Origin of the sequence: Chitinophaga eiseniae, from assembly GCF_012641265.1 — a bacterium.
Lineage (GTDB): Bacteria > Bacteroidota > Bacteroidia > Chitinophagales > Chitinophagaceae > Chitinophaga > Chitinophaga eiseniae_A.
On the sequence record NZ_JABAHZ010000002.1, the window covers coordinates 1211101 to 1326443 of the forward strand.

General features: G+C 46.2%; 92 protein-coding genes and 3 tRNA genes (2 of these 95 only partly in view). 40 read left to right on the top strand and 55 right to left on the bottom strand.

All coding sequences use genetic code 11. The features are described from left to right. Both HGH91_RS12645 and HGH91_RS12650 read right to left on the bottom strand, forming a co-directional pair. Window positions 1-2553, bottom strand: the start of a protein-coding gene (locus HGH91_RS12645) for an alpha-2-macroglobulin family protein (protein ID WP_168738776.1). Its footprint begins 3036 nt before the window's first position; 2553 of the gene's 5589 nt are visible here — the first part of the coding sequence; the start codon lies at window positions 2551-2553; its stop codon lies beyond the left edge, outside the window. 65 nt (window positions 2554-2618) lie between these two features. Then, window positions 2619-4112 (bottom strand): ATP-binding cassette domain-containing protein, encoded by a 1494-nt coding sequence (locus tag HGH91_RS12650; protein WP_168738777.1) that lies wholly within the window; start codon window positions 4110-4112, stop codon window positions 2619-2621. 91 nt (window positions 4113-4203) lie between these two features. On the opposite strand from HGH91_RS12650, the gene HGH91_RS12655 reads away from it, so the two are divergent. After that, window positions 4204-4668 carry a GNAT family N-acetyltransferase gene (locus HGH91_RS12655; RefSeq protein WP_168738778.1) on the top strand — a complete coding sequence of 155 codons (465 nt, stop codon included), beginning with the start codon at window positions 4204-4206 and terminating at the stop codon, window positions 4666-4668. A gap of 73 nt (window positions 4669-4741) precedes the next feature. Here HGH91_RS12655 and HGH91_RS12660 read toward each other — a convergent pair whose 3' ends face one another. From HGH91_RS12660 to HGH91_RS12680, 5 genes are all read right to left on the bottom strand, one after another. Next, on the bottom strand, window positions 4742-5566 hold the full coding sequence (locus tag HGH91_RS12660) for a DUF6048 family protein (protein WP_168738779.1): 825 nt from the start codon (window positions 5564-5566) through the stop codon (window positions 4742-4744). Then, window positions 5529-6005, bottom strand: a complete 477-nt coding sequence (locus tag HGH91_RS12665; protein ID WP_168738780.1) for a DUF6452 family protein — start codon at window positions 6003-6005, stop codon at window positions 5529-5531. Before HGH91_RS12665 ends, HGH91_RS12660 begins: the two co-directional genes overlap by 38 nt. A gap of 25 nt (window positions 6006-6030) precedes the next feature. After that, complete coding sequence (uvrA, locus tag HGH91_RS12670; protein ID WP_168738781.1) at window positions 6031-8916, bottom strand: excinuclease ABC subunit UvrA; 2886 nt, start codon at window positions 8914-8916, stop codon at window positions 6031-6033. Between the two features lie 147 nt (window positions 8917-9063). Then, a complete protein-coding gene (gene fabF, locus HGH91_RS12675; RefSeq protein WP_168738782.1) occupies window positions 9064-10326 on the bottom strand; it encodes a beta-ketoacyl-ACP synthase II in 1263 nt (420 codons plus the stop codon). Window positions 10327-10570: 244 nt separating this feature from the next. Next, on the bottom strand, window positions 10571-11647 hold the full coding sequence (locus tag HGH91_RS12680; protein WP_168738783.1) for a fatty acid desaturase family protein: 1077 nt from the start codon (window positions 11645-11647) through the stop codon (window positions 10571-10573). 272 nt (window positions 11648-11919) lie between these two features. On the opposite strand from HGH91_RS12680, the gene HGH91_RS12685 reads away from it, so the two are divergent. The 5 genes from HGH91_RS12685 to HGH91_RS12705 all read left to right on the top strand — a co-directional run bounded on the left by HGH91_RS12685 (window position 11920) and on the right by HGH91_RS12705 (window position 23051). Beyond that, window positions 11920-12936 carry a LacI family DNA-binding transcriptional regulator gene (locus tag HGH91_RS12685; protein ID WP_168738784.1) on the top strand — a complete coding sequence of 339 codons (1017 nt, stop codon included), beginning with the start codon at window positions 11920-11922 and terminating at the stop codon, window positions 12934-12936. 295 nt (window positions 12937-13231) lie between these two features. Beyond that, the gene (locus tag HGH91_RS12690) at window positions 13232-15523 is read left to right on the top strand and encodes a GH92 family glycosyl hydrolase (protein ID WP_168738785.1); all 2292 of its coding nucleotides are present in this window, start codon (window positions 13232-13234) and stop codon (window positions 15521-15523) included. A 169-nt stretch (window positions 15524-15692) separates the two neighbouring features. Further along, window positions 15693-17978 (top strand): GH92 family glycosyl hydrolase, encoded by a 2286-nt coding sequence (locus HGH91_RS12695; RefSeq protein ID WP_168738786.1) that lies wholly within the window; start codon window positions 15693-15695, stop codon window positions 17976-17978. 583 nt (window positions 17979-18561) lie between these two features. Continuing rightward, window positions 18562-21630: a SusC/RagA family TonB-linked outer membrane protein gene (locus HGH91_RS12700; RefSeq protein WP_168738787.1), complete on the top strand. Its 3069-nt coding sequence runs from the start codon at window positions 18562-18564 to the stop codon at window positions 21628-21630. 20 nt (window positions 21631-21650) lie between these two features. After that, window positions 21651-23051: a SusD/RagB family nutrient-binding outer membrane lipoprotein gene (locus tag HGH91_RS12705; protein ID WP_168738788.1), complete on the top strand. Its 1401-nt coding sequence runs from the start codon at window positions 21651-21653 to the stop codon at window positions 23049-23051. Between the two features lie 85 nt (window positions 23052-23136). Here the strand turns inward: HGH91_RS12705 and HGH91_RS12710 are convergent, their stop codons facing one another. The 7 genes from HGH91_RS12710 to HGH91_RS12740 all read right to left on the bottom strand — a co-directional run bounded on the left by HGH91_RS12710 (window position 23137) and on the right by HGH91_RS12740 (window position 32198). Then, window positions 23137-26550, bottom strand: coding sequence for a ThuA domain-containing protein (locus HGH91_RS12710; protein ID WP_168738789.1), 3414 nt, complete (start codon window positions 26548-26550; stop codon window positions 23137-23139). A 7-nt stretch (window positions 26551-26557) separates the two neighbouring features. Further along, on the bottom strand, window positions 26558-27301 hold the full coding sequence (locus tag HGH91_RS12715) for a ThuA domain-containing protein (protein ID WP_168738790.1): 744 nt from the start codon (window positions 27299-27301) through the stop codon (window positions 26558-26560). 131 nt (window positions 27302-27432) lie between these two features. Further along, on the bottom strand, window positions 27433-28155 hold the full coding sequence (locus HGH91_RS12720) for a DUF1080 domain-containing protein (RefSeq protein WP_168738791.1): 723 nt from the start codon (window positions 28153-28155) through the stop codon (window positions 27433-27435). A 34-nt stretch (window positions 28156-28189) separates the two neighbouring features. Continuing rightward, window positions 28190-28603: a c-type cytochrome gene (locus tag HGH91_RS12725; protein WP_145663646.1), complete on the bottom strand. Its 414-nt coding sequence runs from the start codon at window positions 28601-28603 to the stop codon at window positions 28190-28192. 56 nt (window positions 28604-28659) lie between these two features. After that, entirely contained in the window at window positions 28660-29715 is a 1056-nt protein-coding gene (locus HGH91_RS12730) for a sugar phosphate isomerase/epimerase family protein (RefSeq protein ID WP_168738792.1), read from the bottom strand. A 22-nt stretch (window positions 29716-29737) separates the two neighbouring features. Continuing rightward, a complete protein-coding gene (locus HGH91_RS12735; RefSeq protein ID WP_168738793.1) occupies window positions 29738-30901 on the bottom strand; it encodes a Gfo/Idh/MocA family protein in 1164 nt (387 codons plus the stop codon). A 22-nt stretch (window positions 30902-30923) separates the two neighbouring features. Then, window positions 30924-32198: an MFS transporter gene (locus HGH91_RS12740; protein ID WP_168738794.1), complete on the bottom strand. Its 1275-nt coding sequence runs from the start codon at window positions 32196-32198 to the stop codon at window positions 30924-30926. Window positions 32199-32872: 674 nt separating this feature from the next. Here HGH91_RS12740 and secA point away from each other — a divergent pair. From secA to HGH91_RS12780, 8 genes are all read left to right on the top strand, one after another. Further along, window positions 32873-36193 carry a preprotein translocase subunit SecA gene (secA, locus tag HGH91_RS12745; protein ID WP_168738795.1) on the top strand — a complete coding sequence of 1107 codons (3321 nt, stop codon included), beginning with the start codon at window positions 32873-32875 and terminating at the stop codon, window positions 36191-36193. Window positions 36194-36284: 91 nt separating this feature from the next. Next, window positions 36285-36944 (top strand): deoxyribose-phosphate aldolase, encoded by a 660-nt coding sequence (deoC, locus tag HGH91_RS12750; RefSeq protein ID WP_145663669.1) that lies wholly within the window; start codon window positions 36285-36287, stop codon window positions 36942-36944. Window positions 36945-36973: 29 nt separating this feature from the next. Beyond that, the gene (locus HGH91_RS12755; RefSeq protein ID WP_168738796.1) at window positions 36974-37414 is read left to right on the top strand and encodes an SPOR domain-containing protein; all 441 of its coding nucleotides are present in this window, start codon (window positions 36974-36976) and stop codon (window positions 37412-37414) included. Beyond that, window positions 37398-38573 carry a M20 family metallopeptidase gene (locus HGH91_RS12760; protein ID WP_168738797.1) on the top strand — a complete coding sequence of 392 codons (1176 nt, stop codon included), beginning with the start codon at window positions 37398-37400 and terminating at the stop codon, window positions 38571-38573. Before HGH91_RS12755 ends, HGH91_RS12760 begins: the two co-directional genes overlap by 17 nt. Window positions 38574-38718: 145 nt before the next feature. Then, on the top strand, window positions 38719-39309 hold the full coding sequence (locus HGH91_RS12765; protein ID WP_168738798.1) for a TetR/AcrR family transcriptional regulator: 591 nt from the start codon (window positions 38719-38721) through the stop codon (window positions 39307-39309). Window positions 39310-39377: 68 nt separating this feature from the next. Beyond that, on the top strand, window positions 39378-39836 hold the full coding sequence (locus HGH91_RS12770; RefSeq protein ID WP_168738799.1) for a hypothetical protein: 459 nt from the start codon (window positions 39378-39380) through the stop codon (window positions 39834-39836). Between the two features lies 1 nt (window position 39837). Continuing rightward, window positions 39838-40152 carry a DUF3817 domain-containing protein gene (locus HGH91_RS12775; RefSeq protein ID WP_168738800.1) on the top strand — a complete coding sequence of 105 codons (315 nt, stop codon included), beginning with the start codon at window positions 39838-39840 and terminating at the stop codon, window positions 40150-40152. Continuing rightward, window positions 40149-40520 (top strand): rhodanese-like domain-containing protein, encoded by a 372-nt coding sequence (locus tag HGH91_RS12780; protein ID WP_168738801.1) that lies wholly within the window; start codon window positions 40149-40151, stop codon window positions 40518-40520. The genes HGH91_RS12775 and HGH91_RS12780 overlap by 4 nt, the downstream gene beginning before the upstream one ends. 132 nt (window positions 40521-40652) lie before the next feature. Here the strand turns inward: HGH91_RS12780 and HGH91_RS12785 are convergent, their stop codons facing one another. From HGH91_RS12785 to glyA, 5 genes are all read right to left on the bottom strand, one after another. Next, window positions 40653-41330 carry a hypothetical protein gene (locus tag HGH91_RS12785; RefSeq protein WP_168738802.1) on the bottom strand — a complete coding sequence of 226 codons (678 nt, stop codon included), beginning with the start codon at window positions 41328-41330 and terminating at the stop codon, window positions 40653-40655. Between the two features lies 1 nt (window position 41331). Further along, the gene (locus tag HGH91_RS12790) at window positions 41332-41703 is read right to left on the bottom strand and encodes a GntR family transcriptional regulator (RefSeq protein ID WP_145663709.1); all 372 of its coding nucleotides are present in this window, start codon (window positions 41701-41703) and stop codon (window positions 41332-41334) included. 11 nt (window positions 41704-41714) lie between these two features. Then, window positions 41715-42530: a hypothetical protein gene (locus HGH91_RS12795; RefSeq protein WP_168738803.1), complete on the bottom strand. Its 816-nt coding sequence runs from the start codon at window positions 42528-42530 to the stop codon at window positions 41715-41717. A gap of 6 nt (window positions 42531-42536) precedes the next feature. Continuing rightward, window positions 42537-43370 carry an ATP-binding cassette domain-containing protein gene (locus HGH91_RS12800; protein ID WP_168738804.1) on the bottom strand — a complete coding sequence of 278 codons (834 nt, stop codon included), beginning with the start codon at window positions 43368-43370 and terminating at the stop codon, window positions 42537-42539. A 153-nt stretch (window positions 43371-43523) separates the two neighbouring features. Then, on the bottom strand, window positions 43524-44801 hold the full coding sequence (glyA, locus tag HGH91_RS12805; RefSeq protein ID WP_168738805.1) for a serine hydroxymethyltransferase: 1278 nt from the start codon (window positions 44799-44801) through the stop codon (window positions 43524-43526). 241 nt (window positions 44802-45042) lie between these two features. Between glyA and HGH91_RS12810 the strand changes: the two genes are divergently transcribed. Both HGH91_RS12810 and HGH91_RS12815 read left to right on the top strand, forming a co-directional pair. Further along, window positions 45043-46035, top strand: a complete 993-nt coding sequence (locus tag HGH91_RS12810) for a sugar phosphate nucleotidyltransferase (protein ID WP_168738806.1) — start codon at window positions 45043-45045, stop codon at window positions 46033-46035. A gap of 30 nt (window positions 46036-46065) precedes the next feature. Then, window positions 46066-47013: an NAD(P)H-dependent flavin oxidoreductase gene (locus tag HGH91_RS12815; protein WP_168738807.1), complete on the top strand. Its 948-nt coding sequence runs from the start codon at window positions 46066-46068 to the stop codon at window positions 47011-47013. Between the two features lie 40 nt (window positions 47014-47053). Here the strand turns inward: HGH91_RS12815 and HGH91_RS12820 are convergent, their stop codons facing one another. From HGH91_RS12820 to HGH91_RS12835, 4 genes are all read right to left on the bottom strand, one after another. Beyond that, window positions 47054-48358, bottom strand: coding sequence for an ABC transporter permease (locus HGH91_RS12820; RefSeq protein ID WP_168738808.1), 1305 nt, complete (start codon window positions 48356-48358; stop codon window positions 47054-47056). A gap of 15 nt (window positions 48359-48373) precedes the next feature. Beyond that, a complete protein-coding gene (locus tag HGH91_RS12825; RefSeq protein ID WP_168738809.1) occupies window positions 48374-49318 on the bottom strand; it encodes an ABC transporter ATP-binding protein in 945 nt (314 codons plus the stop codon). 55 nt (window positions 49319-49373) lie between these two features. Continuing rightward, window positions 49374-50936 (bottom strand): NAD(P)/FAD-dependent oxidoreductase, encoded by a 1563-nt coding sequence (locus HGH91_RS12830; protein WP_168738810.1) that lies wholly within the window; start codon window positions 50934-50936, stop codon window positions 49374-49376. 138 nt (window positions 50937-51074) lie between these two features. Next, window positions 51075-51455: a DUF3127 domain-containing protein gene (locus HGH91_RS12835; RefSeq protein ID WP_145663729.1), complete on the bottom strand. Its 381-nt coding sequence runs from the start codon at window positions 51453-51455 to the stop codon at window positions 51075-51077. 553 nt (window positions 51456-52008) lie between these two features. Here HGH91_RS12835 and dnaA point away from each other — a divergent pair. From dnaA to HGH91_RS12860, 5 genes are all read left to right on the top strand, one after another. Then, complete coding sequence (gene dnaA / locus HGH91_RS12840; RefSeq protein ID WP_079469646.1) at window positions 52009-53442, top strand: chromosomal replication initiator protein DnaA; 1434 nt, start codon at window positions 52009-52011, stop codon at window positions 53440-53442. A 203-nt stretch (window positions 53443-53645) separates the two neighbouring features. Beyond that, window positions 53646-53734, top strand: a tRNA-Ser gene (locus HGH91_RS12845). Window positions 53735-53873: 139 nt separating this feature from the next. Beyond that, on the top strand, window positions 53874-54200 hold the full coding sequence (locus HGH91_RS12850; RefSeq protein ID WP_168738811.1) for a hypothetical protein: 327 nt from the start codon (window positions 53874-53876) through the stop codon (window positions 54198-54200). An 8-nt stretch (window positions 54201-54208) separates the two neighbouring features. Further along, complete coding sequence (locus HGH91_RS12855) at window positions 54209-54700, top strand: hypothetical protein (RefSeq protein WP_168738812.1); 492 nt, start codon at window positions 54209-54211, stop codon at window positions 54698-54700. Between the two features lie 6 nt (window positions 54701-54706). After that, complete coding sequence (locus HGH91_RS12860) at window positions 54707-55240, top strand: hypothetical protein (protein ID WP_168738813.1); 534 nt, start codon at window positions 54707-54709, stop codon at window positions 55238-55240. Between the two features lie 598 nt (window positions 55241-55838). Here the strand turns inward: HGH91_RS12860 and HGH91_RS12865 are convergent. Continuing rightward, a complete protein-coding gene (locus HGH91_RS12865; RefSeq protein ID WP_211092274.1) occupies window positions 55839-57218 on the bottom strand; it encodes a hypothetical protein in 1380 nt (459 codons plus the stop codon). A gap of 194 nt (window positions 57219-57412) precedes the next feature. Beyond that, window positions 57413-57871, bottom strand: a complete 459-nt coding sequence (locus HGH91_RS12870) for a DUF1569 domain-containing protein (protein ID WP_168738814.1) — start codon at window positions 57869-57871, stop codon at window positions 57413-57415. A 200-nt stretch (window positions 57872-58071) separates the two neighbouring features. Between HGH91_RS12870 and HGH91_RS12875 the strand changes: the two genes are divergently transcribed. The 3 genes from HGH91_RS12875 (at window position 58072) to HGH91_RS12885 (ending at window position 61316) form a co-directional block, all read left to right on the top strand. After that, window positions 58072-58479 (top strand): hypothetical protein, encoded by a 408-nt coding sequence (locus tag HGH91_RS12875; RefSeq protein WP_168738815.1) that lies wholly within the window; start codon window positions 58072-58074, stop codon window positions 58477-58479. A gap of 192 nt (window positions 58480-58671) precedes the next feature. Next, complete coding sequence (locus HGH91_RS12880) at window positions 58672-61068, top strand: ABC transporter permease (protein WP_168738816.1); 2397 nt, start codon at window positions 58672-58674, stop codon at window positions 61066-61068. A 174-nt stretch (window positions 61069-61242) separates the two neighbouring features. Next, window positions 61243-61316: transfer RNA gene (locus HGH91_RS12885), tRNA-Pro, on the top strand. Window positions 61317-61705: 389 nt separating this feature from the next. On the opposite strand, the gene HGH91_RS12890 is transcribed toward HGH91_RS12885, so the two are convergent. Both HGH91_RS12890 and HGH91_RS12895 read right to left on the bottom strand, forming a co-directional pair. Next, entirely contained in the window at window positions 61706-62626 is a 921-nt protein-coding gene (locus tag HGH91_RS12890) for a helix-turn-helix domain-containing protein (protein WP_168738817.1), read from the bottom strand. 12 nt (window positions 62627-62638) lie between these two features. Continuing rightward, window positions 62639-63523 (bottom strand): NAD(P)H-binding protein, encoded by an 885-nt coding sequence (locus HGH91_RS12895; RefSeq protein WP_168738818.1) that lies wholly within the window; start codon window positions 63521-63523, stop codon window positions 62639-62641. Window positions 63524-63727: 204 nt separating this feature from the next. On the opposite strand from HGH91_RS12895, the gene HGH91_RS12900 reads away from it, so the two are divergent. Both HGH91_RS12900 and HGH91_RS12905 read left to right on the top strand, forming a co-directional pair. Further along, window positions 63728-64303, top strand: a complete 576-nt coding sequence (locus HGH91_RS12900; protein WP_168738819.1) for a Crp/Fnr family transcriptional regulator — start codon at window positions 63728-63730, stop codon at window positions 64301-64303. Between the two features lie 67 nt (window positions 64304-64370). Beyond that, window positions 64371-65078 carry an MBL fold metallo-hydrolase gene (locus HGH91_RS12905; protein ID WP_211092275.1) on the top strand — a complete coding sequence of 236 codons (708 nt, stop codon included), beginning with the start codon at window positions 64371-64373 and terminating at the stop codon, window positions 65076-65078. Window positions 65079-65137: 59 nt separating this feature from the next. Here HGH91_RS12905 and HGH91_RS12910 read toward each other — a convergent pair whose 3' ends face one another. Beyond that, the gene (locus HGH91_RS12910; RefSeq protein WP_168738821.1) at window positions 65138-65923 is read right to left on the bottom strand and encodes an AraC family transcriptional regulator; all 786 of its coding nucleotides are present in this window, start codon (window positions 65921-65923) and stop codon (window positions 65138-65140) included. Between the two features lie 132 nt (window positions 65924-66055). Here HGH91_RS12910 and HGH91_RS12915 point away from each other — a divergent pair, with 132 nt between their 5' ends. The 4 genes from HGH91_RS12915 to HGH91_RS12930 all read left to right on the top strand — a co-directional run bounded on the left by HGH91_RS12915 (window position 66056) and on the right by HGH91_RS12930 (window position 71574). Then, window positions 66056-67390 carry a TolC family protein gene (locus HGH91_RS12915; protein ID WP_168738822.1) on the top strand — a complete coding sequence of 445 codons (1335 nt, stop codon included), beginning with the start codon at window positions 66056-66058 and terminating at the stop codon, window positions 67388-67390. A gap of 4 nt (window positions 67391-67394) precedes the next feature. After that, a complete protein-coding gene (locus HGH91_RS12920) occupies window positions 67395-68459 on the top strand; it encodes an HlyD family secretion protein (RefSeq protein ID WP_168738823.1) in 1065 nt (354 codons plus the stop codon). Continuing rightward, a complete protein-coding gene (locus tag HGH91_RS12925; protein WP_211092276.1) occupies window positions 68452-70041 on the top strand; it encodes an MFS transporter in 1590 nt (529 codons plus the stop codon). The genes HGH91_RS12920 and HGH91_RS12925 overlap by 8 nt, the downstream gene beginning before the upstream one ends. A gap of 177 nt (window positions 70042-70218) precedes the next feature. Then, window positions 70219-71574, top strand: coding sequence for a glycoside hydrolase family 27 protein (locus tag HGH91_RS12930; RefSeq protein ID WP_168738825.1), 1356 nt, complete (start codon window positions 70219-70221; stop codon window positions 71572-71574). A 51-nt stretch (window positions 71575-71625) separates the two neighbouring features. Here the strand turns inward: HGH91_RS12930 and HGH91_RS12935 are convergent, their stop codons facing one another. Genes HGH91_RS12935 through HGH91_RS12955 form a run of 5 tightly spaced genes read right to left on the bottom strand, consistent with a single transcriptional unit; the run spans window position 71626 to window position 79410 of the window. Continuing rightward, complete coding sequence (locus tag HGH91_RS12935) at window positions 71626-72384, bottom strand: LytR/AlgR family response regulator transcription factor (RefSeq protein WP_168738826.1); 759 nt, start codon at window positions 72382-72384, stop codon at window positions 71626-71628. A gap of 12 nt (window positions 72385-72396) precedes the next feature. Further along, window positions 72397-73503, bottom strand: coding sequence for a sensor histidine kinase (locus HGH91_RS12940; protein WP_168738827.1), 1107 nt, complete (start codon window positions 73501-73503; stop codon window positions 72397-72399). Between the two features lie 59 nt (window positions 73504-73562). Then, complete coding sequence (locus HGH91_RS12945) at window positions 73563-74981, bottom strand: efflux transporter outer membrane subunit (RefSeq protein WP_168738828.1); 1419 nt, start codon at window positions 74979-74981, stop codon at window positions 73563-73565. Between the two features lie 27 nt (window positions 74982-75008). Continuing rightward, complete coding sequence (locus HGH91_RS12950; RefSeq protein WP_168738829.1) at window positions 75009-78185, bottom strand: efflux RND transporter permease subunit; 3177 nt, start codon at window positions 78183-78185, stop codon at window positions 75009-75011. A 31-nt stretch (window positions 78186-78216) separates the two neighbouring features. After that, window positions 78217-79410 (bottom strand): efflux RND transporter periplasmic adaptor subunit, encoded by a 1194-nt coding sequence (locus HGH91_RS12955; protein WP_247651720.1) that lies wholly within the window; start codon window positions 79408-79410, stop codon window positions 78217-78219. A 266-nt stretch (window positions 79411-79676) separates the two neighbouring features. On the opposite strand from HGH91_RS12955, the gene HGH91_RS12960 reads away from it, so the two are divergent. Further along, the gene (locus tag HGH91_RS12960; protein ID WP_168738830.1) at window positions 79677-81398 is read left to right on the top strand and encodes a hybrid sensor histidine kinase/response regulator; all 1722 of its coding nucleotides are present in this window, start codon (window positions 79677-79679) and stop codon (window positions 81396-81398) included. Between the two features lie 160 nt (window positions 81399-81558). Next, the gene (locus HGH91_RS12965; RefSeq protein ID WP_168738831.1) at window positions 81559-82539 is read left to right on the top strand and encodes a terpene synthase family protein; all 981 of its coding nucleotides are present in this window, start codon (window positions 81559-81561) and stop codon (window positions 82537-82539) included. Window positions 82540-82598: 59 nt separating this feature from the next. Here HGH91_RS12965 and HGH91_RS12970 read toward each other — a convergent pair whose 3' ends face one another. Further along, window positions 82599-83105 carry a GNAT family N-acetyltransferase gene (locus HGH91_RS12970; RefSeq protein WP_168738832.1) on the bottom strand — a complete coding sequence of 169 codons (507 nt, stop codon included), beginning with the start codon at window positions 83103-83105 and terminating at the stop codon, window positions 82599-82601. 138 nt (window positions 83106-83243) lie between these two features. Here HGH91_RS12970 and HGH91_RS12975 point away from each other — a divergent pair, with 138 nt between their 5' ends. From HGH91_RS12975 to HGH91_RS31610, 4 genes are all read left to right on the top strand, one after another. Beyond that, window positions 83244-84122, top strand: coding sequence for an MBL fold metallo-hydrolase (locus tag HGH91_RS12975; RefSeq protein WP_168738833.1), 879 nt, complete (start codon window positions 83244-83246; stop codon window positions 84120-84122). An 88-nt stretch (window positions 84123-84210) separates the two neighbouring features. Then, window positions 84211-84284: transfer RNA gene (locus tag HGH91_RS12980), tRNA-Pro, on the top strand. 64 nt (window positions 84285-84348) lie between these two features. Next, the gene (locus HGH91_RS31605) at window positions 84349-84597 is read left to right on the top strand and encodes a GIY-YIG nuclease family protein (protein ID WP_168738834.1); all 249 of its coding nucleotides are present in this window, start codon (window positions 84349-84351) and stop codon (window positions 84595-84597) included. Window positions 84598-84714: 117 nt separating this feature from the next. Continuing rightward, entirely contained in the window at window positions 84715-84963 is a 249-nt protein-coding gene (locus HGH91_RS31610) for a GIY-YIG nuclease family protein (protein WP_168738835.1), read from the top strand. 176 nt (window positions 84964-85139) lie between these two features. Here the strand turns inward: HGH91_RS31610 and HGH91_RS31615 are convergent, their stop codons facing one another. From HGH91_RS31615 to HGH91_RS31505, 9 genes are all read right to left on the bottom strand, one after another. Then, window positions 85140-85364, bottom strand: coding sequence for a helix-turn-helix domain-containing protein (locus HGH91_RS31615; RefSeq protein ID WP_410493793.1), 225 nt, complete (start codon window positions 85362-85364; stop codon window positions 85140-85142). 226 nt (window positions 85365-85590) lie between these two features. After that, window positions 85591-86940, bottom strand: a complete 1350-nt coding sequence (locus HGH91_RS13000; RefSeq protein ID WP_168738836.1) for an ATP-binding protein — start codon at window positions 86938-86940, stop codon at window positions 85591-85593. Between the two features lie 261 nt (window positions 86941-87201). After that, the gene (locus HGH91_RS13005) at window positions 87202-87762 is read right to left on the bottom strand and encodes a hypothetical protein (protein ID WP_211092277.1); all 561 of its coding nucleotides are present in this window, start codon (window positions 87760-87762) and stop codon (window positions 87202-87204) included. A gap of 147 nt (window positions 87763-87909) precedes the next feature. Continuing rightward, on the bottom strand, window positions 87910-88632 hold the full coding sequence (locus HGH91_RS13010) for a hypothetical protein (protein ID WP_211092278.1): 723 nt from the start codon (window positions 88630-88632) through the stop codon (window positions 87910-87912). Between the two features lie 215 nt (window positions 88633-88847). Beyond that, window positions 88848-91982 carry an ABC transporter permease/M1 family aminopeptidase gene (locus HGH91_RS13015; protein ID WP_168738838.1) on the bottom strand — a complete coding sequence of 1045 codons (3135 nt, stop codon included), beginning with the start codon at window positions 91980-91982 and terminating at the stop codon, window positions 88848-88850. Beyond that, window positions 91960-92844 carry an ABC transporter ATP-binding protein gene (locus HGH91_RS13020; RefSeq protein ID WP_168738839.1) on the bottom strand — a complete coding sequence of 295 codons (885 nt, stop codon included), beginning with the start codon at window positions 92842-92844 and terminating at the stop codon, window positions 91960-91962. Before HGH91_RS13020 ends, HGH91_RS13015 begins: the two co-directional genes overlap by 23 nt. A gap of 75 nt (window positions 92845-92919) precedes the next feature. After that, complete coding sequence (locus HGH91_RS13025; RefSeq protein WP_145663802.1) at window positions 92920-93129, bottom strand: helix-turn-helix domain-containing protein; 210 nt, start codon at window positions 93127-93129, stop codon at window positions 92920-92922. A 2-nt stretch (window positions 93130-93131) separates the two neighbouring features. Further along, on the bottom strand, window positions 93132-93647 hold the full coding sequence (locus HGH91_RS13030; RefSeq protein ID WP_168738840.1) for a DUF2975 domain-containing protein: 516 nt from the start codon (window positions 93645-93647) through the stop codon (window positions 93132-93134). Between the two features lie 98 nt (window positions 93648-93745). After that, window positions 93746-94639, bottom strand: a complete 894-nt coding sequence (locus tag HGH91_RS31505) for a hypothetical protein (protein WP_168738841.1) — start codon at window positions 94637-94639, stop codon at window positions 93746-93748. Between the two features lie 116 nt (window positions 94640-94755). Between HGH91_RS31505 and HGH91_RS13040 the strand changes: the two genes are divergently transcribed. Then, window positions 94756-95226: a DUF1772 domain-containing protein gene (locus HGH91_RS13040; protein ID WP_168738842.1), complete on the top strand. Its 471-nt coding sequence runs from the start codon at window positions 94756-94758 to the stop codon at window positions 95224-95226. Window positions 95227-95295: 69 nt separating this feature from the next. Here HGH91_RS13040 and HGH91_RS13045 read toward each other — a convergent pair whose 3' ends face one another. Next, the gene (locus HGH91_RS13045; protein WP_168738843.1) at window positions 95296-96261 is read right to left on the bottom strand and encodes a phosphatidylinositol-specific phospholipase C; all 966 of its coding nucleotides are present in this window, start codon (window positions 96259-96261) and stop codon (window positions 95296-95298) included. 143 nt (window positions 96262-96404) lie between these two features. Here HGH91_RS13045 and HGH91_RS13050 point away from each other — a divergent pair, with 143 nt between their 5' ends. Continuing rightward, window positions 96405-97451: a bifunctional transcriptional activator/DNA repair enzyme AdaA gene (locus HGH91_RS13050; protein ID WP_168738844.1), complete on the top strand. Its 1047-nt coding sequence runs from the start codon at window positions 96405-96407 to the stop codon at window positions 97449-97451. Between the two features lie 93 nt (window positions 97452-97544). Next, window positions 97545-98411: an alpha/beta hydrolase gene (locus HGH91_RS13055; RefSeq protein WP_168738845.1), complete on the top strand. Its 867-nt coding sequence runs from the start codon at window positions 97545-97547 to the stop codon at window positions 98409-98411. Window positions 98412-98418: 7 nt separating this feature from the next. On the opposite strand, the gene HGH91_RS13060 is transcribed toward HGH91_RS13055, so the two are convergent. From HGH91_RS13060 to HGH91_RS13075, 4 genes are all read right to left on the bottom strand, one after another. After that, complete coding sequence (locus HGH91_RS13060; RefSeq protein WP_168738846.1) at window positions 98419-99519, bottom strand: acyltransferase family protein; 1101 nt, start codon at window positions 99517-99519, stop codon at window positions 98419-98421. A gap of 103 nt (window positions 99520-99622) precedes the next feature. Then, a complete protein-coding gene (locus tag HGH91_RS13065; protein ID WP_168738847.1) occupies window positions 99623-100165 on the bottom strand; it encodes a GNAT family N-acetyltransferase in 543 nt (180 codons plus the stop codon). Between the two features lie 47 nt (window positions 100166-100212). After that, window positions 100213-100851 carry an NAD(P)-dependent oxidoreductase gene (locus tag HGH91_RS13070; protein ID WP_168738848.1) on the bottom strand — a complete coding sequence of 213 codons (639 nt, stop codon included), beginning with the start codon at window positions 100849-100851 and terminating at the stop codon, window positions 100213-100215. Between the two features lie 69 nt (window positions 100852-100920). Next, window positions 100921-101733 (bottom strand): helix-turn-helix transcriptional regulator, encoded by an 813-nt coding sequence (locus tag HGH91_RS13075; protein ID WP_168738849.1) that lies wholly within the window; start codon window positions 101731-101733, stop codon window positions 100921-100923. A gap of 84 nt (window positions 101734-101817) precedes the next feature. Between HGH91_RS13075 and HGH91_RS13080 the strand changes: the two genes are divergently transcribed. After that, on the top strand, window positions 101818-102729 hold the full coding sequence (locus HGH91_RS13080) for an S-adenosyl-l-methionine hydroxide adenosyltransferase family protein (RefSeq protein WP_168738850.1): 912 nt from the start codon (window positions 101818-101820) through the stop codon (window positions 102727-102729). 44 nt (window positions 102730-102773) lie between these two features. On the opposite strand, the gene HGH91_RS13085 is transcribed toward HGH91_RS13080, so the two are convergent. From HGH91_RS13085 to HGH91_RS13115, 7 genes are all read right to left on the bottom strand, one after another. Beyond that, window positions 102774-103430 carry a hypothetical protein gene (locus tag HGH91_RS13085; protein ID WP_168738851.1) on the bottom strand — a complete coding sequence of 219 codons (657 nt, stop codon included), beginning with the start codon at window positions 103428-103430 and terminating at the stop codon, window positions 102774-102776. A gap of 117 nt (window positions 103431-103547) precedes the next feature. Further along, complete coding sequence (locus HGH91_RS13090; RefSeq protein WP_168738852.1) at window positions 103548-104168, bottom strand: hypothetical protein; 621 nt, start codon at window positions 104166-104168, stop codon at window positions 103548-103550. Window positions 104169-104259: 91 nt separating this feature from the next. Continuing rightward, window positions 104260-106065 carry a glycoside hydrolase family 35 protein gene (locus tag HGH91_RS13095; protein ID WP_168738853.1) on the bottom strand — a complete coding sequence of 602 codons (1806 nt, stop codon included), beginning with the start codon at window positions 106063-106065 and terminating at the stop codon, window positions 104260-104262. Further along, window positions 106065-107591: a glycoside hydrolase family 30 protein gene (locus tag HGH91_RS13100; RefSeq protein WP_168738854.1), complete on the bottom strand. Its 1527-nt coding sequence runs from the start codon at window positions 107589-107591 to the stop codon at window positions 106065-106067. Before HGH91_RS13100 ends, HGH91_RS13095 begins: the two co-directional genes overlap by 1 nt. 192 nt (window positions 107592-107783) lie before the next feature. Then, a complete protein-coding gene (locus HGH91_RS13105; protein ID WP_168738855.1) occupies window positions 107784-109457 on the bottom strand; it encodes a RagB/SusD family nutrient uptake outer membrane protein in 1674 nt (557 codons plus the stop codon). A gap of 16 nt (window positions 109458-109473) precedes the next feature. Next, window positions 109474-112593 carry a SusC/RagA family TonB-linked outer membrane protein gene (locus HGH91_RS13110; RefSeq protein WP_168738856.1) on the bottom strand — a complete coding sequence of 1040 codons (3120 nt, stop codon included), beginning with the start codon at window positions 112591-112593 and terminating at the stop codon, window positions 109474-109476. Between the two features lie 226 nt (window positions 112594-112819). Beyond that, window positions 112820-115343: the 3' portion of a two-component regulator propeller domain-containing protein gene (locus tag HGH91_RS13115; protein WP_168738857.1), read on the bottom strand. It continues 1547 nt past the right edge of the window; 2524 of the gene's 4071 nt are visible here — the last part of the coding sequence; its start codon lies off the right edge, out of view; it ends in the stop codon at window positions 112820-112822.

The following is a 115343-nucleotide window of genomic DNA, read 5'->3' on the forward strand; positions in this document are numbered from 1 at the left end:
ATAAGGGTTATAAGGCATGGAGAAATGGTCGATACTGAAATCGCCCCCGGGTTCAAATACTTTTACTTCAAAGTTCGCCTTCAGCTGGCCTGGAGGCAGTTTGCCCAATTGTATATCGGCGTTTACAGGTGCGCTGCCGTTGTCGTTCAGGGCGCCTTCGAAGATGGTTTTATTTTCCGCGCCGAAGCGGTTTACCGGGTCGTCGAAGGAATAATCTGCAAAGTTTTTAAAGCTGGTGGTTTGCTCGGTGAGCGATACATCTACCTTCGCTTTCAGGTGCTGCGCGGTAGCGCCAAAGAGCCACATGGCCGACAAGGTGCCGGTGGCGCCGGTTTTGGAGAGGGCAGTCTGGCTGCCGAAATCCATTTTTATTTTCAGCCGGTTCGGTTTCACGGTTTCCACGCGTACATTCTTCTGGAAGGTAGCGCCGCCCACTTTTACTTTAGCTACCCAGCTGCCGGTAGGATCGTCAGGGCCGGTGGCTGTAGCAAAGCTATAGAACCCGTTGAGCCCCTGGTGCTGGTTAATGCGTTTATAGAGCTGTCCTTTCGGATTGTATAACTCCATGGTAACGGGGTGGTCTGCCGGGAGTTTCTGTCCTTTATCTTCCAGTATAAAGGTGAGATAGATAGAATCGCCGGGGCGCCATACGCCGCGTTCACCGTACAGGAAGCCTTTGATACCGTTTTGTACCTCTTCTCCTTTTACGTCGAAGCGGCTTAATGGCAGCGAGCTTCCATCGTCGAGCTTGAGGTAACCTCTTTCATGATCTTTCTTGGCGATGAGGAGGTAGGGCTTGCGTTTCAGCTCAAAGGAGGCCAGGCCTTCCCCATCGCTCTTGGTTTTGAAGATCACCTGGTTTTGGTAATCGAGCAGTTCCAGGTCAACGCCTATCATTGGCTTGGTATCGCGTATATCGGTTACGGCTACCAGCATGCTGTTGTCATTACCTCTTTTGGCGATGAGGCCAATGTTGGAAGCAATGATATTGCGGGATGCCCATTTGTCTTTGCTGTAGTAGGAATTAGAGCAGGCATCATTGCGGCGGTCCCAGTTATAACCGTAGGGATAGTAGCTATCGTAGCGTTGCCAGAAGGAGTCGTCGTCATCAATTTTTTCGCCGCCGCCATAGTATTCATCTTCTCCTTCTTCGTCTGAGTAGCTGCTGTTGTCGCTGTTTTTGGAGGTATCAGCGGAGCAGGCGGTCATGGCATACGATTTACGGAAGCCGATGGTGATGCGGTAAATAGCACCTGGCTCGGTGCGCAGCATTTTGTCGAGGTCGAGGAAGAAGCGGTTCTTTTTGTGCAGGTTGAGCGACTTATCCACATCGAGGCGGATGGTTTTTTCCACTACGGGTTTGCCTACACGCCGCAGTTCCTGGCTGCCGTCGAGGTCATTGCGTTGCAGGTATTGCGGTACATTGTTTTCATAGATTTTGATAATGGAAACGTCTACCGCATTGAGGTTTACGGCTTCGAAGGGCATTACCAGCTTGTTGCTTTCCGGGAGGATCACGCCTTTACCGGGAATGCTGACAGAAGGCAATGTATTTTCAAAATTCACATTGGCGCTGAATGTGTGGCCTAATCGTTTATCCGTGATGTTGAGTACGCCTTCGTTAACGATCACGTTGTAGTTGCCTTCCAGTCTTACGGGGGCATATACGCTTACTTCGCTGCCATCGATGGTGTAACGGAGATCGCTCTGGCCGGAGATACCGATCAATCCTTCCAGGGTTTGCGCTACGCTGATCGGATCGGAGAACTGTACCAGCAGGTGTTGTTCCGGGTCGGAAAGGGCTTTAACCGCCAATACTTTAAAGTCGCCTACAGCAGGTACTTCTATGGTTGTTTTACCTTCATTGTCTACTTTGAGGGGGGCGCCATTCCAATGGAGCTCCAGGTTGCGGCTAATATTACCGCGTGCAATATTGGCAATGGTAAAACGGGAGGTACGCTCGGTAGCATTATGTTGCCAGGTAACAGGTAAATTTTTCCCGGCGTATTGTGCACCGAGTATTTTTTCGATGGTTTGGGGATCTTCCACATCGGCGGTATAGATAGCGCCGGTGAGGCTCATTTGATCGAGTGTATTGTTGGTACTGGCTTTCAGTCCGAAGTTTTCTACAGAGAAAGCCGGTTTGATAATTTTAAATTCAAAATCGAAAGATTTAAGTTCTTTGGGAACCTCCAGTATTTTGCCCAATTTAAAGGTAGCCTGGTAGGTTTTGCCGGGTTGCAGGTTTTCATCTGGCCTGAATTCAATGGTGGTGGCATCTATCCAATAGGATTTACCCTTGATGGAGGGAGAAAATTCAAAGATTTCCTTCTCCAGTGGTTCGTTCTGGGTGTGGGTAATATTGGTTTGGCCTGTAAGGTGAATGCGGACAGCACTTTGTTTGGAAATGATCCCGGCCGTATATGCCTCGATATACCTGGCAAATTCGGGGTTCATTTCTTTACGTGTGCTCCGGCAACCACTGACAATAAACAGGATAGCCATGAAAAAGAGCAATGCAGCTACAACAGGGAGCCGTTTGATTGGGTGCATCAGTAAGGAGAATTAGGGTGATTAACTGGTGCGAATGTCGGGAAAATTCTTTAGAAAGCAGAAAGCTAGGCTTTCTGCTCCCCTTTGTCAAGCCGGATATATTTATCGACACAGGCCGGTAGCTCTTCTTCATAGTGGGTAACGTAGATGAGGGTTACGGCCATATGATCACAGAGTTGTTCTATTACTTTCTTAAAGTGCATTTTTTGTTGGGCGTCCAGTCCCTGGCAAGGTTCATCGAAGATGAGCAGGGGCGGATTTTTTACCAGCGCCCGGGCCAGCAGCGTTAATCGCTGGGCACTTTCGGATACCTGTTTAAACGGTGTTTTTTCGTGCTCCGAAATGTTGAGTACACTCATCCATTCACGGGCCATTTGTACCTGCTCCGGTGTAGCAGGACGGGTACTACCAATTACATCGGTAAACCCAGAGCAAATTACCTGCAGGCAGTTGTCGCGGGAAGTAAAATACTGGTGCAGTTCCGGGGATACGAAGCCTATTTTTTTCTTTATATCCCAGATACTTTCCCCTGAGCCGCGCTTGCGGTCGAAGAGCCATAGTTTATTAGCGTACGCCTGGGGGTTATCACCATTTACGAGGCTCAGTAAAGTAGATTTTCCCGCACCGTTAGGACCCAATAGTGCCCACTTCTCATTAGGTTTTACCACCCAGTTGATGTTGTGGAGGATGGTGTTTTCACCATATTTAATATGGATGTTTTCCATCCTGACAATGGTGTCGAAGGTAGCTTGCGGACTATTTTGCACCAGCGTATTTATTTTATCTGCTGCTATGGCCGGGAGTTGTATTTCCTGGATAGCCGGTAATGGCAGTTGTACAAATTCCTGGCGTGTATACTTGCCTGTTATACTCCCATTATCGAGGGTGAGCACGTGGGTAATATGTTCAGGGATTTCATGGGGAGAAGTAGCCAATACCACAGTGGTACCACCGGCAATGATTTCATTGATCATAGCACTGAAGTCTTTGCGTGCCTGTACATCCAGTCCTATATAGGGATTGTCGAGCATCAGCAAGGGAGGCTGTTGCAGCAAAGCTTTGGCAATCATTACCCGGCGGGTTTCACCATTGGATAGTTTGATCAGTCTTTTTTCCATCAGCGGCGTTATGCGCAGGGCATTGATCAGTGGTGGAGTAGCCGTAATTTCCAGGTATTCCATCACCGTAGGCGAATTATCTGCATCCATACTGTTGAAGCGCTGCTGATAGTAGAAGTCGGTGGTAGTATTGGAAAGGTTGCGGAAAGTATGATGATGTCCTACCATCGCTATCAGGTTGCGATAATTGAACCAGGGATCAGTGATGGTATGCTCCCGGCACCAGTCGTCATAAAAGTGGTAATGAATGCTACCATTTATTACATTGAATTTACCGAGAATGGTATTTAACAAAGCTGTTTTGCCGGAGCCACTGGGGCCGGTGATGGCCCACTGTTCACCTTTGCTGATTTGCCAGTTGAGGGTATTGAATAGTGTTTTGTCGAGATATCTGACGGTGATATGTTCCAGGGAGAGGAAGGGTATTTGTTGGTGTGTCATGATTGTACGATTGGGCTCAATATTCATCTATCGGGTATAAAATTAACAGGATTATTGAAAGCATCTTATATTTTTATACGAAATTGAGGTTATGAACTGGAAGATAAAATCCTTTGAGGAGCTTAGCACAACAGAACTCTACGCTATTTTGCGTTTGAGGAGCGAGGTGTTTGTGGTGGAGCAAAATTGTGCGTACCAGGACCTCGACAATACCGATCAGCTGGCGCTGCACCTGATGGGTACTGATGATACCGGTCGGTTGCTGGCCTATACGCGGCTTTTTCAGCCGGGCATCAAGTACCAGGAAGCTTCTATCGGGAGAGTGATTACCTCTCCGCTGGCGAGGGGCACAGGCGCTGGCCGGGAGCTGATGGAGCGGTCGATCGCCATGGTGCAGCAGCAATTTGGAACCGTACCTATCAAGATCGGTGCTCAGCAATACCTGCAACGTTTTTATACTTCGCTGGGTTTTGAACAAACCAGCGATACTTACCTGGAAGATGGTATTCCTCACATCGAGATGGTGAGGAGCGCCCACGGTACTCATACCGTATAATGCCAGCGGGGGAAACTGGTACGGATATCTCCACACCGGTTTCCCCCGATTATTTATTTCTCTCCCGAAAAACTTACCGCTTCGGTATTTTCTTTTGTTTTATTTCCACTTTAGGTGCATGTTCCTTCAGCCTGTAGAAAGGAATAACATAGGAAATGGTGTATTGTACATCAAATACCGCTCTTTTGGAGCCACTGCCAAAGCCGGGTATTACCAGTGGCGATATTTCATCTGTTTTTACGCTATTGATCAGGATACGTTCACGTATATTCCAGCCCATAAAGAAATTCTTCAGCACTTCTGCTTTCAGGCCTACCAGCAATTCCACCCAATGGGCGTTGACATTGGTTTTAGGCACGCTGCCACTCAGGTGATCGCCCCAATAGGGACTGTTGATGGAATAAGTAGGTACGGAATAGTTGAAATGTGAAAACCCATAGCGGATACCGCCGTAGAAGATATTCTTTTCAGTAGGGTATTGTCTTTTCAGAAAATTATAATCTACTCCTAATGTTACGAACATACCGTTTCCTTTATAGGTGTAGGTAGAATCGCTATAGGGCGTATTGGCATATCCGCCTTCAAAGGCCGCATACAGGTTGCTGTTGATGCGGGCATCTGCAACGATAGTCACTTCTTTTCTATAAGGGTAATAGATGGCAGAAACGATACGGCTAAGATCCACGCCTATCCGCAGGCCACCCGGAATATACCAGGAGCTGTCTTTAAGCGGTATGGCCATTTTTTTAGCAGTATCCACCACTGCTTTGTGGGTGGTATCTGCCAGGATGGCCTTATGTATGCTATCCCGTTTAGCTGCTGCCGGTTGCTGGGCCGATACAGCGAGGCTGCAAAGGATACTACTGATTAAAGAAAAACAAAGTAAGATGCGTGTCATTACTGCTGATTACTGACTTATTATTAATCTGGAGATCGTTGATGGTATGCCGGGTAGCGATAACGGTATCCAGTGTGAAGTAGGTACCAAAACCGCAACCGGGAGATATAAAATGCTTTGCACGTGTATACCTTACGGTTATAGTGTCTGCTACCAGTGAGGAATCTACCTTCAGGTAATACTGGCTGCTGTCGGCTACCGGGGAGAGCGGAAAAAAGAGATTGCCCAGCGGTTGCCTTTTGTAAATGCTATCCTTGCCCAGGGCAAAAGCCGTTACTTTGGGCATGATGGTATCTCTCACTATTCCCTGGCTATCGCGGGAAAAGTGAATATGAAGACTGTTGCTTAATGTCTGGTCACATACTTTCGTTTCATTTTCGCAGGCGATGAAGCCGGCGAAAATGAAACAGGTAAGTAGTATTTGGTAAATGCTTTTCATGCTTGTTAATGCAGTTGGCAAGATATTAAATTCCCAGCTCCTTTTTGAGGAAACGGGCGGTATGGCTGTCTTTACAGGTGCTTACCTGTTCGGGCGTACCGGTACATAAGATGGTACCTCCACCTCCACCCCCTTCGGGGCCGAGGTCTACGATATAATCAGCCATCTTGATAACATCCAGGTTATGTTCTATCACCAATACGGTATTCCCCCGGTCTACCAGTTTATTGAGTACGGCCAGGAGTAATTGAATGTCCTGGAAATGCAGACCTGTAGTGGGTTCGTCCAGGATGTAAATGGTTTTGCCGGTATCTTTTTTAGATAATTCTGTGGCCAGTTTTACGCGTTGGGCTTCTCCTCCGGAAAGGGTAACGGCCGACTGCCCCAGGGTAATATATCCCAGTCCTACATCCTGCAGGGTTTTTATCTTGCGGTAAATCCAGGGAACGGGTTGGAAAAATTCTACTGCTTCGTCTACCGTCATATCCAGTACGTCGGAGATAGATTTGCCTTTATAGCGTATTTCCAGTGTTTCGCGGTTGTACCGGCGGCCATTACATTTTTCGCAATGCACGTATACATCGGGGAGGAAGTTCATTTCGATTACGCGCATACCGCCGCCTTCACAAACGTCACAGCGCCCGGTTTTTACGTTGAAGGAGAACCTGCCGGCGTTGTATCCCCTGATTTTTGCTTCCGGTACGGCAGCAAACAGTGTTCTGATATCGGTAAAGAAGCCGCAATAAGTGGCGGGGTTGCTGCGTGGTGTGCGGCCTATGGGCGATTGGTCGATTTCTATCACCTTATCGATGAACTCCAGTCCCTTGATGCTTTTATAAGGCATGGGTACGAGCTTGGAGTCGTACGCATGTTTCGACAGGATGGGATACAGGGTTTCATTGATCAGGGTAGATTTACCGCTGCCGGAAACGCCGGTTACGCAAATGAAAGTGCCCAGGGGCATTTTCAGGTTTACGTTTTTCAGGTTATTGCCGGTAGCGCCTTTGAGTTCCAGGAAGTTGCCGTTTCCTTTGCGGCGCTGGGCGGGTATTTCCCCGGCTGTATTGCCGTTGAGATAGCCGGCGGTAGGTGTATCGAGTTTGAGTATGTGCTTAGGAGTACCCTGGGCGATGATTTGTCCGCCGTGTATACCTGCGCCTGGACCGATATCCACGAGGTGGTCGGCATGGAGCATGATATCTTTATCGTGTTCCACTACGATCACGGTATTGCCCATTTCTTTCAGGTTGCGGAGGGCGTCTATCAGCTGCATGTTGTCGCGTTGGTGCAGGCCAATGCTGGGTTCATCCAGGATGTAGGTGATACCCATGAGCTGGGAGCCTATCTGGGTGGCCAGGCGTATGCGTTGTGATTCGCCGCCGCTCAGTGTTCGCGTAGGGCGGTTGAGCGTCAGGTAGTTGAGGCCTACGTTGAGCAGGAATCCCAATCGCTCGCGGATTTCCTTGAGGATATCTTTTGCGATGGCATTCTGTTTTTTCTCCAGGCGGTTTTCGATACCACCGAACCAGGCCAGGAGCTTGTCCAGGTCCATATTACCGAGTTCGGAAATATTTTTCTCATCTATTTTAAAGAAGAGGCTTTCTTTTTTGAGGCGTGCGCCGTTGCATTCGGGGCAGGTGCTCAGTTGCATAAAACCTTCGGCCCAGCTGCGTACGTGATCGGAGGAGGTATCGTTGAAATAACGGCGTACCATATTTACGACCCCTTCATATTCCGTAGCGTAGGCGGTGTCGCCATTGCTATTGCTTTCGCTATAGTCCATGTCGACCTCCAGTTTGCCGTTTTCATCGCCAAACAGGAGTACGTTAAGGGCTTTTTGCGGGATATTGGCGATGGGTGCAGTGAGGGAGAACTTATATTTTTTAGCGAGCTGCTGTACCTGTTTGAAGGTAAAGGTATCGCGTGCTTCTCCCAGTGGTTTAAGGCCACCATCGCTGATAGACACATTATAGTCGGGGATTACCTCGTCCATATTGATCTGGTAGATGCTACCGAGACCTTTACAGCGCGGGCAGGCGCCATAGGGCGAGTTAAAGGAGAAGGTGTTGGGACTGGGCTCTTCGTAGGAAAGGCCGGTATCCTCGCACATCAGTTGTTTGCTGTACTGGCTCACTTTATTGGTATCGTGGTCCATGATGAACAGCAGTCCTTTGCCCATGGTAAGTGCTTTTTGCACGCTCTGGCTGATACGGGTGCGGGCATCTTCCTGTACCTGTATACGGTCTATCACCAGTTCGATGTCGTGGATCTTATAGCGATCCACCTGCATTCTTTCTTTCAGGTCCTGTATTTCCCCGTCTACCCTCACCTTTACATAGCCTTGTTTACGTACCTGTTCAAACAGTTCGCGGTAATGGCCTTTACGTCCGCGCACGAGCGGGGCGAGGATGGCCAGTTTTTTATTTTTATAATGTTTGAAGAGGTGCGCGAGGATTTCTTCCTCGGAGAACCGCGTCATGGGTTTGTTGGTATTATAGGAGTAGGCGGTGCCGGCGCGTGCATAGAGCAGGCGGAGGAAATCGTATATCTCCGTAATAGTACCCACGGTGGAACGGGGATTTTTATTCGTTGTTTTTTGTTCTATAGAAATAACGGGCGACAGACCGGTAATCTTATCCACATCTGGTCGTTCCATGTCACCTATAAACTGCCGGGCGTAAGCGGAGAAGCTTTCCATATAGCGGCGTTGTCCTTCCGCGTAGATGGTGTCGAATGCCAGTGATGATTTACCACTGCCACTGATACCGGTAATGACAACCAGTTTATTTTTGGGCAACAGGAGGTCCAGGTTTTTCAGGTTATGCTCCCGTGCGCCAAAGATGGCTATTTGTTCATCTGCCGGGGCTTGCGCAACGGAGCCAGCGGGTACATTCTCTTTTTTCTTTGCCATAATATTAAACTACTAAGCTACGTGAAAAAGCGGAAAGCGTAAAGCAGAAAGCATAAAGCTATTATAGCGAACGACCTATGCGATTTTCAATATTCGCTAAGATCATTCGCTATAATAGCTTTATGCTTTCTGCTTTACGCTTTTGCTCTACGCAGTGTATTTTTTGAATACAACGATGGCATTGTGACCACCAAAACCGAAGGTATTGCTCATGGCAATATTAACGGTACGTTGCTGCGCCTTCCCAAGGGTGAGGTTCAGATTGGTAGGGATACCTTCGCCGAGTACAGTAGTATTGATAGTAGGAGGAATGATGTCTTCCTGGGTAGCCTTGATACAGGCGATGGCCTCAATAGCGCCGGCAGCACCCAACAGGTGGCCTGTCATGGATTTGGTGGCGCTGATATTGAGTTTTGGCGCATGTTCGCCGAAGGCAGCTACGATGGCTTTCAGTTCACTGAGGTCGCCTACGGGGGTAGAGGTGGTGTGAGAGTTCACATAATCCACATCTTCGGTAGTGATACCTGCATCTTCCAGGGCCTGTTCCATACCGAGGCGTGCACCCAGTCCTTCCGGATGGGTAGCGGTGAGGTGGTAAGCATCGCAGGTCATAGCGCCGCCAATCATTTCGCCGTAGATGGTAGCACCTCTGGCAATGGCGTGTTCGTATTCTTCCAGGATGATAGCGCCTGCGCCTTCGCCCATTACAAAACCATCACGTTCTGTGTCGAATGGACGGGAAGCATGTTCCGGATCCTGGTTGCGGGTCGACAAGGCTTTGAGGGCGTTGAAACCGGCAATACCAGCGCGGGTAACAGGGGCTTCAGAGCCTCCGGTTACAATAGCTTTGGCTTTACCAAGGCGGATGTAGTTAAATGCGTCTACCAGTGCGCTGGTAGAAGAAGCACAAGCCGATACGGTACAGAAGTTAATACCCATGAAACCGTATTTCATGGCAATCTGGCCTGCAGCAATGTCGCAGATTAATTTAGGGATAAAGAACGGGTTGAATTTAGGAACAAAGTTGTCTTTGGTGAATTCAACGATCTGTTCTTCGAACGTGAGCATACCGCCGTTACCGGAAGCCCAGATCACCCCGATCTGGGTTTTGTCGATACCCTCTTTGTCCAGCCCTGCATCAGCTACTGCTTCCTGTGCAGCCGCCATCGCGTACTGAGTGAAGCAATCCATCTTGCGGGCTTCCTTCTTTTCCATATATTTTTCCACATCAAAGTTCTTCACCTCACAGGCAAACTTGGTTTTAAACTCCGTGGTATCAAACTTAGTGATGGGGCCGGCGCCACTTACGCCCGCCTTCATGTTGCTCCAAAAAGTATTTACATCATTCCCGATAGGTGTTAATGCTCCCAAGCCGGTAACCACAACCCTTTTCAGTGTAACAGTACGCATATTTTTTACTTTAATAAAAAAAGTTAGAGCGCAAATTTAGTTACTTATTGTTATGAATAAGCATATTCATTAAGATAATATAATATAACTTTTCTGTTTTTATGACCAAATGCAGTGTGGGCACGGATTTAAGCGTCATATAAGAGATGTTCTGACCCTTCTCTTACAAATTTCAAGGCATTTTTTGTCAAAAAAAGGCCGGCTGCAAGAGAATTGTCAGCAGAAAAACTCCTGGTAGATGGGATCACGCAGCGGCAACAGCAGTAGCCGGTTCCGATATAGCAGCCATTTTACGGGTACGTTGTTTCAGGAAGGAAATTACTTCTGCATCCGTTTGGAAGCGGCCTCCGATATTCACAAAATGTTTGGCCAGCAGGTCATAACGTTTTCCCATCAGGTATGCCCATACGTGCAGAAAGTGTATGCTGTCGAATACGATGGCATCGTTGCTGATATATTCGTCGAGGGTTTGTGTGAAGTAAACGGGGTGCTCCGTCCAGTGCATACTGGGTTTCACATGGTGACTAATATGATAGCCGTCATTCCAGCATTTGTGGTTGTATTTGGTATTGATGCAGGTAATGCTGTTTTTGTAAGAATTGTCCGGTTCACGGGCATCAATGAAGGCATGTTGGGCCCAGTTGCCCACCATCATAATGATACGGGAGATAATAAAGGGCAATATAAATACCACGAAGGTGGCAGGAAAATTAATAAAGGACAGCCCCACACAGGCGAGGATAAAAAATACTTCTCCCCTTACCAGCTTCACCATCAGCTTATTTCTTTTTTTACGGATATGATAACGGGCGGTATCATAAACGCCAAAGGTAACGAAGTGGAAGAGGTACAGCAGGAATCCCCGGAAGGAATCGCGCTGGTAGATCATCGTACAGCTGTCATCATCCGGCATATTGTTTTCCGGGTGGTGCATACCTATATGGTGGGCATAATATGATTCAGGTGTTTGGCCAAACAGGGGGCCAATGAACCAGGGGAGGTAGTTGTTCCAGAACTGGTATTTTTTTTCAAAGAAGGCCCGGTGGCTGGTGCAGTGGAGCATGAGGCCAAAAGGTCCTTTGAAGGTGATATTATTGAGAAACTGGTACGCAATGGCAGCCCCCCACCAGAGCCAGTTGTTGAGGCCTGGTACATATAATAGGATAGCCAGTGGCCACAGGGTAAAGGTAATTTTCATGGTCAGGTACACGAATGGGAGGTCACGCTCATCCCTGATCCAGCTTAAAAAAAGACGATCAAGTGCACTGTAATGTTCCGGCTTTACGTAAACGGGATCAGTAAGTTGAGAAAGATGCTTCATACGCGCTAGTATATTTTACTACAGTGGTAACTGTGCTGGCAAAACGGAGCCGGTGAATTATAATAACGTGCCCCTGCGATATATATTTCACATAGGTTGGCCGAAAGGTAACCATTTTTGTGCTATACTGGTAGTAATTACGGTTAATTTTGTAATTTCCATGCGAATATGTATCTGTCAGGGGCGTGAAACGCCTGATAACGTAGGTTTTAGAGAGTGCTAGGGATAGTCCTGTCATCACGTTAAAATACAGCCAAAACCAACCACTATACATGAAGAGATTGACCCTTAAAGATGTTGCGAAATTGGCCGGGGTAGCGCCTTCCACTGTTTCATTCGTGTTGAATGGAAAGGGGAAACAAATGCGTATACGGGATGAGGTAGCCGCCAGGATTATGCAGGTGGCCGAAAAATCGGGTTATGAGCCTCACCGGATGGCGGTGAACCTTCGCACGGGGCAGTCCAAAACGCTGGGATTGATCGTGGAAAGTATTTCCGGTAGTTTCTTTGCCAGCCTGGCCAAAACCATTGAAACGGAGGCAGAGCGCAGAGGCTATAATGTGGTGTATTGCAGTACAGAAAATAATGCGCAGAAGGGCGGTGAACTGATACGGATGCTGGGCAGGCAGATGGTAGACGGTTACCTGATTACCCCTGCTCCCGGTATGGAAAAGGAAATCCAGCAGCTGGTGAACCAGCATAAACCGGTGGTGTTGATGGACAGCTATTTTCCGACTATCAAAACACCCTATGTGCTGATCAACAATTTTGACGGAGTACAGCAGGGAATGAAACACCTGATTGGCAGGGGGCTGACAAAAATAGCCTTCGTGATGGTAGACGTGAAGCTGATACAAATAGAAGAGCGCCTGAGAGGCTATGTTACCGCGCTGAAAGACCATAAAATTCCTGTAAAGAAAAAATATATCCTGCAATTGCAGTATCACCGGCAGCGGGAAGATTCGCTCCGGGCGTTACAAGATTTCCTGGAGTCCAACCCTGAGCTGGATGCTATCTTCTTTTCCACCAACTACCTGGGTATCCTGGGGCTGGAAGTGATAGCCCGCATGGGGCTGAAGATGCCGGAAGACCTGGCTGTGCTCTGCTTCGACGACCACGATATTTTCCGTTTATACCCTCCCGGTATTTCGGTGATAGAGCAGCCGATAGAAGGTATTGCCAAAACAGCCATCGATTTATTGATGCATCAGCTGGATAAAAACAATGGCCCTATGAAGAAGCAGGCCATAGAGCTGCCCGGTAAGTTTATATTAAGAGGATCGGCCTGAGTGACGGGTAGCCACCAAAAAAACCGGTAAATACTTGCAAATGCTGGAAAAATATTTATACTTTTAGTATCGGCTTTTGAAAAGTAAGGGGAAAGGATTCTATGAATCTTTTTTTTCTATACCTATGCTAAATCGATTTTTCACGCAAAGTAACAAAGGAGCAAAGCCGCAAAGGCATTTTGTCAAAACATGGGCGCTTAAGGCGCTTAAAAATTTCTTTGCTGCTTAGCTCCTTAGCTCCTTTGCGTGATTCCTTTGAAAATAATTGTTATAATACATAATCATCATCGAAATCATGAAAAAAGTTGGACTGTTAGCAGCCGCTTTATTATGCCTGCATGGCGCCTATAGCCAAACGGTAAATAAAGTGACTGAGCCTGCAGACTGGGTAAACACCCTGATGGGCACCGATTCCAAGGTAAGCCTGTCGAACGGTAATACCTATCCTGCCATTGCCCTTCCCTGGGGAATGAATTTCTGGATGCCTCAAACCAATACCATGGGTAATGGCTGGGCATATCAATATACCGCTGATAAAATCAGGGGTTTTAAGCAAACACACCAACCTTCTCCATGGATCAATGATTATGGCCAGTTTGCCATTATGCCGGTAACCGGCTCCGTGAAGTTTGATCAGAACAAACGTGCCAGCTGGTTTTCCCATAAGTCAGAAGTAGCCCGTCCTTATTATTATAGCGTATACCTGGCCGACCCCGATGTAACCACGGAAATTACGCCTACAGAAAGAGCTGCCCAGCTGCGCTTTACCTTCCCGGCTACCGACAGCGCCTTCATCGTGGTAGATGCGATGGACCATGGTTCCTATATTAAAATAATACCGGAACAACAGAAGATCATTGGATATACCACCAAAAACAGCGGTGGTGTACCTTCCAATTTCAAAAACTACTTTGTTATCACTTTTGATAAACCTTTCACTGTTAGCAACACCTGGCATGACTCCGTACTGGTGAAAGGCCAGCTGGAACTGCAGGCCGATCATACCGGCGCCGTAGTTGGCTTTAAAACGAAGAGAGGCGAAAAGGTAGGCATTAAAACTGCTTCGTCCTTTATCAGTTTCGAGCAGGCGGAATTAAACCTGCAGCGTGAAATTGGCGGCGACAGCTTTGATGCCACCTGCAAGAAAGCGAAAGACACCTGGAACAAGGAACTCGGCCGCCTGGCCGTGGAAGGTGGTACTACCGAACAGGTAAGCACCTTCTACTCTTCCCTGTACCGCACGATGTTGTTCCCCCGCAAATTCTACGAAATCAATGCAAAAAATGAAGTGGTGCATTACAGCCCCTTCAATGGCCAGGTGTTACCAGGCTATATGTTTACCGACAATGGTTTCTGGGATACTTTCCGGGCGGTACACCCTTTCTTTACCCTGATGTACCCTACGCTCAGCGCTCACATCATGGAAGGCCTATCCAATGCCTATACAGAAAGCGGCTGGTTGCCCGAATGGGCCAGCCCCGGTCACCGCGACTGTATGGTGGGTTCCAACTCTGCTTCACTCATCGCAGATGCTTACCTGAAAGGCATACGCGGATATGATATTAATAACCTCTACCAGGCAGTACTGAAAAACTCTGAAAACGAGGGCCCAATGAGCTCTGTAGGCCGCCTGGGCGTGAAATACTACAACAGCCTGGGATATGTTCCATATGATGTAGACGTGAATGAAAATGCTGCCCGCACACTGGAATATGCGTACGATGACTTTACCATTTACCAGCTGGCCAAAGCGCTGAACCGGCCTAAGGAAGAAATTGAGCGCTTTGAAAAACGTTCGCAGAACTACCGCAACCTCTTCGATCCCGAAACAAAACTGATGCGGGGTAAAAATAAAGATGGCAAATTCCAGACACCATTCAACCCATTCAAATGGGGCGATGCCTTTACAGAAGGAAACAGCTGGCATTATACCTGGTCTGTATTCCATGATGTGAAGGGTTTGGCAGACCTGATGGGAGGCAAAGACATGTTTGCCCGTATGCTGGATTCTGTATTTAACATGCCGCCGGTATTCGATGAAAGCTACTATGGCACTGTTATCCACGAAATACGTGAAATGCAGATCATGAATATGGGACAGTATGCGCATGGCAACCAGCCTATTCAACACATGATCTACCTGTATAACTATGCCGGACAACCCTGGAAAACACAGTACTGGATTCGCCAGGTAATGAGCCGCCTGTATAAAGCTACCCCGGATGGATACTGTGGAGATGAAGATAATGGTCAAACCAGTGCCTGGTACGTATTTTCGGCCATGGGCTTCTACCCGGTTTGCCCCGGCACTCAACAGTATGTACTGGGTACTCCGCTGTTCTCTAAGCTCACTATGACTTTGGAAGATGGTAAGAAAATGGTGATCAACGCACCTGGAAACAGCGAGAAAAATCTGTATGTACAAAGCGCTGCCTTAAACGGAAAGCCTTATTCCAACAACTGGATCAGCCACCAGGATCTGCAGAAGGGCGGTACCCTGGAATTTAAGATGGGCGCTGCTCCGCAGAAAACAAGAGGTACCTCTCCTGCGGCGTTCCCTTACTCTTATTCAACAGCGAATAAATAAACACTAAATGGATATATAAACGATTTTCATTGTTCACTGAAATATTTCGTCCCGATTCTTCGGGAGGTATCTCTTTAGCTGTCGGGTGTTAGTTTTTAGCTTTTAATACATAAAAAAATCAAAGGCAAAAGCGAACATCTGGCAGCTAAAAATTTTTAAAACCACTGCTATGCGAAAATTATTAATACCCTTATTCCTCGTTACGGCTGTTGCTGTAAGAGCACAGGAAAACGTGATACAATACGTGAAGCCGATTACCGGCACACAAAGAATGGGACATACCTATCCCGGTGCCACCGTGCCCTTCGGAATGGTACAACTCAGTCCCGATACAGATACCATTCCTTACGAAATGAATGGAAAGTATAACCCCGATGTATATAAGTACTGCGCGGGTTACCAGTATGAAGACAAAACCATTGTAGGGTTTAGTCATACGCACTTCAGTGGAACGGGACATTCCGACCTCGGTGATTTCCTGATTATGCCCACTGCAGGCGCCTTACAGTTAAACCCCGGCACTGCCGATCATCCTGAAAGTGGCTACCGATCTGCCTACTCCCATAGCACGGAAGTAGCTGAACCTGCCTACTATAAGGTAAAACTGGAAGACGATAATATCCTCGCAGAGCTGACCGCCAGCAACCGCGTAGGATTTCATCAGTACACTTTCCCGGGTGCCGGCCAGGCACATATCATCCTGGATATGATGCATGGTATTTACAACTATGACAATAAAAACGTGTGGACGTTTATCCGCGTGGAAAATGATACGCTGGTAACGGGCTTCCGGCAAACTAACGGCTGGGCACGTACGAGAATAGAATACTTCGCCATGGTGTTTTCCAAACCCATTGTACAATACGGGCACGCCAACTACGCCAAAGATGTGTATAAAGGTTTCTGGAGGAAGTTTGATCAAACAAAGAATTTCCCCGAAATGGCCGGAAAACAAATTCGCGCTTATTTCGATTTTAACACCACACCCGGTGAAAAAATTAAAATAAAATTTGCCCTCTCTCCCGTGAGTACAGATGGTGCCCTGAAAAACCTGCAGGCGGAAATACCCGGATGGGACTTCGACCAGGTAAAGCGCGATGGACAGGCATTATGGACAAAAGAGCTGAATAAGATACATATTGAATCCGGTAGCCGGGAAGAAAAGGAAAACTTCTATACGGCCATGTATCATGCCTTCATCAATCCTACTACTTATATGGATGTGGATGGCGCCTACCGCGGACTGGATATGAACATTCATAACGCCGGCGGGCATACGAACTATACCACTTTTTCATTATGGGATACCTATCGCGCCCTGCATCCCTTGTTTAACATGATTCAGCCCGGCCGCAACGCCGATATGATACAATCTATGCTGCATCATTATGAGCAGAGCGCTCAGCATATGTTGCCCATATGGGCGCATTATGCCAATGAAAACTGGTGTATGATCGGCTATCACAGCGTATCGGTAATTGCCGATGCCATCATGAAAGAAAACGCACCGTTTGATGTGAATAAAGCCCTGGATGCCTGCGTTACTACCGCCCGCCACCGAAGTTATGATGGCCTGGGATATTACATTGACCGCGGTTATATCCCGGAAGATAAAAATGGTTCTTCGGTATCTAAAACATTGGAATATGCCTATGATGACTGGTGTATTGCGCAGGTAGCCAAAAAGCTCAACAGGATGGACATTTACGATGAATTCATGAAGCGCTCCCAGCACTACAGGAATGTGTATGATAGCAATACTGGCTTTATGCGTCCCCGGTTGGACGATGGCAGCTTCAAAGCTAACTTTGATGCCCTGCAAACGCACGACCAGGGCTTTATTGAAGGTAATGCCTGGAATTATAGCCTGTATGTGCCGCACAATCCGGATGATATGATCAGGATGATGGGCGGCAAGCGGCAGTTTACCGCACACCTGGATTCATTATTTACCATGGAGCTGCCGGATAAATTTTTTGCAGAAACGGAAGATATCACCCGCGATGGCATCATCGGTAACTATGTACATGGCAACGAACCCTCCCATCACGTAGCCTACCTCTATAACTGGACCGGCTATCCGTGGAAAACGCAGGAGCGGGTGCGGATGATCCTGAAGAAGATGTATCATCCTGGCCCTGATGGGCTGGGTGGCAATGATGACTGCGGACAAATGAGCGCCTGGTATATCTTTACCACGCTGGGCTTCTACCCCGTTTGTCCCGGATCTGACCAGTATTCGCTGGGTAGCCCGGCTATTGATAAAGCCACGCTGCAACTGGAGAACGGGAAAACTTTTACCATAGATGTGAAAAACCAGGGCGATAAAAATGTGTATGTACAAAAGGTACTGTTGAATGGTACGCCATTGAACCGCTTATATATTACACACGCCGATATCATGAATGGAGGGGCGCTTACTTTTTATATGAGTAACAAACCTAAGAAGCAGTGATCAATCTATAGTGCAACAGCCGTCTCTACTCAGTAGAGACGGCTTTTTTTATGCCCGGACGTCGTGGGATAGTCAGTTATGAACGTATTTTAACCTGTTGGGTGATCGCGATTTATTATTTTTTGAATGATTTTATTTAGAGGCACTATTATGGTAGTGTGTAATGAAAATGCCTGTAATGGCTATTATTGTTGTCTTTTAGACAATTAATATAGCATTTGATGGCTCTTTCTTCTCCTGTTTTTATGCAAAATTATCGTGGTAACACTGATTTTGGCGCAGGTTAAAATTTGCATAGAAGTGGTTAATTATAATGTGACCACATCTCGGTATGTGCGCTAATTTTACTCCGGATCAAAATAGTATTCACGCGTCTGCTTCAGCTGAAAGTAAGATGGGTATTGATATTAGCAATATATCAATCAATAGAACTATGTTATGAAATAGCCCGAAGGCTACATTTTTATCAGACACAAAATCTTTACCATTATTCATTAATCAGTTTTCGCGTTGCGCACAACGCTGGCTGGCGTGTACCTGCTTGCACGTGGCAGCCTGTTTCATTTCTATAATATAAACACTTATGAAAAAAACAATTGCAATAGCAGCATGGCTGCTGTTAGCGGTAGCTTTTGCCTATGCGCAAACAGCTACTATCACCGGGAAGGTGGTAAACAAAGACGGAACCGCCGTGCCCGGTGCATCTGTCCGGATACCAGGCCGTAATACAGGTGTGGCATCTGAGGCCGACGGCTCCTTTAAAATTAAGGCCCAGGCTGGAGATGTACTGCAGGTCACTGCTATCGGTTATATGACCACTACCATCAAAACTGGCAGCACTACGCCATTGGTGATATCGCTGATAGAAAATACGAGAGAAGTAAACGAAGTGGTGGTAACAGCGCTGGGCATTAAGCGCGACAAGCGCATGCTGACTTACAGTGTACAGGAAGTAAAAGGCGCTGCGCTCACGGAAGCGAAACAGGATAACGTGGTAAACGCGCTGGCAGGAAAGGTGGCCGGCGTACAAATCAGCAATTCCAGCGGCATACCAGGTAGCTCTGCGCGAATTGTGATTCGCGGAAATAGCTCACTGGTAGGCGATAACCAGGCTCTGTTTGTGATTGATGGTATCCCTATGGACAACTCTGAAGCCGGCAACCCGGGAAGACCGGAGTACTCGGGAGGTACCGCCAACCGCGCCAGCGATATAGACCCTAACATCATCGAAAGTATTTCTGTATTGAAAGGAGCCGCGGCTACAGCTTTGTACGGCTCATCTGCCGCCAGGGGCGCTGTGATCATTACTACCAAAAATGGCGCCGGCGCTCATGCTAAAGGTACACCAGACGTAGCTTTCAGCAGTAGCTATTCTTTTCAGACACCCATTTTACCTGCGTTGCAGGACAAGTTTGCGCAAGGCTCCGGCGGAAAATTTATTGATGGTAACAATGGCGGCAAGAACTCCTCTTCCTGGGGACCTGCTATCGATACCCTGACGGTAAACGGCATGCCAGTACGTAAGCACAACCAGATGAAGGAGTTTTTCAGAACAGGGCATACCACCGACAACAATATCAATGTGAGTGGCTATTCTGATAAAACCAATTACCTGGTGTCTTACTCTTACCTGAAAACAACCGGTACAATACCGCAGACGGATTATTCCCGTCACTCGCTTTTTACCCGCTTTGGAGTGAAACTGCTGAAGAACCTGCAGCTCACCACACAGTTTAATTACGTACAGTCAGATAACCACCGTTACCTGGAAGGAAATAATTTTATCAACCCCTTGTGGACCGTATATGGGGGCCCTATCTCCTGGGACCCGCTTCCTTCCACCAATGAAGACGGATCCCAGCGTCTTTTCCGTACCGGCAGAAATAACCCCTACTGGGTCCTCGATAATACTGGTTTGCGGGATAAAAACAACCGCATCATACCTGTAATTACGCTGGCCTATAATCCATTGTCATGGCTCACTATCACCGAACGTGCCGGCGCCGATATGTACGTAAATACCACCGATTACCATGAAGCCCCTGGCGCTATTGGCTGGGGTAACAACGGCTCTACGCCTGTCATTGGGCAGGTATATCAGCGGAATATCAAATACCAGCAATTTAACCATGACCTGATGGTGGAAGCCCGGAAGGAATTTGGTGCCGACTGGTTCACGAATATTCTCGTAGGTAATAATATCCTCAGCAGGTATACCGACAACTCTTTTGTACAGGGCATCGGTTTATCAGTCGATAAATTATATAACATCGGCAATGCTTCCAAGGTATCGTCCAGCTACGGTTACTACCGCAAGCGGAAGGTGGGGTTTTATGCGCAGGCCAACCTGGAATACAAGCGGATGCTCACGCTGGCGCTTACCGGCCGCTATGATGGTAGCTCCGTGCTGTCGGAAGGTAGCCAGTTCTATCCTTACGGTTCTGTGAGCGGGGGCTTCATCTTTACGGAAGCCCTGCATATGGCGGAGAGTCCCATCCTTAATTATGGTAAGCTACGCGTATCTTATTCGATGGTAGGCAATGATAATGTGGGAGAATATGCGGTTAGCAATCCTTATTATCAGGCAGGCGTAGGAAATATTGTCTTTCCTTTCCGCGATCAAAACGGCTACCTGCTCACAACTACCTACGGCTTCCCGTTGCGTAATGAGAAAGTAAAAGAATTTGAAATAGGATTGGAAACCAGGTTCCTGCAAAATAGGGGCTCCCTGGAGGTTTCGTGGTTTAATAAACGCAGCAGCGACCTGCTCACACCTGGCTCACCTATATCTGCTGCTACCGGTTTTAATGCCGCTTCGCTGAATGCGGGAAGTATGCAAAATAAAGGTATAGAAGTTAGCCTGGGCTATACGCCGGTTAAAACGAAAAACTTTACCTGGAATATCGGTGTTAACTATACGAAAATTGATAACCAGGTACTGGCCCTGGCTAACGGCATCTCCTATATACAGTTGGCAGGCTTTACCAGTCCCGGTATTTTTGCCTATGCCAATCAGCCCTACGGCGTAATTTACGGCAATCACTACATTCGTAATGCGCAACATCAATTGGTGCTCACCGACAAAGGATATCCAATTGTAAGCGACGACTATGGCCCTATTGGAAATTCCACTCCCAAATGGACGGGCGGCATCACCAGCAACCTGTCGTACAAAGGGTTTACTTTTTCTTTTGTACTGGATCATAAACATGGTGGTGATGTGATTAATCTCGATAACTCTTCCCTTTATTTCTATGGCACAGCAAAAGGCACAGAAAACCGCGGAGCCACCGTGGTGCTACCGGGTGTAAACGAGAAGACCAATGCGCCGAATGCTGTTCCCATTGTATTGGATGAAAACTACTATAAATCCTTTTATTCCAATTGCAATGAAAATAGTGTGGAAGATGGCTCTTACCTGAAGCTGCGGCAGGTATCGCTGGGCTATAATTTCGGGGCTTCGTTATTGAAACGCTCTTTCTTTAGATCAGTAGCGGTGACCGTTACCGGCACCAATTTCATTCTGCATAAAAATTACACCGGTTCTGATCCTGAAGTGAGTTTAAATGGAAGTGGTAATGGGCAAGGATTCTCGAACTTCCCGGTGCCCTCTAACCGCAGTGTTATTGCTGGTGTAAAAGTTATGTTCTAACCATATTTAAAGTATACAAGATGATAAATATTAAAATGAAGGTATGGATCGTGGCCGGTATGCTGCTGACAGCCGGCTGCAAGAAATTCCTGGATGTGAATAAAGATCCCAATAATCCGCTCCAGGTAAAGGAAGCACAGGTACTTCCACCGGTGGAGGTAACCACGGCTACCAGTATTGTAGGAGGTACTTATGGCAATGTGATCGCTTACTGGATGCAGCAGTTATCTATTAACCAGCCTTATCCCAGTATCGAATCGTATAACATTACGCCCGTGAATGGTAATAATACCTGGAGCTATTACCTGTATCCCAATGTTTTTCAGAACCTGAATATGATGATTAACCAGGCGGAGCAACAACGGCACCCGGAGTACGTAGCTATCGGTAAAACCTTGTTTGCCTATAACCTGGCCATTGCGGCCGATCTGTGGGGGAATGTCCCTTATTCGCAAGCCTTCCGGATCCCCGAGGTGATGAAGCCGGCTTATGATAGCCAGGAATCCATCTACATTACTATTCAGCAAATGTTGGACAGCGCCTTGTATTACATGCAACAACCTTCCGGAAAAGTGAAACCAGGCGCTGATGATTATATCTACAACGGCGATATGGGGCAATGGAAAAAGTTTGTATATACGCTAAAAGCACGCTATTATATGCGTTTGAGCAAAGCGCCGGGGCATACGGCTGCTCTCCAGGCAGATAGCGCCTTAAATGCCCTGCAACAGGGATTTGGCGATAATGCCGACAATGCATTGATGGCTTATCCAGGTGGTGGACAGGCCGAAAGCCCCTGGTTTATGAATACCGCCGATGCCGCCGGAGGAGTGGTATGTGCCCAGTCGTTCATCGATTCGCTGGTAGCCAGGAAAGACCCTCGCCTCGCGATCTTCGCGAAGAAAGGCGACAAGGGCACTTATGTAGGCAGAAAGGTAGGCGATCCACAGGCTGCTGACCTGGACTCATTTTCGCGGGTAAATAATTTTTATGCAGGGTCGGCTGCTTCGTTGTACCTGGCTACCTACGCAGAGGCCTTGTTTATAAAAGCAGAAGCCGCGTTTATCAAACAGGGCGCTGCTGCCGCTGCACCGGTATATACAGCGGCGATTGCAGCACATATGAAAATGCTGGGGATACCTGATGGCGCACAGCAAATCTATATTGCCTCCCGTCCGGCATTAACTGCCGCCAATACGATTGGGGAAATTATTACAGAGAAGTATATCGCCGGGTTCCTGTCGCCGGAAACGTATAACGATTGGAGAAGAACAGGCTTCCCGGTGCTGAAGCCTTACCAGGATGAGGTAGTAAAGGCCATTCCTCGCCGGTGGCCTTACCCGGCAGATGAGTTGCTCACCAATCCGCAGCCGGATCATAAGGCTACCCTGGGTGACCGGGTATGGTGGGATAAGAACTAAACATAAAAAACGCTCCGCTACTGCGGGGCAATAAAAAAGCGGCCGTTTCTTGAAACGGCCGCTTTTTATTTGAAAACGAATGTTATTAAGTATGTAACGTAAATGAAACAATGCCCAGCTGTACTTTTTGTGCCGGGTCAGTGGCTTTAAACCGGAAATACAGGTTATGGTTTTTACCGTCTGCTACCGGTGTAAAGTTGAAGTTCACTTTATTGGCTGTTTTAGGCTGAGCGCCCGGTCCAATGGTTACTTCTCCCAAACGGGTACCGTTGGCATCGTCCAGGAATGCTTCCACAATATAACCTTGTTGTGGTGTTTCCTGTACCATATAGTTGAGTTCAATGCCGTTTACGTCAGTAAGGTCCAGTTTGTTGTAGCTTGCCCAACCCGCTGCCGTAGCAGGGATGAGGAATTTCATACCATTTACTGAAAATACAGATACGCCATCGGCTTTGCTGTAATCAGCTGCTGCCAGTACGGGGCTGATGAGCTCTACTTGCGCGGTACCTGTAATGGGTTTAATGCCAGGGCCGCCTTTATCGGTGTAGCTGGCCAGCATGTATAATACGCCGTCGTCTTTTACTTCAGCTCCCATCGTTGGGTTGATGCTGCCGCTAACTGGCAGGGAAGCTGCTTTGGTAGCGCCGCCACCAACAGAATAAATATATTCTACCAGCTGTTTGGCTTCACCTACAGACAGGGTAGGGTGAGCCGACATGGCTGTTTCTCCCCATACGCCACCGCCACCGCTGATGATTTTCTTTGCCAGCATTTCAGGTGCTGCCGGATCTGCTTTATACTTTTCAGTGATCTGTTTGAAAGAAGGCCCGATTGATTTTTCGTCAGGCTTGTGACAGGTTTTACAGTCAGATACTTCCATGATGTTTTTACCTGCAATGGCGCCGGTAATAATCTGGTGGCCCTGTGGCGAAGCTGCTTTATCGCGGCCCTGTATGTAGTCGGCCTTCACGAAAATGTTATTAACATCGAGCTTGCCGTCGGCAGTAGTACCATCTTCCTTATCACTCACATTAACGGTATAATGTACCTGCTTACCCGGGAAGTAGAACATCTTATTACCGGTAATATCAATTTTTACATCAGGCGTTTCATTACCTGCATAAAGGTCGATAGACTTACTCTTTGTTTTAGCGCCTTTATCATCGGACACTTCTACGTACACAGGGTATTCGCCCGCTGCAGTATAGGTGAATTCAATAGTAGGCTCCGTGGTTTCTTTTTTGGTACCATTACCAAAATACCAGAGGTAGGTAAGCTTATCGCCATCGGGATCTACAGATCCATCGGCGGTTAATTTTACTTTAAAGGGCAGTCCGCCGGTGAGGCGATCTACATGGATGTCTGCTTTCGGTGCACGGTTGCCGCCATTATAGTCGATACGAGACAGGCCTGCATCTGCGTTTTTGCTGAACCATCCGTTACCGTATTCCAGGATATACAAACGCCCATCAGGACCCATCTCCATATCAATAGGTGCATTGAGTTTGGTATGCGGCATGAACTTTTCCATTTTAGAAAAGTTACCGTTTTTATCCATGGTAACGGCCATGATCCAACCACGGATCCAGTCGTAGATAAACAGTTTATCGTTATAATAATCCGGGAAACGGGTTTCCTTCGGATAAAATTCGCTGTAGTAAACCGGTCCGGCTTCTGCGTTACGCCCGCCGTTACCCACAATCGGGAATTCATCTGATTTACCATAAGGATACCAGATAAACGCAGGTGTTGCAGGCGGCAGTTCCCTTAAGCCGGTATTGTTACGGGAATCGTTGATCGGTTTGGCCGGATCGAAATAAGGACCGCTTTGGCCGGTTTCGTAATTGTATTTGCGGTAAGGTTTATTGTTGGCAATAAACATGGGATAACCGAAGAAACCGGGTTTCTTTGCCTGGTTTATTTCGTCGTACCCTCGTGGTCCGCGTGTAGAGTCATCGTTGTTGGCATCTGGCCCTACTTCTCCCCAATATACATATCCTGTTTTCCGGTCTACCGTCATCCTGTAGGGATTGCGGGTACCCATGGCATAAATTTCAGGACGGGTATTTTTGGTCCCTTTAGGGAACAGGTTACCATCCGGGATGGTGTAGGAGCCATCTGCTTCCACTTTGATACGCAGGATTTTTCCGCGCAGATCGTTGGTGTTGGCAGAACCGCGCATATCATCATATTGCAGGTGACCAGGACGATCATCTGTAGGACCATAGCCTTTGCTCACATATTGCTGTCCGGGTTCATCAAATGGCGTGGTGTTATCGCCGGTAGATAGGTACAGGAGTCCGCCGGGGCCAAACGCAATAGAACCGCCGGTATGGCAGCAGATATCGCGCTGGGAATAAAACTGGAGGATTACCTTTTCTGATGCCATATCCAGTTTGTTGTTTTCAAATTTGAAACGTGACAAACGGTTTACGGAGGTATCTATCGGGGAGTACATCGCGTAGATGTAGTGATTATTTTTGAAGTCAGGGTCAGCGGCGAGACCCAGGAAACCTTCTTCTGCATTTACTTTCGGTACATCGGTATGATGATATACTTTCAGCAAACCTACCTGCGACAATTTTTTCTCTGCATTATTATACAGCATCAGTTCACCGCGGCGTTGCGCCACGAGGATGTCGAGGTTAGGGAGTATAGCCATTTCCGTTGGTTCGAAGAATTCGCCGGATACCAGTACATTTTTGGTAAAGCGGTCTTCTGATGGTACGCGCAGTGTTTTAGCCTGGCTGTAGTCCAGTACCAGGTTTTTGCCAATGGCATATTTAATACCGCCAGCCAGGTGTTTCAGGAACAGGCTGTCGGTGTAGGATTCTTCGGTATGACCGAGACCAGTGTAGAAAGCACGGCCACCGTCAAAATCGTGGTACCAGCTGATGGGGTGATTGTTGCCCATTTTACCGCCTTCATAAGATTTCTCATCTAATTTCAGCAGAACAGTGGTAGTGGTATCTACATCTTTGTAGTTATACCATTCATCGGTATGTTCCCATTTTTCGGGGAGCCCTTCTGTAGCAGGGAATGACTTTTCAACGACGTCAACTATAGCTTTATGTACGCCCGGAGGGTGGTTCTGGAACCATGCGCCGGCGAGGTGGTTATACCAGCCCCATTCATATTCGGTGTCTGCAGCAGCGTGAACGCCTACATAGCCGCCACCTGCCTGGATATATCTTTCGAAATCGGCTTCCTGGTAATTATTGAGTACATCGCCGGTAGTATTAAGGAAGATAACGGCTGCATATTGTTGCAGGGAATCTTCATTGAATTTATCGGCATTTTCGGTAGTATCTACTTCAAACCCGTTGGCGGCGCCTAATTTCTGGATGGCTGCGATGCCGGCAGGAATAGAGGTGTGGCGGAAGCCCATGGTTTTAGTAAACACCAGTACTTTCGGTTTTCCGGAGCGTGTTTTTTTACAGGCTGCCAGGCCTGCTGTTACAAGGGCTAACAGCAGGAAAACTTTGATTGCATGTTTCATCAGACGGTTAGTTTTTGGGTTTCCAGTTACCGATGGCATATTGGATGCCGCCCAGTAAATGTTTCAGGTATACAGGGTCCTGGTATGATTCTTTTATGTGTCCCATTTCGGTATAGAATGCGCGACCACCTTCAAAATCGTGGTACCAGCACATGGGATGGTTATCCCCGTTTTTACCGCCTTCGTAGGTGCTTTCATCTATTTTGATGAGCACATGTACATCGGGATTGAGATTTTTGAAATTATACCATTCGTCTTTACGGATCCATTCGTCGGGCAGGTCTTTGGTAGCAGGGTGATTGTGATCTACTACCCTGAGCGTGGCCTGTTGCTGATGCGGGTGGCTCAGGAACCATGCGCCGGCGAGTTTGTTATACCACGGCCAGTCGTACTCGGTATCAGTAGCTGCATGTATGCCCATCCATGCACCGCCTTTGTGGATATAATTTTCAAAGGCTGCCTGTTGTGCGTCGTCAAGTACATCGCCGGTAGTGCAGCTGAAAATAACGGCTGCATACTTTTTCAGGTTAGCAGTGGTAAATGCGCTGGCATCTTCCGTCGTATCTACTTCAAACCCATTTTCTTTTCCCAGTTGCATGATGGCTAATTTGGCAGCCGGAATGCAATCATGCCGGAATCCTTTTGTTTTGGAGAAAACCAGCACTTTTTTGGCTTTGTGTTTTCCCTTTGCCTGCACGGATAAAGTGCCGGCCAATAACAAAAGTGCAATAAACGCGGTGAATGTTTTCATTGTTATTATTTTACGTGGATGTGAAGAGCAGAAAGCAAAAAGCTATTGTAGCGAATGATAGATGCGATTTTTAAATATTCGCTAAGGTCATTCACTACAATAGCTTTTTGCTTTAAGCGCGCTGCTATAAATTAAAGAACTCTGATTTTAATGTTTCTATACCAAACATCGTTGCCGTGGTCCTGTAAAGCAATGTGGCCTTTTGGATATTTGCCGAATGCTTTCCAGTCGTGGAATTTGCTTTTAGCTACCAGGGCATCCCATTCAGGTGTACCCATAGTAGTTTCGGCTGTTTTTACGCCATTGAGCCAGAGGGTCAGGCGACCGTCTTTCTTCAGGATCTTGGCGGTATTCCACTGCCCTACTGGTTTTGCAGCCAGTTTAGGCGCCTTGATAAGGTCGTACAGATCACCGGAGTTGTGTTTCGGGATCTTGCCATCGGAATGTTTGGCATCATCCAGCACCTGCATTTCAGGGCCGGAGAGATAAGTCTGGCCTAAGGAAGGATCTTCGTGTACGCTGAAGATGATACCGCTGTTGCCTCCTTCGGAAATTTTCCATTGCAGGCTCAGTTCATAGTTTTCATATTCCTCGTTTGTTACGAGATCACCACCGGGAGCGCCATTCTTTTTTGCTGCCTGATCCAGGCCAATGGCGCCATCAGCTACACCCCAGGCGGGGCTGGCTTCTGTTTTCCCGTAGGTATGCCATCCTTTGGTAGAAGTACCATCGAACAGTAATACCCATCCTTGTTTCTTTTCCTTTGCTGAAAGGGTATTTAATTGCTGGGCTTTCACTGCGGAGGTAGCGATGAGGGCACCTACCGTTAGTGCGCCCAAGATTAACTTTTTCATGCCGGATGATTGAGTAATGAGCTATTAGTTAGACTTAGTGCTTTAATGATAAGATGTAGCTTACCATTTCTTTTGCGTCGTCTTTAGATACCTGTGGATGTGGCAGCATAGCTACTTCTCCCCAGTTGCCAGAACCGCCTTTGATTACTTTGTCGGCCAGTTTGTCAACATTTTCTGGTGTGTTAGGGTATTTACCTGCAATATCTTTTAAGGCAGGTCCTACCACTTTCATTTCTTCTTTATGGCAGGTTTTGCAATCACTCTGCGCCATCAGGGTTTCGCCTTTGCTAACTGGTTTGTCTGCATTGGGCGATACCATGGAATTGTCTGCTGCCGGAGTTTCGTGTTTGCTTACGCTGTCAGCATTTGTTTCTTTTTTTTCTCCTCCTCCGCAAGCTGCAAAGAACATAGCGGATAACAGCAGCGGCGCCAGATATCTCTTTCTCATTTGTTGTTTATTTATTGGTTATTGTTTACGAACGATTAGTGGATAATAGATGGTGATTAAATGCCTAATATTCTTTTATTAAATGCATCATCGGTACCGCCGCCGGCAAAGTCGTCGAAGGCTTTTTCGGTGACACGGATAATATGACTGGCGATGAAAGGAGCTCCTTCTTTAGCGCCATCTTCCGGATGTTTAATACAGCATTCCCACTCCATAACGGCCCAACCGGCAAAATCGTATTGCGCCATTTTACTGAAAATGGATTTAAAGTCGACTTGTCCGTCGCCGAGAGAACGGAAACGGCCCGGGCGATTGATCCAGGACTGGTATCCGCCGTACACGCCGGAGCGGCCGGTAGGATTGAATTCCGCGTCTTTCACGTGGAATGCCTTGATTTTTTCGTGGTAGATATCAATATATTCCAGGTAGTTGAGGCATTGCAGCAACAGGTGACTCGGATCGTACAACAGGTTAGCCCGGGTATGATTGCCGGTAGCTTCCAGGAAACGTTCAAAAGTAACTCCGTCGTGCAGGTCTTCTCCCGGGTGAATTTCATAGCAAACATCTACGCCGTTGGCATCAAATTCATTCAGGATGGGTAACCAGCGGTTGGCCAGTTCAGCAAAAGCTGTTTCCACCAGTCCCGCCGGGCGTTGTGGCCAGGGGTACATAGCAGGGGCCCACAACAGCGCGCCGCTGAAAGTGGCGTGTGCATTAAGTCCCAGGTTGCGGCTGGCTTTTGCAGCATATTTCAGCTGGTTCACCGCCCACTCCGTACGTGCTTGTAGGTTACCCCGGCATTCGGCAGGGGCAAAGCCATCAAACATTTCAGAGAAAGCAGGATTTACGGCTACCAGTTGTCCCTGCAGGTGCGTGCTCAGTTCTGTGATTTCCAGTCCTGCTGCATTCACGATGCCCTTGATTTCATCTGCGTAGGTTTTGCTCTCCGCTGCCTTTTGCAGGTCAATCAGGCGTGTTTCCCAGGTAGGGATCTGTACGCCTTTAAAACCAAGAGCAGCGGCCCATTCACAGATCGATTTCAGATTATTGAAAGGCGCTTCATCTCCCATGAATTGCGCGAGGAAAATACCAGGTCCTTTAATCGTTTTCATACGCTCGTTCTAATGGTGAATACTATATCTCGAAATTAGTCCATTTAGCATCGCTCTGGGAAGAACGTACTACATTATCGATGAATGCCATACCACGTACGCCTTCTTCAGTGCCCGGGAAGTCCAGGGATTCGGGAGAAGGTTGTACGCCGTCGATTTTGGCAGATAAGGTTTGGGCAAAGTTGCGATACAGGTTACCAAATGCTTCGAGGTATCCTTCGGGGTGACCGCCAGGAGTACGGGTGTTGTGGGTCATGTAGCTCGACTGGAAAGTATATCCGCCGCCTGCGCGGTAGATTTCAGTGGGCTTGTCCAGCCATTTTACCAGGAGGGTATTAGGCTCGTGTTGCGCCCATTCGAGGCCGCCTTTTTCGCCATATACGCGGATTTTCAGCGCATTTTCTTCACCGGCAGCTACCTGGGAGGCCATCAGTACGCCCGCAGCACCGTTGTCGAAGCGCAGCAATACGGCGCCATCGTCATCCAGTGCGCGGCCAGGCACGAGTATATTCAGGTCGGCACAGAGTTTTTCGATCTTCGCGCCGCTGATATATTCTGCCAGGTTAGCAGCATGGGTGCCAATATCGCCCATACATCCGCTTTTACCGGATTTTGTTGGATCTGTTCTCCAGGCTGCCTGTGCATTTCCTTCTCTCTCACTCAGTTTGCTGAGCCAGCCCTGTGGATATTCTACCCATACTTTGCGGATTTTGCCCAGGGCACCATCTTTCACCATTTGCCTGGCTTGCTTTACCATGGGGTATCCGGTGTAGGTATGTGTCAGTAAAAGTGTTAAGCCGGTGGCTTCTACTTTCGCTTTTAATTGTTTGGCTTCTTCCAGGGAAAACGTAATCGGTTTTTCAATCACTACGTTAAAGCCCAGGTCCAGCGCCATCATGGCAGGTTCGAAGTGGGCAAAGTTCGGCGTAACGATGGTCACGAAGTCCATACGTTTATCTGCCGGCATAGCCGCTTCTTTGGTTAACATGGTTTTAAAATCGAGGTAAGTACGTTCCGGGTCGAGGAACAGCATTTTACCTGATTCTACGGCAATTTCATTATTGATGCTGAGGGCGCCTGCCACCAACTCTATCAATCCATCCATATTGGCAGCAATCCGGTGGATAGCGCCAATGAAGGCGTCTTTACCGCCTCCGATCATTCCCATTCTTAGTTTCCGTGTCATATTTACAATGCTCTTTTAGAGGTTATACTATTTGAATCTGTGCTTTTTTGCGGCTGCGCATATAAAAGAAGAGCCCGGCAAATGCTACAATCAACATCACTGGTATTATCAGGGTAGCGTTAATAATTTCGGGGCCGGCTACAGCAGTCGCCTGGCTGAAGGCGGTAGCTTCAGGAGAGCCGGGTGCTGCAGAGCGGTAAGCATCCAGCGAAGCGCCGGCAGGCAATTGTTTGGTAATGATGGTATCGTAGAAACCGCCCATGAAGTACATGTACACGGATACGGCAAACATACCGGCGCCGCCCATCAGGTTCATGCCCAATGCACCGGATTCCGGGATATTTTCAGATACGAAGCCCAGCATGGTAGGCCAGAAATAAGTTACGCCCATACCAAAGATAAAGGCCGCCACAAATACCATACTGCCGGATACATGCGACAACAGGTATAAACCAATAGCGGATAAAATGGCAGATATCAGCAATACGCCGGTAGGAGAAATTTTATGTACTACTGGTCCGGCGATACCGCGGCCCAGTGTTTGGGTACCCGCTGTTAATGCCAGGATCAGGATAGAATTTTCAGTAACATTCTTCAGCAATACTTCAATCCACTGACCGGTAAAGAGTTCCGTGATAGCGGTGCCAAACATCAGGATAAACATGACGATGAACAGGGGGCTTAACACAGATTTGTACATCTGTGCAGAAGATACGCCGGAAGCCACTCTTTCCGTTACCGGGAAATCGAGTTGCATAAAAAGATAACCATAGATCAGGGTAGGAATAATCATGGTAGCTACCTGTAGCTGCCAGCTAAGTCCGAGTTTAGACAACAGGAATACCAGCAGCGTACCTACTACGATACCGCCGGGAAACCAGAGGTGGAAGTGATTGAGCTTGGTGGTTTTGTTGTCGGGGAAGATAGTGGCTACCAGTGGGTTACAGGCTGCTTCTACTGTACCGTTGGCCATCCCGATAAACAGGGTGGAAATAAACAGGGACCAGAATCCACTGGCAAATACGGTGAGGATAATACCTGTGAGATGGAGTACGAAAGCTGCAAGAAGCAGGCGTTTCATACCTATTGCATCTACAATGAAGCCTCCTATTACCACTGCCAGCGGGAATCCCCAGAAAGCAGTTCCGGCAATAATGCTCAATTCTTTTGTATCCAGGTGAAATTCGACGCCCAGGCGGCTTAAGATGCCGGCGCGAATACCAAAGGATAACGATGTTACCAGCAGGGCCATACAGCTGGCTACAAACAGTTTTTGTGGCTGAATTCCATTTGCCATAAACGTGGACTTTTAAGTAAAACTTGAAAACCTATATTAAACCTTTAAATTTATAAAAAGTATTTTCATATTTCCATCTTTTTGTATGGACGAATGGCATTTTTCCTGAAAATTTTCATTTTCGGGGGGAATGTCCCGTGGTATAAGGGGCTCTCCCGATTTTATTATGGTCCCTGCGGTAATAATTCAGGATAAGCGGTTGGGGGCAGCACCACCATTGGCCAGTTATTTTACCCGAATTCAAAAGAGAAAGTATAATATATAATATAATTATATGCGGGTTTAGGGAGATAGGAACCTTGTTGCCTGCTTCTTCGCCGCAGGTGTTATACCATGCCGCAGAACATCCACAGCGGCCTGTTAGCAGCAAATACTATCAATATGTTAATTGATAGCGGGAAAAGCAAAATCCCTTCAAAATCCCCGCTAAATCACCGAATTTATTCCTACTTTTACAGGCCTTGCCGGGCAGCTGTAAAACTGACACCTTGACAGTTGGCCTTTGCAAGCACAATATTTGAGTAACCTGGATGCCGTCTATCCAAACTGACTAAGCCCGCCGCCTTAGCGCCACAGGCTGACAAAGCAGGAAGTTATCAACTGATTATATACTCAGCCTGGATGGGAGTAGGTTACCATAAATAGAAATCGTAATTCGTAATTAAACGTTTAACATGTTAGGTTTTTTATCAAAGCTATTTGGAGGGAATAAATCAGAAAGGGATATCAAATCCATCTCTCCGGTGGTGCAGCAGATTAATGAGGAGTACGAAAAACTGCAATCCCTGCCTATTGATGAGCTGCGCCGCAAAACGCAGGACTTCCGGGAGCGTATCGCCAAACACCTGGCCTCTATTGATAAAGAAATAGCGGAGAAACAAGAGAACGCCGATACCACCGAAGACGTAACAGAAAAAGATACCGTATACCAGGAGATAGATATTCTGAAAAAAGACCGCGATAAACAACTGGAAGTAGTGTTGAAAGAACTGCTGCCCGAAGCTTTCGCCGTTGTAAAAGAAACAGCCCGCCGCTTTACCAACAATCCAACGCAAACCGTTATTGCCACAGATCTGGACCGTCATCTTGCCGTAAAAGGTGACTATGTAACCATAGAAGGAGACAAAGCAATCTGGAAAAATAGCTGGAATGCCGCCGGCAACATCGTTACCTGGAACATGGTACACTATGATGTACAGCTGATAGGTGGTACTGTATTGCACCAGGGTAAGATTGCTGAAATGGCAACGGGTGAAGGTAAAACGCTGGTGTCTACCCTGCCTGCCTACCTCAACGCATTGGCCGGACAAGGGGTGCACATTGTAACCGTGAATGATTACTTGGCACGTCGTGACTCTGAATGGAACGGCCCCCTGTTTGAATTCCTCGGTATTACCGTAGACTGTATCGATAAACACCAACCCAATACACCGGATCGTCGCAATGCCTACCTGGCAGATATTACTTATGGTACCAACAACGAATTCGGCTTCGACTACCTGCGCGACAACATGGTACACAGCCCGGATGAAATGGTACAGCGTAAACATCACTATGCCATGGTGGATGAGGTGGATAGTGTATTGGTGGATGATGCCCGTACCCCGCTGATCATTTCCGGTCCTATCCCACGTGGAGAAGAACAGGAATTCCATGCACTGAAACCACGTATCGAATACCTGGTAGAAATGCAGAAAAAGTCGGCGAACCAATACCTGCAGGAAGCTAAAAAACTGATTGCAGAAGGTAAAGATGACCCTAAAACCGGTGGTCTGGCCCTGATGCGCGCCTGGAGAGGCTTGCCAAAGAGCAGCGCCCTGATTAAATATCTCTCTGAAGCAGGTAACCGCGTATTACTGCAAAAGGCGGAAAACTATTACCTGGCCGACCAGCAACGCGAAATGCCAAAGGTAGATGAAGGCCTGTTCTTCGTGATCGACGAAAAACAAAACAGCGTAGACCTTACCGATAAAGGTATTCACCTGATCACACAAGGCGGAGAAGATGCCAACTTCTTTATCCTGCCAGATGTAGGATCAGAACTGGCAGAAATTGAAAAGCTGTCAATAGCAGCGGAAGAAAAACTGCAGCGGAAAGATATGTTGCTGCAGGACTTTGCCGCTAAATCAGATCGTATCCACTCCGTACAGCAATTGCTGAAAGCGTATACCCTGTTCGATAAGGACGTTGAATACGTAGTACTGGACGGTAAAGTAAAGATCGTAGATGAGCAAACCGGTCGTATCCTCGATGGACGCCGCTACTCCGATGGTTTGCACCAGGCGATTGAAGCCAAGGAAAATGTGAAAGTGGAAGCAGCTACCCAAACATTTGCTACCATCACTTTACAGAACTTCTTCCGTATGTACCACAAGCTGGCCGGTATGACCGGTACCGCTTCTACAGAGGCTGGTGAGCTCTGGGAAATCTACAAACTGGATGTGGTTACCATTCCTACTAACCTCCCTATCTCCCGTATAGATGCGGAAGACCTGGTATATAAAACCAAGAGAGATAAGTATAAAGCGGTAATTGATGAAATTAAGCAATTACAGGCCAAAGGACGCCCGGTACTGGTAGGTACTACCTCCGTAGAGGTGTCGGAGTTACTGAGCAAGATGCTGACTTTCGATAAGGTACCGCACAACGTATTGAACGCTAAACAACACGCCCGTGAAGCACAGATCGTAGCAGAAGCAGGTTTACCGGGAGCGGTAACCATTGCTACCAACATGGCGGGTCGTGGTACGGATATCAAGCTCGGACCTGGCGTAAAAGAAGCCGGTGGTCTGGCTATCATCGGTACAGAAAGACACGAAAGCCGTCGTGTAGACAGGCAGCTGCGTGGTCGTGCCGGTCGTCAGGGCGATCCTGGAACTTCCCAGTTCTTCGTATCCCTGGAAGATGACCTGATGCGTATGTTCGGTTCAGAACGTATTGCCGGCCTGATGGACCGTATGGGTTATAAAGAAGGAGAAGTAATCCAGCACAGCATGATTACCCGCTCCATCGAAAGAGCACAGAAGAAAGTAGAAGAAAATAACTTCGGTATCCGTAAACGCCTGCTGGAATACGATGACGTAATGAACAAGCAGCGTACTGTGATTTACGCAAAACGTAACCACGCCCTGTTTGGTGAGCGCCTGGCTATTGATATCGATAATGCATTCTACGATGTGGCTGAAAGCATGGTCACCACGCACAAAGGCAGCGGCGACTATGAAGCTTTCAAAATGGATGCCATCATGAACTTCTCTATCGATACCGCTATCACCGCTGAAGAGCTGAACAGAACAGATGTGCCTACCCTGGCCAACAAGCTGTATCACGAAGGAAAAGGCAATTACCAGCGTAAAGTAAATGAGCTGGTAGCGAATACCTTCCCGCTGATTGAGCGTATTCACACGGAACAGGGCCACCAGATCGAAAATATCTCTATTCCATTTACCGATGGTAAGAAAGGTATTAACGTAATGGCTAACCTGCAGAAAGTGGTAGAAACCAAAGGTCATGAAACCATGAATGCGCTGGAACGCAGCATTACACTGGCCCTGATCGATGAATCCTGGAAAGAGCACCTGCGCGCAATGGACGACCTGAAACAGTCTGTACAAAGCGCCGTATACGAACAAAAAGATCCATTACTGATCTATAAATTCGAAGCCTTTAACCTGTTTAAGGAAATGGATGGCGAAACCAGCCGCGATATCGTATCCTTCCTGTGTAAATGTGGTATTCATGGTGGTAACCAGGCCCAGGAAGCCGCGGAAATCCGTGAAGCACATGAAGAAAGAACGGATATGAGCCGTATGCGGGCTTCCCACGAAGACCTGGTAGACAATAATGGCCACCAGGGCGCTGCTCCGGATTACCAGGTAGCTGAAGAGGTAAAATCTGAACCTATTCGTCACCAGGGACCACAAATTGGCCGTAATGACCTCTGCCCTTGTGGTAGCGGCAAGAAATACAAGCAATGCCATGGTAAGAACGCATAAGTAGTTATACCGCTATAACGAATATCAGAACGGATTACGGCAACGTAATCCGTTTTGCATTAATTTCGCCCTGTAATCAGTAAATGTATTTATGGAGATTAACCGCTATATAGACCATACCGTATTGAAACCCACCACCACGCTGGAGGATATCAAAAAGTTGTGCATGGAATGCGTGGAATATGATTTTGCAGCCGCCTGTGTACCACCACTGTACGTGAAACTGGCCAAAACATTCCTGGGATCTACCAATACCAAAGTTGCTACCGTCATCGGTTTCCCATTCGGCTATTCGGCCATTGAAGCCAAAGTAGCGGAAACGGTGCTGGCCATTGTAGATGGCGCCGATGAACTGGACCTGGTGATCAATATCTCCGCTATTAAAAATAATGACTGGGAATTCCTCGAAAAGGAAATTGCCAATATCATGTATATCATCCGGGAAAAGAAGAAGGTGATTAAAGTAATTATTGAAAGTGGCATATTATTAGAAGAGGAGATCGTGAAATGTTGCCAGCTTTACAGTAAATACGGCGTAGATTTCATGAAAACCTCCACTGGCTATGCTGAAAAGGGTGCTACTGTGGACGCGGTAAAACTAATGAGAGCAAATTTACCGGCCAACATACAAATAAAAGCTTCCGGCGGTATTCGTACCTTTGCTTTTGCAAAGGAGTTGGTGGAAGCCGGTGCTACCCGCATTGGCGCCAGTGCCAGTGTAAGTATCATGAAGGAGAGCAAAGAACAGTAATTATTCATTCGTTAATTATACCTTATTTCATGCAAAAGTTATTCATCCTGGTCTGCTGTCTGTTAGGAAGTAGTTGGGCAATGGCCCAGGACAACAGCGTGGCCATTAACAGTGGCGTAAGAGTGGTAAAAGATAGCCGGCTGGATGTGCTGATTAAAAAGCAGATCTATATCAATACCCTGGCTATCCGCAACCAATCTGGTTTCCGGGTTCAGGTAATTTCCACCAACAAGCGTGGCGATGCCAATGAAGCCAAGGCGAAAGTGATGCAGCTTTTCTCCGACTATCGTACCTATCTTGATTATCAGGCTCCCTATTTTAAAGTGCGCGTAGGCGATTTCAAAACCCGTGAAGAGGCCACCGAATTACGGGACAAATTATCCGACCTGTTTTCAGGCGGTGTATTTGTAGTACCTGCCATTATTAACGTGACACTGGATAAAGAACTATCGAATGAAGAATCGAATTAAAGAGTTGGCGAAGGCATATGCGCCCGAGTTTACCGCTGTGAGGCGCCATCTGCATTCTCACCCCGAACTGTCTTTCCAGGAATTTAAGACCACTGTGTTTATCCAGGAACAGCTCACCGCCTTTGGCGTCCCTTTCCAGGCTGGTATTGCCGGAACGGGTATTATTGCGCTCATTGAAGGTAAAAATCCCGCTTCCAAAGTGATTGCCCTGCGCGCCGATATCGATGCGCTGCCCATTACGGAAGCCAATGATGTATCCTATAAATCTACCAATCCAGGCGTCATGCATGCCTGCGGCCACGATGTACACACCTCCTGTGTGCTGGGCGCTACTAAGATACTGAATGAGTTAAAAGACCAGTTTGAAGGCACCATTAAAGTACTTTTTCAGCCGGGCGAAGAAAAACACCCCGGTGGCGCCAGTATTATGATTGAAGAAGGCGCGTTGGAAAACCCACGCCCCGACGCTATTTTGGGATTACATGTGCACCCTTCCCTGGAAGTGGGTAAACTGGGATTTCATGCCGGCAAATATATGGCCAGCGCCGATGAAATTTATATCACCATAAAAGGTAAAGGTGGTCATGCGGCACAACCACATCTTACTGTAGATACCATCCTGGTGGCATCTCAGCTGGTGGTAAGCCTGCAACAGATTATCTCCCGTAATAACAATCCTTTTTCACCCTCTGTATTATCTATCTGTGCCTTCAACGGCGGATTTACTACCAACGTAATTCCCAGCGAAGTAAAGCTGATGGGCACTTTCAGAGCTATGGATGAAACCTGGCGGTTTAAAGCGCATGAGCTGATCCGCAAACAGGCCATCGGCATCGCTGAAGCGATGGGCGCTGAAATAGATATTGAAATATTGGTTGGGTATCCTACTTTATATAACAATGAAGTAGTTACCAGCAAAGCCAGGGACTTTGCCACCGACTACCTGGGCAAAGAATTGGTGGGAGATACAGAAATCCGGATGGGCGCAGAAGATTTTGCGTTTTATTCGCAGGTAGTGCCGGCCTGCTTTTTCCGGCTGGGTACCGGCAATGTAGCCAGGGGTATTACTTCCGGCGTACACACGCCTACTTTTGATATAGATGAACAGGCGATTGAGGTAGGCATGGGCACCATGGCCTATTTAGCTACGCAGTTCTAACAATATGTTTATGATGAGAACGTCCCGGTAAATATCGGGACGTTTTTATTTTAAAGCCTGCAGAAAGTAGCTCCACACCGGCAATAATTTGTGCAACTGGCCAGGTATCGCTTTATTTGCAAATAATACCAATTAGTATGTTTTTATGAAAAAAGCAGCAGGAACACGGTTAAATATTCTACAAAAAGCTTTTGAACTGATATACGAAAAGGGCTATCAGACCACCAGTATCGATGATATTCTTGCTACCACGCAGGTAACAAAAGGAGCTTTTTATTACCATTTCAGAAACAAAGATGAAATGGGAATAGCTATCATCAACGAATTGCTGAAACCAACACTTGCAAGCAGTTTTATTGCGCCGTTGCAAAACGATAAAAACCCAATAGAGGCTATTTACAAATTAATACATTATCTCTTGATCGAGGATGAATTTTTACAGGTGCAACACGGTTGCCCTGTTGCCAACTTTACCCAAGAGATGGCATCCTGGAACAAAGATTTCAATGATGCGTTAAACGACATTACACAACAATGGATAAAGACAATGGCAGCGGCCATTGTAAAAGGAAAAGAAAAAGGGCAGATACGCGATGATATAAATGCGAAACAGGTAGCCATGTTTGTAACATCCGGCTATTGGGGCATACGGAATTTTGCAAAGCTCGAAAACAACAAAAAGGTTTATCTGTCTTATTTGAAGGAGCTTAAACGTTACCTAAACACTTTGAAATAATTTTTTTCTCTAAAAACATACTAGTTAGTATGTTTTTGTTTTACTTTGCATCGTAAACGAAAAGTACGATGTATCAGGCGCTTACATTTTATCACTCAATTTTCCGTTGGCTTGTACTGGCCAGCTTAATTTTTGCTATTTACAACGCATACAAAGGATATACTTCAAAACGCCATTTTACCAGAACAGATAATGCCGTCAGGCATTGGACGGCCACCATTGCCCATATCCAGCTGGTAATTGGAATTATTCTTTATTCTCAAAGCCCTGTCATTAAATATTTCTGGACAAATTTTAAAGACACCGTTCACCACATTGATATGGCATTCTTCGGCGTACTCCATATTGCTTTAATGCTAATAGCTATCATATTCATTACTATTGGTTCGGCATTATCAAAACGGAAACCAACAGACAATGAAAAATTCAAAACGATGCTGATATGGTTTTCAATTTCCCTGATTATTATTCTCATTGCCATTCCCTGGCCGTTTTCACCATTAGCAAACAGACCTTACTTTAGATAAAATGAAAGATTTATTTAGAACAAAAATCGGAAGATTACGAGTTATTGGCTACCTGGAAGGGATTTCATTGTTAGTATTGGTTTTTATAGCCGTTCCAATGAAGTATTACTTCGGAAACCCAAGCCTGTCAAAGGCGCTTGGCCCCATTCATGGAGCAATATTTTTACTCTTTTTGTTCAACACATTAAGCGTTGGCGTTGAACAAAACTGGAAATTCAAAACAACCACCTGGAGAGTTATTTTGGCCTGCTTCATTCCATTCGGGACATTTTATATTGACAGCAGGATTTTAAGCAAACTCAAAGAGAAAGAATGAAAACAGTTTTAATAATAGCAGGTGTACTTTTACTACTATACGTTTCGTATCGAACGTATCGTTTTGCTACCCTTGACAAAGGGTTATCTACTGAAATTGCAAATGGAGCAATCATATTAGATGTCCGGACAGAGAATGAATATGCAATGGGGCATATTGAAGGTGCAATCAATATTTCTTTGGGAACAATCCGTGAAAGGTACATTGAACTGGATACCAGTAAAACTTATATAACCTGTTGTTCACACGGTTTAAGAAGTGTGAAAGCCGAAGCCATTCTAAAGGAAAGGGGATTTAAGCATATTTTTAATGGTGGTGCCTGGACGGATCTGGAAAAAATAGTAACTGGGCAGAAAAACAAAAAATGATCGCTGTTTTTAAAACGGGCATGTCAGCTTGAACCATTACCAGGGTTGGAAATTTCTTTTAAAAGAAGGGCCTGTTAAACAACAGGCCCGGTTTTTTAGATAGAATATTTATTGCTAAATGTATGAAAGCGATTAATTGATCTTTTTGAGGCTGTTGACCGCCTGGGCCGACAGCACTAATTCAGCGAGGCTGTCTACCTGGATGTCGCCATATCGATAGCCGGGGTAGAAATAAAGTGATCCATTTTTATGCATCGAAATTTTTACTGAATCCAGTTTAGCCGCATCACTTACTTCCAGTATATTGGCGGTATCGCCGGTGTAATGGAAGCGTTTTATGTTTACATCACTGAAGTAAGATCGTACATGCGATCCTGCGTACATGTCGAGCTGGTCGGCTACCAGGCCATTCAGAAAAACATTGCAGCGGCTGGTGTTACGGATATAACTGAGTTGCTGACAGTTCAATGTAATGCCCCGTGCTTTCCGGATTTCAATGAACAAGGTGTCACCAATTTGGTGCGACGTGATATTTTTATACGATTCCAGGCTGTAATCTGCTGTGGTATTGATAGTTACGTCAGGATGCTCTTCTTTGCCGTCTCCCTCGATAGAGCTGGTTAGTACCAAGGCTTTGAATGGCGGAAGTGAAGCCTTGGTATAATCAGGATCAGGTTTTTGCCGTTGGTCATATGCCGGGTTGTTGGTAATGCCTTTGTTATAGCCGGCCTTCAGTATAATGGCAGAAAACAGCATGCCTATTACCAGTAGTCCCATGAATCCCAGGAGTAATTGATTGCTCGTTTTCATGTTAGTTAAAGTTTGATTTTTTGAATTTCTCAAAATGAGGTTTCAGTTCATCGAGGTCGAGGTCCAGCAGGTACATGCTGCGGAAGAAGCTGGGTAATTCATTGGTGATAAAGGCTTCTTTTTTGTATTGCTTTATTTTCTTTACCGCATCAGCACTGATGAAATAGCCGATTCCTCTTTTATTGTAAATAATTTCCTGTTGTTGTAATAACTCACAGGTCCGCATCACCGTATTTGGGTTTACTTCCAGTAGTACGGCCAGTTCCCTGACGGAGGGCAACCGTTCTTCGGTTTGCCATTTACTGAGCAATACCTGCTCACAGATATAGTCTGCGATCTGCACGTATATTGCCTGGGTATCTTTGAATTCCATCTCTCAAAAATTTAAATTTCCTGGTCTTTCAACCTAAAAAAGGCAATCGTCCATAAAATAGGGGCTAACAAAAACCTAAAGGCGAAGAGGTAGCTATCCTGTAGCCAAACCGGGATGAAATAGGTGGTGGTATGCCATACCTGTGGGCCGCCTGTTTGTTTAATGACAAGTATAAATGGCATTCCTCTTTTCCACATATCTTTTTCAAATCCGAAAACAAAAGTCAGCAAGATACAGTTAACGAGATAGAGCCCCAATCCCAAAAGAAATATGCAGAGCACTGTTTTGATAAAAGAGACTTTATGAAAATAAGTAGCGCCCAGTAAAAAAGCGGCCTGCAGGACGAAGTAAGCATAATAGATATACCTTTTTTCATCTGGGTTGTTGAGAAACTGGTAATTCAGCTCAATGGGCTTATGACGCAGGGTCAGTTCTATGCCGTTGATGATTTTATAGGTACAGTAAAAGCTGAGATGATAAAAGAGGAAATAGCCTACTGTAGTAAACAATAGTACCGTGATGAATTTCTCAAACAGGGAGGCGGGTATCATCAGGAAGTCGATGCCTTTTTCCTTGCTTCCCAGTTCATTGAAGGATCTGCTGGTAAGCAGCATGCCCCCGAAGAACAGGCCCATGTAGTAGATCGGCGCTATTTCATTCATGCGGGTAAAGGCATCGCCATTAAACAGGACCATTAGAACGGGAATGATGGTGGATAGGCCGAAAATAGCGGCCATTCCCATCAGGTAAAAACGGTAATGATCCGTAATATGTTTTTGCAGGTAGAGCTGCATGCGCGGCGGGCTGAAAAAGTTATTTGGTTGCATGGGCAATTAGTTAAATATTTCCTGGATAGGTTGCTGGTTAGTGAGAATAGCATTGAATAGCAGTTCCATGTCTATTTTGCTATGTTCCTGGCCGGTGTTGCGGGTAATAATGGTATGTCCCCGCAGGTTACTGTCGGCAAACAGTACGCCGGTGGATTCCTCTATGCGGCTCACGGTTTTGAAGCTCAGTTTATCCGTTACCGTTTGTACATCTTCGCGGAAAATGATCTTATGGTCGTTGATGATCACGATGCTATCGATCAGGTTGTCGAGATCACGTACCTGGTGTGTGGATATTACAATGCATTTATCGTCGCTCACGGCGGCGGCAATTACTTTGCGGAACTGACTTTTAGACGGGATGTCCAGGCCGTTTGTGGGTTCGTCCATGATCAGCACTTTCGTGTTGGTAGCCAGGGCGAAGCTGATGAGCACTTTTTTCTTTTGTCCGTAAGACATTTCGGTGAGCATATGATCCCGGGGGATGTCGAACTCTTTGAGGTAGCTGAAGAAGGCGCCCTGGTCGAAGTTGGGGTAAAATGGCGCATACGTATTCACGTAGCGGGTAATGCTCACCCTGGGCAGGTAGAACTCTTCCGGTACCAGAAATATTTCGCGCAGGAAGGCGGGTTGTCTTTTAGCGGCAGCATAACCCATTACTTCGCAGGTGCCTTTGTCGGGGTACAACAAGCCGGCCATCTGTTTCAGAAGAGTAGATTTGCCTGCGCCGTTTTTTCCCAGCAATCCATAAATGTGCCCGGCTTCCAGCCGTAGCTGGAGATTGTCGAAGAGGGGCTTGTTTTTCCGGTAGCTGAATGACAGGGATTGGATGTTAATCATATTGTCGTGGTTTAGTGTACTATTTTACTAGTACACTATAAAGGTAGGAGTATTTTTTAAATATCAAAATAAATTTTGGGAAGCTTGATAAAATAAAGAGAGGAAGCCTGTATACAGGCTTCCTCTCTTATATATACTTGTGAGGGTACGTTATTATAATTCAGGATACAGGGCAAACTGTTTCATGAAGGTATTTACTTCTCCTCTTACTTTAGTGATCAGTGCTTCGTTATCTGCGTCCAGGATCAGTTGATCGATCCAGTCTACGATTTGTTCCATGTGACCTTCTTTCAGTCCACGGGTGGTGATAGCGGGAACGCCTACACGGATACCGGAAGTAACGAACGCAGATTTATCATCGAAAGGCACCATGTTTTTATTAACGGTGATATCCGCTTTAACAAGGGTTTGTTCAGCTTTTTTTCCGGAGATATTTTTATTGCGGAGGTCAATCAGCATCAGGTGGTTATCGGTACCGCCGGAGATGATTTCGTAGCCTTTACCTACCAGGCTTTTAGCCATGGCCTGTGCATTTTTCAGGATCTGGTTGGCGTATACGGTGTAGTCGTCAGACAGGATCTCGAAGAAGGAAACGGCTTTTGCAGCGATGATATGTTCCAGCGGGCCGCCCTGGATGCCAGGGAATACAGCAGTATCAATCAGGGAGCTCATCATGCGGATTTCACCTTTGGGTGTTTTCAGGCCAAATGGATTTTCGAAATCGGCGCCCATCATGATCATACCGCCGCGGGGACCGCGCAGTGTTTTGTGGGTAGTGGTAGTAACGAAGTGGCAATGTGCAAATGGAGAATTCAGTAATCCTTTCGCAATCAGACCTGCCGGGTGGGCGATATCCGCCATTACGAAAGCGCCTACTGAGTCGGCGATTTCGCGGATACGTTTATAATCCCAGTCGCGGCTATAAGCAGAAGCACCGCAAACAATCAGTTTGGGTTTTTCGCGTTGGGCGATTTCTTCCATTTTATCATATTCTACGAGGCCGGTTTCTTTGTTAACGCCATAGAAATGAGGCTGATAAAGTTTACCGGAGTAGTTTACTGCAGAACCGTGGGTAAGGTGACCGCCCATGCTCAGATCCAGTCCCAGGATTTTGTCGCCGGGTTGGAGGATAGCCAGCATTACTGCTGCATTGGCCTGTGCGCCGGAGTGTGGCTGTACATTCACGTATGCAGCGCCAAATATTTGTTTAGCCCTGTCGATGGCCAGTTGTTCGCTTTGGTCTACAATTTCGCAGCCGGCATAATATCTTCTGCCAGGGTAGCCTTCGGCATATTTATTCGTCATCACCTGCCCCATCGCCTGCATTACCTGTAAGCTGGTAAAGTTTTCAGAAGCAATTAACTCGATGCCATGGCGCTGACGCTCCAATTCCTGGCCGATTAAATCAAATATTTGCTGGTCTCTTTGCATGTTGCCTTAAATTTGACGCAAAAATAAATGATAGTCTGATGAATTGCAAGAAAAGCCCAAAGCGGGAAGCTAAAAGCGATAGCAGCATGCAAAATCTACTATCACGCATGATCCATGCAAATAATTCGCTGCACAAGTTATCTGCGATAATAGCTTTTTGCTTTATCCTTTTAGCTTTTTGCTCTTTTTTGCCTATTTTCGCGGCATTCGAGCGTACTCGCAATCCTAACTACAACACTCAATGAAGGCAATAATACCAGTGGCAGGGGCAGGCACCAAACTTCGTCCACATACATATACCCAGCCCAAAGCATTAATACCTTTAGCCGGCAGAACCATACTCAGTATTATCATTGATCAGCTGGTGGAGGCCGGGATTTCTGAATTTGTATTCGTGGTAGGCTACCTGGGTGAGAAAATCCAACACTACGTTGAAAAGAAATATCCTAAGCTCACCTGTCACTTTGTGCATCAGGCCAGCCGCGAAGGCACCGGTCACGCGATGTTGCTGACCCGTGAGGTAGTGGGTAACGATGAGATATTGATCGTATTGGGAGATACTATCTGTGAATGTGACTTCAAAGAAGTGATTGCTGCCCCGTACTCCATGCTGGGGCTGAAGAAAGTAGATGATCCCCGCAATTTTGGCGTAGCAGAACTGGACGACCAGGCGCGGATTACCCGTGTGGTGGAAAAACCGCAAATACCTAAGTCAAACCTGGCCCTGGTGGGACTTTACAAGATCAAAGAAACGCAACAACTCTTCGATTGCCTGCAAAGCAATATCGATAATAAGATAAAATCGCATGATGAGTTCCAGTTGACCGATGCACTGGAATGTATGATAGAGCATGGTGTACAGTTTAACGGCTTTAAGGTATCTAACTGGTTTGACTGTGGCCGTAAAGATACTTTGCTGGAAACGAATGCCATCCTGCTGAAAAAATATAAACTGGCCAGCAACCCGGTATTACCTTACGAAAATACCATTATCATTCCCCCGGTAAGTATTGGTGAAGGCTGTAATATAAAAAACGCCATTATTGGTCCCAATGTAGCCATTGGCGATAATACCGTGATCAACTACTCTATTGTAAAAGACTCTATTATTGGCTCTTTCAGTAACCTGTATGAGGTAGTGTTAAAGTCTTCGCTGATTGGTAGCGATGCCAATATCCGGGGATTGAGCCAAAGTCTGAATATCGGCGACAATACAGAAATAGACCTGGGGTAAAGCTTTCTGCTTTATCGTATATTCGTGGCAATGAATGGCCGTATCACTTCTTTATTTAATATTCAATATCCCATTGTCCAGGCAGGTATGATCTGGGCAAGCGGGTGGCGTTTAGCCAGTGCCGTTAGCAATGCGGGTGGTTTGGGCTTGATCGGCGCGGGTAGTATGTATCCTGATGTTTTACGGGAACATATACAGCAATGCAAACAGGCTACTGATAGGCCCTTTGGGGTGAATGTACCGTTGCTGTACCCCGATATCGACCAGCTGATGAATATTATCCTGGAAGAGAAAGTACAAATTGTGTTCACGTCTGCCGGCAATCCCAAAACGTGGACGCCTGTGCTGAAAGCTGCCGGTGTTAAAGTGGTACATGTGGTGTCCAGCGCCCTGTTTGCCGGTAAAAGTGAAGCTGCCGGCGTAGATGCGGTGGTAGCAGAAGGTTTTGAAGCCGGCGGGCATAATGGCAGAGAAGAAACCACCACGATGGTACTGATTCCAGCGGTATGTGAACAGGTAAAAATACCCGTGATTGCCGCAGGGGGCATTGGGTCAGGAAAGGCCATGGCAGCGGCTTTTGCCTTGGGTGCATCTGGCGTACAGGTAGGCAGCCGTTTTGTAGCCACCCCTGAAGCTTCTTCCCATATCAATTTTAAACAGGCAGTGGTAGCGGCGAAAGAAGGCGATACCGCCCTTAGTCTGAAAAAGTTGACACCGGTGCGACTGCTAAAGAACAGCTTTTATAACGCCGTAAAAGCCGCGGAAGACAGCGGGGCAGACGCTGCTGCCTTACAGGCGTTGCTGGGGCGTGCCAGGGCCAAAAAAGGGATGTTTGAAGGCAACCTGGAAGAAGGAGAGCTGGAAATAGGCCAGGTGAGCGCACTGATACATGAGATAAAACCCGCGGCCACGGTATTGGCCGATATTGTAGCCGAATTCAGGGAAACCATGCAGCGGGTTAAAAATATCAGGATATAGTGTTGCGCCCCACCCCGGCCGGGGCGGGACGCGTATAATTTTAAGGTTTTCTTACCACCCACTTCATCGCTTCTTTCAGCGTAATTTTCTTACCATACATCAGGATCCCCGTGCGGTAGATCCGGCCGGCGGCCCACGTAGTGGTCATAAATCCGCCTATCAGGAAAACGAACGAAAGACCCAGTTGCCAGTAAGGTACGGTGCCTGGTACGCCATAAGGCAACCTGGCCATCATCACCATGGGAGAGGTAAACGGAATAATGCTGCCCCATACAGCCAGGGAGCTGGTGGGATCGTGCACCGCCTTCATCATGATCATGATACCGATGATGATGGGTACTGTTACCGGTATGGTAAGCTGCTGTATATCTGCCGCATCTTCATTGGCAAGACTGCCAATAGCGGCATACAGCGAAGAATAAAACAGGTATCCTCCCAGGAAATACAATACAAAGCAAGGTAGGAGCAGGCTCCATTGAATACTGCCCACTACTTCAGTAATCCGCCTTACCACTTCCGCCTGTTCACTCTGCGACATGGCCTGGCTGCCCTGGGCCGCGGCCTGCATACTTTCCGGGGAAACGAACAAAGGAATGAGGGAATAGATGACGGTGATGAGCACACCCCAGATGAGAAACTGCAACAGGCCCACCGCCGCAATACCAATGATTTTGCCCATCATCAGCTGAAAGGGCTTTACGCTGGAGATCATTACTTCAGCAATACGGCTTACTTTTTCTTCCATTACGCCTCTCATCACAGAGGTACCAAACAGTAACAGGATAAAGTAGATAATAAACCCGGAGGCATAGCCAACGCCATAGGCTACCCAGGAGCTGCCTTTCTTGCCCTCTTTCCCGTTTTTGAAGGTCACTTCCACATCCGACTTGATATCATCCAGTTTGGATTGGTCAATGCCTTGCAGTTCCATACGTTTTTTCTCAATAATGTTATTGATATCGCTATTGATACTGCTTTCCATGGTAACGCTGGCCTGCCCGCTGCTATAGAATTCAAAGCCGGAGGGGCGATTGATATCAAATTCGGGTATATACAATACGCCTTCGTAGCCCAGCTCTTCATAGTGTTGCTTGAGGCTATCGATGTTCTGTTGGTGCAGGTATTTGAAGTAAACGCCTTTAGCGTCGGGAAATTTGTTTTCGAATAGCTGGCTGTTATCCACCACTGCAATGAGTTTGTGCTCACTGGAGGAAGTGGCCAGCAGGATGGGAACAATGATCATGGCAGCGAAGGCCAGCGGTACCAGCAAAGTAGTGACCAGGAAGGACTTTTTGCGCACACGCGTAATAAATTCTCTTTTTATGATGAGCCATATTTTTTCCATAAAAAAGCAAGATGATCAGGTGAGTGGTGCTGCAGCTACGTTGTTGCGGCTGTTTTCCGTTTGTTGTACCTGGGTGATGAATACTTCGTTGATAGAAGGTAAAATTTCTTCGAAATAGGTAACAGGAATATCCTGGCGGATGAAGTGCAGCAGGATATCGTTAGTGGTGCTGTCTTCATTCATTTTTACCGTAAACGCTTTATCATGTGATTGCACAATGGTAAAATGATAGGTAGCCATTTGTGCAGGGTTGGGCATGGTACCAAGACCAATTTTAAAGAGTCCCTGTTTGAAGTTCTGCTGTATTTGTTTAACGCTACCATCCAATATTTTATGGCCTTTGTTGATCAGCAGGATATGATCGCATATTTCTTCCACCTGTTCCATGCGATGGGTAGAAAATATGATAGTGGTGCCTTGTTGGCTCAGGTGAAAGATTTCCTGTTTGATCAGGTTGGAGTTGATCGGGTCCAGGCCGGAGAAGGGTTCATCGAGTATCAGTAGTTTGGGTTGATGCAGGATGGTAGAGATAAACTGTACCTTCTGCTGCATGCCTTTGCTGAGTTCATCGACTCTTTTGTTGTACCAGGAGTTGATATCGAATTTATCGAACCAGTATTTGATTTTTTCTACGGCTTCTTTTTTGGGTACGCCTTTGAGCTGTGCGAGGTAGAGCGTTTGTTCGCCTACCATCATTTTTTTATAGAGGCCTCTTTCTTCCGGCATATAGCCAATGTGGCGGACATCGTTTTCGGGATCAAATTTTTTACCATTGAAAAGGATTTGCCCTTCATCGGGGTAGAAGATGCCGGTAATCATGCGCAGGAGGGTTGTTTTGCCTGCGCCATTGGGTCCCAGTAAGCCAAAGATGCTGCCCTGTTGTATATCAAAGCTAACATCATCAACCGCTTTGTGGGTGGCATAATGTTTTTTCAGGTGTTTAACTTCGAGTAGGTTCATGATGAAAAATTAGTAATTAATCAGCAATAATTAATTATAATATCTCATACAAGATTTATTGCCATTTGGCAGCGATCATTGCGGCCACGCGTTCGCCGTCCATAGCGGCCGACACGATACCGCCGGCGTATCCGGCGCCTTCTGCGCAGGGATATAGTCCGGCTACCTGTGGGTGTTCGAGGGTGTCGTTATCGCGGGGAATACGTACGGGGGAAGAGGTGCGTGATTCGGTAGCCACCAGCACAGCATTTTCCGTGTAATAGCCTTTCATTTTGCGTCCAAATGCTTTAAAGGCGCCGGCGAGGCGCTGGTGTACTACCTTGGGCAGTACGGTGCGCAGGTCGGCGCTTTGCAGGCCTGGAATGTAGGAGCATTCGGGCAGGGAGGCGGATATTTTTTTCTGTACGAAATCGGTCATGCGTTGCGCGGGGGCAACGAAGTTGCCACCGCCAGCCACATAGGCTTTTTGTTCGACCGACTGTTGGAAGTACATACCGGCGAGGGGGCCGTGTTGTGCGAAGGGAGCGAAGTCGGCTTCATCTACCGTTACCACCATGCCGGAATTGGCGAAGGGGTTGTTACGTTTGGAGGGCGACCAGCCATTTACCACGAGTTCACCGGGGTCGGTGGCTGCGGGGGCAATGATACCGCCGGGGCACATGCAGAAAGAGAATACGCCTCTTCCTTCTACCTGTTCTACCAGGCTATAGCTGGCGGGTGGCAGGAACTGGCCGCGGGTGTCGCAGTGGTATTGGGCGCTGTCGATCAGGGTCTGTGGATGTTCTATCCTGACGCCGAGTGCGAATGGTTTGGCTTCCAGCAAAATGTTTTGCTGATGGAGCATGATAAAAATATCGCGGGCGGAGTGGCCGGTGGCGAGGATCAGTTGTTTACCTTCAAACACTTCTCCTGAGGCGGTTTGTACGCCGGTAACGGCACCGTTGCTAATGCGGATAGCACTTACTTTTTGTTCGAAGTGTACTTCTCCGCCGCTGTTGATAATTTGTTCCCGCATGGCGGTGATGATATGCGGGAGTTTGTTGGTGCCAATATGTGGGTGCGCATCGATCATGATTTTATCTTCTGCGCCGAAGTGTACGAATATATTGAGGATACGGTTAATATCTCCGCGTTTATTAGACCGGGTATATAGTTTCCCATCGGAGTAGGTACCGGCGCCGCCTTCGCCGAAGCAGTAGTTGGAGTCGGGGTTTACGACACCGGTTTTATTGAGTGCTGCGAGGTCGCGGCGTCTGTCTCTTACATTCTTTCCCCGTTCGAGGATAATGGGTTTGATGCCTGCTTCGATGAGGCGTAATGCGGCAAAGAGTCCTGCGGGGCCGGCGCCGGCGATGAGTACGCGGGGGGCGTTGGCGGGCAGGGATGGGTATACCGGGTGAGTATGTTGTTTTTCAACAAATGGCTCACTGATAAAGACTTCGAGGGTAAGTACAAAGAACACTCCCTGCCTGGAGCGCGCGTCTATAGAGCGTTTGAGCAGATTGAATCCCGTGATGTCGGTAGGTTTTACACTCAATGCCGCGGCTGCATGCGCTATGATAGATGTATGAGAGGCGGCATCTGCCGGCAGTAGTTTGAGAGATATTTGTTGTATCATATTAGCAGGGGCGAAGATAGGAAAGAAAGCGGGAAGCATAAAGCATAAAGCTATTATAGCGAATGATCCGGGCGGTAAGTATCGCTTAGATCATTCGCTATAATAGCTTTATGTTTGCTGTCTTAGCTTTTATGCTAATTAGAACGGTAAATCGTCTCCACCGTCGCCGGCTGGCATTTGTGGTGTATTGTAGTTAGGTTGTGGGTCAGCGCCGGGAGCAGGAGCGGCCATTACAGATTCCATGCGCCATGCGTCCAGGTTGGTGATGTAATTTACTTTACCATCTTTTTCCCAACGGGTACCTTTGATATTGAAATAAACTTTAACGTTTTCACCCTCATTGAACCGGTCTACAATACCAGTGCGGTCTTGTACCGACTGAAATTTAATATAGTTGTTAATAACACGGCCATTGATGTCGTCAGACTTCTCAATAACGAACTCTCTTGTTTTAAAAGTTTCGCTACGCTGTACCGTATTGTACTTCACAATCAGCTTTCCGGTAATTTCAAAACTCATAGAAAAATTATTTTAAATTCAGAAGGGTCAAAGATAAGGTATTCGACTTAGTGCGGGCAAATATTTTTTATTAATACCAGTGCGCGCGGTTATAATTAAATACTTCCATAATTACTACCCCTAAACACATTTTTTTAAATGGAGATACTAACATAGTTTTGCACCCTCTCCGGAAAAAGTGTGAATATCTCGCGCTTTACCAGTGAACGATTTTTTTTGTTGACAAGGATACAATATTATTTTATCAGTTATATATCCATATTTATGATAAAAAGGAGAATGACCAGGATAAAGGTACTGTTAATCAACGGGGTTTATAGTAGTGAAAACCTTGTCACGTCTGGGTTGTAAAGCCCCGGCAGCAGCGGAAAGAGGAGTTTAGGCAAACTGTAATCAGGATAACATAAACAAGGGTAGATAAATTTTTTTTTTCAACATTTTCTACAGATATTCGTCATCCTGTCTGAAAATTTTTCAACTTCCTGCGTTGGGGAATTTCGAATTCGAGAACTAAGCATCCTTAATTAAGAAACAACTAATTTTTTTTATCTCAATGAATAAAACTTGCGAACAAGTTTGGGAAAAGTGTCTTAATATAATTAGGGATATAGTAGAATGGCAGCCGTTTAAGACATGGTTTGAACCTATTAAACCCATTAAACTTGAAAACAATGTTTTAACCATCCAGGTCCCCAGCCAATTCTTTTATGAATACCTTGAGGAGCATTATGTGGGATTGTTAGGAAAAACCATCAAAAGAGAATTAGGAAAAGAAGCCCGGTTGGAGTATCGCATTGTAGTCGAGAACGGTACACCACATCAGCATCCCAGAACTGTAAACATGCCCACGCAGTTTACCAAACCTCAGAAAGACAATGAAGTAGATTTCCCTTTAACGATTCACAACCCGGTGAAAAATCCGTTTGTTATCCCGGGCATTAAAAGGGTACAAATTGATTCACAGCTCAATCCAAATTATACGTTTGATGCGTATGTAGAGGGAGACAGTAATCGTGTAGCCAGGCGTGCAGGTAAAACCGTGGCAGAGAAGCCCGGTGGCACTTCTTTTAACCCGTTGGTGATATACGGAGGCGTAGGTCTCGGTAAAACGCACCTGGCACAGGCTGTAGGTAATGATGTAAAGCGCATTCACCCCAATAAGGCGGTGTTATATGTGAGCGCAGAAAAATTCATCAACCAGTTTATTGATCACTCCAAGAATAATATCATTAACGATTTTATTCACTTCTACCAGTTGATTGATGTATTGATTGTAGATGATATACAATTCTTTGCGCGGGCAGAGAAAACACAGGACGCTTTCTTTGCGATCTTCAATCACTTACACCAGTCAGGTAAGCAGCTGATCCTTACCTCTGATAAGGCGCCGAAAGACCTTGATGGCGTACAGGAGAGGCTGTTGAGCCGATTCCGCTGGGGATTAAGCGCAGATATCCAGATTCCCGATTTTGAAACCAGGATGGAAATCCTGGAAATGAAAATGCGGAACGACGGACTGGAAATGCCGAAGGAGGTAGTGAAGTATGTAGCATACAATATTCAGACAAACGTACGCGAACTTGAAGGTGCACTTATTTCATTGCTGGCACAGTCGTCGCTGAACCGTAAGGAAATAGACCTGGAGCTGGCCAAGCGGGTATTGAAGTCTTTTGTAAAAACATCTTCCAAAGAAATTACGATAGAAAGCATCCAGAAGATGGTATGTGAATACTTTGACGTACCATACGATAAGTTGCTGCAGAAAACGCGTAAACGTGAAATTGTGCAGGCCCGGCAGATTACCATGTACCTGGCGAAATCATTTACCAAAAACTCTTTGAAAACGATCGGTGAACATTTTGGCGGACGGGATCACACTACCGTGATACATAGTTGCCAAACCGTAAAAGACCTGATGGATACAGATAATAACTTCCGCGACAGCGTGATTGAATTACAACAGAAAGTACAGCTGGCCGCTATGTAAGGCCTCTCTCCCCCCAATAACCTATTTTAGTGATGCCATTCTATTTTAGAATGGCATCATTTTTTTATGGTATGGGAATGGCCGTGGTGGCGTATTTAGATAGGCTGGTAATAATATGTTTTTCAAAATTTTTATAAAAAAATGAAAATGCTTTTGGAGAATATAAAACTTTGTTTATTTTTGCAGCCCCTTCTGGGAAATACGGAGAGATGCCTGAGTGGCCGAAAGGAACGGTTTGCTAAACCGTCGTACGGGTTAAACTGTACCGAGGGTTCGAATCCCTCTCTCTCCGCAAGCTTTAAAAGCTCTGGTAAACGCAAGTAACCAGGGCTTTTTTTCTTTTAGTATATTGGAGGTGGTCCCAGACAGACCCGGTATCCGTCTAAAGAAATAGCATTAATATTATTGTTATCCTTATACCCAAAAATCCAATGAAACATTTTTGCCTATCTCTGTGCCTGACTGCTCTTAGCTTCACAACGCTAGCCCAAAAAACGGTGATTAAATGGGGTAATGAATTTAAACTCCGTAAAGGTAGCACCGACCTGAAAGTAATACATGCCGGCGATACCGGGGCCTTAATGAAAAAAAGTAAGACAATTGATGGACTACTTGTACAGAGAATCAACGTAACTAATGGGAAAGTAGTGTTGACCAGCGATAAGTCTATTAATAATTCGCTGCTGTCGGCCAACCCGGATAACGCTGATGATGACGAGGCAGACGATAAAGAGGAAACAAAAGAAGAGAAAAGCTAAGGGAAGAATTGAAAAAAGTGAAAGCGGAAGGAGAAGGATTTTCCAAATACATGCGATTCCAGAAGATCTTTTATACCGCTGACTCGCCTATTTCCTATGCTAAGGCACAAGGGGCCCGTAAAATGGATTATGGTTATCAAGGAATAAGAAGTGGTGATCTCGATCCTAAGAAATTTTATATTAGAAATGGAACTGCTTATAATGTAGGTGATATAGGGAACTATTTATGGGGACGTGGCATGGGATATTTGGGAATTCCTCTTGGAGTTTCACAAGCCGGTGCACATTATAATAATATATTTAACGGGAAAAATCAGATTACCCCTTTATACGATTTTGGTCCAGGGACTTATGGAGCTCCGGGTTTTTGGGATTCGCCTGGAGATCAAAGGGCTATTATCAATGGATATAATTCAAGCCCACCCATAATAGAAGCATATAAAAAGAGCTTGAACCAATTGATGAACGGAATGAAGGGTTGGAAACCACTCCAAAATTAGAATGATATGAAATATTTATTATTAACTATTGTAGTTTTTTTTTCTGCATGTGCCTCACCTAAAATGGATGCTATTCAAAGTGTCTATAACAGTAGAGATACTATAATAAGTCTATTCAGATCTAAAAGCATAATGCGAAGCCGAGGAGAGAACAACATCTTATTCTGCACTCATAAGGATGGCAAAACCAATAAATACTATTTCGAAGTTAACGAGAATCATTATGAGTTTATCAGTGATAGTATAACATATTCACCTGATATATTAGATTTGAAGGATGTTGATAGCATAAAGGATAGACAGCAATTGATATCTCATACTAAATGGCTTTTAGATATGATGGATAAACTAAGTATAAGGGATATTCAAGGAGATTTATCAGATGTGGGAATAGATCTGAAGATTTATATGAAGCAGGGAGCTGGTATAATTCTCTATGTACCTGACTCACAAAAGATCGGCCTGGAGTATTGGAAAAACTATATAGGATCTATGAAAAAGATTGATGCCCATTGGTATTACAGTACAACGATGAACTGATAATTGGAAGGAAATGTATCGTTGGTTGAAGATAGCTTGAAGAGAAGAATTACTTTATTAGGCTTGAATATGCTCATCAGGCGATGATGATTACCTCAGTTGAGCAAGTCAAACTTCTTGAAAAACAAAAGCCACAGCCCCCTCACAAAGGTGTAGAAATAGTAGGTGTATTCCCTGTTAAAAAGCAATAATAAATAAGGGCATAATGATAACACCTATCGTTATGCCCTTATTTTATAAGCAGAAATATTGGGTGGGTTATGGGAATATGGAAGCAGGAATTAGATTGCTTAAATTTTTTAACAGAATCCTATGATTCAATAACATTTTATCTCATTTATTTTTTATTGCTAACGATACAGGTAAACGGACAACATAAAATTGATTGTAAATGCAATAAATCCGAATATAGTATTTAAAGATACCTATTTGCTGCTGATAGCATTTATAAAGTATTGTATAGAAAAAATTATAAAGACCTAATATTCGTGGGAGCTAGAGGTATGTATGGTGCTATCTTTATGTTTAACTTTTTTTTAGTGGTAGCCACCTCTCTCTAAAAGAATAACATAGGAAAGGTGTCATGAGAATACATTTCTCATGACACTCCTTCTTCCATGAACCCACTCATATCCGTAATCGTTCCGCCATTATTCACCAATACCTTCCCTGATTTTGCACCTGCCGTTACGTTGGTGAGTGGCGTACTTCCGCCGGCACTCACTACAATGGCATGGGCATCCGGCCCCTGGGCGCTGATCAGTCCTGCTACCTGGATATGTTCCAGTTTACCGCCCTCGATCGTATAGGTATCTACGTTAGCGCCGTAGGTGGTGATATCTCCCTGTACAGCGAGACTTTCTACTGCACCGCCAGGCTTGATGCTGAAAGCTATGGCGGGAAGTGGCATGAGTACGCCTTTTACGAGGGTGTTGCCGATACTGCCATGGGTAGTAATATTTTCCGCGATGTGGATGTTGCCGATAGGTTTACTGATTTGTATGCCGATGGAGCCGTCACCGTGGGTGGTAATGGATTTGAGATAGATATTTTTAACGGTGCCGTCATACTGATTGAAGCCCCGTGCGCCTAGTCCGTGGGTGATGATTTCTTTTTTGGCGGTGAAGGTGTCTACGGTGCCGAAATTAACGAAGCCGATGCCACTGGGACCATGGGAGATTAGCTGTTCCTGGGCGGTCCAATTATCTACGGAGCCCCAGGTGTCCAGTACCATATCATTTACGCCATAGGTTACAATTTCGCCATGATGAACCACTGTTTTGGCTTTTACCCCAAATACAATAAACACGGCAGCGGTGATCATATCGGCAGTGCCGTAAGGGAGCATGCCGTTGGAATAGACTGCACCGGTAGTGAGTTTTTGAAGGGTTACCCATCCCCCGTTATCCCCAAATCCGCTGATGAAAATTCCGGAGCCAATGACCGGGGCATTTTTCCGGCCTATCGTGATGTCGGTCAACCGGGCCTCGATGTTGCTGTTGGTATCTCCATTAAAATTATACACGGTAAAAGCACCCTGGTAAACGTTTACGCCGTATTTCTGTGGTTGTTCGCTGTAGCGGCGGGCATCGCAGGACACAATGTCTATGTCGCCGGCGTGAAACGCCAGGCGATGGGTACCTTGTCGTATCATCACCGATACCTGCCCGGTAATACAAAGGTTATGCAATGTGATTGTACCCATATCCGGCAGACCGGTATGCGAAAAGATAGCCCTGCAGGAAGGGGTAGTCATAATGGTCAGGTCCTTGATGGTGTTATTGGCAGTGATGCCAATGCCATCACTGTTATTAAAGCTAAGCATGCATTTATCCTTATCGGTGCCGCAGAGCGTATAGCCCGGCGGTAGCGTAATAGCATATGGACAAAGAATAGACGTTTGCAGTTGCAGGGCTTGTGGCTGATGATGGGCCAGCGCGGTTAGCAGGTCGGTCAGCGAAGTTATTTTGGTGGTCATAATGGAGCATGTTGGTTCATTAATAACGCACGGCCCCGCAAATAGTTGCCGGATGGTTTACGGCAATAGGTGGTGCCGTAATCAGAATAAGACACTGAGTCTTAACAGGTAGAGGAAGGAAAAAACGCTTTTCGGGATAGGGAAACCTTACGACGTACAGTACATCTTTACTGTACGCCGTAATACAGGATATATTATACACCAAATTGTGTAAGATGATGGTCCAGGTGTTTGTAGAACATATTATTCCACTCCGTGATGGTCAATACACCGAAGGAGTGCGACTCTTTCTGGTCGAAATGGGCGGCACCCAGCTGTTGCGTTTTCCGTATATGCGCTACCAGTCTATTCTTTTCTGTTTCAAATTCTCTTTCATTGGTAATCAAAAAGGAAGATGCGGTAGGACTGTTATGTTTGAAAGGGGTTTCGCTGGTAACCGCTTTCTTTGCCAGGGTTTTCATAATAAACTTCATGAAGAAGCCGGGTTTGGGGTGCTTGTTATCGTACACCAGTTCGTACGTTACATTACAATGTGCCAGCATCTGCGACACATTCATTTTGCCCCATTGCGGCGTAGCGCCGGGTGTAAGTTGATTAATCCGCTGGATTACATTTTCAGCCACCGCGGTGGTAAAAATATCAGGTAGTGCCATGAAATTAGTTTTAGATACAGGACAGCCGGGGATGCCAGCTGCTTTGCGCTTTAAGTTACTGATTTAAATATTGAAAATATACCCCGCTACCCATAGAAAGCTATTTTTCTTTTTAAGCAAATTTTAAGCCCCGGTTTGCCAGGTTCTGATGCACTGGCAAGAAAATTGGATTACGGGCCATACAAAAACAAATTACACACATGAAAAAGTTAATTGCTGCAATCGCTATCATGCTGGCGGTGTCCCCGGTTTTCGCACAAACAGCTACACCTGCCCCTGCCGCCGCCAAACAGGCGCCTGCTAAAGCCCCTGCTGCCCCTAAAGCATTACCAGCTCCGGAAAAACGCGCTATCGCCTACACAGATGAATTAAAGACGAAATTAAATCTCACAGATGATCAATATAAAAAGGTACTGGATGTAAATACAGAATGCATCCGCCGTAAAGACGCGGCGAAGGCAAGCGGACAAAAGGGTGGTTTTAAAGAAATTTCCGCCTACCGTAAACAACAATTCCAGACCATTCTGACCCCTGATCAGCTGGCAAAGCTGAAGGATATGAATGCACAACATGCACAGAAAGGAGCAAAAGGAGATACAGAAAAATAGTCGGTTGTAAAACAGCTATAAAAAGGGAGCAGTACTACTGTTCCCTTTTTTTATTTGTATATAATACCGGACGGGACATGTACTACTTTCGAACAATTGTATAAATTATATATGTATAAATAATTTATTTAAAACTATTTTGATTACTGGCATCGTATTTTCGCCCCAAAAAATATCTCAATATATTACGGCATGTTCAAGAGTTATTTGAAAACCACTTTCAGGAGTTTTTTCAGGAATAAGCTTTTTTCGGGATTGAACATTTTGGGGCTGGCTGTTAGTATGGCCAGTAGTATCCTTATTTTTCTGTGGGTACAGGATGAAAGGAGCTATGATAAATTTAATGAGCATGCAAATGACATATATCGCCTTACCGCCCGGGTGTCGGATATAGACGCAGCGGTGGTGCCGGTGCCTATTGCCATGGCGGTGAGGGACGAGGTGCCGGCGGTAAAAAATGTGACCCGGCTGGCTTCCCTCCAGTGCATGGTAACAACCGGTATGCAAAAGTTTGAAGAAAAGCGTATTTACTATGCCGACAGTAATTTCCTGCACATATTCACTTATCCGTTGCTATTGGGAGATGCTGCTTCCCTGCTTACTCACCCGGAAGAGATCGTGCTGACGGAAGCCAGTGCCACTAAGTTTTTTGGTAGTCCTCAAAATGCGATGGGCAAAACCCTGCATATCGACAATAACTATAAAGGAAACGATTTGCTCGTAACAGGTGTACTAAAAGATATCCCACAGCATTCCCATCTGCAATTTGATATGTTAGTGCCTATTCAGCAATATGATAAGACCATAAATCAGCAGCAGGCCTGGGGTAATTTTGATGTGTATACTTACCTGCAGATGAATGAGCACTTTCATGCCACCGCCCCTGCGTTGGCCTCTCTGCAGCAACAAATCATGAACACTTACCGCAAGCATGATGATTCTAAAACCAATGGTACACTGTTTTTGCAGCCCCTGTCAGATGTCCATTTACGCTCCCATTATATGCTGGATGTACCCGGACAGGGGAATCACCAGCAAGTATTGATTTTTTCGCTGGTAGCAGTGTTTATATTGGCCGTTGCGGCCATCAATTTCATGAATCTGTCTACTGCCCTGTCGGGGCAACGTGCCCGGGAAGTGGGTATGCGTAAAACACTGGGCGCATTTCGTTTTCAGCTGATGCTACAATTTTTAAGTGAGGCGGTATTGTTATCTTTTATCTCGCTGGGGATTGGCATTATCATCGCCTGGGCGCTGATACCATTGTTTAATCAACTGTCAGGCAAGGCAATGATGCTGCACCTGCTGAATATAAAAATGATAGGCATGTTGTTAGCAATCGCCGTGGTAGTGGGATTGCTGGCGGGTAGTTACCCTGCGTTATTCCTGTCTTCGTTTAATCCCGTAAAAGTGTTAAAGGGTGTAAAAATGCTGCACGGGGGAAAAACGTATTTCAGGAATGGGTTAATTATCGTACAATTTGCCATTGCGGTAATCCTGATGATCAGCACCATTGTTGTATACAGCCAATTACAGTTTATCCGTAAGATGGATATAGGCTATAATAAGGAACATCTCCTGTACGTACCTATTCCTCGCCTGGGTGACCTGGTGCAACGTCAGCAGGCTTTCAAAACCGCTATGAGCCAGTACCCTGAAGTGGATAACTACAGCTTTGTGAGCCATTTGCCTACCGATATGCCTACCGGTACAAAGGCGGTACAGTGGGAAGGAAAAACACCTGACGACGATATTGTTTTCCCGCAGATGTGGACCGACGATCATTTTGTTGGCACGTTCGGTATGCGGATGAAGCTGGGGCGCTTTTTTTCAGAAAATTTTAAGGGAGATAATAATAACTATGTAGTCAATGAAACTGCGTTGAAAGCCATGCGGATAGCCCCTGAAACGGCGGTAGGGAAAAAGTTAACACTCGACAGCAGAGCGGGGCAGATTATAGGTGTAGTCAAAGATTTCAATTTTAAGCCGATACAACAGCCGATACAACCGCTGATTATCAGGAATGGCAGCGATGGTAATTTTAATGGTAATACGGGTTATGTGGTTTTGAGAACGACACCCGCCAATATGAGTCAGCGTTTGGTGGTAATGAAAAAGGTTTTCCAACAGATCTATACAGATTTCCCTTTTTCATTTGGATTTGTAAACCAGGATCTGGCTAACTTATACCTGGCCGAACAGCGGATGGGAAAATTATTCAATGTTTTTTCTGCGCTCTCCATTTTTATCTCCTGCCTGGGCTTATTTGGGCTTACCACATTTGCCACGCAGCAACGTATCAAAGAAATAGGTGTGCGGAAGGTGCTGGGCGCCAGCGTATCTGGCATTGTAGGCATGCTGTCAAAGGATTTCATTAAACTGGTATTGTGGGCGCTGGTCATTGCTTTCCCTGTGTCTGCCTGGATGATGCACAAATGGTTGCAGGATTTTGCCTACCATATCCGGTTACATTGGTCGTTTTTTGCGGCTGCCGGCGTTGCTGCCCTGGTGATTTCATTTCTAACTGTGAGCTATCAGTCGGTGAAGGCAGCCATGACCAATCCCGTTAAAAGTTTAAGATCTGAGTAAAAAGATGGCTCGTTAAAGTAGCTGTGGGGGCCGGTTTTTCTGTATTTTTAAAATTTATGGAGAAAAATTTGTTTTTATGTTAAACAATTTCCTACATTTGCACTCCGCAATTGAAGCAAGGATATCGCCACAAGGGCTGCCTATATTGCCAGAATGCGGACTAAGAAGGGATTTCGGGGCGTAGCGTAGCCCGGTATCGCGCCTGCTTTGGGAGCAGGAGGTCGCAGGTTCGAATCCTGCCGCCCCGACTTAGAAAAGAAGCCTACTCAGAAAAGAGTAGGCTTTTTTGTTTTAGGGAAAGATTGTTTGTAATTCGGGGATGCCATTTGGTGGAAGATTAAAGAATTAATGCGTAGTGTGTATTCCTCCCTCCTCCCCGGTTTAACAGAGTGGGCGTATCCTGTTTCTTCAGCAAATCTGTATAACTTATCCGCTATCGCCACCAGATCGAAGCTGAAATTTGGCCAATCGGGATGCTGTCATGTATACCATGAGCCGATTCGAGGGATTATTCGGCTCAATTTACGGGAGAAATATGAGCCGAATAATCCCTCGAATCGGCTCATTCCAGAAAAAAGAAACCTAATTACAGGAGCTACTTTTCTGGCATTGCTATATTTTTTTGGGAAATTTGTTACTAGCTGTTAAAAGCCTGCCTGAACTCAACTGGTGAAAGATTTGTTTTGGTTTTGAACAACTTGCTGAACGACTGCGGATGCTCAAACCCCAGCTCATAAGCGATCTCGCTTACTGACAACGCGGTGGTGGACAGCTTTTCTTTCGCCCTTTTAATTAGTTCTTCGTGAATATGCTGTTGGGTACTTTGCCCCGTAAGCACTTTTAGCAAGCCGCTCAGGTAATTGGGCGAAATATTTATTTTTTCGGCAATATAGGTTACGGTAGGTAAGCCATATTGGGCGATGTCTTCACTGTTGAAATAGTCAGAGAGTACCTGTTCCAACCGGTCAAGTACTTTATGATTATTGATCTTCCGCGTAATAAACTGGCGATGATAAAAACGTTCCGTATAAGCAAGCAGCAGTTCTATCTGTGCGATGATGATATCCTGGCTGAATTTATCCACGTTGGATTGGCATTCCTGGTCTATATGCTGCATGATGCCAATAAGTGTATCTTCTTCTTTGGGAGAAAGAAACAAGGCCTCATTCACCGAGTAATCGAAAAATTCATATTTTTTGATGTTTTTGGCCAGCGGGGTACTCCAGAGAAAATCGGGATGGATAAGTAAATTCCATCCCCTATGTTCCGGTTGCTGCGTCTTATCAATTTCAACCCTCAGCAGTTGACCTGGTGACATGCAGAACATGATTCCTTCATTAAAATCGTATTCCTGCTGGCCGTACTTCATTTTTACGTTGGCCTTTCGTTTAATGGCGATGGAATAAAAATCCATTATCCTGCTTACCGGCTCATTGTACACAAGTTTTACATCTTCAAACCTCGCTACGCTCACCAGCGGATGGGCGGGCTTAGGCAATTGCATAAACTCGTGGTATTCGCTAATGGTTTTAATGCGTATGGGTTGCTGATTTGCCATAATGTAATGTACTTAATTGTGGTTATAAGCTGCGGCAAATTCTTCGATAAACTCCTGCAATTTTACCTTGCCAGGCGTAGGTTTGTGCTTGTCGTAGTCGCTGCTTAACAAACCGGTGTGAATACCAGCGCCCAGTTCAACCAGCAGATCGGCAATTGCTGCCGGCATGCCGCGCTCCAGCATGTTGTTTTTTACCTGCTCATCAGTAAATGTTAGCCATTGAAGGCCGGGCTTGCCAATAGCTTCGCCAATTAGCCTGGCCACCTCGTTGCAGGTACGTTCATCACTGGCTATATAACGTACGTTGCTTCGGTCGTTAGCGGCTGTTAGCTCCTCTGCAGCAGCAGTGGCAATATCCAGTGGAGAGACCATTACCAGTTTGTCATCGCCGCCGAAGTTGGAGCCGATAATCCCCTGCGCCTTTATCATCCCCAAAAAGCTGTATAAGTTATAATAGAAATAACCCGGACGCAGACAGATAACGGCAATATCTTTCAGTTCATTCAAAATTTCTTCAGCATAGTAGGATCCCCTGATAATGCCGTTGCCTTTTTCGAGGTGTGCACCGTAACTGCTGAGGTAAACAATGCGGTGGAGGCCTGCACTCTTTGCGGCCTCTGCATAGGCGTTGGCTATATTGCGGTAATAACCGATCATATCCGTAGCGCCAAAGTTAGGGGGTGTCATGCCATAAAGGGCGTCTGCGCCAGCGAAGATGGTTTTTAAAAACGCTACGTCTTCTACTGATCCAATGGCCGCCTTTGCACCTAAAGTTTCTATGGCCTGTTGTTTGTCTGCTTTACTGCTGATAATGGTCACATCATGACCTTTCGCTATCAGTTCCTGCGCCAGGGGCTTGCTGATGTTGCCCAGTGAACCTGTTACTATAATTTTCATAATCTTAATTTAGTAACACAAATATCCAGCGGCAAATTCAGGCATGTTTAACCAAATCTATGATTGTTGTAGCCAAAAATAAGGGGAAGACGGGATATGTATTATGACCTGATTATTGTAGCTTTACTCAGCAGTAGTGCAGTGAATCACCTCCCCTCTGTCCTTATTTTTAAAAGACCAACATGGCATAATCAACCATCTAAAATGAAGCATGAACAATTAATCAGGTTTGTTGAAAGAAACGTTCCTGTCGATAGATTCGATATTGATCTTATTGAAAATTATTTTGAGCCAGTTGCGGTTAATAAAAATGTAGTGTTAGAAAGAGAGGATAAAATTGCTAATCATCTATATTTTGTCAATTCAGGTTTTGTAAGAGTATATCATCTGGAGAATGGGGAAGAAATAACAACGCATATTAATTGTCAACTTAATTTCATTACTTCTTTTAATAGCTTTATTACAGCTACCCCCGCACAGGATAATGTGGAAAGCATTACTCCATGCGAACTTTTAAGAATATCGAAAAAGCATCTTGATGCACTTTATCAGCAAAGTGAAAAGTGGACAAAGTTTTGTAAAAAAATTTATGAACAATCTCTGACGTTTAATGAACAGCGAATGAAGGATATACTCACGCTGCCGGCGGAAAAGCGTTATTTAAAACTGATTGCCACGCAGCCGGAAGTTATCCGGAACGTTCCACTTCAATATATTGCTTCCTACATCGGAATAAAGCCAGCATCTTTAAGTCGCATTCGCAGGCAAGTGATTTCTTAACATTTGGCAAGTGGATTTTGATGGTTGCCCCAGACCTTTGCATCGTTTGACTATAAAAATGAAAATGATGAAAAGCGTAATACAATTATCCATTTTCCCATTGGGAATGATAAATTCTTTTGTAATAATGGGAACAAAAAAACATATTCTTGTAGATTCGGGTGTTCCGGGAAGCGAAGAAAAGATTCTATCACAGCTTAAATCTTATGGAATTGATAAGAAAGATATTGGTTTAATTATTATTACCCATGGGCATATTGATCATTTTGGCAGCGCTGCAGAACTTAAACAGCAATTAGGCGTCCCGGTGTTAATGCATGATTTGGATGCGGTTGCGCTGAGAACAGGTAAAAGTATGGCAGAAACGCTAAAGCCGAATAAACGATATTGGAACATACTAAAATGGAAACTCATCAGGGATAAAGCCACATCATGTGAGCCAGATATCATTCTGGAAGGTGATTGTAGTTATGACCTTCATGAATGGGGCGTAAACGGAAAAGTTATTCATACCCCCGGACATACACCGGGTTCCCTTTCCATTATGCTTGCTGATGGCAATGCCATTATAACGGACCTGGCTTCTTCTGGTATTCTGTTAGGAGGCACGATGCTTTACTCAAGAATGAAACACCCGCCTTTTCATGACGACGTCTTAACTTTAAAAAAAAGCATTGAAAAAGTGCTTGTGGAAAAAGCAGATAAATTTTATTTGGGACACGGAGGCCCCGTATCAAGGGACAATCTGATGTACTATTCAGCCCGGTTTTTATAATTGTGCAAAGAGGTATCTAATGTGGTTCTTGCTATAACTAAGCCTCGACCTTGTCTTTTTTAACTTTTCCTGAAATCCGTTGGCCGGGCATCAGTAAATTCCTGGAAGGCATCGCTGAAAGAACTGATGGCCATATACCCTACCGTCGCTGCAATATCGCCAATGGGCTTCTTCGTTTTCAGGATCATCTCAATTGCTTTGATCATACGGATCGTTTTCAGGAACTGGAGGAACGACATATGTAAGCTGGACTGAAATAAACGCGACATGGAGCGTTCGCTCATATTAAAGCGATGACTGACGCTTTTCAGTGTCAGCTTTTCACCCATATTTTTTTCCAGGTACCGGGTGATCCGCTGTACATTTTCATCGTCGGTGATGGGAATCACAATGGGCAGGGCCCTGTTGTTTTCTTTGGGAAGGAGATTCTTCAGGGCTACCAGGAACTCGAAATTCTCGTCCTTTTCAGTTACATGCCGGCCATCCCATCTTTCGGTATAGTTGATCATCTGGATCAGTAGCTCACTGGCGGGATAAATTCCCAGCTTACTGTAAAAGGGGCTGGCGGTATCATCATGAGCGTAAAAATAGAGAGACCGGAATACTGTAGCGGAATGTCCTATCCTGATAATATGGGTCATCCCCTGGGGAATCCAGAAGTAATGGCGGGCCGGTACCACGTAGGTATGCGCATCTACAGTAATGTAGGCGATACCACCCTCAACATAACTCAGTTGTCCTTTGGTATGCTTGTGCAGTGGGATGAGCTTTTCTGATTTTTCATGCATGACAAAAACCGAATATCGCTTTTTGTCTATCTCCGGTAATGCTGCTATTAACCCCATAATGCAGTTTTAAAGCCACAAAATAAGGTATTTGATGAGGGGAAATTAATCCGGTTGGCCGAAATGATGAAAATATTGTCTATTTCAGGGAAAATTGGCATCCCCCCATTTGATAATTTTGCGGCCTAGATTATGGAACCAGGAAAAAAAAGATTTTTATTCGGTTTATTGTTGGTGGTGGGCGCCCTCTCGTCATACGGACAAGCACCTGCCGCTAGTAATGATACACTGAAGATTTCCCTGCCAGAAGCCTGGAGGAAAGCCGAAGACTACAGCCGCCTTATTGTGATCAAAAAGAAGGCCACCGGCATATCGGACGAAGAGATAAAGGATGCCAAAATGGAACGCTTCCCTGAAGTGGGCGTTAAAGGAAGTGTGGAGAAGGCCAGCAATATCCCGATATATGAAAATGGCCTGTTTTCCAGGCCAACACAGCATGAAGTGATCCACACACTGTACAGAGCCGGCGCAGACTTTTACCTGAACCTTTACAATGGGAATAAACTCAACCTGAAAATTGAGGAAGATAAAACACTGCACCAGATCAGCCTTATACAACAAGACCAGGCTATTTCCGATATCCGTTATAAGACAGCCGCGCTATACCTGGACCTCCAGAAATCACTTATCTTCAGAAAGCTCATCACAGAAGATATTACCGACCAGGAAAAACAGCTCAAAGAAATTAAGGCATTTTATAGCCATGGTACGGTGCTGAAGAGCGACGTACTCCGGGCAGAACTGGACTTGTCTAAAAGAAAAATGGCACTGGTCACCATTGAAAATGATATCCTGATTGCCACACAGAAACTGAATATCATCATCGGCGAGCCGGATGAAAGAATGGTATTACCGGCCGATATCAGCTCCCAATGGGATGAGCATACCGGCTATGCGCAATACCTGGCAGAAGCATTTCAACACTCTTTTCCCTATCATATCTCCGAACAAGAGACTGAACGAAGCAAGATACGCTTAATGCAGGTAAAGGCGAATATCCGCCCCAAGCTAGGCATGTACGGGGAATTCTATTACGCCAATCCACAAATATTCCTTTATCCCTATAACCCTTACTGGTATTCGCTGGGCGTTGCCGGTTTAAAAGGTTCTTTTCCCATTTCAGCACTTTACCACAATGTTCATAAGGTAAGGGCTGCAAAGCTGGAATTGGAAAAAGAAGAAGAGCTGCACAAGGATACAGAAGATAAGCTGCGGCAACAGGTAAAAGAAGCGTTCCTGCGCTACAAAGAAGCCCTGGTACAAATACAGGTAGCGGAAACAAACGTTGCACAGGCAGAAGAGAATGCCCGTATTATTAAGAACACCTATTTCAGGGGAACCTCTCTGATCACCGACCTGCTCGATGCCAATGTACAGGTGATACAAACCCGCTTTGAACTGGCAGCAGCCCGTATCATGGCGCAAAACAAGTACTATTTACTTCAAAATATTACAGGCATTCTTTAATACCATGAAAAAGAAATATACCGTTACCGACAGGTTGATAACAATGATTACCGGATGGCTGGCAGGCCTTGTTGTTATTGCATTGGCTGCCTGGGGCATTAATACGCTCTGGGGCTATTATACCTATGAGCAAACCAATGATGCACAGGTGGAAGAATATGTGAACCCTGTTATTTCAAGGGCAGGCGGCTTTATTGTAGCGGTGAAATTTGAGGAAAACCAGCCGGTAAAAAAAGGTGATACACTGCTGGTTATCGACAACCGGGAGTATATCCTGCAACAGGAACAAACAGAAGCTGCTATCCAAAAAGGGGCAGCGCAGCTAAAAGTGCTGGAAAGCAATATCCATACACTGGAAAGAACAGCTGCCGCGTCACAGTCGCAGATTACAGCTACTGGCGCTAAAGTTTGGAAACAGCAATTGGATTACGACCGGTATAAACAACTATACAACGAAGAATCGGCCACGCAGCAACAAATAGAAGCCATGCAGGCCTCCCTGGATGTTAATAAAAGTGATCACAAATCGGCCGAGGATAACTATGAGGCTGCTACCTCGCGCATTGCGGATATCCGCGCAGAAAAAGCGGTGGTACAGGCAGAAATTGCCCGTTTAAAGGCGCTGTTGGACAGGCATAAACTGGATGTAAGTTATACGACCATCACTGCCTCTTATGATGGCCGGATGGGCCGCCGTACAGTGGAAGTAGGACAAATGATCGATGCCGGTGAAACACTGGCGTATATCGTCAATAATGAAACTGATAAATGGGTGGTAGCCAACTATAAAGAAACCCAGGTAGCGCACATGCATATCGGAGACTCCGTGAAAGTGGTAGCAGATGCTTATCCCGGGCGCACATTCAAGGGCACAGTTATCTCCCTATCCCCCGCCACAGGTTCCAGTTTCTCGCTGTTGCCACCGGATAACTCCACCGGTAACTACGTTAAGATCGTACAGCGTGTACCGGTACGTATCCGTATCGACGGAGCAAAAAAAGACATTGATGTATTGAAAGTAGGTATGAATGTGAATGTTTATATCCCTAAAAAACAGCATCATGGCTAAGCCTATTCCCATTTTCAGAGATTGGGCGCCGGAATGGCTGATAAAGGTGATTCTATTCTCACTGTTGCTGCCGAGCATCGTGCTGTTTTTCCTACCGCTGGCGAATATTAATGCCGCCGCGGGCTATTACGGCAGCGAACCGGCGGATATACAATTTGCCGTAGCCCTTTTCTACGCAGGCTACGTCGGGTTTTATATCCTCGAACGCCGTTTCTTTGCCTACCTGGCTACCAGGGAATACTTTATCCTGTTTACTTTTTTGCAGATGCTGACCAGCCTTATCTGCTATTATACCCACGAAGTATATATCCTGCTCCCCATAAGGTTTATACAGGGGATGTTATTCTCCAGCACGGTCAACCTCTCGCTGGCGTTGATGTTTACCCGGCTTCGTACCGAGCGCGCCAGGGAAGTAAGCTTCTCTGTTTTCTTTGGCTTACTCCTTTGCGCGATGCCGTTCAATAACTTCGTTACTGCCGACCTGATCGATTCGTATAATTTCAATATCGTTTATAAGGGAGCATTGTTTTCTTACCTGCCTTGCCTGGTGTCGTTACTGCTGGTCATGAATAACGTGCGTCTCAATGTCCGTTTCCCATTATATAAGCTCGACTGGCAAAGCTTTGCCATGTACAGCACTGTACTTTGCCTGATTGGTTATATCCTGATTTATGGCCAGGAATATTACTGGCTGGAAGATCCCCGTATACGATACAGTGTATTGGCGATCGTAGGCCTTACCGCCGTGTACCTGTTGCGACAAAATGTCATGAAACGACCTTATACCGATCTCAGGATATTCAGGTTCCGTAATTTTAAGATTGGGTTGTTGGTATTGTTTGTCATGTATATCTGCCGTTTTGCGTCAGGGATTACCAATAGCTTTTTTGCAACGGTATTGGGTTTCGATCCTATGCACGTTTCTTATATCAACCTGCTCAATCTCTCCGGGTTGGTAGTGGGCGTAATTATCGCCTGTGCCATGATCCTGCAAAAAAAGCGGATACGTTATATCTGGCTGCCAGGATTCTTGCTGCTGCTCATCTTTCACGTCAGCATGTTTTTCCTGTTTGATGTGCAGGCGAACGAATATAATTACTTCATTCCCCTTTTTATCCAGGGACTTGGAGTAGGATTGGTCATGGTACCTACGATTGTATATGCTATTTCCGCGGTGCCGGTTTCCCTGGGAGCATCGGCAGCGGCCATTTGCCTGGCTATCCGGTACCTGGGATTTTGTGTAAGTATTGGTATCATCAATTACTTTGAACTGTTTGAAAGGAGCCGGCATTACAATGCTTTCCAGGATCACCTCACCCGGATTGATCCCACAGTAAGATTATTTCTAAAGAAACAAACCACCCGGCTAATGGCCAAAGGGATGTCGCATGGCCAGGCCGCCAGGGCCTCTCATAAGTTGTTGGTCCGCGGTATAAACGGACAAGGCCAGCTTCGCTTTGCCATGGATTATTATGAAATGATGTCCTGGCTGATTGTTGGAACGTTGCTGTTGATAGCGATTTTTCCCTATCTCAACCGGACTACCGCCTATTTAAGATCGCGGAAACTTACACCAGCATAGGGTGATAACGATTTGTCGTACGGAAATTATGAATGAAATGGCAATAGCTGCTGCCCGGCGCTTTTTGAAATTAAAGTGTTAAATTGACAATTATTAATTTGAATTTATTATTTTCGACCCGCAGGAGTCTCCCGGTTCCCGCATAAATTCCATGTCAATCATCACAACATTAATATCATGAGGCGATTAGCAGCATTTTTGATCATTATCACCTTATTTACACAGCAGGTACAAAGCCAGGATTTTCATCAATGGGCGGCAGGTCCTCCTATGGGCTGGAATAGCTGGGATTGCTATGGCCCCACGGTAACAGAAGCAGAAGTAAAGGCCAATACCGATTATATGGCCAAATATTTAAAACCATTTGGCTGGCAATATGTGGTGGTGGATATCAGGTGGTATGTTGGCAATGATAAGGCGCATGGTTATAACGAAACAGATCCCGCCTATAATATAGATCAGTATGGGAGATTTGTACCGGCAGTAAACCGTTTCCCGTCTGCAAAAAATGGCCAGGGATTTAAGCCTTTGGCTGATTACATCCATAGTAAAGGATTGAAATTCGGTATTCATATTATGAGAGGAATACCGGTGAAAGCGGTGAATGAAAACCTTCCCATCAAAGGTAGCACCGCCCGCGCGGCCGATATCTATTCCAAAGAAGGACAATGCCTCTGGCTGCATGATATGTATACCATATTACCGGAGAAGGAAGGCGCCCAGGCTTACTATAACTCACTCTTTGACATGTATGCGGAATGGGGACTGGACTTTGTAAAAGTAGATGATCTTTCCTCGCCTATTTACTTTGCCGGCGAAATAGAAATGATCCGGAAAGCCATCGACCGCACTGGCCGGAAGATCGTGTTTAGTACTTCTCCGGGAGAAACACCGGTAGATCATGCCGCCCATGTACAACAGTATGCCAATATGTGGAGAACTGTAGGCGACTTTTGGGATAGCTGGAAACAATTGAAAGAACACTTCCAGGTGTTTGAACGCTGGAATAAATGGAGAGCTCCCGGCGCTTATCCCGACGGCGATATGCTTCCCCTGGGCCGTATTGGTATCCGCGCGGAGCGCGGACATCCACGCATGAGCGCATTTACAAAAGACGAGCAATATACCCTCATGACATTATGGACTATCTTCAAATCGCCCCTAATGTTTGGAGGTAACCTTCCTGATAATGATCCTTTTACCTTATCCCTGCTCACCAATAAAAACGTCTTGAAAGTGTTAAATACCAGCACCAACAATCGCCCGCTTTTCACGGAAGACGATAAAGCTGCCTGGGCGGCAGAAGATCCGGCTACGGGCAGGAAATACCTCGCCGTATTTAATACAGCCGATCATCCGGCTACCCCAGCTTCGGCGGTGGCGGTAAACCTGGCAGCATTGGGGATTAAGGGGAACTGTGTCATCACCGATCTATGGTCAGGTAAGAAGGTAGGTAGCTTTTCCGACACTTTTTCACCGATAATTGCCAGCCATGGCGCCGGCTTATACGGCATTGAAGAAAAACATAAATAATACCATCGCCGCCCTGCCCGTTGAACCCGCGGGTAAGGCGGCTTTCCCCATTTACTTATCCAGCCACTGTTTAAACAGCGGCACTTTTTCTTTGCTCACCAGCACTTCCCTTTCCGCGTCGCGCTTTAATTTGATACGGAGCTTTCCGTTGAGGGAGTTTTGAATACTGTCGATACTGCTCACATTGATGATATGTTGTCGGTTGGCACGAAAAAACTGGTTAGGGTCTAACTGTTCTTCCAGTTCATCCATGGTTTGGGTAACAGCCAGCTGTGTTTTGTCCTTTAACACCAGGTGCGTTACATTATAGGCATAAAATATAAAGTCTACATCGGCTACCAGTACGGTTTTATATCCATCGCGGAAGGGCAGCATAAACCGGGAGCGATAGGTCACTTCTTTTTGCCGGAAGAATTCAAGTAATTGCTGCACCATTTCTGCCGAACCGGCCGGTTGCCGGATCTTTTCGATTTTTTCCAGCGCCAACTGCAGGTCTTCTTTCTCAATTGGCTTCAGCAGATAATCTACACTATTTACTTTGAACGCCCGGATGGCATATTCGTCGTAGGCCGTAGTGAAGATAACAGGGCAGGAAAGGGATACCTGCGGGAAAATATCAAAAGACAATCCATCTGCGAGGCGGATATCCATTAAGGCTACGTCGGGAGGTGGGTTTTGCCGGAACCAGGCTACGCTGGCCGTCACCGTATCGAGGGTGGCCATTACTTCCATTTCCGGAGATATGTCCAGCAGCATATTTTTCAGGCGCGTAGCATTAGGCTTTTCATCTTCAATAATCACAATACGCATGACAGTAGTTTTTTAAAAATTAAGTAATGGCAGCGTCACCATAAACATCCCGTTTTCTTTCCGGATGGTAGTTTCCTGGTCGGAGAGCAGCCGGTAACGGTTCCGGATATTTTCCAGTCCGAGCTTGGTCGAAGGGATATTAGTAGGAATGAGTTGTATATTATTGCTCACGGTTAGTGTCCCATCGGTTTCTTCATAAATGGAAATATGCAGTGGTTGCGCTGCGGACGCCACATTGTGTTTGATAGCGTTTTCTATTAACAATTGCAGGGTAATAGGCGGAATACCCCTGTTGGTAATATTTTCCGGTACTTCTATCCGGATATCCACATTGTTGCCATGCCGGATTTTTATCAGGTAGATATAAGCCTGTATAAATCTCAATTCTTCCCGGAGTGTAATAATATCGTTATTGAGATTAATGATCATATACCGGTATACCCGGGACAAATTTTCGAGAAATGATAGCGCTGTACCTTTATCTTCTTCAATCAACGCGGAAAGCGTGCTGAAGTTGTTGAACATAAAATGGGGGTCCAGCTGTAGTTTGAGCGATTGCAGCTGTGCCTGCATGGCTATCTGTTTCAATTCGGCGGTATTTAATTTTAATTCGGCAGCTTCCAGCATGGAAGTTTTCCAGCGTTGCAGGAAGAAGTTCCCGGTGTGTACGGCACTGATTAAAATAGATAGCATCACGCACACGAATACAAACTGCCATTCATCTATTTTTTCCAGTAGTGTGGCCGGTTTGTCAGGAGGAGGACCGAAGATGAGCCATAATATTCCATAGAGCACACTCAGGAGAATAGATACGGTAATGATCTGTCCGCATAGTTGTGCAATAAATCTCCGGATCGGCCATTTCTCCCAGGGAATACGGGTATCCAGCCACCGGGCGCTTACCAGGCTTAGTTCGGTGATGCCCCAGCAGGTAGTCATCATGATGATACCTTCTGTAAACAGTTCTTTCCAGCCTTTGGCTGCCAAAGATTCCCAATAATAGCTGTATGGATTTACCAGGTAAGACAGCAGGTAATACAGGAGAAAAATCATAGGAATGATGAATATCCTGTAATACCTGTTGAATAAATCCTGTTGTGGTATGTTGTTTTTACTCATTGCAGATACTTAACCATGGGTGCTACCATTATTAAATATAAATAATTCGGTGGTACTTCCTAGTGCCAGCCGCCCCCGAGCGAGCGGTAGAGGGCAATAACAGCACTCAGCTGATCGCGTTGCAGGGTAGCGAGATCGAGTTCACTTTGTAATACATTGCTTTGTGCGGTGATCACTTCCAGGTAGTTGGCCATGCCGCTTTGAAACAGCAGGCTGGCGTTCCTGGTGGCGCTTTGCAGCTTCTCCACCCGCACTTGTGTCATAGCTTGCTGGGCTTGCAGCTTATCTATTTTCACCAGTGCGTCAGACACTTCTCCCACGGCGGTGAGTACTGATTTTTTAAACTCCAGTACTGATTTTTCCCATTCTATTTTAGCCGTTTCCCAGTCTGTTTTTAATTTCCTCCGTTGGAAGATGGGCTGTGTGATACTGCCGCCTACTGTTTCAAAAAGGCTACCTGGTATATTGAACCAGTTACTGGCTTTGAAAGCATTCAAACCAGCACTGGCAGTGATGTTGAGGGCAGGATACATATTGGCTTCTGCAATACCGGCCCGGGCATTGGCTGCTTTTACGGCCATTTCAGCAGCATTTACATCGGGGCGCTGTGTGAGCAGCGAAGCAGGAACACCGGCAGCCAGCGGCATATCGAAATGTACCTGTTGCAGTCGCTCATGGCGGACAATCGTACCCGGCAATGCGCCGGCCAATATCTGCAGGGCGTTTTCCTGGATAGCTATTTCCTGTTCTATCTTAGGCAATAATGCCGCCGCCACCTGGCGCTGGGCCTGGGTTTGTTCTATCGCCAGGTTGTTGATTTGCCCGGATGCAAACTGAAACTGCATGATCGTCAGCGTGCTGTCATTCAGTACCAGGTTACGGGTGGCAATATCATGCTGGGTATCCAGCATGAGCAGGTTGTAGTAAGCATTGGCTACATCGCTTACCAGCGCAGTACATACCGCTTTGGTGGCTTCGGCTGTTTGCAGGTAGCTGGCCAGGGAAGCTTCTTTCATCCGGCTTATTTTTCCCCAGGCAATTACTTCCCAGGAAAGACCCAGGTTAGCGTTGTAATCGTCCATGTATCTGGTGCCCATAAACTGCTCTGATAAAGAGCCATTGAGGCTGTTTTTAGATGGCCAGTTACGGTTGGCCTGTACCTGCAGGTTCAGTTCCGGCAAGGCTCCCAGGCGGGCTGCTTTAAGCGTTTGCCCTGCCGCCGTTACATTTTTCAATGCTACCTGCAAGTCAAAATTTTTGGTCACAGCACTATCGATCAGAGCTTGCAGTACCGGGTCCCGGAAGAATGACTTCACCGGTAAGAGCCCAATGTTATTGCTATCTCCCGGTAAAGTAGCACTCCGGTATTGTTCCGGCAAAGCTACAGGCGGCCGGCTGAAATTTTTGCCTACCCGGCAGCCGGTAGCAGTGGCCGAAACAACTGCTACCCACACCAGGAAGGAGATATATTTGTTCATGTGTTGCTGATTTAGAAAAAATGATGATTATACAGTGGCGACAGGCATTTCCTTTTCCAGTACGGGTAATGCAGGCCGTTTACCGGATACTTTCTCCTGTAAAAACTGGAATACGATAAACAATACCGGGATAATAAATACACCCAGTATTACCCCCAACAACATCCCGCCGGCAGTGCCTATACTGATGGAATGGTTACCCAGCGCCGACGGCCCCTTCACGGTCATCAACGGAATCAATCCCGCTACAAAGGCCAGTGAAGTCATAATGATAGGACGTAACCTGAGCTTGGCGGCCTCCAGTGCGGCAGATAGCAGTGTTTTACCTGCCCGGCGCCGTTGTACGGCAAACTCAATAATAAGGATGGCATTCTTGGCCAGCAGTCCTATCAACATCACCAGTCCTACCTGTACGTATATATTGTTATCTATACCTGCCATGCGAATAGCGAGAAATACGCCCAGGATACCGGTGGGTATCGACAGCAATACCGCCAGTGGCAGCAGGTAGCTTTCGTATTGTGCGGCCAGCAGGAAATACACAAATACAATGGCTAAGGCAAAAATCAATACCATCTGGTTACCCGAAGTTTTTTCTTCCTTGCTGAGGCCCGTCCACTCGTAGCTGAAGCCTGCTGGTAATTTTTCTGCGGCCAGTTTTTCTATCGCTTTAATCGCGTCGCCGGTGCTGTAGCCCGGTTTAGGCGTGGCATTGACAGCAATCGAATTAAACAGGTTGTAGCGGGTCATCATTTCCGGGCCATATATTTTTTTCAGTGTAATCACACTGTTTACCGGCACCATTTGTCCCTGGTCATTTTTTACAAAGATGCCTTCCAGGCTGGAAGCGTTACTCCTGGCCTCCGGCGCTGCCTGCACCATTACGCGGTAGTATTTACCAAAACGGTTAAAGTCAGACGCCTGGTTGCTGCCATAATAAGTTTGCATGGTCATCATCAGGTCGCTCACGCTCACACCCAGCTGTTTCGCTTTTACCGGGTCTACCACGATTTCATATTGCGGGAAATCTGCTTTAAACATGGTAAAGGCCACCGCTATTTGTGGTAACTGCATCATTTCCCCGATGAAGCGGTTGGTAGTTTCGCTGAAACGCTCAATGGAGCCACCGGTACGGTCCTGTAATACCAGCTCCAATCCATTGAAAGTGCCGAAGCCTGGCACGGTAGGGAAGGTGAATACGGCAAACGTGCCTTCTTTGATGCTGCTCAATTGCATATTCAGCAACCCTACGATATCATCTATTTGTTGCACCTCTCCTCTTTCCTTAATGGGCTTCAATTTCACAAAGCCCATTGCATAAGCTGGGCTGGCGCCATTGCTGAGAATATTATACCCGGAAATGCTGGTGGCAGATTCAATCATCGGCATTTGCTTCAGGATACTGTCGGCCCGCTGCAATACGCGGGTAGTACGGTCTAAACCGGCGCCAGGAGGGAGCGATAAAGAATACGCCACGAAGCTGCCATCTTCATTGGGGATAAAGCCTTTGGGCGCGGTAAACATCAGCCAGCCGGCTAATCCTATTATTGCGGCTAATCCGCTTAAACTCACCCATTTATGCGCAATCAGCCACTTTACACCAACGGTATATTTGTTGGTCATTGCCTGGAAGCTGGTATTGAATGCGGTGAAGAACCGTTGTGAAAATCCTTGTTTGGTAGGATGGGCGCCACCTTCGCCGCCATGGTTATTTTTCAGGAAGAGGGCACATAATGCCGGGCTTAAAGTTAACGCATTCAACGCTGAAATGAGAATAGCGATGGCAAGTGTAAAGGCAAACTGCCTGTAAAACACGCCTGTAGGCCCTTCCATGAAGCCTACCGGCAGGAATACAGCTGCCATCACCAGTGTAATGGATACAATGGCGCCGGTGATTTCACTCATCGCCGATAAGGTAGCTGCCCTCGCGGGCAGGTGTGATCGTTCCATTTTACTGTGCACTGCTTCTACCACCACAATGGCATCATCTACCACAATACCAATGGCCAGTACCAGCGCAAACAGGGTGAGCATGTTGATGGAAAAGCCCATCAGCTGCAGGAAGAAGAAGGTCCCAACCAGTGATACCGGTACCGCTATCGCCGGGATCAGCGTAGAGCGGAAGTCCTGGAGGAAAAGGAATACGATCACAAACACCAGCACAAAAGCTTCTACCAGCGTAGATTTCACCTGTGCAATGGATACATCGAGCTGTTCTTTGGTGCTCATCGTTACCTGGTATTTCACTCCTTTAGGGAAGGATTTGGACGCTTTTTCCAATACCTCGCTGATGCTGGTTTGTATGGCGTTGGCATTGGAGCCATTAGTCTGGAAAATAGCCATAGTAACGGCGTCTTTACCGTTTACGCGGTTATCGGTGGTGTAGTTGGCTGCGCCCAGTTCTATCTTTGCCAGGTCTTTGAGATATAATACAGTACCATCGGGTGCTACGCGGATCACGATTTTTTCAAACTGCCCGGGTAGGTTAAATTTACCTTTATAGTTGATCACATAAGACAGCGGTTCGTCGGTGCCTTCTCCGAAACGGCCGGGAGCTGCTTCCAGGCTTTGGTCGCGGATAGCGTTCATCACCTCTGTAGGCGTAATGTTATAAGCTACCAGCTGTGCGGGTTTCAGCCATACGCGCATGGAATAGTCTTTGGCGCCGAAAATCTGCGCCTGTCCAACCCCGGGAATACGTTTAATTTCAGGGATGACGTTGATCTTGGCAAAATTTTGCAGGAAGGCCTCATCATATTTTTGTTTATCCTCACTGTAAATGTCCAGGATCATAATCATACCACTCTGCTGTTTGGTAGTGGTAATGCCGGCCTGCACTACTTCAGCTGGTAACTGGCTGGTGACCTGTGCTACCCGGTTTTGTACGTTTACGGCTGCCTGGTCGGGATCGGTTCCCAGCTTAAAGTAAACGGTTACACTACCTACGCCATCATTGCCGGCGTTGGACTGGATGTAGGTCATATTTTCTACCCCGTTGATAGCCTCTTCCAGAGGCGTTACTACCGAACGGAGTACGGTAGCGGCGTTACCACCGGGAAAGGTGGCGCTTACTACTACACTCGGGGGAGCAATGTCGGGGAATTGTGTTACTGGCAGGCGGGTAAGTCCTACTATCCCGAGGATGACCAGGATCACAGATATTACCGTAGCGAGTACGGGACGTTGTATTATTTTATTCAGCATAGCTCAGTATCTTTTGGTACGCCTGGCGTACTTATTTTCCTTTTGCGGAGGTATGAACGGTGTCTTGTTGTTTTTCCTGGATCGGCGCTATGGGACTGCCTTCTGCCAGGGTTTCAATGCCTGCTGTTACAATTTTATCGCCGCGTTTCAATCCATTTTTTACAATGAAATTGCTGCCATTGCTGCCGGCGATATCGATGATCTGGCGTTTCACGATATTGCTGTCGCCTACCTGGTATACAAATACTTTGTCCTGCATTTCCAGGGTAGCGGCTTGAGGTACCAGCAGGATGCCGTTGTGCAGCCGGGTCATCTTTACCTTGCCGGTATTGCCGGAGCGCAGTATGGCCGCTGGATTAGGGAAAGTGGCGCGTAAGCTGATGGCGCCCGTATTTTTATTAAACTGCCCATCTACCATTTCAATGCGCCCTTTTTGGTTAAATTCATCGCCGTTGGCAAGCACCAGGTGTACCGGTAGCAGGTGTTGCAATTGTTGCTGTAAAGTGGCGCCGCTATTGCCGCGGCTGAAGTCCATGAAATCATTTTCACTCATGGAGAAGTAGGCGTATACTTCGCTGATGTCCGACAGGGTGGTTAAAGGGGCGGTATCCGTTTTCCCTACCAGGTTGCCAATTCTTTTAGGAATGCGACCGATATACCCACTCACCGGCGCTTTTACCAGGGTAAATCCTACATTAATCTGCGAAGCGGCAATAGCGGCTTTCGACTGTTCCACGTTTGCTTTGGCTGTTTGCAGCGCTGCTATGGCTGTTTTCAGTTGCATGTCGGCCACTACTTTATTGGCTACCAGTGGTTTTATTTTTTCTACTTCCAGCTCGGCGCTCGTTACGGCCGATTGCATGGCATGCAGGTTAGCGATATCTTTATTTAGCTGTTCTGTATAAGGCTGGTCGTTGATTTTGAACAGTGGCTGCCCTGCTTTTACAAAGCTGCCTTCTTCTATGTATATTTTATCGAGATAGCCATCTACCTGTGGACGTACATCTACGTTTACCTTCCCTTCCACAATGGTGGCATATTCGCTGGTAGTAAAGGCAGATGTGGTGTCGAGGGTAGTTATGGGTAGCTCCGGTACGTTTGCTGCTGCACTGGCGGTTGCATCTGTGGCCTGGCTGCCACAACCATAGAGGGTGGCAGATAGCAGTCCTGCCATTAATAGGTTGGCATATATGCTGTTGCGATTGTTTTTATTCGTTGTTGCCATCACGTTGTTTTTTGTAATAGATGGCGAATATCAATACCATTGTGGGCTATAGGGTGAACAATCCGGGTGAACCGGAAAAACCGGGTGTTGAACCGGAAAATGGGTGGGGTGAAATATTTTCCATTTTATTTAACGTGGCCCTGGCATACTTAATCGATAGGGATCGGAATATATTTGGTATTTTTATACTGCAATAAGCACAGATATGTGTTTGTTACTGTTACCTAAACATATGCTCAACGCTACAAATAACCACTGTATTTATCATGATGGCAGGCCTGCATGTATTTAAACAACTGGCGGCGCTCGGCACCCGGGATCAGATGCTTTCCAATGAAGAACGGAAAGTGGTTCAGCTGGTAAATACACTTGCCCTGGTAACAGGCGGTTTTGCTATCACCATTGGCCCTGTGCTGTATTTTTGGTCTGGTGAACTGAAGATCTTTATCCCGGCGATGATAGAAGCCTCGCTGTTTGCCATCGTGTTGTTGCTGAACTATTACCACCGGCATGCGCTGGCGGCCAGCGTAATGATTGCTACTCAAAACCTGGCGGCGGTATATTTCGGGATGATGTTTAGCCAGCGGGCGCCTATCCAGTTGCTGACGCTTTGCCTGGTAAGCGTTACCCTGTTTGTATTTAAGAGAAGATCCCTGCGTATCACAGGTATTATAATTGCTTTCCTGTGCCTGGCCATATTGGAGTTCAATGATTTTACCAACATTGTACAACCCATTCATTTCACGGGGGAGCAACAACACCTGATCCGGTGGCTGGCCATGGCGGTGATCCTGCTGCTGAATGTGATCATTGTATTGTTTTATGTGACGCAAAATGATCAGCAAACAACGGCGCTGAAACATGCCAGTCACTATAAAAGCCTGTTTCTCCGGGAAACCAACCACGATATCAACAATCCGCTGAATGTGATTTACGGCATACTGCAGCATTACCTGCCACAAGCCGAAAAGCCGGACCAGCCATCGGTAGCAGTAAGCCCCGGGCATATCCGCACCATGTATGCTGCTACCCGGTCTATTATCGATGTGGTGGGAAATGTACTGTTGTTTTCAAAGATAGAAGCGGGCAACTACGATAAAATAGAAGTCTCAGAGATAGCAGTCCATTCCTGGCTGGAGGAGATTACGGAAATGTACAACGAGCTGGCGGGAGCCAAGCAGATTAATATCTCACTAACAATAACTGCCCAAACGCCGGCAGTCATTATTTCCGACCGGGTGAAATTAACCAGGATCATTTCCAACCTGTTGGCAAACGCTATTAAATTTTCTCCTACCGGCGCTGATATCCGCCTGGAGGCCGGTGTCCGGGAGGCAAGGTTACAAATAAAAATTGCGGATCGGGGAAAAGGAATTTCCCCGGAGAAGTTAAAGAATCTGTTCGACTCCCCGTTTGTATCGGAGCGCAACGACCTGATCGAAGGTACGGGCATTGGGTTGACCATTGTGAAACAGTTGACAGATACACTTGCAGGAACTATCCAGGTGGAAAGCGCGCCTGGTACCGGCACTACCTTTACCCTACGTATACCGGTTACCGTGCCCGAGGTGCCGCAGGTGGTGGAAACAGTTGTACCGGAAGAAGCTATCAGCCGCTTCCCCAACAAATCGGTACTGGTAGTAGAAGATAACCCCATGAGCCAGATGATAGCCAATATGCATTTGAAGCGTTTGGGCTGTGCTCCCATCAGCTTTGCCGCTACTGGCAAGGAGGGCGTGCTCCAGGCCAGGGAACAGGTGCCCGACCTGATATTACTGGATATCCAACTGCCTGACTGTAACGGCCTGGAATTATTATCTATCCTAAAATCTGACCCCGTTTTGCGGGAGGTGCCTGTAGTGGTCGTTAGCGGCGACAATTCAGAAGACTTATCCCGGCAAATGCTTGATTCGGGCGCTGCCGGCTATATTACCAAACCAATAGAATTAAAGGCTTTATCTAACCTGCTCTCCACCTATTTTGGCTAAGGGAGCACGCTTCCACTTTTTCGTTTATCCCTGCTGTTTCCGTTCCCCCCAACGGGTGTTGCTCCTGTATTATATTTGTTAAGGAGAAATGCAACAGTAAATGATCCTATTACCTTCAGCCCGGGAGAAGTCTTTTTTTTAAATATCAACCTGTTTAATTATGAAAATCACAGCTTTGCCAAAGCCGGAATATCCGTTTCCGTCGCTTATGAGTACTTATGCAGAAAAGGTCAAGGCCCAAACAGACATGTGGATTGACCGGGATTACGGATTTCTGCCTATGAAGATGCAGATGAAGTACAAACTATCCAATTTTGGGTATATCACAGCCAGGTGTTTGCCTGATATGCCTACCTACGACCATCTGAAACCCGCTGCCATGTTCATGTTGTGGGGAACTGTTTTTGATGATTATTATGAATATTGTACTACTGCACAGTTGCAGTCGCTGCAAAAACGGGTGGTAGCCGTATTGGAAGGCAGTGACCCCGAGCCTGGAGAGCACGACTTCTTCCCGCTGCTGGCCGACATACGGGACCGGCTAAACGGACTTTTACCGCCGTATTGGATGCAGCGCTACATCGACAATGTAGATAATTACATTGGCAGCATGCAGCTGGAGGTGCCATTTAAGCTGGTAAAGCACTTCCCAAGGCTGGAAGAATTTATCCGGTTGCGGGAACTGACCATCGGGGTACATGCGTTCCTGGATCTGATCATCCTGCAATTGGGCCTTGACTTGCCTGAGGAAGTGATGAACCACGCCTATATGAAGGAGCTGTATCGCCTCACAGCGCGGGTATTTGCCTGGTGCAATGATTTTTATTCCATTGAAAAAGATATTGACCGGGAGCCGCTAAACCTGGTGCTGGTATTACAACATGAATTTAAATTGTCGATCGAAGCCGCTAATGATGCTGCCATGAGCTTCCACGACAACGATGTCAGGGAGATTGTCAGATTGCAGTCGGATGTTCCGGATTTCGGCCACTATACCAATGGCGTGAAAAAATTTGCCTGGTACCTGGGCGTGATGATTCAGGGACAAAAAGACTGGTATGCTATCGATACCAAACGTTATCAGAAAGGAGGATTTCCAGAGGAAGATACCTTCAAAGCAGTTGCAGGGAGCAGTCTGTAAGCCCTTGCCGTTAACAGATTTGAATAGTCCGGGGCCAGGGTGGCTGGTCCCGGATATATTTACAATGGTATCTCAAACAGGCTGGAAGTGCCGTTTTTGTAATGTGCCGGCAGCTCTGGTGAATCGTCGGTAGCAATAACGCCGAGATAATTAAACCCACAGCTTACATAGTAGTTGTTCAGCTTATCGTTGCCGCTACCGGTATCCATCCGGATAAATTGTTTCTGGTTTTCGGTAGCATATTCCCTGCTCCAGGCCACGATATGTTTCACATAGCCGTTGCCGTGATAATCAGGATGCGTAGCAATACGGTGGATATAAATAGCCGGATCGCTGTCTTTTTCTTTCCAGATAGCGGGATCGCTAAAAGCAATAGAAAACACGCAAACGATTTGGTCCCCTTCCACTATTTTCCATAGCCGCTTTTCGCTGATTTCCTTTTCTATCAGCGACGGCTCAAATCCCAGCCACTGTTTTTGTGCTACCTTTTTTTGTAAAAGTGTGCCTGCATCATACAAACTAAATATCAGGCTGATGTCTTCCCGGGTACTGTTAGTAATTTTCATGATCCGATGATTATTTCGACTGTAAAATTCAACTATCTATTTTAAATAAAACAGATTCAGTTTTGTTTATTTTAGCCAGATCAGATTTTGTATATTCCTTATTGGAAGCGGTTTTATGAAATGTATTATCTTTAAAGGATGAAACTAACGATATCAGGTTATTCTACTGCTTTATTTTCCACCTGGTACCTGCTGGAAGAGTGGGGTATTTTAATGGATGCAGGCGATGGACTAACAGCGGCGCTATTACAAAAGAGCAGGAAGATCAACTATGTATTTATATCGCATGCCGACAGAGACCATCTTACTGGCCTGCTTCAGTTAAACCAACTTAATGCCCGGCAAGGCTTCCCGGTGATTTGTTATCCCCGCGACAGCAAGTCATTCCCCGCCATGGAAGAGTTTTCCAAACGGTTTGATCCACATATCAGTGGCGCCCAATGGCGGGCAGTAGCACCCGGCGAAGAAATATGGGTAAAAGACGACCTGGTAGTAATACCCATCAGGAATGAACACGTAACCACGGATCTGCAAACCATCCGCAGCCTTAGTTATAAAGTAATGCAGGTAAAACAAAAGGTACGCCCCGAACTGGCCGCCTTGCCCGCCGCCGAATTGAAGCAAATCATCCTAACCAGGGGAAAAGAAAGCACCACTATGGAAGTACGTAGCTGCTTACTGGGCTACTCCGGCGACACCCCGGTAACAGATCTCCACCGCTGGGATCAATCGGGCATATTAATCCATGAAGCCACCTTCCTGGCCAGCGCAGGCGATGTGAAGACGGTACCACATAAAAATAAACACAGTAAACTGGAAGAGGTGATGGAAATGGTAAGCGGTATCCAGGTACAGCAACTGGTGTTGGGGCATTTCTCTTCCCGCTACGATGCTGCACTGATAGATCGTAGTATCCGGAACCTCTGCGATAAATACAGCATTAATATCCCGGTATACCGCCTGCTGCCGGGAGTAACGGTAAGGGATATACTTTCCGGTACGCCTGTTAATAAATAGAAGCGATTGCAGAAAAATTTGTTTTTGTGGAATATAATTTCCTACATTTGCATCCCGCTTCACCACATAAGTGGTGGAAATGTCGGAACGGGGCGTAGCGTAGCCCGGTATCGCGCCTGCTTTGGGAGCAGGAGGTCGCAGGTTCGAATCCTGCCGCCCCGACACAATAAGAAGTCTACTCAGAAAAGGGTAGGCTTTTTTTGTTTTTTGAGAAAACTTGTTTGTTATGCCTCATTATGTTTACATCCTTCAAAGCCTTAGCACAGGAAGATACTACGCAGGTGAAACAGCGGATGTATCAGTGCGGTTGAGTAAGCACAATTCACGATCAACAACAAGTACCCGGTATGGAGTGCCGTGGCGGGTCATCCATGTAATTTTATGTGAAACCAAAAAAATTGCGCTCCAGTTGGAGAAGCAAATTAAAAAACGAGGTATATCGCGTTGGCTATTTGACCAAGGCATAGCATCATAATATCGCGTACCGCTGTAAGCGGCAAGGTCGCAGGTTCGAATCCTGCCGCCCCGACACAATAAGAAGTCTACTCAGAAAAGGGTAGGCTTTTTTTGTTTTTGAGAAAACTTGTTTGTTATGCCTCATTATGTTTATATCCTTCAAAGCCTTAGCACAGGAAGATACTACGCAGGTGAAACAGCGGATGTATCAGTGCGGTTGAGTAAGCACAATTCACGATCAACAACAAGTACCCGGTATGGAGTGCCGTGGCGGGTCATCCATGTAATTTTATGTGAAACCAAAAAAATTGCGCTCCAGTTGGAGAAGCAAATTAAAAAACGAGGTATATCGCGTTGGCTATTTGACCAAGGCGTAGCATCATAATATCGCGTACCGCTGTAAGCGGCAAGGTCGCAGGTTCGAATCCTGCCGCCCCGACACAATAAGAAGTCTACTCAGAAAAGGGTAGGCTTTTTTTGTTTTTTGAGAAAACTTGTTTGTTATGCAGGGATGCCGGCTGATATCGTCTACCATGTCAACACTTCCTATAATCTGTTCTCCTATTTCAATTTTTTGCGAACAGGGAGGTGTTGTATTTGCCGTCTAAATTCCATGGGCCCCATTCCTGTAGTTTTAGAAAATAAACGAGAGAATGAAGATGGATCATCAAAGCCAATTTGATAGCATATCTCAGAAATTGAAAGCTTTGTTTCTTCCAATAACGCTTTCGACATGTCAATACGCTTTGTCTGTATCCATTTTCCAGGACTTATTTGCCTGATAATTGTATTGTCGTTTGGGCCGACTCAACGGGAAGAGTAGACTTCCTGTTGAGTCGGAAGATTTGTTGTACGAGCATGTCAGTGGATATCTTACGGTTGAAGATCAAGTATTGCTTTACCGCGATGGCAGGGGAAATATTTTTCGGCGGAAGTCAGAGGGAAATCTATTGCAATAAATCAGCTGGTTTAGTTGCTGTTGTAACATTGTAAAAGCCTTTAAGTATAGGATTTACAGGCTTTGTTGCATCCAATCTATATAATGTTCTATTCTTCCTGCAAGATAAAAAGGTAAATTCAGCAAAGTATATTCTTTCCCATTTGAAGTGCTTACCTTATCAATTTTTAATTGGCCACCATAAATCCTTATTGCGAATGTATGTGTTGTAGCATCCATAAAAGCATGTAAAGATTTTAAGGTGCCGGTTGCACCCGATTTAACTTTAATAGGTATTATCATGCTGTTATATGGAATTACAAAATCAACTTCAGCTGTAGAGGTTGGTTTTTCTCTTACCCAAAAATGTAACTCATTCAGTATGTTGTATTTTGAAGACAATAATTCTTGTCCCACAATATGTTCTGCAACCTTGCCCTTATAAACTGAATCAATATCTTTTGTGCTGATTAGTTCTTTTTGTAATCCGGCAAAGAAATTTAACATCCCGGTGTCTAATATATGCAGACGTGGCGATTTTTTTCTATCGGGCAGGAGCGGGACTGACGTATTGGTGGTTGGATAGACAAGGTGAATCAACATCACCTTTTGCAGTGTTTGCATCGCCTCGCTCACCTCTCTTGATCCATAATTTGAATTGCCAAAGCTTTGGAATTTAATACGATTGCCTGCTTCAAGAAAACTGGTGCTAATAATGTGTCTTATGATTTGAACCTGATTGGTATTTCGGCCATATTTCTCGACATCTTCTATATATGAGTATATTAATGATTGATATACATCTCTTAACGTAAGAAGATTTTTATTGGCGATATAATGCCGGATTACTTCAGGCATCCCGCCTATAAGTGTATACGTGTGAAATAAATCAAGTAGTTTAGAATGTGTATATTCTTTTATTGGCATCTCCTGTAAAGCAGCAGCAGCTTGTTCTTCATTTAATGCAAGCAAAAACTCATGAAAAGAAACGGGTCTTAATATTTTATATTCTACACGTCCCACAGGGATTTTAATTTGACCATTGATGGATGTTTCTAAAAGAGAGCCTGCCGCTATAACATTTAAATCGGGTATTTTCTCATAGAAGTAGCGAAGCATATTTAATGCTCCTGGAACTTCTTGTATTTCATCTATGAATAATAATGTGTTTTTTAAATTGGCTATGTCCTTATTAAAAAGAAAGAATATTTGCTGAGTCAGTTGTTCTACTCTGCCATAATCTGTAAAATCAAGTGAGTTATCGGCTTGTTCTAAATTTAAATAAATGTATTGTTCATAATGTTCAGAAAACATATTGACAACAGTAGTCTTACCGACTTGCCTGGCTCCTCGTAATAAGAGCGGTTTGCGGTCTGGGTTATTTTTCCACTTAACCAGTTCTTCAATAATATCTCTTTTGAACATTTATTTTACAATATTTATATAATTGATAATGAATTTATTGTAATATTTATAGAGTAGTTATTCTTATTATTTGTAATGAATATAGGGTAAATTTAAATAGAATTTGTAGTATTTATAGGGTAATTTTTGTGATTTTTTGTAACATTTATAGGGTTATTTAAAATTTGAATATTTTTATTTTTTTAATTTGATGTGATTTTGGCCAAGTGGGACTGCGGCCAAAACGCATTTAGATCCGTGTTATTTTCTACCATTTGTGTATTACCATCCAATTACCCGATGCCGCCAAATTGCAATGACATAGGTATCCGCATGCTCTTCCAAAGGATTATTCTCTCTAAGCTTTCTCTGTATAGTATACGCCTTTTCATAATCGTCAATTAACCCAACATTATTCAGATCGCCTGGTAGAAAGGTTTCATCAAACCCACCACAGTTACTTAATGCACTGGTAGTATAGTAATGATCTAAAAGATCATAACCGAGGAAATCATAATCGTCCTGCTGAATCAGAGAACAATCTGATCCCGGCTGGATAACTATGGCCAACAGGTTAAATTTCGGGATATCTGTTTTCCTGAGTACATACTCAGTTGTTCTGAAGAATCCTGTTTCACGGCCCTCCTCGAATATCATCTCTGTCCAGTAGTTATCATCCTCCTGGTCAGGATCTATCAATACTTCATTGAGGCCGGTATCTACAGAAACAAGTTCAGTAAGGTGGTTCAATCTACTCCATTCAAGATATTTGGACCATGTTAAACCTTCTCCCTGGTTGTTTTTATCAAATTTGGCGCGTGTAGTATATAGATATGTCATCATCTCTGGCTCTCCATTTTGCTTTTATACCACCAGAATCGCATACGTAGTAATCACCTTTACCAAATAATTTCTTGGGTGCATTGCCACAATCTTCATGAATATTAATCTTAACCACAGTAATTGGATTTATTGATCTAAGAGGAAATACTATTGAGGTAAGCTATACGTCACTCTCCCGTTGGCATCCAGGAAATTCAGTTTAGCAGTACCGCTGGAATCTACCAGCAGCTGCAACCGGGTCCTGCCCATACGGTCGGCCAGATTGACCATGGCGGTTTTACTATCATCTTTGCCTACAAAAACGCGTTGGGCATAGGCCTGCTGTCCGGGTTGAGGTTCCATCAGCCGTTTAAGTAATGCCTCTTTATCAGGACCATTGGGAAGTGCCTGCGCTTTTTTATAGTCACCTCTCCACTGCCAGAAAGCTGGCGAGGTTTGCCAGTCGTCAATATGAAGCCCGGTGTTTTGATCGCCGTTCTCGTCAGCATAGGTCAGGTAAAGTACCTGGTTTTGATTGTACTGGTCGAAGGATAAATGTCCCGTGGCAGTGTATTTCCCACTGCTGTCTTTGCCGCCCATAAATACCAGGCCTCCGTTTTCGGTGCCTTCATCATTATAAAAAACCAGTCCAGGTCTGTTGCCGCCCGGGATAGGTGGTTTGATAGGTTTGCCATAAGCCATTACTTCCGGGGAGCGGCTTTTATTGGAAATGACCATCCTAACCTGTCCATTAGATTCTACGATATTGATACGCTCTACAGAAATTTCACCGAACCGTTCAATACGGGTGAAGGCAAATAAACCGGCAGCTACTACCAGTAAGGTCAGGATACAGGCATACCATTTAAGGCGTACTAAGTCCTTTTGCATTTTGGCGAATTGTTCTTCCATGAAGGGTTTATATGAGTGATTAAATATTGTCAGGTTACACAAGCCGGTAACGGCGATAAAATTTATTTTGGTAGCTTAAACAGGTGATGAATGCAATTTAATGCCAATTTTTAAATCAAAAAAAAGGGTAGCTAAAATACCTGGAAACAAGGAGTGCCAGCAACGGGAAAATAGTGATGCGTATAACAGGAATACTATGTTCCCATGAACAATTCCCGGATTGCAGGATGATGTTTCACGTCACTTACTTTTAGTATTTCATTCACCAGGTCTGTTGAAACCGGCCTTGGATGCGGATATTTATACTCCCGGAGAAAATGGCGCAGGGCTTCATTTACCTTGCTTTCACCAATCAGCTCGCTCAGCTTTACCATCACTACGGCGCCTTTTGAATAAGAAATATGTGTATCGCCGGCAGTTACTTTATAAAGAGGGGGATTATCAGAAAATCCTTTGGCAGCATCATATATTTGCTGATGCAAACGAACTTTCGCCAGCATTTTTTCCCTGCCATACATTTTCTTATACAACATCATTTCGGTATACATCGCCAGCGTTTCAGTAAGCATTACCGCGCCTTCCCGGTCGTCGGGAGCTATCTGGCTATTGCCCCACCATAAATGTGATAACTCATGTCCTGCTATTTCGTTGATAACATCCTGCTGCTGGTCAGCCTGTATGTTGGTATGAAACAACATATCTTCCGTCATAAAGATGGTTGCCGGATAAGCGGTGCCTGCAAAGCCTTTTGTATAGGAAGATACTTCTGCGAAGGTGACGCTATGAAACGGATAGCTGCCAAATTGCTGCTGACAATAATCTAAGGTAAGCTTAGCGCAGTTGATTAAATGTGCCACATTTTCGGCATGCCGGGGGTGATAGTAAACATTGATAGGAACACCATTGTGAACGACGCTACTCCGGCTGTAATGCGCTGATGATACAGCAAAACGGAAAGGGATCGGTTCACTGGTTCTATAATGAAAAAAGTTGCGGTCGCCCTGTTGCCATTGGCCTGCCAGCTCGCCTGTACCGATGGCCGTTTGAGGTTTCGGGGTGGAAATGACCATGTCGAGCTGGATGAAATCGCGCTCCGTAGCACGCGGCGCCTCCAGTGCTTTAAGGCGGGTGGGAGCGCCCAGCGTATATTTTTGCCGCAGTGCGCTATCCGTTATTTCGCGCTGCGGCTGATACCCTATTTGCGGGTAATAGCGACTGATGCGCATGAAGGAGCCGTTTTCTATAATGGCATTAGAAGGAAGGTGACCATTTACCGGCCACCAATGGTAGGAGGCTTCAAACGTAATGCAGGCGCTGTCATTGGGTTGTAAGGGGTGCTGTAGCATTATTTCGGAAACAACTTGCTGTATTGTAATTGTTTCCCACGGGGAGGTATAGCCAGCTTTCAGGAGGTGGAGCGCATCGTCAAAATTGATCAATACCCGGTGAACAGGCAGGGAAGTCAGGTTCCGGATAATATAATTACCCGTAATAGTATATGCCATTTTATCGGGATACAGATTAATATTGGTATTTACCGCTGTAACGGTGGGTTGTGGAATAGCCTGGTATTTCCGGTATTGCTTTTCATAACGAACATCGGCCAGGTCATTGTAAGGACGGTATCCCCGCATAAACTGCCGGCCACTAATGAAGCTAATAATTGCTAATATGAATATAACGGAGACCACTATACGTTTTACGGATTTATTTATTATAAACCAGTAAATAATCCATAGCATACCAACAATACATACCCCAAAAAACAGCCTTTGTATAAAGAAAGATACATACACACCGTATCCATTAAAATCGCTGTAAACACCATTGAATCCTGAGAAGAAACGGAGTAAAGGGATGGGTATAAATTTTTTCGATAGGGGACTGGCCACTATCAATGCCATCGCTACCGATATCCCCAATGCGATGTAAGAACGTTTCGTGATCCGGTTAATCAGCAGGAGGAATCCCGCTAACAGCGCCAGTGGCGCCGTATTAAAATATATTACACCCGCATAGGCCCGCCAGTCAATGTAAGGATACCGGTACAGGTACTGGAAGAGGATACCAGTTATTATCACCAGGGCTGTGTACAACAACAAAAGGAAAACACTGCTACACCAGTGGGCCCATTGTTTAATACCGGCATGAGCGGTGGTGGTTTCTATGACTGCAAATTTTACAGTGGCGCTTTTCCAGTACAGGGTATTTACAAAGTATACCAGCAACAATAGCCCCAGTAAATGGAAGTTGGCGGAAATAGTGGTGGCCATTAGTCCAGCGCTGGCATATTGTTGCGGTATGCGAATGCCCTTTTCTATGGCGGCGTACATCTCCATACTCATATCAAAAAGCAGGATGATAGCACTGGCAGCAAAAGGAATGCTTTTGAAGGTATGGTGCAGGTCGGTTTTTATGAAAGAACCTATCGCTTTCATTTGCGCCGGGAAGCGGTAAACTGTGGTTACAGGAAGTCGAAATATAACCGGTGAGCGCTTATGAGATACCGCCTTCGGGCGATGTGGTTGCCAGGAAGTATCGGCTGCCCGTTTGTAACTAAGCCAGGTAAGCATCAGCGAGATAGCCAATATCACACACCTGTTGAGTAAAAAATATCCGGATAACGGCACCAGCAAGCTATTGCGCTGCATCACCGAAAAAGTGCTGCTTACATAAAAGTAGGCCGACAGGCCAAATGGATCGATAATGGCGGAAATGCGTTGTGCCAGGAGAGATTGGGGCAATGCCTGCGCCATAAAAGGTGAATTGGAGTATAGTAGTATCACCATATATAACACATACAGTAATAGCCCTCCTATAGCGGTCAGCAATTTATTTTTTGTACACCATGCCAGGGACGACAAACAACTGCATATAAACAGGCTGTTTATACCACCAAAGATTAAAGTAGGATAACCGTAGTAAATCAGCTGTATGGCGCCACCTGACCTCATTTGTTGACCTGCGGCAAATCCTGTGATGAGTACCAGGAAGCTGCTGAACGTAAGCCACCATAGCGCCAGGAATCGTCCGGCTGCAAACCCGCTTTTATGGAGCGGCGTGGTGAATAAGATCTGCTCAAAATGATTTTCGGACTCAGAAAAGAGTAACCTGGAAGTAAGTATTGTAGCAATAAAAATAATAGCCAGACTTAGCATCCCTGTCATAAAGCCTATGGTATAAGGGCTATCCAGGCGTATGGCTTCTCCGGCATTCATACTAAACTGGCTACCGGTGAAAATGCCCAGCGCCAACAGGCAGGCAGCAACGAGGTATACGGTGATGCCTCTTGTACATCGTTTGATATCAAATAGCAGGATTGCTTTCATGGTATAAAGTATGAAAGTATACATGTTCCAGGGTGGGTGTTACCGGGTGAAAGCCATCAGGTGGGATTTCACTATACACGGTAATGTGCAGCTTTTTTTCGATGAGCTGTTGACTGATAAGCCGGTGGGTGGTCTGATAATGCGTTAATGCGCGGTGGTCAATTTGTTGGGTCCATACTTTCCCGTTTAACCGGGCTATCATTTCGCCGGGAGTACCGGTAGCCAGCAATGTTCCCCTTTTTATGATGGCCATCTGCGAGCAGAGATTTCGTACATCTTCTACCAGGTGGGTAGAAAGCATAACAACCACGTTTTCGCTAATATCGCTCAGCAGCAGGTTGAGCCGATTGCGTTCTTCCGGATCTAAACCAGCGGTAGGTTCATCCACTATGATCAACTGGGGATTGCCGAGCAGCGCCTGGGCTACGCCGAAGCGTTGTTTCATGCCCCCGGAAAAGGTATGCACTTCTTTATCGCGAGCCTGGTATAGATTTACTTTGTCGAGCAGGTACAGGATCTGCGCTTTCCGCGCGGCGCTATCCGAAACGCCTTTCAGCACTGCCAGGTGCTGCAGCAACTGGTAGGCAGAGGCGCCGGGATATACGCCAAAATCTTGCGGCAGAAAACCAAGCTGTTTGTGGAGATATCCCGGGTTTTTTATAACATCTGTTCCATTGAAAAGAATGTTGCCGCTGTTGGGGTGCTGCAAACCCACAATGGTTTTCATCAGCGAGGATTTACCTGCGCCATTGGGACCGAGCAGGCCAAACATACCGTGACTTATTTCCAATGAAATATTATCCAGCACTTTTACTGACGGCTGGTAGGCCAATGAAAGCTGATCAATACACAATCGGTTCATTTCGTGAAGTGTTTAGACAATACAATCCCTGCAATGGAGGTCCATTGCTTTTTGCAACCAGTAAATAAATGAAGGCTATACTTCTTCCCTGTATTCCAGGATATCGCCGGGCTGGCAGTCCAGGATGTTACAAATGGCTTCCAGGGTGTCGAAGCGTATACCCTTGGCCTTCCCGGTTTTTAGTATAGATAAATTAGCAGGTGTAATGCCCAGTTTTTCTGCCAATTCTTTGCTTTGCATTTTACGCTTAGCAAGCATTACATCCACGTTTACGATAATTGGCATAACTATATAAATAAGTCCTGTTCGTTTTGTAATCGCAAGCCCTGTTTAAAGATGGCTGCCAGGAAGTAAGTAAAAATTCCGAGGAACAAATGTACGACTATCAATCCCCATACAACACTTTCTACCTCCGTGAAAAGCCGGGAAAATAAAGCCGCAATGCCCGGTACAAATAGGTTGAACAGGTAAAACCTGCGTAAGCGCACGATATTTTCTGTTGAAAATAATTTCGGCAGATAGAATACCTTAAATACGCCGGCAGCCAGCCAGAAGAAAATAGTATATAGGCTCAAAGGCAACAGGAAGTCGAGCAATATATAAGTAAGGTTGTTGTCGATGTTAAGAAAGGGGGTGTTGGTAAAGGGATACAATATATGCAGGTACTTTCCCTCACCATATGGATTGATATTCGTATGGGTAACTAAACACCCAATTGCATATAAAACAATACAGCAATATCCCAGGGCTAATACCCCGCTGATGTAATACAATATTTTAGCAATGATTTTGACACGGGCCATTTCCGATAATTTAAAATCTACATGCAAAATAGTAATTGATTATCGTAAAACAATAATTATTTTATGTTTTATTATAATTTTAAAGAGAGAAATCAAAGCTATTGGTATTCAGAAGTGAACCTATACAGCCGGTAATGATGCATACCTGTTCCATTGATACAGGTTAACCACGATTGTTGTGCTACCAATGGGGAGCAATGCCCGTAAGTAAAAATGTGGATTATTCTTTGCCGCGATTCGCGCTGCAATATATCCAGCATGTGCTGTAGCATGCTGCCCTCAAAAGGCGTGTAAAAAAAGAAAAGTGTACCTTCGGAATAATCGCCCTGGTGGGCATTTATATTAGTAAAAGTTACCCCCTGCAACTGCAAGCTAGATATGCAATGGCGGGCATAATCACAATAGGCAGGTTCATATTCGATCCCGTTCGATTTGATGCCGCTAAGCAGGTTAACCAGGATGGTGGCCTGTCCGAGTCCACTTCCAATGTCGAAAAATACATCGTGTGGCGTAGGCTGGGCCAATGCCACCATTTGAAATATAATTCTTGCCGGCGTTTTCTGATAGTATATCATTTCGGGCTCCTGCTCGAGCACAGGGGCTGGAAGCGGGTACACAGATAACAGGCCATTGATAAAAGTGTCGAGGTCATCATATCCTGGTTCGTCAGATGGTGCGGCGTTGTCAACTACTTCACCCAGGTATTCGGAAACCATAGCGTTAAAGGTGGTGGGAGAATAGCCCCCTGCGCTGATTTTTTGCCGGAGCTGTGTAAACAATAACAGGTCTGCTTGTTCCAGTTTACATTTCAACCGTATAGCCCATTGTTGTAGCTCCAGCAGCGCCGGTGTGGGTGTTAAGCTGCTGATCCTGTCCAGTATATGAAAGTCGAGCTGATCGATAGCCTGGGCGCGGTGACGGAAATTCTCTATTTCATAAAGGGTGTCATCTGCTTCTATTGCCTGGATACAGGACTGTAGCTCATTTATCACCACGCAATTTTTGAATGAATGTAAAATAATTTATGTTTTACCAGTAGGGAATTTTTATGGCGGCAACACCTGGTTTTAGTGTAGCTTAGGGGTATACGCTGTTAAAAGTTTATCCTATGACCATCACACACATCATACAGATACTGGCTACCGTTAGCACCGGACTGATTACCGGGCTCCTTTTCGGTTTTTTGATTGCTATCAATCCTGCATTTACACGTTTGCGGGATGCGCCTTACATTGCCGCTATGCAGGCTATTAACAGGGTGATTGTAAATCCGTTGTTTATACTCAACTTCCTGGGTGCCGGCATACTATTGCCCCTGGCTGCATTTATGCAGGGCAGCTGGTGCTTATGGATGGCTGCGGCTTTGTATGTATTCGGAGTGCTGGGCGTAACCATCGGCGGCAATATTCCACTGAATAGTGTGTTGGATAAATTTCCGTTAGACACAGCCACCCCGGAAGCTGCTGCCAGCGCCCGCACCGCTTTTGCCATCCCCTGGAATAAATGGCATGTGGTACGCACCTGCGCTGCCCTACTGGCATTCATATTGGCGGTAGCGGCCTGCGTATATGGAAGATAGATCAGTTTATCACTTACTAAAAAGCCTTCCCCGTGAGGAAGGCTTTTTAGTAAGTGATAATTACAAAGACTAGAAATTAGTGTTGATAATAAGCGTATTCCTGTCTGCTGCTGCAAAATCCATTAAAATAGTTCCATACCTGCCATGTGTGTTGTTGGTAAAGTAAGTGGTCAGTTGTGGATTGATAGCATTTGAAACGGTAGTAATGCTGGGGATACCAAAGATTAATGATTTATACCCACTGCTGAAGTTGAGATACCATACGGATGCACTGCCGTTTTTGGCTTCTGTCAGCAGGTTAGTGATACTGGTCCATTTACCATTGTTATCGGGCACTACATACTGGTCCTGTACCCTTAAATTGGCGTTGCTGTTGCTGATAGAAAAGGTGGTGTTGTCTGCCCAATTGGTGCAGTCTATGCCCTTGGGTGTGTTGCTGGCGCCAAACCGTCTTACCAGTACAATTTTGCCCCTTACCTGGCCCAGGTTGGGAATGGTAGCGCTTAGATACCATTTGGATGGTTGCAGCTGTGTGTAGCTGTCGAATGTTTGTTCAAAGGTGCGCGTGTTGTTGGTCGGGTCATACTCTTCTTTTACGCACATGATAATGGTTTCAGAAGGGTTAGCTGCCAGGAAGTCGTAACAGGCATTGGTAACATCCGTGAAGTTCATGTTTTGGTAGATGGAACCATGATGAATGGCGAAGGCATCACCAATATGCCGGCAACGGATGTCGAGAAAGCGGGTGCCTGCATCGAGTTGCTCACGGATGGTGAGGTTCTGGCATTTGGCAGTGCCGCCTATGGGCTCAAAACGTGCGCCGCTGTCGTGGGTGCCGGGAATAGATAAGTTGGATAAAGCGGTATTGTCGGCAATGGATCCCATCCAGGCAGACAATGATACCGTTAAACCAGCGGTAGCAAGGCTGTTGGCGCCCGCATCGATCCTGCTTTCGGAAGTTGGGTGAACGATATCTTTTTTACAGCTGAAAAGGAAAAAGGTGGCCGCAGCCAGAAAAAGGGTTACTTGCTTCATAGTGGATGTTTTTAATATTTAAAATATACTAAATAATTTCAGAGATAGCTATACCCGGATGCGTTAAGTTTTTATGAAAAAACAGGTGCGTTTTCGGGTTGCCGGCCTGCGACAAGTGTTTTACTTTTGAAGAAAAGAATTACATGCTCACTACGGAACGGATGTACCAGGCGCTGATGGAGAAAGACGAAGCTTATGAAGGGCTGTTTGTAGCAGCGGTTAAAACAACCGGCATTTTCTGCCGTCCTACCTGTACCGCGAGAAAACCCAAAGCCGATAATGTAACATTTTTTCCGTCTTCCAGGGAGGCCATCGAAAATGGATACCGGCCTTGCAAGGTATGCAATCCCCTCGCGGCCATTGGGCAAACGCCTGCGCATATCCGTCGCATTATCGATGCGCTGCAGGCCGATCCATCCAGGAAATGGAAAGATGCCGACCTGTTACAACAAGGCGTAGCGCCCAGTGCCATCAGGAGATGGTTCCTGAAACACCACGGCGTTACCTTTCATGCTTACCAGCGCATGTTTCGCATGAATGCAGCGTTCAAAAAAATACAAACCGGGGAAACGGTTACCGCCGCCGCTTTCGACGCCGGTTATGAATCACTCAGCGGCTTCGCCGATTCTTTTAAATCAGTTTTTGGCGTGTCGCCCGTCAATAGTAAACATCAGCAGGTGATTAACATTACCCGGTTGGAAACACCCATTGGAAGCATGTTTGCCTGTGCGGTAACAGAAGGGATTTGTTTACTGGAGTTTACAGAAAGAAAAATCCTTGCAACGGAGTTTAAAGCATTGACGCGATTGCTGCGGGCAAATATTATCCCGGGTACCAGTCCTCATTTCGAGGTATTAAAGCAAGAGCTGGACGAATATTTTGCCGGAACCCGGAAAACCTTTACGGTGCCGCTGCTGATGCCGGGTACCGCCTTTCAGCAAAGGATATGGCAACTGCTGCAAACGGTGCCCTATGGTACTACCCGGTCGTATAAACAACAGGCCATCGCGGCCGGTGAACCCGATGCCGTACGGGCGTTGGCACATGCCAACGGCATGAATAGAATTGCGATCCTGGTGCCCTGTCACCGTCTTGTTGGAGGAGATGGCAGTCTTACCGGCTATGGTGGCGGTATCTGGCGGAAGAAATGGTTGCTGGAACTGGAAAAATCACACGCTACTCCGTCCTAAGCATTTGTTAATCACACGCCGTTTACAATTGCGAAACATATTGCGAAGCTTAAAATCCTTCTTTTGGCAGATAGAACACGTAATCATCTGCATATGAAAAGATTTTTGGCCTTTTTTATTTTTGCCACAATTGCTCTTTCTTCCGCCGCCCAGAAAGTACTGCCTTTGTATAAAGATTCCATACCCAACAGTATTGGCACTATTGCACCGGAAAACGCACCGGTTATGACCCTCTACAAGCCGGAACATCCGAATGGTACGGCGGTGATCATCTTTCCCGGCGGCGCCTATGGCGGCCTGGCCATCGATGAAGAAGGATTCAAGGTAGCAGAAGCCTTTATTACCAAAGGCGTTACTGCCTTTGTAGTAAAATACCGCCTGCCTTCTGATGTCACCATGCGCGATAAAAGTATGGGGCCTTTACAGGATGCGCAGCAGGCCATCAAATTGGTGAGGATGAATGCCACCGAATGGGGCATCGATAAAAACAGGATCGGCATAGCAGGATATTCCGCAGGAGGCCACCTGGCCGCTACCCTGGGCACACACAGCGCTAAAAGCTATGTCCCCAATAAAGAAAAAATTGACCTGCGGCCCGATTTTATGATCCTCGTATATGCGGTGATCAGTATGCACGATGAACTCACCCACCAGGGATCCAGGAGTAACCTCATCGGCCCTAGTCCTTCACCGGAAAAAGTGGCCTTCTTCTCCAACGAAGAATGGGTGAATAATAATACGCCGCCCGCTTATATCACGCATTGTAACGACGATGCGGTAGTGAGTGTCAACAACAGTATTGCTTTTTACCAGGCTATGCAAAAAGGAGGTATTCCCGCCGAACTACACCTGTATCCCACCGGCAACCATGGATTTACCCAACGATTACCCGTATACGAATGGCTCGACCCCATGTTGTGGTGGATGAAAAGAGGGGGCTGGCTTCCCAATACCCCCTGATATTGAATCATGGCATAGCAGCGTGAACAGTGGGTTGTACCGGTGGCTTCGGGTGTAAAAGCTTTATCAGTGGACGCTCTACCTTCTTGTAAAAAAGAATACCAACCGCTACACCCAAAGCCATGTGAACAAATATGGATAAGTCTGCATTGAGGAAAAATCCTGTATAGATATAAATATTCGTCAGCAGATAAAAAAAGGTAAAGTGGGTCAGGTAAATGGAATAAGAGGCATCTCCCAGCAACAAGAAAAAGCGGTTATTCCATACCCTGGCCAACATCCCCTTCTTCTCCAGGAAAATACAGCCCGCCAGGATAAAGGCGCTGGGAAGTCCCCATAATAGTACCCTTTTCAAACTACCTGTACCGGTAGTTACACTACCCAGCTCGGAAATATCTCCAAAACCATGGAAGATATTATATGCATACCCGCCTGCTCCCAATAACAACAGGAACGCCGCCACGCCCGCCGGCAAGGTAATATTGCGGTACAGCCAGTAAATAATAACGCCAAATAAGAACTCCAGCATAATAGGGTTGGTATAAAATATCAGCCGGGGATCATGTACCTGCAAAACTTTTCCAATAATCACCAGGGCGGGAATTACCAGCAAAAGCAGGAGCGTTTTGTATTTTGTACGCGTTAATATCAGCAGGAAAAACAACACGTAAAACCACCATTCAAAAGAAAGCGACCAACCCACCACCAATATAGGAAACAACGCTTTTTGCGAATTCAACACCGGCAACATCAACACCGTATTTTTTAGCCCGTATAAAACCGCCTCAATAGGATAGAATTTATCGAAAAAGCAAAACAACACCATGTATATCAAACTCGCCACATAATAAATGGGATTGATCCTCAAAAAACGTTTCTTCAGGAAGTCAACACCATCATAGGCGCCCAAATAATTGCCGGCAACATAACTGATAATAAAACCAGATATCCCGAAGAAAAGATCTACCCCAATGGCGCCGAAGTTTTCCAGGAAGAAGAACTTTTGCTGATGCGATACGGAAAATGCTTCCTGTGTGTCAATGGCATGTACGTGTACGACCAATAAAACCGCAATGGCTCTCAGGAATTGTATGCTGTTAATCTTCATAAATGGGATACTGATTGAGGGTAAAGGACTGTAACACCGGTTCACAACTATATACAGCAAATTATGATTGTTGGCTGTAACTACACCTCAGTCAGTATCATTCTTATCTAATACGCGATTGCCAGGATAGGCGGCTGATTTCAAACCAGTTGCATGGCACGCCGTCATGTATAAAGGTATCGGTTAACTGGAACCCTACTTTGGTTAAAACATGTGCCGATGCGGTATTGCCGGCGTCGGTCCAGGCATAAAGGTAATCGGGTTGTAACTGCTCAAATCCATATCTGAGTGATGCTACCGCACATTCCGTGGCGTAACCCTTTCCCCAGTATTGTGTTATAAACCGATATCCCACATCGTAAAAATTAACCTGTTGATGTACCGGTTCCGTTACCAGCTTCAATCCTGCCCATCCCACAAAGTTATTGCTGGCCTTTTCAATCACGGCCCATCGGCCAATACCATTGCGGGCATATTGCTGCCGGATAAACTGGATTTTCTCCCGCGCTTCTTCCAGAGTGCTGATAGTAACGCCTCCTACATATTGTACTACCGCCGGATCTCCATCCAGTGCCAGCATACCGGGCGCGTCGGCCGGAATAATTTCCCGCAGGATCAAACGGGGCGTTGAGGCAAATATCTCCATACAGGGCTGTCTATTTTTCGCCCAATTTAAAGAACCTGCCGATATTTCTAGTAAGAAATACCAGGCGTTTGATGGACAAACCGCTGATCCGTTAACTGTTTGAGCATAAAATCGGCTACATCGGCCCGGGAAACCTGTACGGCAATAGCGGGGTCATTGGCGGCAAATCCATACCTGTAATGGCCGGTGTGACTACCATCTGTTAAATTACCAGGGCGAACAATTACCCAATCCAGCTGACTGCTTTTAATGTGTTTTTCCTGCAGCGCATGATCGGCAAAGCCTTTTTTCAGCAGAAAGGGTACAATAATATGCCGGAACACGAAAGGAGTTCTGCGCAGTACTTCTTTGCTATCGCCATAACCGAGGGAGGTCTGGCAAACAAAACGCCTGATGCCGGCCTTCTCCATCGCACGGATAATATTCCGCGTACCTTCAGATCTTACCACACCCGTTTTATTGGCGGGGCGACCAATGGTAGATAATACGGCATCGTGGCCTTTCATAACAGGTTCAATAGTTTGATAATCCAGCACATCGCCCTGTACTACCTGCAAGTTAGGGTGTTGTACCTGCAACATTTGCGGGTTACGCACAAACGCAGTGACGGTATGTCCCTGTTGTAAAGCCTGTGCTAAGAGTTGTTTACCGGTGCCCCCGGTGGCGCCAAAGATTAGTAATTTCATCATCATTAATTTTATAATCCAAAATTAGGATGACGGGCACTCGGGAAATAGAACAAAACCGACAAACAATTATTTTGTAATGGAAGGGAAGTTGGTAACGATCTCTGTATTCTTCTTTTGATACTGGTAAGGCGATACGCCGGCAAACTCCTTGAATACGCGGATATAATGCGACTGGTCGGCATAATCGTTTTCAAAAGCGATATCGGATAACTTGCTGTAGTCATTGTTTCTCAACTGGGTCAGCGAGTGCTGGAACCGGCAGATACGCGAAAATAATTTGGGAGAGATACCTACGCCCTGTTTAAACCGGCGCTCAAAACTTCTCTCCGTGAGCCTCAGCTGCTGTTGCAGTTCTTTTAAGGAAATACCCCCTTTGGAGGCCATAATTTGCATCAGGGCATATTGGGTAGCCTTATCAGGTCCCGTTTGATGTTTATTAATCTGTTCAAAGAGAAACGCTGAAATAACCGCTATTTTCTCCCGTAGAGAAACAGTAGTTGCCAGTCTTTCATTGAGAAAATAATCTTTCGATGCCTCCAGCAAATCCAGGTCAGTACAGGCGTTGGTGAGGTCTCCCGCATTGAGCCCGAAAACGCTATGCAATGCATCCGGATAAAAACAAACGCCAATGGTACAGATGGTGCCTGCTAACTGTAATTCTGCGTATTTTGTGGTTTGCCCATACAGTAATAAATCGGGCAGTAGTTTATTGTCCTGGTGAAAAGTTCCCTGGCTGGATTGCTGGAACAGCAGTCCGGGACAGCCATCTGCTACCGGCCCAAATACCCGGGGAACAGCAGCGGCATCACTTTCCAATGTCCAGAAATAACGAACATGGTGTTGAAGATAATTTGGTGGAGGAATTTCCTGGTACTTCATTTATTTGGGTAATAAACCTACATTCAAGGTAAGATTTTTTATTGAATCCAATATTATCTGCCATTTTCATAGACGCATCATTTTATGAAACAACCCTTATTATACTTCGTAGGCTGTATTGCCCTGCTGCTGCTCACTGCAACCGGATGGACACAAAATAAAACAGTCGTTTTTCAGTCCGACTTCGGGCTGAAAGATGGAGCGGTATCAGCCATGAAAGGTGTGGCCAACACCGTATCTGCCGATCTTAAACTCTATGACCTTACCCACGAAATACCGGCGTATAACATCTGGGAGGCCGCTTACCGGCTGGAACAAACGGTTCCTTACTGGCCGGCAGGAACCGTTTTTGTATCGGTAGTAGATCCCGGTGTGGGCACTTCCCGCAAATCGGTGGTATTGAAAACCAACTCCGGTCACTTTATCGTAACTCCCGACAATGGTACACTCACCCTGGTAGCCGCTTCCCTGGGCATTGCAGCTGTACGCGAAATAGATGAAGCCGTGAACCGTCGTAAAAACTCGCAGCAATCCTACACTTTCCATGGCCGCGATGTATACGCTTATACCGCCGCCAGGCTGGCTTCAGGCGTCATTACCTTTGAACAGGTAGGCCCGGCCTTACCCAATGAAGTAGTGAAAATTCCTTACCAGGCGGCCACCCTGGAAAATGGGACACTCAAAGGCAATATCGCCATCCTCGATGTGCAGTATGGTAATGTGTGGACCAACATCTCCGCCGACCTGCTGAACCAGTTACATCCGAAATACGGCGACATTCTCCAGGTGAGTTTCTTCCACCATGGCAAAAAAGTACACCAGGCAGATGCCCCCTATAGCCAAACCTTTGGTGCTGTAGCTATTGGTCAGCCGCTGAGCTATTTGAATAGTTTAATGGAATTGTCGTTTGCACTCAACCAGGGCAACTTCGCCGATACCTGGCATATTGGAAGCGGTAGCGAATGGAGCGTGGAAGTAACTGTTAGTCACCGTTAGTTTACCAGCTAACAGGAGCCATCTCAATCTGTTCCAAATCCTTACTACCGTACATTACGACTAACGCGGCGGCGTTGTGATACGTCGAAGTTGTACAATAGGGTGATACCATAAATATCTGGTTGCCTTTTACTAACGCTCTTCATATAGGAGCCTTTGAGTTCTATGCCATCGGCTTTATCGCCAATCCTGATCCTGATGCCGGCATTGGCCACTGGCCCAAACGAATCCTGGTAAGTAGAATCGGTATAATGATAATTCCTGATCACCTGCTTAACGTTCACCGGGCCATAGTGATAGCCAAAACCACCTCCCACGAAAAAGCCCACCCGGCGTGGATTATCGGGAGAAGAAAGTGCCCCGACATTGAAATTTAGTATAACCGGTACATCAATCATAAACCGGGATTTTACTTCTGGTTCGCCGGTATCATAATCGTAATAGTAAATATCATCGCCCACATAGTAACTATCTGTTTGCCTTCCGCCGCGCCCACCAGAGCCACCAATGCTCAGCGGGATGCCTACCGACAACGATGTATGCTTATGTTCCATCAGGTTAAAGCGGGGCGAGTAAGTAATGGCAATACTGAAGATACTGCCGAAGCGAGGGGTATGATCAATAAACCCCGAGAGGCCAACTGCATGCATGAGATTTTGGGAGAAAAGCCGGGAACCGGTGAGGCAAACAATTGCTAACAAAACAATTTTTTTATTCATGGTACAGATGGTATTGGCTGATCATGAATGGCGCAAAAGAGATGCCAATAAATAGATGTGTTTCACCAGCTTATCTTGTGTGGGGCCGGTTCTCAGTCGTCATAGAAAGTTCGCTAAGAGTGTAATATTATAAGTTTCGGGACCTTTCTTATCCACACTTTTCATATAGGCTCCCTTGAGTTCCATTCCGGTAAACAAATGCTTCCCTATCCTGACGCGGACTCCCAGATTAGCAACCGGACCAAATGATCCCTGCGATGTAGAATCGGTATAGGCAACACCATTGCTGTCAGTATGGATGATATTAACAGGGCCATAATGATAGCCAAATCCTCCACCAGCAAAGAAGCCTATCCTGTTATCACAATTTTTAGAAGAAAGTGCGCCCTGGTTCAGATTCAATATCACCGGGCAATCAAACATGTTTCTGAACTTTGTATGTGGGGTATTGGATGCTGGCTGATATCCACTGGGTAGCCGCCTACTATCTCCGGTAGATCCCGAACTGCCATAACTAACAGGTATCCCTATAGACATGGATAAGGAAGAATGAGTGAGCAATACATACCGGGGAGAATAGGTAAGAGCCATAGTAAAAAGACTATTAGTGCCACTATAGTTATCTGCAAAGCAGGATAAACCTGCGGCATGCATAAAATGTTGCGCAAGTATGTTAGAAGAAAAACAACAAGCCAGTGTTAGCAAAACCGCTTTTTTCATGGTATAGTCATAAATGATCATTAAAGATAAAAGAAAAGCGATTGAAACGATCCCCATCGCTTCAATCGCTTTTGTTAATTTTTATCTTGTACTACTGTAATACGTCCAATATCGGATGATCAATTCCCTGTACCTGGGTTTCAGCAGGTTTAATCAGCTCCAGTACGGTGATCTTATTGCTACCAGTTTTCAGCCATTCGGCAGGAACATACAGTGTTTGCTGAGGGCCAACTTTCCAGTAACGGCCCAGGTGATGACCGTTGATCCATACCACCCCTTTACCCCACTTGCTCATATCCAGGTAAGTATCGCCTTTGCTGCTCAAGGTAAAACTACCTTCTTTCAACACCGGGGCATCTGCAGCTACCGCCGATGCTTTGATAGTAGGTTGCTGTTCATATGGAAGCTTAAACTGTTGCCATTGATGAATAGCCTTTCCATTAAATAATACCTGTCCGTCTATCCCTTTCCTGTTTTTTAGGAGATAAGAGCCAAAGTTGATGCGTCCCAGGTTTTCGACCAGGATTTCCAGTGTTACATTACCCGCAGGGAGGGTAATATCGGTGCTGTCTTGCTTCAGTCGCCTGTCGAGGATCGCTGCTCTTTTCCCGTTTATGAAAACCAGCCCGTAATCGCGGAGGTCTTTGATTTTTAAAGTGCCGCTACTGCCGCCTTTGAGGGTGGTACGGTATAATACAAAGCCATAGGCCTGTTTCAGGTCTTCAAACGTTAACGGATCTACGCTTTTTACCGCAGCAGGTAGTTGGCTGAACAGCGCGCTGCTACGCTCAAAAGTAATAACAGGTGTGGTGATCACTGGCTTTTTAGCAGGAACTTCCGGTAAGGTTACTCCCGGAGCTAAATGTTTGGCAATTACTTCTCTGAATGCCATGAATTTAGGCGTGGCATTTCCTGCTTCATCCAGTGGCGCATCATAGTCGTAGCTACTGATCTGTGGCGAATAAGGAGCTTCGTCACTATAGTTGGCGCCGTTCATATAACCGCGGGTGGTACCGCCATGGTACATGTACATATTGATGGAGATACCAGCAGCCAATACCCGGTCTAAACGGGTAAGAAAATTTTCGTAAGGAACGGTATGGTGTTTTTCCCCCCAGGAATCAAACCAGGCAGGATACCACTCTGCAATATAGAATGGGCCTTTGCCGTTGTGGTTTTCTTTTACCAGTTGTTTTACTTTTGCCGGATCATCCACGCCATTTACGGCCGGCAGTAAACCGGGCAGATGCCCGTTAGCTACATCTCCGGCAGGATCGCAGGTGTACAGCAAACCGTCAAAACCAGCTTCTGTAAACATTTTGCGGTTAAGCTCCAGGTAAGATTTATCGTTGGAGTAAGAACCATATTCGTTTTCGATCTGGGTCATCAGGATGTTTCCACCATGATTGATCTGCAGAGGAGCCAGCTGTTTACCTACGGCTTTAATATAGTTATTATAAGCCTTCAGGTATTGAGGTTCTTTACTCCTCACTTCCAGTCCTTTTATTTCCTGTAACCAGTAAGGATAACCGCCAAATTCCCACTCCGCACAGGCATAAGGGCTGGGGCGTAAAATTACCCACATACCTTCTTCCTGGCATATTTTCACAAAAGCAGCTACATCGCTGTTGCCTGAAAAATTATAATGTCCCTGTTCTGGTTCGTGCATGTTCCAGAACACATAAGTACCTATGGTATTTAATCCCATGGCTTTGGCCATTTTGATCCGGTCGCGCCACGATTCACGGGGCACCCGCAGATAATGGATCTCGCCGGAAATCATCTGGAAAGGTTTCCCATCCAGTAAAAAGGAGGAGTCGCCTAACTGAAAAGTATGTTGTGCGCTTAGCTGGAAGCAACATAACATCATCAGTATTACTACGCTGATTTTTTTCATCACTTACTGTTTATTTGCGTTAATTGTTGGGTCAGTGTTACGACAGATCGTGCGGGTATCGTTATCGTATGTCCGTTTACGTTACCAGGTTGTAAGTTGCCCTCGTCGTTGGTGGTATAGCTACGTATGCCACCGCCAGGTAAGCCTTTGCCGCGCAGCGCTATGTTAGCGGCGGTGGAGCGGCTGTTGATCACCACAAGAACGAGACTGTTGTCTGTATTTTTGTAGGCCGACAGGTAGATATCTTTTGTATTGGCATTGTCTGCCAGTTGCGCGGATACCCTTTGTGCGCCGGGTCTTACAAAACGGCTGTAATTACCGAATACCCACAGCATTTTGGCATCGTGTATTTGCCCGTCCGCTTTGTTTTTATCTATATAAATCAATCCGTCTTTATAATCGTATGGCGATATAGCCAGCCACCACTGCCAGGCCGATGCGTTGGCAACGGTAAGATCGGTGTGGATAACTCTGGCCAGGTATAATGCGGCGTCCATGCCCAGGTCTACCTTGTTGCCACTCATTTCGCCGGCATTATCGCCCAGTATGCAATATTCTGATTGCCAGAAAGGAATGCCCCTCAGTGCCGCGTGTAATCTTTTGCGTATAGCCACTGCCGTGTCCTGTGGAGAGGTGGTGAAATAGCTATGTGCCGCTATCGTTTTGTATACGTTGGGACGGTTGCCCAGGTAAGTGGGGCTGTGCGGATCAAAGAAAGCAGCAATTTGTGTTCCTTTGGCAGGTTTGTCTTCACCGGCAAAGAGATAGTTGATCTTGCCGGCTTCTGTTATTAAAATCTTTGTGGGGAGCTGGTGCTGATGAAAGGTCTGGTCTACCGCTTTTACGAGACCATAAATTTGTTCATTGTTGTAAGGACATCCTTCCTGGCCGCCATCGCTCCAATCCCATTGGGGCTCGTTAACAGGACTCACAAAGTTGAGGGTGATGCCAGTTTCCTGCCGGATGCCTTGTACTACGTCTTTCAGGAAATTGGCTACGGCGGGGTATTGGTCGGGGGCCAGGTTGCATTGCCCATTGCTGGCAAATGCTTTACCGTTGCGGGTGAAAGCTACAGGCGGACTATTCAGGAAGCCCAGGAATTGTTGAACGCCCCTGGCTTTGGCAGCATTTAAGAACCAGATCTGCCCAGCTTGCTGCTGCCAGTGGTATTGATGATCGGCGCCCAGGAAACAGGCTGCCCGTCGCCATTCATCGCGGATGCCGCTCTCGCTGCCCTGTTCGGTGCTGCCTGCGCCAATGTTAAACCGCCACATCGACAAGCCAATACCTTTGGGCTGCCCATTGGCGGTTGTATCGCTGCTAAACAGCCAGTCGGCCAGCTGGTTTCTTTTAGGATCCGGCCAGGCACCGGTAAACTGGCAGGACCAGGCATCGGATGCTGCAAAGTTGTGAATAGTTTGTGCCTTCCTGGAAAGGTCGATGTTTACCCGCATCGCCGGGTTATGCTGAGATATCCCCTGCTGTAATATCATACAACCCAGCAGGGCGCCTGTTATTTTTTTCATGTTCCTAGTAAGCGGTTGCACGCAAAGCCGCATGGTATGCAAGGACTTCCCGTAGTAAGAAGGGTAGTTGCAAGCCTGTAAAGTAGTAAAATAGTCGCTGATTATTTTCCAAATCTGATGCTGCTACCTTACTACTTTACAGATGCCTTGCTCCTGTTGGATTCATGCTATTACCTGAAACTTATCATGAGGCTAGTAGCCAGGATTCTGTTTCAGGGTGCCATTGGAGGCCAGTATATCTGCCCTTGGAACAGGTAACCAGTAGTTGGCCTCTTTAAACAAGCGGTTATCCAGGGCCACTTTCCTTGCATAAGTATAGGCGCCGCCGTTAGCCGTAATGGTGATACCATAAGCAGGTATATTTTCGGTAACAGTGGCAATTTTCCACCTGCGAACATCATAGAAGCGGTGCTCTTCATAGGCCAGTTCTACCTGTCTTTCTCTCCTGATAGCGTCGCGCATCTGGTCTTTGGAAAGCCCCGGTGTTAATGCTGGCTGATGCACGCTGGCGCGCTGGCGGATCTGGTTGATCGCATTGTATACGCTGGCATCCGGACCAACCGCTTCATTTTGCGCTTCAGCGTAGTTCAGTAATACTTCTGCATAACGAATGTAAATCCAGGGCTGCAATCCCGCTACATCCCATGGATTGTCGATAGGATTTTTATCATCCAGGAATTTGCGCAGGTAATAACCTGTTTTGGAAGCATTCCAGTTGGAAGGACCATCCTTACTGTCTTTACCCCCGGGTGTAAAAGTTTGTATGGTAGATCCGCGGTAAGAGGCGCCGTTATAGAGAATAGTGGCATAAAAACGGGGATCCCTGTTAGCATATGGATTCTGTGGATTATATCCGGAAGCGGGATCAGTAATGGGTTTACCATTACTCATTTCATAGGCATCCACCATATTCTGCAGCGGTGTATTACCTGCCCATCCGCCATAGCCGTTAGGACCATTGGAGATTTCAAGACATACGTGGCGGGCGCCCACCGCGAATTGCCGCGCGAAAATAATTTCGTTGTTATTGCTGTTCAGGAACAACTGTGTATAATCCGGCGCTATGCTGTATTTAGAAAGTCCTATCACCGCTTTGGCGGCATCGGCTGCAGCCTGCCAGGTGCCTACGTTGTACAACGGACTGGCAGCATATAGCAGCAAGCGGGCTTTCAGCGCCAGCGCAGCAGCCTGGGTAGCCCTGCCTGGCAGCCAGTTGGTACTGTTGTTATCGGTCGGAAGATCGGCTGCTGCAGCGGTGAGCTCGGATATAACATAGTCCATCGACTCCTGTAAGGTAGCCCTGTTAAACAAAGCCGGATCGCTGAGGTTATCCTGCAAACTGTATTCTTTATTTCCCATCATCACTACCCCGCCGTAGTTACGGATCAGGTCATGGTAACGGAAGGCCCGGATAAAGCGTAGTTCTGCCCTCAGCCGATTACGATGCGCGGTACTCATTACTACGGTGTCAATGTGATTGAGCCCGTAGTTACATTCCCGGATACCGCGATAACTTCTCCCCCAAATGGTACCGGTGATACCCATGTTTTCAGGCGCCAGCTGTCCCTGCTGAACGAGCCAGGTGTTATCGTCGTTGTTATAAATAGATTCGTCGGTAATAGAGCTCCACAGGCCATATTCAAACCCTCTGCCAAATCCCGGGTTACTGCCTTCCCCTTCTTTATCCTGTAACCTGATGCTCAGGTAACGGTTAATGACATAGTTTTCAAACAAAGAAGAATCGGCCAGTACGGCATCTCCCAATATCCTGTCGGTGGGAGTCACATTCAGAAAATCTTTCTGACAGGAAGAAAGGATACCTGACGCCACTAAAGCCAGACCGTATAATATATTTGTAGTTTTCATGATTTGATTTTTGTGTTTAGAACTTAACATTTACACCCAGGTTCACGATACGTTGTTGTGGATAAAACTGTCCACTGTTGCTGAAACCTTCCGGATCGTAGTCTTTTACTTTGGTAATGGTGAAAAGGTTAAAGGCATTGGCATATACGCGAAGACCCGCAATCCTGGCGCGTGATAAAACAGATGACTGGATGGTATAACCCAGGGAAATGTTTTTTAAACGCAGGAAAGAGGCATTGTTCAGCCAGAAAGTATTGGGACGGAGACCCCCATTTACGGAAGAAGAAGCACGTTCATCTACACGTGGATAAGAACCGTTAGGGTTGGAAGGGCTCCAGCGATTATCTGCCCAGCTGCTGTAGAAGTTACCGATGGTACCAGATTCAGGCAGCACATATTGACTTACATGTGTTTGTCCGGCGAACAATACCGACAGGTCAAATCCTTTGTAATCGGCTGCCAGGTTGATACCATAAGTGATTTCAGGAATGTTGCCATACTTGGTTCTCACCATATCATCTGCTGTAATCTGTTTGTCGCCGTTATAATCCTGGTAAATCAGGTCGCCCAGCTTGGCATTCGGTAAATGAGGATATTTGGCCAGGTCGTCTGCTGTTCTGAAAATGCCGATAGCATTGTACAACAGGGACGTATTCATTGGTCCGCCGGTTTCCCGCTGGTAGGGTAGCGTACCTACCGCTTCGTCTTTGAAGATGATCTTATTTTTGGCATAGGTTACGTTACCGGAAACATTATAGTGGAAGCCGCTACCAGTAGTATTGTCATATCCCAGGGTAGCTTCAATACCCTGGCTGTTTACCTTACCGATATTTTCTGCCGGCACCAGCGGATTGTTCTTATCAAATGGGTTCACAATACCGGAGGTCTGGGTCAGCGAGGTACGCGGTGTTAATATCTTGGTACGATGCTGCTGGAAATAGATGAATTCCAGGGAGAAGTGATCGAGGAAAGTGGCATTCAGCCCCAGGTCCATCTTCTTCGCTACTTCCCAGGTAATATTAGGATTGGCCAGCTTCACCAGGTCTATACCACTTTGAATTTGTCCGTTGATCACGTATTGGTTATAGAAAGAGTAGTTGTCGAAATACTGGAACAAGCCCACATTATCGTTACCCAGCGTACCATAGGAGCCGCGGAGTTTTAAGTTATTAATGAATTTCACCGGCTCAAACCAGGACTCTTTGGATACTACCCAACCAGCAGAAACAGACGGGAAGAAGCCATACTGTTTGCCTTCGGGGAAGGTGGAAGATCCGTCTACACGGGCCTGTACTTCCAGAAGGTATTTTTCGAGGTAGTTATACGCAATTCTTCCGAAATAGCTTTTCCTGGTGAAGTTATAGCTGCTGCCGAAGTTACTTCTGTCGGTAGCGGCGGCGCCTCCCTGCGATAATTCCGGTGTGAGCGGGGTTGGAAAGTTGATCCGGCCGGCGCTCAGGGTATCTACCGCATTTTTGCTTTGCTCATAACCAATAAAGGCATTGAAATCGTGCGCACCAAAACGGCGGGCATAATTCAGTTTAATGTTGGTGGTCAGCAACGACATATTCCGCTGTTGCTCTACCAGCGATGCTTTACCATTGGAACCTCCTACGATCTTCGGCACATAAGTGTTGGAAGCCGCATCGAAAGTATATTCTTTATAAGGAGTAGCGAAGGTCTTAGTAAAGTTCCAGGATTTGTCGGCCGACAGGAAACCATCCAGTGATAAGCCTTCCACCCCTGGAATGGCATAGGATCCTTTCAGTATACCATTAAACACCTGGGTAGGGTTGCGGGAAAGGCCACCCATATCTGTTACCTGCATCACCGGGTTATTGTTTTCAATACCGGTAGTAGGCAGGCCATTAGGATATCTGTCTAACACGGTGGGGTAAGCCCGGTAAATGCCGCGGAAGATATCTCCTGCAGAGGTAGTAGGATATTGACGATCTTCCTGGCGACCAGATAAGTACAGGCTTACTTTCAGGCGTTTGGTAACATCGGCGTCGATGTTTGACCGGAAATTGTACTGGTTATATTTGGTGGCGCCGTTTTTATATAATCCGTTTTGACCGATCATACCCAGGGAAACATAATACCGTACGTTTTCTCCACCACCATTTACAGAAAGGCTGTGTTGGTTCTGGGTAGTGGTTTTCCGCAGGGTGGCCTTTTGCCAGTCGGTATTAGGATAATTTACCGGGTCGGAACCATCTTTGAATTTCTGTAATTGCTCGGCAGTGTAAAACTGGTTCATACCGCCGGCATTGTTATTATAATACTGGATTTCATTCATGATCTGGGCATAGGTATATGCATCAGCCATTTTAGGCAACCTGGTAGGAGAGGAAAATCCCTGGTTAAAGCTGTAATTGATAACAGGTTTTCCGGTTTTACCTCTTTTGGTGGTGATGAGCATTACGCCGTTGGCCGCGCGGCTACCGTATACGGCGGCAGAAGCGTCTTTCAGTACGGAAATGCTTTCGATATCGTTAGGATCCAGTCGGTCGAGGCCCCCGATCTGGCCGGGAACGCCATCTACTACGATCAGTACATCGTTGTTGCCGGTAGTGGCTAACCCACGGATGGTAACGGCAGAACCATCGTAGCCTGGCTCACCGGAGCGGTTGTTGGCAATAACGCCGGAAAAACGGCCGGTCAGCGCATTGGATACGTTAGGCTGGGGACTTTGCACAATGTCGGCCCCCTTTACCACGGAAATAGAACCCGTTAACGTAGCTTTCTTTTGGGTGCCATACCCTACTACCACCACTTCGTTCACGGTTTTGCTCAGGGCAGTCAGCACAATCCGCAGGGGCGCCCCGCCTCTTACGGCTACCCGCTGCTCGGTATATGACATATGATTAAATAACAGGGTATCTCCAACGGCTGCATTGATGCTGAATTTTCCATCACCATCGGTCAATGCGCCACCTGTCTTGTTCTTTACACGGATGGTTACCCCCGGAACAGGGGCATTGTCGGCCGACACCGTACCGGTTACCACAGCCTGCTGTGCCTGTGCCCCTCCGGCAAACAATAATAGCAATAGAAAAAATAAACGGGAAAGAACAGGTTGGCTCCGTAAAGGGACAAATAACTCATGGTCCGTTCCGGATTGAAGTCTTTTCATAACGCAATATTTAAATGAATGATTTGGAATGCTGGCGAATCAATTTTGGTTGAATGGACTGATTTTCGCTCCCCCAGCCCTCTATGTTATCCGCAATGTACTATGAGGTACACAGATCATAGAGGGGGTAAATCATTTAAAAAAGGGGGTAAAATCGTAAATTATCGACAGGGGGTATTTAATCGCCCCCTATGCTCAAAGTGAATACAGTAGCGGAAAAAGGGTGTTATACCTCTTCCTGGCTTTCTGTTACATTGAAATCCCTGTTAAAAGAGTGCCGGTATTTTTTTACGTAGTCGGAAGGATTCATTCCAAACAGTTTGACAAACTGTTCACGGAAGTATTTAATATCTCCGATACCTACCTGCATGGCTGCCTGGGTAATGGTGTAGTTTTCCTTGAGCAGGAAAACAGCCGCCTTCCGGAGCCGGATCGACCGGATGAAAGAATTGATCGTTTGGCCGGAAATGGATTTTACTTTCTTGTATAAGCTGGAATGGCTCATGCCGATTTCCAGGGTAAACTTTTTAATGGAAAAGGTTTCATCCTCCAGGTTGGCTTCTATGATCTCAATACAGCGTTTAAGGAAATCCTGGTATTCAGCCGGTACCTTGATATTGCTGTTTTTGAGGGTAATACGGTCAAAGAAGTATTGCTGCAACAGGTTCCTGTTCTTGATAATGTTATTCACCTTGGCCATCAGCAGGTCGTTGTCGAATGGCTTGGTAATATAGTCGTCGGCCCCGCCCTCCAGGCCTTTGAGGCGGGTGTCGGATGCAGAAGAACCAGTAAGGAGGATCACCGGGATATGGCTGATGGTATCTGTTTGCTTGATCCTGGCACATAACTCTACCCCATCCATTCCTTCCATCTGGATATCGCTGATCACCAGGTCTGGCATATATTTCTGTACGGCCGAAAAGCCGGTGGTACCGTTATCCGCCTCATATACCACAAATTTATCTTTGAATAACTGCTGGAGGTACTGCCTGATCTCATCATGATCATCGATCAGCAGGATCGATTTCTTTTCGGTAATAGTAGTGGTGGCAACTTCGGCATCCTGGGCAGCAACGGTAGTATCCGGTGCTGCCAGGGTGGCGCCGGAGCTGAGCTCCTCCAGGAAGGCCGATTTATGCCCGGCGCTTTCCAATAACAGGGTACCGGCAAAATGAGCGCTTCCTTTTTTCAGGGAAAGCCGGAAGGCTGTACCCTCATTTACCTTGCTCTCATAACTGATACTTCCATGGTGCTTTTCTATAAAGTGTTTTACCAGGTAAAGCCCAATCCCGAAACCGGTTTGTAATGATTCCTTTCGATCCTGTGCCCGCTGGAATTTTTCAAAGATCCGGTTGCCCACACTGTCGTCTATACCACAGCCACTGTCTTTGATAACAATAGTCACCCCGTCTTCTTCTCCACTCACTTCAAAAATGATGGTGCCATTATCCGGGGTAAACTTAAATGCATTGGAAAGTAGGTTGAAAATGGAAATTTCCAGCTTTTCGCTGTCTCCATATACTTCTATGGCCGGTGGTTGCGCCTGGAAGATATATTGAATATTTTTAATTTTTGCCTGCTGTGAAAAGCAGAGATATACCTCATGGCAAAGGTTCACAATATCCAGTGGCGCCACTTTCAGCTGGTCGCCTTCCTGGTCGGCTTTGCGGAACAGCAGGAGTTGGTCTACCAGGCTAAGCAGGCGCCTGGCATTGCGGTATACGACTCCCAGGTCCCGGTCATTTTTATGTTGCAGTAGCTCCTTCAGCGGATTAATGATGAGGGTGAGCGGTGTCCGGAACTCATGGGAAATGTTGGTGAAAAACGATAGCTTCTTTTCGTTCAGCTCTTTTTCCTTTTCTTTTTCCAGGTATGCCAGCTTGATTTCATATTTCAACCGCTCTTCCCGCGCCTTATACTGGATGTACAGGTAAATAGCGGCAAGCGTGGTAGTAATATAAAGCAGGTAGGCCCACCAGGTACGGTACCAGGGGGGCAATACCACCAGGGAAATGGTACGGATTTCCGGGCTCCAGAATCCGTCGGCATTGCTGGCCTTTATCTCAAAAGTATATTGGCCTTCCTGGAGGTGGGTATAGTTGGCGGTCCGGGTGGAGCCTACATAATTCCAGTTGTTATCCCAGCCCTGTAGCCGGTATGCATAGCTGATTTTATCTGGTAAGCTATATTCCAGTGCCACGAAGTCGAAGGCGATTGTGGCCTTGTCGTAAGGAACGGTAATTTCCCGCACTTCGTCCGCCCGGGTCCTGCCGGATACGTAGTTGTCCAGCGCTGTTACCGGGGTATTATTGATTTTGATATCGGTCAGCCACACCGGAGGAATGGCCGTTTCTGCGTACACGCTATCAGGGTAAAAAATATTGAACCCTTTAATACCGCCAAAGGCAAACTCTCCTGAGTGCAGTGCCAGTGCCGCATTGAAGCTGAATTGATTACTCTGTAATCCATCGGAGGCTGCAAAATTGCGAAACGTTTTCTTTACCGGGTCAAATTTTGAAAGCCCGTTGAAGGTGCTGATCCAGATATTACCGCTATTGTCTTCCAGCATCCGGAGTATGGAATTACTCGGCAGTCCCTCAGTCATCGTATACCGGGTGTAGGCCCCCGTTTGCCGGTTGAAGCGCAGGAGGCCCCCTCCATCGGTGCCCACCCAAAAATTACCGCGTTTATCATGGTGAATAGAGCGAACGGTATAGCCAATATCAAAACGCCGGTGTTGCCGGTGAGTG

What these genes read in the sequence shown, in the direction of transcription:
- HGH91_RS12650 (WP_168738777.1), bottom strand. Translation starts at nt 4,112, where the DNA reads ATGACACACCAACAAATACCCTTCCTCTCCCTGGAACATATCACCGTC.
- HGH91_RS12655 (WP_168738778.1), top strand. Translation starts at nt 4,204, where the DNA reads ATGAACTGGAAGATAAAATCCTTTGAGGAGCTTAGCACAACAGAACTC.
- HGH91_RS12660 (WP_168738779.1), bottom strand. Translation starts at nt 5,566, where the DNA reads ATGACACGCATCTTACTTTGTTTTTCTTTAATCAGTAGTATCCTTTGC.
- HGH91_RS12665 (WP_168738780.1), bottom strand. Translation starts at nt 6,005, where the DNA reads ATGAAAAGCATTTACCAAATACTACTTACCTGTTTCATTTTCGCCGGC.
- uvrA (WP_168738781.1), bottom strand. Translation starts at nt 8,916, where the DNA reads ATGGCAAAGAAAAAAGAGAATGTACCCGCTGGCTCCGTTGCGCAAGCC.
- fabF (WP_168738782.1), bottom strand. Translation starts at nt 10,326, where the DNA reads ATGCGTACTGTTACACTGAAAAGGGTTGTGGTTACCGGCTTGGGAGCA.
- HGH91_RS12680 (WP_168738783.1), bottom strand. Translation starts at nt 11,647, where the DNA reads ATGAAGCATCTTTCTCAACTTACTGATCCCGTTTACGTAAAGCCGGAA.
- HGH91_RS12685 (WP_168738784.1), top strand. Translation starts at nt 11,920, where the DNA reads ATGAAGAGATTGACCCTTAAAGATGTTGCGAAATTGGCCGGGGTAGCG.
- HGH91_RS12690 (WP_168738785.1), top strand. Translation starts at nt 13,232, where the DNA reads ATGAAAAAAGTTGGACTGTTAGCAGCCGCTTTATTATGCCTGCATGGC.
- HGH91_RS12695 (WP_168738786.1), top strand. Translation starts at nt 15,693, where the DNA reads ATGCGAAAATTATTAATACCCTTATTCCTCGTTACGGCTGTTGCTGTA.
- HGH91_RS12700 (WP_168738787.1), top strand. Translation starts at nt 18,562, where the DNA reads ATGAAAAAAACAATTGCAATAGCAGCATGGCTGCTGTTAGCGGTAGCT.
- HGH91_RS12705 (WP_168738788.1), top strand. Translation starts at nt 21,651, where the DNA reads ATGATAAATATTAAAATGAAGGTATGGATCGTGGCCGGTATGCTGCTG.
- HGH91_RS12710 (WP_168738789.1), bottom strand. Translation starts at nt 26,550, where the DNA reads ATGAAACATGCAATCAAAGTTTTCCTGCTGTTAGCCCTTGTAACAGCA.
- HGH91_RS12715 (WP_168738790.1), bottom strand. Translation starts at nt 27,301, where the DNA reads ATGAAAACATTCACCGCGTTTATTGCACTTTTGTTATTGGCCGGCACT.
- HGH91_RS12720 (WP_168738791.1), bottom strand. Translation starts at nt 28,155, where the DNA reads ATGAAAAAGTTAATCTTGGGCGCACTAACGGTAGGTGCCCTCATCGCT.
- HGH91_RS12725 (WP_145663646.1), bottom strand. Translation starts at nt 28,603, where the DNA reads ATGAGAAAGAGATATCTGGCGCCGCTGCTGTTATCCGCTATGTTCTTT.
- HGH91_RS12730 (WP_168738792.1), bottom strand. Translation starts at nt 29,715, where the DNA reads ATGAAAACGATTAAAGGACCTGGTATTTTCCTCGCGCAATTCATGGGA.
- HGH91_RS12735 (WP_168738793.1), bottom strand. Translation starts at nt 30,901, where the DNA reads ATGACACGGAAACTAAGAATGGGAATGATCGGAGGCGGTAAAGACGCC.
- HGH91_RS12740 (WP_168738794.1), bottom strand. Translation starts at nt 32,198, where the DNA reads ATGGCAAATGGAATTCAGCCACAAAAACTGTTTGTAGCCAGCTGTATG.
- secA (WP_168738795.1), top strand. Translation starts at nt 32,873, where the DNA reads ATGTTAGGTTTTTTATCAAAGCTATTTGGAGGGAATAAATCAGAAAGG.
- deoC (WP_145663669.1), top strand. Translation starts at nt 36,285, where the DNA reads ATGGAGATTAACCGCTATATAGACCATACCGTATTGAAACCCACCACC.
- HGH91_RS12755 (WP_168738796.1), top strand. Translation starts at nt 36,974, where the DNA reads ATGCAAAAGTTATTCATCCTGGTCTGCTGTCTGTTAGGAAGTAGTTGG.
- HGH91_RS12760 (WP_168738797.1), top strand. Translation starts at nt 37,398, where the DNA reads ATGAAGAATCGAATTAAAGAGTTGGCGAAGGCATATGCGCCCGAGTTT.
- HGH91_RS12765 (WP_168738798.1), top strand. Translation starts at nt 38,719, where the DNA reads ATGAAAAAAGCAGCAGGAACACGGTTAAATATTCTACAAAAAGCTTTT.
- HGH91_RS12770 (WP_168738799.1), top strand. Translation starts at nt 39,378, where the DNA reads ATGTATCAGGCGCTTACATTTTATCACTCAATTTTCCGTTGGCTTGTA.
- HGH91_RS12775 (WP_168738800.1), top strand. Translation starts at nt 39,838, where the DNA reads ATGAAAGATTTATTTAGAACAAAAATCGGAAGATTACGAGTTATTGGC.
- HGH91_RS12780 (WP_168738801.1), top strand. Translation starts at nt 40,149, where the DNA reads ATGAAAACAGTTTTAATAATAGCAGGTGTACTTTTACTACTATACGTT.
- HGH91_RS12785 (WP_168738802.1), bottom strand. Translation starts at nt 41,330, where the DNA reads ATGAAAACGAGCAATCAATTACTCCTGGGATTCATGGGACTACTGGTA.
- HGH91_RS12790 (WP_145663709.1), bottom strand. Translation starts at nt 41,703, where the DNA reads ATGGAATTCAAAGATACCCAGGCAATATACGTGCAGATCGCAGACTAT.
- HGH91_RS12795 (WP_168738803.1), bottom strand. Translation starts at nt 42,530, where the DNA reads ATGCAACCAAATAACTTTTTCAGCCCGCCGCGCATGCAGCTCTACCTG.
- HGH91_RS12800 (WP_168738804.1), bottom strand. Translation starts at nt 43,370, where the DNA reads ATGATTAACATCCAATCCCTGTCATTCAGCTACCGGAAAAACAAGCCC.
- glyA (WP_168738805.1), bottom strand. Translation starts at nt 44,801, where the DNA reads ATGCAAAGAGACCAGCAAATATTTGATTTAATCGGCCAGGAATTGGAG.
- HGH91_RS12810 (WP_168738806.1), top strand. Translation starts at nt 45,043, where the DNA reads ATGAAGGCAATAATACCAGTGGCAGGGGCAGGCACCAAACTTCGTCCA.
- HGH91_RS12815 (WP_168738807.1), top strand. Translation starts at nt 46,066, where the DNA reads ATGAATGGCCGTATCACTTCTTTATTTAATATTCAATATCCCATTGTC.
- HGH91_RS12820 (WP_168738808.1), bottom strand. Translation starts at nt 48,358, where the DNA reads ATGGAAAAAATATGGCTCATCATAAAAAGAGAATTTATTACGCGTGTG.
- HGH91_RS12825 (WP_168738809.1), bottom strand. Translation starts at nt 49,318, where the DNA reads ATGAACCTACTCGAAGTTAAACACCTGAAAAAACATTATGCCACCCAC.
- HGH91_RS12830 (WP_168738810.1), bottom strand. Translation starts at nt 50,936, where the DNA reads ATGATACAACAAATATCTCTCAAACTACTGCCGGCAGATGCCGCCTCT.
- HGH91_RS12835 (WP_145663729.1), bottom strand. Translation starts at nt 51,455, where the DNA reads ATGAGTTTTGAAATTACCGGAAAGCTGATTGTGAAGTACAATACGGTA.
- dnaA (WP_079469646.1), top strand. Translation starts at nt 52,009, where the DNA reads ATGAATAAAACTTGCGAACAAGTTTGGGAAAAGTGTCTTAATATAATT.
- HGH91_RS12850 (WP_168738811.1), top strand. Translation starts at nt 53,874, where the DNA reads ATGAAACATTTTTGCCTATCTCTGTGCCTGACTGCTCTTAGCTTCACA.
- HGH91_RS12860 (WP_168738813.1), top strand. Translation starts at nt 54,707, where the DNA reads ATGAAATATTTATTATTAACTATTGTAGTTTTTTTTTCTGCATGTGCC.
- HGH91_RS12865 (WP_211092274.1), bottom strand. Translation starts at nt 57,218, where the DNA reads ATGACCACCAAAATAACTTCGCTGACCGACCTGCTAACCGCGCTGGCC.
- HGH91_RS12870 (WP_168738814.1), bottom strand. Translation starts at nt 57,871, where the DNA reads ATGGCACTACCTGATATTTTTACCACCGCGGTGGCTGAAAATGTAATC.
- HGH91_RS12875 (WP_168738815.1), top strand. Translation starts at nt 58,072, where the DNA reads ATGAAAAAGTTAATTGCTGCAATCGCTATCATGCTGGCGGTGTCCCCG.
- HGH91_RS12880 (WP_168738816.1), top strand. Translation starts at nt 58,672, where the DNA reads ATGTTCAAGAGTTATTTGAAAACCACTTTCAGGAGTTTTTTCAGGAAT.
- HGH91_RS12890 (WP_168738817.1), bottom strand. Translation starts at nt 62,626, where the DNA reads ATGGCAAATCAGCAACCCATACGCATTAAAACCATTAGCGAATACCAC.
- HGH91_RS12895 (WP_168738818.1), bottom strand. Translation starts at nt 63,523, where the DNA reads ATGAAAATTATAGTAACAGGTTCACTGGGCAACATCAGCAAGCCCCTG.
- HGH91_RS12900 (WP_168738819.1), top strand. Translation starts at nt 63,728, where the DNA reads ATGAAGCATGAACAATTAATCAGGTTTGTTGAAAGAAACGTTCCTGTC.
- HGH91_RS12905 (WP_211092275.1), top strand. Translation starts at nt 64,371, where the DNA reads ATGAAAAGCGTAATACAATTATCCATTTTCCCATTGGGAATGATAAAT.
- HGH91_RS12910 (WP_168738821.1), bottom strand. Translation starts at nt 65,923, where the DNA reads ATGGGGTTAATAGCAGCATTACCGGAGATAGACAAAAAGCGATATTCG.
- HGH91_RS12915 (WP_168738822.1), top strand. Translation starts at nt 66,056, where the DNA reads ATGGAACCAGGAAAAAAAAGATTTTTATTCGGTTTATTGTTGGTGGTG.
- HGH91_RS12920 (WP_168738823.1), top strand. Translation starts at nt 67,395, where the DNA reads ATGAAAAAGAAATATACCGTTACCGACAGGTTGATAACAATGATTACC.
- HGH91_RS12925 (WP_211092276.1), top strand. Translation starts at nt 68,452, where the DNA reads ATGGCTAAGCCTATTCCCATTTTCAGAGATTGGGCGCCGGAATGGCTG.
- HGH91_RS12930 (WP_168738825.1), top strand. Translation starts at nt 70,219, where the DNA reads ATGAGGCGATTAGCAGCATTTTTGATCATTATCACCTTATTTACACAG.
- HGH91_RS12935 (WP_168738826.1), bottom strand. Translation starts at nt 72,384, where the DNA reads ATGCGTATTGTGATTATTGAAGATGAAAAGCCTAATGCTACGCGCCTG.
- HGH91_RS12940 (WP_168738827.1), bottom strand. Translation starts at nt 73,503, where the DNA reads ATGAGTAAAAACAACATACCACAACAGGATTTATTCAACAGGTATTAC.
- HGH91_RS12945 (WP_168738828.1), bottom strand. Translation starts at nt 74,981, where the DNA reads ATGAACAAATATATCTCCTTCCTGGTGTGGGTAGCAGTTGTTTCGGCC.
- HGH91_RS12950 (WP_168738829.1), bottom strand. Translation starts at nt 78,185, where the DNA reads ATGCTGAATAAAATAATACAACGTCCCGTACTCGCTACGGTAATATCT.
- HGH91_RS12955 (WP_247651720.1), bottom strand. Translation starts at nt 79,410, where the DNA reads ATGGCAACAACGAATAAAAACAATCGCAACAGCATATATGCCAACCTA.
- HGH91_RS12960 (WP_168738830.1), top strand. Translation starts at nt 79,677, where the DNA reads ATGATGGCAGGCCTGCATGTATTTAAACAACTGGCGGCGCTCGGCACC.
- HGH91_RS12965 (WP_168738831.1), top strand. Translation starts at nt 81,559, where the DNA reads ATGAAAATCACAGCTTTGCCAAAGCCGGAATATCCGTTTCCGTCGCTT.
- HGH91_RS12970 (WP_168738832.1), bottom strand. Translation starts at nt 83,105, where the DNA reads ATGAAAATTACTAACAGTACCCGGGAAGACATCAGCCTGATATTTAGT.
- HGH91_RS12975 (WP_168738833.1), top strand. Translation starts at nt 83,244, where the DNA reads ATGAAACTAACGATATCAGGTTATTCTACTGCTTTATTTTCCACCTGG.
- HGH91_RS31605 (WP_168738834.1), top strand. Translation starts at nt 84,349, where the DNA reads ATGCCTCATTATGTTTACATCCTTCAAAGCCTTAGCACAGGAAGATAC.
- HGH91_RS31610 (WP_168738835.1), top strand. Translation starts at nt 84,715, where the DNA reads ATGCCTCATTATGTTTATATCCTTCAAAGCCTTAGCACAGGAAGATAC.
- HGH91_RS13000 (WP_168738836.1), bottom strand. Translation starts at nt 86,940, where the DNA reads ATGTTCAAAAGAGATATTATTGAAGAACTGGTTAAGTGGAAAAATAAC.
- HGH91_RS13005 (WP_211092277.1), bottom strand. Translation starts at nt 87,762, where the DNA reads ATGATGACATATCTATATACTACACGCGCCAAATTTGATAAAAACAAC.
- HGH91_RS13010 (WP_211092278.1), bottom strand. Translation starts at nt 88,632, where the DNA reads ATGCAAAAGGACTTAGTACGCCTTAAATGGTATGCCTGTATCCTGACC.
- HGH91_RS13015 (WP_168738838.1), bottom strand. Translation starts at nt 91,982, where the DNA reads ATGAAAGCAATCCTGCTATTTGATATCAAACGATGTACAAGAGGCATC.
- HGH91_RS13020 (WP_168738839.1), bottom strand. Translation starts at nt 92,844, where the DNA reads ATGAACCGATTGTGTATTGATCAGCTTTCATTGGCCTACCAGCCGTCA.
- HGH91_RS13025 (WP_145663802.1), bottom strand. Translation starts at nt 93,129, where the DNA reads ATGCCAATTATCGTAAACGTGGATGTAATGCTTGCTAAGCGTAAAATG.
- HGH91_RS13030 (WP_168738840.1), bottom strand. Translation starts at nt 93,647, where the DNA reads ATGGCCCGTGTCAAAATCATTGCTAAAATATTGTATTACATCAGCGGG.
- HGH91_RS13040 (WP_168738842.1), top strand. Translation starts at nt 94,756, where the DNA reads ATGACCATCACACACATCATACAGATACTGGCTACCGTTAGCACCGGA.
- HGH91_RS13045 (WP_168738843.1), bottom strand. Translation starts at nt 96,261, where the DNA reads ATGAAGCAAGTAACCCTTTTTCTGGCTGCGGCCACCTTTTTCCTTTTC.
- HGH91_RS13050 (WP_168738844.1), top strand. Translation starts at nt 96,405, where the DNA reads ATGCTCACTACGGAACGGATGTACCAGGCGCTGATGGAGAAAGACGAA.
- HGH91_RS13055 (WP_168738845.1), top strand. Translation starts at nt 97,545, where the DNA reads ATGAAAAGATTTTTGGCCTTTTTTATTTTTGCCACAATTGCTCTTTCT.
- HGH91_RS13060 (WP_168738846.1), bottom strand. Translation starts at nt 99,519, where the DNA reads ATGAAGATTAACAGCATACAATTCCTGAGAGCCATTGCGGTTTTATTG.
- HGH91_RS13065 (WP_168738847.1), bottom strand. Translation starts at nt 100,165, where the DNA reads ATGGAGATATTTGCCTCAACGCCCCGTTTGATCCTGCGGGAAATTATT.
- HGH91_RS13070 (WP_168738848.1), bottom strand. Translation starts at nt 100,851, where the DNA reads ATGAAATTACTAATCTTTGGCGCCACCGGGGGCACCGGTAAACAACTC.
- HGH91_RS13075 (WP_168738849.1), bottom strand. Translation starts at nt 101,733, where the DNA reads ATGAAGTACCAGGAAATTCCTCCACCAAATTATCTTCAACACCATGTT.
- HGH91_RS13080 (WP_168738850.1), top strand. Translation starts at nt 101,818, where the DNA reads ATGAAACAACCCTTATTATACTTCGTAGGCTGTATTGCCCTGCTGCTG.
- HGH91_RS13090 (WP_168738852.1), bottom strand. Translation starts at nt 104,168, where the DNA reads ATGAAAAAAGCGGTTTTGCTAACACTGGCTTGTTGTTTTTCTTCTAAC.
- HGH91_RS13095 (WP_168738853.1), bottom strand. Translation starts at nt 106,065, where the DNA reads ATGAAAAAAATCAGCGTAGTAATACTGATGATGTTATGTTGCTTCCAG.
- HGH91_RS13100 (WP_168738854.1), bottom strand. Translation starts at nt 107,591, where the DNA reads ATGAAAAAAATAACAGGCGCCCTGCTGGGTTGTATGATATTACAGCAG.
- HGH91_RS13105 (WP_168738855.1), bottom strand. Translation starts at nt 109,457, where the DNA reads ATGAAAACTACAAATATATTATACGGTCTGGCTTTAGTGGCGTCAGGT.
- HGH91_RS13110 (WP_168738856.1), bottom strand. Translation starts at nt 112,593, where the DNA reads ATGAAAAGACTTCAATCCGGAACGGACCATGAGTTATTTGTCCCTTTA.